This window comes from Pseudomonas sp. AK-TSAG1-1 (assembly GCF_056821665.1).
Map to the genome: position 1 here is coordinate 5,287,099 of NZ_CM165965.1, position 113,236 is coordinate 5,400,334.

The following is a 113,236-nucleotide window of genomic DNA, read 5'->3' on the forward strand; positions in this document are numbered from 1 at the left end:
TGATCTGACATGAGCCAGCCGAAACTTCTCGACACCCCGCTGTATGCCTTGCTGCACAAAGACGACATCACAGGTTTCAACAAAGAGCGCCCGCAAGACGGCCCGATCGATATGGTCGGTGGCGACTTTCGCGGTCTTGATCTGCGTGAACTGAATGCTGATGGCGTGGATTTCAGGGACGCCTACTTCCGTTCCGCCGATTTGCGTGGCATCGACTTCCGTAACGCTTCGCTTGAAGGAGCGAGCCTCGCTCATGCTCAGATTTCCGGCGCGTACTTCCCGGTTGAGCTGAGTGCCGACGAGATTCTGATGTCGATGAATTTCGGCACGCGTTTGCGTTATCGCACACGCTGATAGCCTCATTATTCCCTGACACAACGCCTTCCCTGTAGGAGTGAGCCTGCTCGCGATAGCGGTTTGATATTCAACACATGTGTACCTGCCAGTCCGCTATCGCGAGCAGGCTCACTCCTGCATTGTTTTTTGTTCCCCCCTCCTTATCTGCGTTCGCAGACCGTTGAAGCGCCCCTTTCTTAGAAGCGTTTGCGTTGAATCCGACCAAACAACCACGCTTTTCCTACTGATGGCTACACTCCTGAGAAGCTCGACCACGCACCATTCGGCCGTCGCAAGGAGGCTTGATGAATGATGAACTGCAACACCTGAAGAATCTTGGCAAGACGTCGGCGCAGTGGCTGCATGCCGTGGGCATCCACAGCGCTTCGGACTTGCGTCGCCTGGGGGCGGTGGACGCCTACCGGGCCGTGCGTACCCGCGGGTTTCGCGCATCGAAGGTGTTGCTGTATGCGATCGAAGGGGCGCTGATGGATGTGCATTGGAACGACATCCCTGCCGAACGCAAAGACGCCTTGAACAAGCAGCTCGAAGCTATTTCCTCTCGCCACAAGAATTGAAATAGGCGCTGACGCCATGTATCTGCTCGGGGAACAATCGGCACCTGTCGATGCACTGATCAATCGCTTGCAGAGCTTGCCTGTACGCTGGCTCGAAGGGCTTGCGCCGTGCGGGCCAGCGCTGGAGGCAGAAATCTCTGACGATCTGCTGCGACAGCTACCCGACGATCAGTTGTTTCTGCTGACAGAAGGCGTGATCAACGGCTGCATTGGCGGTCGGGCGGTTTTTTACTGGCAGGAAGGCGACTTGATCGGTCTGCAGCAGGGCCAGGCCTGGGCTGATTGCCGTTTGTGCAGTGACGGGGCCTTACGATTGCTGCCATATCGGCGAACTGATCTTCTTCACCACTTGTTTGCCGAACCTGGCAGGGCCGAGCAATTGCTGGAGTATCTGCTGGGTCAGATGGCAATGCTGGCCCACGCTGTAGCCGAATTGAAACCACGCGAGTTTCGCAGCACCAACGGCTTCAAACGGGTCGAAAGCGGTGAAGTGCTGATCCAGCAGGGCGATGTGGCCGATCACGTTTTCGTGATCATCGATGGGCATGCCGAAGCGTTTGTTGATGGGCACAAAGTGGGCGAAGTACCCAAGGACGAAATTTTCGGCGCCATGGCGGTGTTCACGGGAGAGCCGCGCAACGCTACGGTCATTGCTCGCGAGCCGAGCACCGTCATGCTGATTCCCGGCGATCAATTTCTGAACATGACCCGCAACAATCCAAAAATTGCTCACAGCCTCATTGAGAGCATGGCCCGACGTATCGGCCAGCTCAACCAGCAGATCACCCAACTGATCGCCAGCAAAGGCCCGCGTTAAGTCCTGTATTTCCGGGGCATTACGGCCATTTTCACGACTAAATCAAGTAAATGGAAAAACAGTGGTTGACTCGGTAATGAGAATCGCTATGATTATCACAACTGGTCGCGAGATCAGTCGATATTCTGAAAAGCCCTTGGTTCGGACTCTCAGATTATCTCCTCATCAGGCTAATCACGGTTATTTGACCCGGTTCTACCGGGTCTTTTTTTGCCTGTGGAAAAGTCATTGGCCAAACTGTTTGCGCATCTGTGCGCAGTAATCCTGCTTCGGCTTCGCCTGGGTGTACCAGACATAATCGGCCATCGCTGCGGTAACCTCAGCCCCCTGCTCGGCCATCATCAGCACCGTCGGTGCTTGGGCTGCGCCCAGATCCAGAACATGCAGCGGCACACCAACATCCTTGCGCGCGTGCCAGGCACCGGCCAACAACAAGGCTGGCGTTGGCGCCGCCAGCAAACGCTCGGCCATGCGTCGATCGCGTTGCTGCTGAACCGCGAGCATCGCCGGCATTTGCGATTTGGGCAGCAAGCCGCAGTGTGAATCGCTGATCTGCTCAAGCAACGTGGCCTTCACCGCGGGCGCATCGCTGCGAACTCCGCTCAAACCTGACGGCTGTCGATAAAAGGCGCGGATTTCATCGCTATCCAGATTGGCTGCCAATAACGGATAGGGCTGCGTGAGGGCGAACCGCACGATCGGACCATAGAGATTCCAGTCCCAACCGTCCTGCCAGGCCAATGCGCCGGGAAGATCAGTGGGCGGCGCTGCTGCGTGACGGACTTGATCCACTTTCGGCTGTTGATCAGGCGTGAGCATTTCCAGCAGCAAACTGCCTTGGAGACGCTGCTCACCGAGCGCCTGCAACAACCACAACTGCACAGCGTGATGATCGGCATTGTCGTGTTGCTCGCCGATGATCAGGTGTTGCGGCCTGGCCAAACGCTTCAGCAACGCCTCTGCCGTCAGCACCTGGCCGCTGTGCAGATCGCGAATCTCGCCACTGACCGGCGGCGCGGCAACATGCTGACACCCTGCAAGCAACAACACCGCCAAAAACCACATCCCGCGCATGCCATCACCTCGATGAGAAATCAGCGGGCGATGATCAGCGGATGCCCACGCTCCGGGTGCGGCTGCACCAACACTTCAAGACCGAACACGGCTTTGAGCGTATCCGGTCGCAAGACCTGTTGCGGCGTATCCAGCGCCACCGGGCGCCCGCCTTCGAGCAACAACACACGATCACAATAGCGCGCCGCCAGATTCAGATCATGCAGGATGACCAGCACTGCTGCGCCACGATCGGCAAATTCGCGCACCGCTTGCAGCGTCGTATGTTGATGCAGCGGATCAAGCATCGACGTTGGCTCGTCGAGCAACAAGCTTTGCCCGGCCTGCCCCGGCCACAGTTGCGCCAGCACCCGCGCCAGATGCACACGCTGACGTTCGCCACCCGACAGCGCCAGATAACTGCGCCCGCTCAGATGCCCGGCATCCGCAGCGTCCAGCGCTGCCGCAACGATCTCCTCATCGCGCACCCGACCGCTCTGATAAGGCAAGCGGCCCATGCCAACCACCTCCTCAACGCGAAAGGCAAAGTCCAGCGTCGACACCTGCGGCAACACCGCCAGACGTTGCGCGCGTTGCGCACCCGTCCAGCAGCTCAAGGCTTGACCATCCAGCGAAACCTCGCCCTCGCTGACCGCCAGTTCACCGCAGAGGGCGCCGAGCAATGTGCTTTTACCCGCGCCATTCGGCCCCAACACCCCCAGCACTTCGCCCGGTTCAAGCTGCAGGCTGACCTCGCTGAGCACCGTCTTGCGGCCGCGGCGGATATGCAGATTGTGCGCACGCAGCATCAGGCACGCCCTCGCAACAGCAGATAAAGGAAGAACGGCGCGCCGATAAACGCGGTGACAATGCCGATCGGCAACTCCGCCGGCGCCAGCGCCAGCCGCGCCACCAGATCTGCCAGCAACAACAGACTGGCCCCGGCCAACACCGAGGCTGGCAACAGCACCCGATGATCCGGCCCGGCCAGCAAGCGCACCAGATGCGGCACCACCAACCCGACGAAACCGATCATCCCCGCCGCCGCCACTGCCGCACCGACACCCAGCGCGGTGCAAAACACCAATTCGCGCTTGAGCCGCTCGACATCGATACCCAGATGCCCTGCCTCGGACTCACCGAGCAACAACGCATTCAGGGCCTTGGCGCGGCGCGGCAACCACAGCGCAACGCCGGCGCTGATGATCAGCAGCGGCCAGAGCCGTGCGTAACTGGCGCCGTTGAGGCTGCCCAGATTCCAGAACGTCAGCGTACGCAGGGTCGCGTCATCCGCCAGATAAGTGAACAGCCCCACCGCCGAGCTTGCCAGCGCAGTCAGGGCAATCCCCGCCAGCAGCATGGTCGCCACGTTGGTCTGACCGTTGCGGCGGCCGAGTCGATAGACCAGCGCCGTCACCCCCAGCCCACCGAGAAACGCACACGCCGACAGCAAATACGGCCCGAACCACTCCGGCAAGCCGCCAAAAAACGCACCGCCGACAATCGCAATCGCCGCGCCCAACGCAGCACCGCTGGACACCCCGACCAATCCCGGATCGGCCAACGGATTGCGAAACAAGCCCTGCATCGCCACACCGGACAACGCCAGCACACCGCCGACGGCCAGCCCGAGCAAGGTGCGCGGCAAGCGAATCTGCCCGAGAATCAGCTCAGCCTGCTCCAGACCGTCCGGCGCCAGCGGCACACCGAGCATGCGCAACGCTGCGCGCAGGGTATCGAACAGCGGCAGGCTGACCGGTCCCAGCGCCAGCGACAGCCAGATGGCCAGCAGACACAACAGCGTCAGGCCAACAAACAGGCTGCGGGGTTTGACCAATGTGGTCATGGGTTGCCCTTGGTCGGGTAGAAACCGTCAGAAAAGGTCTTCAACGCCGCTGGCACACGCGGCCCGAGGCCGCCAACCAGCAACGTCGGGTCCAGCTCCAGCACCCGTCCGGCCTTGACAGCGCGGCTTGAGTCGAGAATAGGGTTTTCCTTGAACAGCGCCGTTTTCGCCGCCTCACCGCTCAACGCGCGATCAGCGAACACCAAGACTTCAGGATCGAGCCCCGCCAACGATTCCACTGAGAACGGTTTGTAACCGGTATGCGTCGCCAGGTTATGCCCGCCGGCCTGTTGCAACATCCAGTCGGCAGCCGTGTCCTTGCCAGCAATCAACAGCTTGCCACCTGCATGTCCGATCAGCACCAGAGCGCCCGGCGCCTTGTGATTGGCCTGCAATTGACTGACTCGCTGTTTCAGCGCATCGAGTTGCTGTTGATAGCTTTGCAGCAGTTGAGCCGCTTGCGCCTCGGCGCCGAGCAACTGCCCCAGGTGCGTGACGTTCTTTTGCAGGGTTGGCAGATCCGGCTGCGCGGAAAACAGCTCCACCTGTACTTTGGCATTCCTCACTTGCGCCAGAACCGGCGGCGGGCCCATTTCTTCGGTGCCGATCAGAATGTCCGGACGCAGGCTGAGAATGCCTTCCGAAGACAGACTGCGCTGATAGCCGATGCTCGGCAGTGCCTTCAGCGATTGCGGGTGCTGACTGGTGGTGTCGACGCCGACCAGTTTCGTCTCGCCGCCCAGCGCACTGACCCACTCCGACAATCCGCCCCCGGCGCTCACCCAGCGTTGCGGCAAATCAGCCGCTGCAGCCTGGTGGCTGACGAAAAGTCCGACACACAGCACAGCAACGCGGGTTTTCAGGCGCATACACAGCTTCCTTGAACAGGTTTTTCCGCGCATCGGGACAACGGGCCAAGTATCCTAGGCATCGGTCACCGCACGGCGGATGAAGGCGGCCATTTGATAATTGTTTGCATTTATACGTCAAGCTCGGACATCTCCCGTGACGAGCCGACACTTGAGGATAGCCATGAAGTTTTTGTGCGCGGGCGCCGATCTGGCCGAGGCCGGCAGCCGAGGGTTCGACATCGACGGAAACAGACTGTTTGCCGTGCGCCGCGAGGGTCAGGCGTATGTCTATCTGAACCGTTGCCCGCACCGCGGCGTCGGGCTGGAATGGCACCCAGACCAGTTTCTCGACCCGAGCAACAGCCTGATTCAGTGCGCAACTCACGGCGCACTGTTTTTGATCGAGGACGGCCAATGCGTCGCCGGCCCCTGCGCCGGGCAATCCCTGACCGCCATCCCTTGCCGCGAGGATGCACAAGGGCTGTGGATCGATGTTTAACCGTTAAGCAGGACGTTCAGCCGCCGGTCGATCACCATCTCTTCGTGGCTTAAGCGCACGCCGTAGGCCAGTACCTCGACCCCGCACGCCACCGCTTCACGCAGTGCGTCAGCGTAGGCCGAATCGATTTCCTGCGCCGGGCGCACCGCCTCGATCCCGCTGAGATTGACGCAATACAACTGCACCGCACGAATACCGTCCCGGGCCAGATGCGCCAGCTCGCGCAGGTGCTTGGCGCCGCGCTGGGTGACCGCATCGGGAAACGCCGCCACATTCGTCCCGTCGAAACCCAGGGTGACGCTCTTCACCTCCACATAGGCTGGGCCGCTTGGGTATTCGAGGCGAAAGTCGATGCGGCTGTTTTCCTGCCCGTACGCCACTTCGCGTTTCAGCGCGGTAAAACCGTTCAACTCGCTGATGACCCCAGCCTGCAAGGCTTCTTCGACCAAGGCGTTGGCGCGGCCGGTGTTCACGCAAAACAGCCGGCCCTGCGGGGTTTCGCCGATTTCCCAGGTTCCGGGCAGCTTGCGTTTGGGATCGTTGGAACGGCTGAACCACACCTGGCCGCCCTCAACCTGGCAATTGAGCATCGAACCGGTGTTCGGGCAGTGCAGGGTCAACAGTTCACCGTTGATCGTTTCAACATCGGCGAGAAACCGTTTGTAGCGGCGAATCAGTCGCGCCTCTTCCAGAGCAGGATAAAAACGCATCAGCCTTGCCAGCTCTTCAGGCCACGGGCGATTCGTTCCACCGCTTCCTGTAAGCGAGGGAGGTTTTGCGTGTAGGCAAAACGCACATGGTGGCCGGCTTGATAACGGCCGAAATCCAGTCCCGGGGTAAAGGCAACATGCTCGGTTTCGAGGAAATGACGGCAGAACGCGAAGGCATCACCGCCGAACCGGCTGATATCGGCGTACAAGTAGAACGCCCCTTCCGGCTCGACGGCGATATTGAAACCCAACTCGCGCAACGCCGGCAGCAGGAAGTCCCGGCGGCGACCGAATTCAGCGCGGCGCTCTTCGAGAATGGCGATGGTGTCTGGTTCGAAGCACGCCAGTGCGGCGTACTGCGCCACGCTCGGCGCGCTGATGTAGAGGTTCTGCGCGAGTTTTTCCAGTTCGCCGACTGCCGCGTCAGGCGCCACCAGCCAGCCGAGACGCCAACCGGTCATGCCAAAATATTTGGAGAAACTGTTGAGCACAAAGGCGCTGTCATCGACTTCCAGCACGCTCGCCGCGTCGGTGCCATAGGTCAGGCCGTGATAAATCTCATCCACCACCAAATGCCCGTGCCGCGCCTTGATCGCTGTGGATAACCCGGCCAGCTCATCACGGGTCAGGATCGTCCCGGTAGGGTTGGCCGGCGAGGCCACCAACGCACCGACACTGTCGTGATCCCAGTGCCGCGCCACCAGATCCGGGGTCAGTTGATAACGTACGTCCGGCCCGACCGGAACCAGCTGCGCCGCACCTTCGACCAGACGCAGGAAGTGCCGGTTGCACGGGTAACCGGGGTCCGCCAAAAGCCAGTGTTTGCCAGGGTCCACCAGCAAGGCACTGGCCAGTAACAGGGCGCCGGAGCCACCGGGGGTGATCAGAATCCGTCGCGGGTCGATGTTCAGGCCATAACGTTGTTGATAGAAACCGGAAATCGCCTCGCGCAGCTCGGGAATGCCGCGCGCGGCGGTGTAGCGGGTCTTGCCCGCCGTCAGCGCCGCTTGGCCTGCGCGGATGATCGGCTCAGCCGTGGTGAAGTCTGGTTCGCCGATTTCCAGATGGATAACGTCGTGGCCTTCAGCCTGCAATTCGTTGGCCCGCGCCAGCAGCGCCATCACATGGAACGGTTCGATCGCACGACTGCGCGCACTGTAGGGCTGAGCCATTGGCCTTCCTTCTACGGGAAAAAGAAACGATTCTACTCATCTGCCGGAACGAGCGAGAACCCATCGCGGTCACAGCCTCAAGAACGCTGGACTGTAACGATATGAGCGTACGCTCCAGGATTGACTAAAATCAGTGATTGAACAGGTCTTCAACACCACCAGACACGGCTTGCCAAACATTTGCAAGCGCCACCCGCCGGGGCCTCGACATCCGGGAGTAGCGCAGGCCGAATTGATCTGGTAAGTTCGCCCGCTTGCAGCCGCAGGGCCGGCAGGTGTCGGTGATGGAGCAATCCTGCGCAATGGATTACAAGAGTAGAGGCGGTCCATTTCATGCCCACCCAAGCAAAGCAACAGCAGCAAGCGACGATCAGCGGCTTCGAACCTTACGTTCCGAAGGCCGGCGAAGAGTACATGGGCGCCCCGATGCGCGCGCACTTCACCAAGATCCTGAACAAGTGGAAACAGGACTTGATGCAGGAAGTCGATCGCACTGTTGATCACATGAAAGACGAAGCAGCCAACTTCCCTGACCCGGCCGACCGTGCCAGCCAGGAAGAAGAATTCGCCCTCGAGCTGCGCGCCCGCGACCGCGAGCGCAAGTTGATCAAGAAGATCGACAAGACCCTCGAACTGATTCAGGACGAAGAATACGGCTGGTGCGAGTCCTGCGGCATCGAGATCGGCGTCAAGCGTCTCGAAGCCCGTCCTACCGCGGATCTGTGCATCGACTGCAAGACCCTGGCGGAAATCAAGGAAAAGCAGGTCGGCAAGTAATCTCGACTTGAACGAAAAACGGAGCGTGCGAACGCTCCGTTTTTGTTTCTGCCTTTTGCCTTTGTGGAAGGGGGCTTGCTCCCGAATGCAATGTGTCATTCAACATAAACGTGTCTGATCCGACGCATTCGCGAGCAAGCCCGCTCCCACAGGGGGTAATGTGCGCGAACCCTGAAAATTATATTGTCCTCATGACTGCCAAAACCTCCCCCGCCTACATTGGCCGCTTCGCCCCGACACCCAGTGGCCATCTGCACTTCGGCTCGCTGGTCGCCGCCCTCGCCTCTTACCTCGACGCACGCGCAGTGGGCGGGCGCTGGCTGGTGCGCATGGAAGATCTGGATCCGCCCCGGGAAGAGCCCGGCGCGCAGGCAGCGATTCTCAAGGCGCTGGAAAGCTACGGTTTCGAATGGGACGGCGAAATGGTGCGCCAGAGTGACCGGCACGAGGCCTACGCGCAAATCCTCAACAGCCTGTTCAACCATGGCCTTGCCTACGCCTGCACCTGTTCGCGCAAACAACTGGAGCCGTATCACGGCATTTATCCGGGGCTGTGCCGCAATGCCGGGCATGAGCAGCAAGACGCGGCGATCCGCCTGCGCGTGCCGGAACTGGAATATCACTTCATCGACCGGGTGCAGGGCGAGTTTCGCCAGCATCTGGGGCGCGAAGTCGGCGATTTCGTGATTCGCCGCCGCGATGGCTTGTACGCCTATCAACTGGCAGTCGCGCTGGATGACGCCTGGCAAGGCATCACCGACATCGTGCGCGGCGCCGATCTGCTCGACTCCACCCCGCGCCAGCTCTACCTGCAAGAACTGCTGGGTTTTCGTCAGCCACGCTACCTGCACCTGCCATTGATCACGCAACCGGACGGCAACAAGCTCGGCAAATCCTACCGCTCGCCGCCACTGGAGGCCGATCAAGCCACCCCTTTGCTGCTGCGGGCATTGCGCGCGCTGGGGCAGAACCCCGGCCCCGAGTTGGCTCACGCCACCCCGCAGGAGCTGCTGAAATGGGGCGCAAACCACTGGGATGCGACCCGGATCCCGCGCACACTGACCCTGCCCGAAGCGCAACTGCAATGACGGTACTTGCAGTGGCGCGCCCATCCGTTACCATCGCCGCACGTTTTCGGGCACGCGCATAAAAAAGAGAGGCCGGGATGTACATCTATCGCTTGGTCCTGCTTCTGGTCGTGGGAATCTATCTGTTTTCTCCAGCCATCATGGATTGGTGGATCGACGCCACGGGCGCCTGGTATCGGCCGTATCTGCTCTGGTTGATCCTGATTGTCGTGACCTTCATCCTGCAGAGCCAAAAAGATGCCGATGAGCTTTAGCCTGACCCAGATGATCCTGATCAGCGCCGCATACCTGGCGGTGCTGTTCGGAGTTGCCTGGATCAGTGAACGGGGCATGATCCCGCGGGCGATCATTCGCCACCCGCTGACCTACACCCTGTCGCTGGGGGTTTACGCCAGTGCGTGGGCGTTTTATGGCACGGTCGGCCTGGCCTATCAGTACGGCTACGGCTTTCTGTCGAGCTATCTCGGGGTCTCCGGCGCGTTTCTGCTGGCGCCGGTGTTGCTCTATCCGATCCTGAAAATCACCCGCACCTATCAACTGTCGTCGCTGGCAGACCTGTTTGCGTTCCGTTTTCGCAGCACCTGGGCCGGCGCACTGACCACGATCTTCATGCTGATCGGCGTGCTGCCGCTGCTGGCGTTGCAGATTCAGGCGGTGGCCGACTCCATTGGCATTCTCACCGGCGAGCCGATCCAGAGCCGCGTCGCCCTGGCATTCTGTGCGCTGATCATTCTGTTCACGATCTTCTTCGGCTCCCGGCATATCGCCACACGCGAGAAACACGAAGGGCTGGTGTTCGCGATCGCTTTCGAGTCGGTGATCAAGTTGATCGCCCTCGGCGGCGTCGGCCTCTATGCGCTGTATGGCGTGTTCGACGGTCCACAACAACTCGAGTTGTGGCTGCTGCAGAACCAGACCGCCCTCGCCGCCCTGCACACGCCACTGCAGGAAGGCCCTTGGCGCACGCTGTTGCTGGTGTTCTTCGCCTCGGCGATCGTGATGCCGCACATGTATCACATGACCTTCACCGAAAACCTCAATCCGCGCTCGCTGGTCAGCGCCAGCTGGGGCCTGCCGCTGTTCCTGCTGTTGATGAGCCTGGCGGTGCCGCTGATTCTCTGGGCCGGCCTGAAGCTCGGTGCCACCACCGACCCGGAATACTTCACCCTCGGCATCGGCATCGCCGCCAACAGCAAGCCGCTGGCGTTGCTGGCCTACGTCGGCGGACTGTCGGCCGCCAGTGGCCTGATCATCGTCACCACCCTGGCGCTGTCGGGCATGGCGCTGAACCACCTGGTGCTGCCGCTCTACCAGCCACCCGCCGAAGGCAACATCTATCGCTGGCTGAAGTGGACCCGCCGGGCCTTGATCGTCGCGATCATCATGGCCGGCTTCGGCTTCTATCTGATGCTCGGTGCCGGACAAGACCTGGCCAACCTCGGCATCGTCGCGTTCGTCGCCACCCTGCAATTCCTGCCCGGCGTACTCTCGGTGCTGTACTGGCCGACCGCTAACCGTCGCGGCTTTATCGCCGGTCTGCTGGCGGGGATTCTGGTGTGGGTGGTGACCATGCTGCTGCCGCTGGTCGGCAATCTGCAGGGTTTCTACATCCCCTTGCTGAACATGATTTACGTGCTGGACGACACCAGTTGGCACATGGCGGCCATCGCCTCGCTGGCGGCCAACGTATTGATGTTCACCCTGATCTCGCTGTTCACCAACGCCAGCCCCGAAGAAGCCAGCGCCGCCGAAGCCTGCGCGGTGGATAACGTGCGTCGTCCGCAACGCCGCGAGCTGCACGCCGCCTCCCCCCAGGAATTCGCCACACAACTGGCCAAACCCCTGGGCGCCAAGGCCGCACAGAAGGAAGTCGAGCAGGCCCTGCGCGATCTCTATCTGCCGTTCGACGAACGCCGCCCCTATGCGTTGCGCCGACTGCGCGACCGCATCGAAGCCAACCTCTCCGGCCTGATGGGTCCGAGCGTGGCCCAGGACATGGTCGAAACCTTCCTGCCGTACAAGGCCGGCGGCGAAAACTACGTCACTGAAGACATCCACTTCATCGAAAGCCGCCTTGAGGATTACCACTCACGCCTCACCGGGCTGGCCGCCGAACTCGACGCATTGCGTCGCTACCACCGCCAGACCCTGCAAGAGCTACCGATGGGCGTCTGCTCGCTGGCCAAGGATCAAGAGATCCTGATGTGGAACAAGGCGATGGAAGAACTCACCGGGATCGCCGCGCAGCGGGTGGTCGGTTCGCGACTGAGCACCATCGCCGATCCGTGGAAGCAACTGCTGCAAGGTTTCATCAACCTGCCCGACGAACACCTGCACAAACAGCACCTGGCACTCGACGGCCAGACCCGTTGGCTGAACCTGCACAAAGCGGCGATCGACGAACCGTTGGCACCGGGCAACAGCGGCCTGGTGCTGTTGGTGGAAGATTTGACCGAAACCCAGATGCTCGAAGACAAACTGGTGCACTCCGAGCGCCTGGCCAGCATCGGTCGCCTGGCAGCCGGCGTGGCCCATGAAATCGGCAACCCGATCACCGGTATCGCCTGTCTGGCGCAGAACCTGCGCGAAGAGCGCGAAGAAGACGGCGAGCTCACGGAAATCAGCGGACAGATCCTCGAACAGACCAAGCGGGTGTCACGCATCGTGCAGTCGTTGATGAGCTTCGCCCATGCCGGCAGTCATCAGCACAGCGACGAGCCCGTCTGTCTGGCCGAGGTCGCGCAGGATGCGATTGGCTTGCTGGCCCTGAACCGACGCAACTTCGAAGTGCAGTTCTATAACCTGTGCGATCCGGATCACTGGGTCGAAGGAGATCCGCAGCGGCTCGCCCAGGTACTGATCAACCTGCTTTCCAACGCCCGTGACGCATCGCCTGCGGGCAGTGCGGTGCGGGTCAAGAGTGAAGCCGGCGAACACACGGTCGATCTGATCGTGGAGGACGAAGGCAGTGGTATTCCGCAGAACATCATGGACCGATTGTTCGAACCTTTCTTCACCACCAAGGATCCTGGCGAAGGCACCGGTCTGGGCCTTGCACTGGTCTATTCCATCGTTGAAGAGCATTATGGACAAATCACCATCGACAGCCCGGCTGATGTACAAAGCCAGCGCGGCACCCGTATCCGGGTGACCTTACCGCGCCATGTCGAAGCGACGTCCGCTGTGAACTGAGACCGTCGAGAGTATCGAATCAATGCCGCACATTTTGATCGTCGAAGACGAAACCATTATCCGCTCCGCCTTGCGCCGCCTGCTGGAACGCAACCAGTACCAGGTCAGCGAAGCCGGTTCAGTGCAGGAAGCACAAGAACGCTTCAGTATTCCCACATTCGATCTGATCGTCAGCGACCTGCGCCTGCCTGGCGCCCCCGGTACCGAGCTGATCAAGCTTGGCCAGGGCAAGCCGGTGCTGATCATGACCAGTTACGCCAGCCTGCGTTCGGCGGTCGACTCGATGAAGATGGGCGCGGTGGATTACATCGCCAAGCCTTTCGATCACGATGAAATGCTTCAGGCCGTCGCACGGATCCTGCGTGATCACCAGTCGGCGCCTGCCGCCGGCGAAGTGGTTGCCGGCAAATCGACCAATGGCAGCGGCAAATCGTCTGTCGACAACAGCAACGGCGAGATTGGCATCATTGGCTCGTGCCCACCGATGCAGGATCTGTACAGCAAGATCCGCAAAGTCGCGCCCACCGACTCCAATGTCCTGATCCAGGGTGAATCCGGCACCGGTAAAGAGCTGGTCGCCCGCGCCCTGCACAACCTGTCCAAGCGCGCCAAGGCACCGATGATTTCGGTGAACTGCGCGGCCATCCCGGAAAGCCTGATCGAGTCCGAACTGTTCGGCCACGAAAAAGGCGCGTTCACGGGCGCCAGCGCCGGTCGTGCCGGTCTGGTGGAAGCGGCGGACGGCGGCACGCTGTTCCTCGACGAGATCGGCGAACTGCCGCTGGAAGCTCAGGCGCGCCTGCTGCGGGTGTTGCAGGAAGGCGAAATTCGCCGCGTGGGCTCGGTGCAGTCGCAAAAGGTCGATGTGCGCTTGATCGCCGCGACCCACCGCGACCTCAAGAGTCTGGCGAAAATCGGCCAGTTCCGTGAAGACCTTTATTACCGTCTGCACGTGATCGCCCTGAAACTGCCGGCCCTGCGCGAGCGTGGCACCGACGTCAACGAAATCGCCAATGCATTCCTCGCCCGACAGAGTGCGCGCATCAACCGTACCGACCTGAAATTTGCCGCCGATGCCGAACAGGCCATCCGGCACTATTCCTGGCCGGGTAACGTGCGCGAGCTGGAAAACGCGGTCGAGCGCGCGGTGATCCTGAGCGAAAGCCCGGAAATCTCCGCCGACCTGCTGGGCATCGATATTGAGCTGAGCGACCTGGAAGACGACGAGTTCATCGGCTTGCCGGCGCAAACCGCAGGTAACACCAGCAACAGCAGCCATGAGCCGACCGAAGACCTGTCGCTGGAGGATTACTTCCAGCATTTCGTCCTTGAGCACCAGGACCACATGACCGAGACCGAACTGGCGCGCAAACTGGGCGTCAGCCGTAAATGCCTGTGGGAACGCCGGCAGCGGCTGGGCATTCCGCGGCGCAAGACCGGAGTCACCAGCGAGAGCTGAACGTTACCTGTCGAGTGTGCGGGTAACGCTTGAAGATGTGAAAAAACTGTTACCTCAGTCCTTTCACGTAACAAAAGCCGGGGTTATCGGTAACGAAACCCCGGCTTTTTTTCGTCCCTGGAAAACGGTTATACCGACCTAACCCCTTGTTTTATTGGGCTTCACAAAAGTTGGCACGGCACCTGCTATATGTTTGGTACAAGAACAATAACAAGCAATGCACAAGACAATAAAAATAAGACGAATCGACTCACGCACAATAAAAACAAGACGGCGAGAGGCGCAGCTAACTGATTCTTTTGGAGAGGCGTTGTATTTGGGGCTAGCCCCACGACCAGGCCGAGAACAACAAAAACTGTCCTAAGACAGAGCCTGTACTGGTTGGATCGAAAGATCACTGCAATTCAGCGACCAAAGCAATCCGTTTGCTCTTGGCTCCCGATTGGGAGGGTCACGAAGGAAAAGCTTCGTGGCGAGGGCACTCAACAAAAACAAGAAGCCCGAATCAATAATAAAAAGAGCACGCAACTACTTCTTGGGGAGCTTCGGCTCCCCTTGTAGTTTCTCCCTACCGGCAAAATCCCCCGCGTTTATCGAGTTCGAAGCCTGTAGCCTGCGGCTTCCAGCGTAAAACGGCTGTGTCCTACACCATCCCCCGACTAAATGCTAGAATCTGCGCCCATCATGCGGTCATTCTTTGGTATGGCCGAACATTCCTTCAAACAGTGCATCCCATGCTGAAGAAGCTGTTCCAGTCATTCCGAACTCCCGTGCGTCGTACGCAACACATCCGCAGCACCCCTGAAGTGCTCAACAGCGGTCAACATTCGCTGCAGAAAACGCAATTCAGCCGCTACGCGGTGAATATCGTCGAACGCCTGCAAGGTGCCGGTTACCAGGCTTATCTGGTCGGCGGTTGCGTGCGAGACATGCTCCTGGGCATCACGCCCAAGGATTTCGACGTCGCCACCAGTGCCACCCCCGAGCAAGTCCGGGCCGAATTCCGCAATGCGCGGATCATCGGTCGCCGCTTCAAACTGGTGCACATCCATTTTGGTCGCGAAATCATCGAGGTCGCGACCTTCCGCGCCAATCATCCGCAAAACGAAGACGACGAAGACAGCAACCAGTCTTCACGCAACGAGAGCGGACGGATTCTGCGCGACAACGTCTACGGCACGCTGGAAGAAGACGCGCAACGCCGCGACTTCACCATCAACGCCCTGTATTACGATCCGGTCAGTGAGCGCATTCTCGACTACGCCAACGGCGTACACGACATCCGCAATCACCTGATCCGCCTGATTGGCGATCCGAAGCAGCGTTACCAGGAAGACCCGGTACGGATGCTGCGTGCCGTGCGTTTCGCCGCCAAGCTCAATTTCGGCATCGAGAAGCACACCGTGCAGCCGATCCGCGAACTGGCGCCGATGCTGCGCGAGATCCCGTCGGCCCGTCTGTTCGAAGAAGTACTCAAGCTGTTCCTCTCCGGCCACGGCGCGATCACCTTCGAGATGCTGGTCGATCTGCAACTGTTCGCCCCGCTGTTCCCGGCCAGTGCCGATGCGCTGGAACACAACCCGGAATACACCCACACATTGATCAGCGAAGCGCTGACCAACACCGACCTGCGGATCAAGCAGAACAAACCGGTAACCCCGGCGTTCCTGTTTGCCGCACTGCTGTGGCCTGCCCTGCCGGCCCGTGTGTTGCGTCTGCAAGAGCGCGGCATGCCGCCGATTCCGGCGATGCAGGAAGGCGCCCACGAGTTGATCGCCGAACAATGCCAGCGCATCGCGATTCCGAAACGTTTCACCATGCCGATTCGCGAAATCTGGGACATGCAGGAGCGCCTGCCACGGCGCAGCGGCAAACGTGCCGACCTGCTGCTGGACAACCCGCGCTTCCGCGCCGGCTACGATTTCCTGCTGTTGCGTGAAAGTGCCGGCGAGCAGACCGATGGCCTGGGTGAATGGTGGACCGACTATCAGGATGCCAACGACAGCGAACGGCGCGACATGATCCGCGACCTCAGCGGCAAAGGTGATGACGCCAGCGGTGCGCCGCGCAAACGTCGCCGCAGCAGCGGCTCCAAGCGCAAACGCGCCGGGGCTCCGAGCGCATCGGGCGAATAAGGCATGGAACGCATCTATATCGGCCTGGGCAGCAATCTCGCTGACCCGGCCGAACAGTTGCGCAGCGCGCTCAACGCGCTGGGGCAATTGCCGCAGACCACCCTCGCCGGAGTCTCGGCGTTCTATCAGAGCGATTCACTGCTGCCGGGACAACCGCGTTACACCAACGCGGTCGCGGCCCTCGACAGCGGCCTCGCGCCGCTGGACCTGCTCGATGCGCTGCAAGCCATCGAAAACGATCAGGGTCGCGAGCGCCTGGAGCGCTGGGGCCCGCGCACACTGGATCTGGATATCCTGCTGTTCGGTGATCAGCTGATCGATGTGCCGAGGCTGAAAGTCCCGCACTATCAGATTCAGGAACGCGCGTTCGTGCTCTATCCGCTGGCTGAACTGGCTCCCGAGGACCTGCGCCTGGCCGATGGCCGCGCCCTCGCTGACCTGCTCGCCGCCTGCCCGTTCGTTGGCCTCGAACGCCTCGCTGACGCCTGACGCAAATCCGCCCCCTGCAGGCTCACTCCTGCAGGGGGCCGCTCCACATTCAGAATATTGTCGGACAAAAAATCGCCAAATCAGGCCCGCGGCTCCGCTGAATCGCATCAGTAACGCCGGTAACACTCTCCTCGTAACAATGCGGTAACACACAATTGACTTCCTGAGGTCTCCTCACGACTATAGGCGTCCCGCTGCCGCCAACCCGGCACATACGGGCGCAATCCAGGCCTTATAAGCACGACAAAAGAGCGTGCGCCTGAGTAGACGAAGAATCACGCGCGTTACTCGCAGTAGTTTCCAGAGCGCCTGAACGAGGATTTTTTACATGCCAGCCATCACCCTGACCACGCTCCAGAGCCTCAAGCAGAAAGGTGAAAAGATCACCATGCTGACCTGCTATGACGCGACCTTCGCCCACGCCTGCAACGAGGCCGGTGTCGAAGTGCTGCTGGTGGGCGACTCCCTCGGCATGGTTCTGCAAGGTCACGACAGCACCCTGCCGGTCACCATCGCAGAAATGGCCTACCACACCGCCTGCGTCAAACGCGGCAACACCGATGCCCTGATCCTGGCCGACCTGCCATTCATGGCCAACGCCACCCTCGAACAAACCATGACCAACAGCGCCATGCTGATGCAGGCCGGCGCACACATGATCAAGGTCGAAGGTCAGTTGTGGCTGGCGGAGTCGATCCGCCTGCTGGCCGAGCGCGGTGTGCCGGTCTGTGCGCACATGGGCCTGACTCCGCAAGCGGTGAACATTCTCGGTGGCTATAAGGTGCAGGGCCGCAACGAGAACCAGGCGCGGCAGATGCGTGCCGACGCAATCTCGCTGGAGCAGGCCGGCGCCTCCATGTTGCTGCTCGAATGCGTGCCGAGCGAACTCGCCGCCGAAATCAGCCAGGCCGTGAAAATTCCGGTCATTGGTATTGGCGCCGGTAGCGATACCGACGGCCAGGTATTGGTATTGCACGACATGCTCGGCCTGTCGATCACTGGCCGCGTGCCGAAATTCGTCAAGAACTTCATGCAAGATCAGGACAGCATCCAGTCCGCATTGAAGGCTTACGTCAACGAAGTCAAAGGCGTTACTTTCCCTGGCATCGAACACGGATTCTCTGCATGAACACCGTAAAGACCGTACGCGAACTGCGTGCCGCCGTGGCGCGCGCCCGCAGCGAAGGCAAGCGCATCGGCTTCGTGCCGACCATGGGCAACCTGCACAGCGGCCACATTGCGTTGATCACCAAAGCCACACAACGGGTGGACTTCGTGGTGGCGAGCATCTTCGTCAACCCGCTGCAGTTCGGCGCTGGCGAGGACCTCGACAAATACCCGCGCACCCTGGCGGCAGATCAGGAAAAGCTGCTGCAGGCCGGCTGCCATTTGCTGTTCGCCCCGACTGTTGAAGAGATGTACCCCGACGGCATGGCCGGGCAGACCCGAGTCAGCGTCCCGCAACTGTCCGAAGGCCTGTGCGGTGCCAGCCGTCCGGGGCACTTCGAGGGTGTGGCGACGGTGGTCAGCAAGCTGTTCAACATGGTTCAGCCGGACCTGGCGATTTTCGGCCAGAAAGACTTCCAGCAACTGGCCGTCATCCGTGCGCTGGTGCATGACCTGAACATGCCGATCCAGATCATCGGTGAGCCGACCGTACGTGCCGCCGACGGCCTGGCGCTGTCGTCGCGCAACGGTTTCCTCAGCGAGCAGCAACGTGCCGTGGCCCCGGTGGTCTATCGCACCCTGAGCACAATTGCCGAGTCGATCAAGCAAGGTGAGCGCGATTACCCGGCGCTGATCGCAGCCCAGGTGCAACAGCTGGAAGCTGCTGGCCTGCGCCCGGATTATCTGGAAATCCGCCACGCCCTGAGCTTGCGTCCGGCGACGGCTGAAGACCGCGATCTGGTGATTCTGGTGGCAGCGTTCCTGGGCACCACGCGATTGATCGACAACCTGCACCTGAATCTCGACACCCCGGTTTAAAAACACCGCGATCCCCCTGTGGGAGCGGGCTTGCTCGCGAAGGCGGTGTGTCATTCAGCAGATACGTTGACTGACACACCGCCTTCGCGAGCAAGCCCGCTCCCACATTGGTTTCTGGTGTCCACACAGACCATATTGCCGCCCCCAAAGCCTTCGGGCACACTGCCCGCCGTTCGATTCCAACCCGGGAAATCCCTCATGCACGCCATCATGCTCAAGGCCAAGCTGCACCGCGCCGAAGTCACCCATGCGGTACTCGATTACGAAGGTTCCTGCGCCATCGATGGCGAGTGGCTGGACTTGTCCGGTATCCGTGAATACGAGCAGATCCAGATTTACAACATCGACAACGGCGAGCGTTTCACGACCTACGCCATTCGTGGTGAAGAAGGTTCGCGGATGATTTCGGTCAACGGCGCAGCCGCGCACAAGGCCAAGGTCGGCGACCGGGTGATCATTTGCGCATACGCCCATTACAGCGAAGAGCAACTGCTGAATTTCAAGCCGCGCATGCTGTACATGGCCCCTGGCAATGAGCTGAGCCACACCAGCAACGCCATTCCGGTTCAGGTGGCCTGAGCCGCTTCGACGCGTCACTCCCCCTCCGTTGGTCGGCTTGTTCCCGGTATCGATGTTAAAAAAGTACAGGGAACAGGTCAGAAGAAGTCAAGACAGATCGCAGCGCGAGGTTTACTGTATTCGCCCTGCGTCGAAAAATCGTGTCGACGCATTTGACCCTCGCCCAAACATGGCGTATCGGTCTGTTCTGTGTTCAAAAGGCCGTTCAAGTAAAAAGGAAAACCGCAGCGATGGCGTACTACCGCACTCCTCACGACGTTACCGCTCTGCCTGCCTGGCAAGCGTTGAAAGATCACCGCCAAGCCATGCAGGATTTCAGCATGCGCGAAGCCTTCAACGCCGATCCGCAGCGCTTCAATCAATTCACGCTCAGCAGCTGCGGACTGTTTCTCGATTATTCGAAGAATCTGATCAACGCCCAGACCCGCAATCTGCTGGTGAGTCTGGCCAATGAAGTCGATTTGAAAGGCGCGATCAAAGCACTGTTCGACGGCGAGATCGTCAACGCTTCCGAAGGCCGTCCGGCCCTGCACACCGCCCTGCGCCGCCCGGTGGGCGACAAGCTGTCGGTCAACGGCGTCAACGTGATGCCCGAAGTGCACAAGGTGCTGAACCAGATCACTGATCTGGTTGGCCGCATCCACGATGGCCTGTGGCGCGGTTACACCGAGAAGCCGATCACCGACGTGGTGAACATCGGCATCGGTGGCTCGTTCCTCGGCCCGGAACTGGTCTCCGAAGCGCTGCTGTCCTACGCGCAGAAAGGCGTGCGCTGCCACTACCTGGCGAACATCGACGGCAGTGAGTTCCATGAACTGACGCAAAAGCTGCGCGCCGAGACCACGCTGTTCATCGTTTCGTCGAAGTCCTTCAACACCCTCGAAACCCTGAAAAACGCCCAGGCCGCACGCGCCTGGTACCTGGCTCAGGGTGGCTCGGAAGCCGAGCTGTACCGCCACTTCATCGCGGTATCGAGCAACAACGCTGCTGCAGTAGCGTTCGGCATCCGTGAAGAAAACATCTTCCCGATGTGGGACTGGGTCGGCGGTCGTTACTCGCTGTGGTCGGCCATTGGCCTGCCGATTGCCCTGGCCATCGGCATGTCCAACTTCAAGGAACTGCTGTCCGGTGCCTACACCATGGACCAGCACTTCCAGAGCGCGCCGTTCGAACAGAACATGCCGGTGCTGCTGGCCCTGCTCGGCGTCTGGTACGGCAACTTCTGGGGCGCGCAAAGCCACGCGATCCTGCCGTACGACCACTACCTGCGCAACATCACCAAGCACTTGCAACAGCTGGACATGGAATCCAACGGCAAGAGCGTGCGTCAGGACGGCACCTCGGTGTCGACCGATACCGGCCCGGTGATCTGGGGTGGCGTCGGCTGCAACGGTCAGCACGCCTACCACCAGTTGCTGCACCAGGGCACCCAACTGATTCCGGCCGACTTCATCGTGCCAATCGTCAGCTTCAACCCGGTATCCGACCACCATCAGTGGCTGTACGCCAACTGCCTGTCGCAGAGCCAGGCGCTGATGCTCGGCAAGACGCTGCCGGAAGCCGAGGCTGAACTGCGTGACAAGGGCATGAGCGAAGAACAGGTGCACAAACTCGCACCGCACAAGGTGATCCCGGGCAACCGTCCGAGCAACACCATTGTGGTCGAACGCATCAGCCCGCGTCGTCTCGGCGCACTGGTTGCCATGTACGAACACAAAGTCTTCGTACAGAGCGTGGTCTGGGGCATCAACGCCTTTGACCAGTGGGGCGTGGAACTGGGCAAGGAACTGGGCAAAGGCGTTTACAACCGTCTGGTCGGCAGCGATGAAACCATCGCTGACGATGCCTCCACCCAAGGCCTGATCAACTACTTCCGCGGTCGTCACCGCGGTTGATTTGACTGGGTTGCCCACAGATCCTGCGGGCAACACTTCTCCACTGTGGGAGCGAGCCTGCTCGCGAATGCGGTTTGTCATTCAGCATCTTTGTTGACTGACACTGCGCATTCGCGAGCAGGCTCGCTCCCACAGTTGTTTTGGGGATGACTTGAACCTGTGGTGCTCTCGGCGCATCTTTATCCTTGTCGCACAACAAGAATAAGGAACCGTCATGTTCGATATCAGCACGTTCCCCAAAGCCGATGCCGTCCGCCGGGCTGCCCAGTTGAGTCAGGACGATTACAAACGCCTGTACCGCGAATCCATTGAACACCCCAGCGCCTTCTGGGCCGAGCAAGCCACACGCTTTCTCGACTGGAGCACACCCTGGCAGACCGTCCAGCGCTACGACCTGAAAACCGGTGAAGCCTCCTGGTTTGCCGGAGCGCAACTCAACGTCAGCTACAACTGCATCGACCGCCACCTGGCGCAGCGCGGCGAGCAGACGGCCATTCTGTGGGAAGGTGACGACCCGGCCGAATCGGCGCAGATCACCTACAAAAAACTCCATCATCATGTCTGTCGCCTGGCCAACGTGCTGAAAAGCCGTGGTGTTAAAAAGGGCGACCGGGTGTGCATCTACATGCCGATGATCCCCGAAGCCGCTTACGCCATGCTCGCCTGCGCGCGGATCGGCGCGATTCATTCGGTGGTGTTCGGCGGCTTCTCCCCTGACTCGTTGCGCGACCGCATACTCGACGCCGATTGCCGCACGGTGATCACCGCCGATGAAGGGGTGCGCGGCGGCAAATTCGTGCCGCTCAAGCAGAACGTCGACAAGGCCCTGCAGAGTTGCCCGGACGTCAGCACGGTGGTGGTGGTCGAGCGCACGCAAGGCAAGGTCGACTGGGTTGAAGGTCGCGACCTCTGGTATCACCAGGCTGTGCGAGATGTCAGCGATGACTGCCCACCGGAGCCGATGGACGCCGAAGATCCACTGTTCATCCTCTACACCTCCGGCAGCACCGGCAAACCCAAAGGCGTGTTGCACACCACCGGCGGCTACCTGCTGCAAGCGGCGATGACCTTCAAATACGTGCTCGACTACCGCGATGGCGAAGTGTTCTGGTGCACCGCTGACGTCGGCTGGGTCACGGGGCACAGCTACATCGTCTATGGTCCGCTGGCCAATGGTGCGACCACACTGATTTTCGAAGGCGTGCCGAGCTACCCGAGCACTTCGCGCTTCTGGCAGGTGATCGACAAACACCACGTCAACATTTTCTACACCGCACCGACGGCCCTGCGCGCGTTGATGCGTGAAGGCTCCGGGCCGCTGCAGGAAACTTCGCGGCAAAGCCTCAGACTGCTCGGCAGTGTCGGTGAGCCGATCAACCCGGAAGCGTGGGAATGGTATTTCAACGTGGTCGGCGAACAACGCTGCCCGATTGTCGATACGTGGTGGCAGACCGAAACCGGCGGCATCATGCTCAGCCCACTGGTCAGCGCGCAACGGATCAAGCCGGGCTGCGCCACGCAGCCGATGTTCGGCGTTCAACCGGTGCTGCTCGACGAGCACGGCAAGGAAATCAAAGGCGCCGGCAGCGGCGTGCTGGCGATCAAATCCAGCTGGCCGGCACAGATCCGCAGCGTTTACGGCGACCCGCAGCGCATGGTCGATACCTACTTCAAACCCTACCCCGGTTACTACTTCACCGGCGACGGCGCACGCCGCGATGAGGACGGCGATTACTGGATCACCGGGCGCATCGACGACGTGATCAACGTCTCCGGCCACCGCATCGGCACCGCCGAAGTGGAAAGCGCGCTGGTGCTGCACGACAGCATCGCCGAGGCTGCCGTGGTGGGTTATCCGCACGACGTCAAAGGCCAGGGCATCTACGCCTTCGTCACGCCCATGAACGGCGCCGAGCCAAGTGATGAGCTGAAGAAAGAACTGCTGGCCCACGTCAGCAAGGAGATCGGCAGCTTCGCAAAGCCAGACCTGATCCAATGGGCGCCGGCCTTGCCGAAAACCCGTTCAGGCAAGATCATGCGGCGCATTCTGCGCAAGATCGCCTGCAACGAACTCGACAGCCTGGGCGACACCTCGACCCTGGCCGACCCGAGCGTGGTGCAGGGTTTGATCGACAAGCGCCTCAATCAGTAATGTCTCCGGCGCGGTCACTCGGCCGCGCCCATCCATCCCCAATGAGTTGTCATGGAATTCATCCGCAGCCGTATCGAAAACCAACTCATGAGCCTGACCGGTCTGTCCCTCGGTCAACTCGATCTGGAAAACCCCAAAGGCGATCCGGGCCTGTTCGGCCCCGACTCGATCAGTTGGCAGGTACATGGCGACTTCAGCAGCATGCTGATCGGCGGCATCAGCGCCTTGTTGCTGCAAGCCCTGCATCCGCTGGCGCTGGCCGGGGTCTGGGACCATTCGAACTTTCGTCAGGACATGCTCGGACGCTTGCGCCGCACCAGCCAGTTTGTCTCCGGCACTACCTTCGGCTCGCGTCGCGACGCCGAATGGTTGATCGAAAAGGTGCGCACCATTCACCTGCAAGTGGTCGGCACCGCGCCGGATGGCCGACCCTATGCGGCCAGCGATCCGGACCTGCTGACCTGGGTGCATGTGGCGGAGGTCAGTAACTTCCTCGCTGCGCATTTGCGTTACCGCAATCCACAGCTGTCGCTGGCGGATCAGGATCGTTACTACACGGAAATCGCCGTGGTCGCGGAGCAACTGGGCGCGCGGGACGTACCGAAATCACGGCAAGCGGTGGCCGATTATCTGCAACGCATGCGCCCGCAGTTGTTGTGCGACGAACGCAGCCGCGAAGTCCTGCGCCTGCTGCTCGACGCACCGGCACCCAGTGTGCTGGCGCGGCCATTTGGTGATCTGATGATGAAGGCCGGCATCGACCTGCTGCCGGACTGGGCCAGCGAAATGCTCGATGTTCGACAGAGTTCGCTGCAACGCCAGCTGATCCGCGCCAGCGTCAAGCGCAGTGCGCCGATGCTGCGCTGGGCGATGCGTAACGGTTCGGTGCAGCGCGCCAAACGCCGGATGGGACTGCTGACCTGAAAAGCTTCGCGATCAAGCCCACAGGGAATCCATGGTGTAAATCAGTCCCCTTGTGGGAGCGGGCTTGCTCGCGAAGGGCTTAACTCGGTTGCCCGCCAAACTGCTAAACTCCCGCGCCCCAATTCTCACCAGCAAGGCGCCCGCATGTCTTCCTTGAATCAGGCGCTGCGCGCCGCCCTCGATCAACGCCAGGACCTGCTCGCTGCACTGCACAGCCAGGGCACCGATTGCTACCGGCTGTTCCATGGCAGCCAGGAAGGCGCCGGTGGCCTGACCATCGATCGCTACGGTCCGCAGTTGCTGGTGCAGAGTTTCCACCAGACGCTCGAGCGTGAAGACCTGCTGCAACTGCACGCCATGGTCAATCAAACGCTGGGCCTGGAAACCTTGCTGGTCTACAACGACCGCTCTCGCGGCAACTCGCGCATCGATCGCGAAGACAGCGTCTACAAGGCCGATGACGCCGCCTTGGCCGACCTGATCGGCCACGAATGGGGCCTGAACTACCGCGTGCGTGGGCGTCATGCCGGGCAGGATCCGCTGCTGTTCCTCGACCTGCGCAATACCCGCGGCTGGGTCAAGGAGCACGCCAAGGGCAAAAGTGTGCTCAACCTGTTCGCCTACACCTGTGGCGTTGGCCTGAGTGCCGCCGCCGGTGGTGCGCGTGAGGTGTGCAATCTGGACTTCGCCGAAGGCAACCTGGCGGTTGGCCGCGAAAACGGTCTGCTCAACCCGCAGTTGCCCGAGATGCAGTTCATCCAGTCCGATTATTTCCCGGCCATCCGCCAACTCGCCGGCCTGCCCATCAGCCAGCGGCGCGGGCAGAAACTGCCGAGTTATCAGCGCCTCGAACAGCGCCAGTACGATCTGGTGCTGCTCGATCCGCCGGCCTGGGCCAAGAGCGCGTTTGGCACCGTTGACCTGCTGCGCGACTATCAGAGCCTGCTCAAGCCCGCCCTGCTGACCACCGCCGACAATGGCGTGCTGATCTGCTGCAACAACCTGGCGAAAGTCAGCATGGATGACTGGCGCGAGCAGGTACTGCGCTGCGCCGAGAAGGCCGGGCGCCCCGTACGCGAATGGAGCGTGATGACCCCGGGCGCCGACTTCCCGTCGATGGACCAACAGCCGCCACTGAAAACCCTGATCCTGCAGCTGTAACCCTCCTCTGCGGCTGACAACTGTCCAATGTGGGAGCGGGCTTGCTCGCGAATGCGGTGCATCAGCTAACAAAGAGGTTGACTGACAAACCGCCTTCGCGAGCAAGCCCGCTCCCACAAGGTTTGCGATCCTGCAGAACAATCTGAACAATCCTGCACCAAGCGATGTACTTCGGAACCAGAATCGCGTGCCATACTCCAAGGCACTCCGATTCAGACAGATGAAGCCGCACATGACCAAAGGATTGATTCGCGCGATTGGCGCCTTGTTGACTGCTCTGGCCCTTTACAGCCTGCTGGGGTTTCTGATTTTGCCGGGCATCGCCCTGCGCATTGCCAACCAGCAGTTGGCCAACTACGCCACAGTGCCTGCGCATATCCAGCGCATCGAACTCAATCCGTTCAGCCTCGAAGTCACCCTGTGGGGTCTGGTGATTGGCGAGCCGGGCAAGGAGCAGGTCGGTTTCGAGCGGCTGTACGCCAACCTGCAAATCGATAGCTTGTGGACCAAAGCGCTGCACCTGGCCGATATCGAACTGGACAAGCCGAAAACCGAAATCCTCTTCGCCAAGGACGGCCAGCTCAATCTGCTGGGCCTGTTCAAACTCCCCGCGAGCGAGCCGACCCCGGCCGACCCGAATGCCAAGCCGTTCCCGCTGCGCATCGACCGCATCCAACTGGCCGGTGGCAATGTGCATTTCGAGGACGCCCGGCCAAGCGAGCCGATCGAGTTCCTCTACGACAAACTCGACTTCGAGCTGAAAAACCTCAGCACCCTGCCCGAAGACAATGCCGACATGACGCTGGTGGCCATCGGCCCGGCCGGTGGCCAGATCGACTGGAAGGGCAATTTCAGCCTGATCCCGTTCACCTCCGAAGGCACGCTGAAAATCACCGATGGCAAGATGAAAGCCTTCTGGCCCTACGTGCGCGACGCGGTGCCACTGGTTCTCGAAGACGGTGTGATCAACCTCAGCACCGAGTACAAACTCAATCTGTCGAAAGAAACCGAACTGCTGCTGAACAACATCGCAGTGAGCATTGCGCCGTTTGCGATCAAGGCTCCGGACGGACGCCCTCTGGCAAAACTCGAACGCCTGGACGTGAGCGAGACTTCACTGGACCTGGCCAAGCAGCAAGTGGTGGTGGGCAAGATCCGCAGCAACAAACTGGAAACCTGGGCCGCACTCGAAGCCGACGGCCAGCTGGACTGGCAAAAGCTGTTCGCCAGCCAGCCGTCCAAACCGGCCGCCAAGGCTGCAGCGGAACCTGCCAATGCCCCGGCAGCCGCCGACTCGCCGAAAGCACCGCCCGCGCCGAGCAAACCATGGCAAGTGCTGCTCAAGGACGTGCAGTTGCGCAATTACACGGTGCATCTGGCCGACCGTTCGGCAAAACCCGCGGTGGCACTGGATGTCACACCGCTGAACATCGATCTGCAGGATTTCGACAGCCTCAACGGTTCGCCCTTCAAGGTCAGGCTCGACACCGGCCTGGGCAAACAAGGCAAGGTCAGCGCCGACGGCGTGGTCAACCTCGCCCCGGTCACGGCTCAGCTCAATGTGAAAACCCAGGACATCGACCTGCGGGTCGCGCAGTCCTACATCAATCCGTTCATTCGCCTGGAACTGCGCAGCGGCATGCTCGGCAGTGACTTGAAGGTCAACCTCAAGAGTACCGAACCACTGGCACTCAGCGTGACCGGGCGGGCGCAGATCGATCAACTGCACACCCTCGACACCCTGAAAACCCGCGACTTCCTCAAGTGGCAACAAGTGGTGGTCGAAGGCCTGAACTACCAGCACGGTGACAGCCTGTCGATCGACAAGGTCAACCTGTTCCAGCCGTACGCGCGGTTCATGATCAACGATGACCGCACCACCAACATCGACGACTTGCTGATCCCGCAGCCCGCCGACAGCGGTGCAAAAACCGCAGCGGCCAAACCCGCCAGCAAGGACAAGCCGCTGGGTATTCACATCGGCGCGATTGCGATCAACGATGGCTCGGCCAACTTCGCCGACTTCAGCCTGACCCCGAACTTCGCCACCGCGATCCAACAGCTCAACGGGCAGATTGGTACCATCGACAGCCGTCAGGCGAAACCGGCCAGCGTCGACATCAAGGGCAAGGTCGACCGTTATGCACCGGTGACGATCAAAGGGGCGGTCAACCCGTTCGACCCGATGGCCAGCCTCGACATCGCCACCAGTTTCAAACGGGTCGAATTGACCACCCTGACGCCGTATTCCGGCAAATTCGCCGGTTACCGCATCCGCAAGGGCCGGCTCAACCTCGACCTGCATTATCTGATCACCAAGGGCCAGCTAAAGGCCGAAAACAAAGTGGTAGTCGAGCAGCTGCAACTTGGCGAGAAGGTCGACAGCCCGGACGCCGTGAGCCTGCCACTGAAACTGGCGATTGCGCTGCTCAAGGACGTCGACGGCAAGATTTCCATCGAACTGCCGGTCACCGGTGACCTGAACAACCCGCAGTTCAGCGTGATGCCGATTGTCTGGCAGACCCTGCGCAACCTGATCGTCAAGGCCGCTGCGGCGCCGTTCAAGATGATCGGCGGGCTGATCAACGGTGGCGGATCCGAAGACCTCGGGACCGTGTCCTTCGCAGCAGGCTCGAGTGACCTGAGCAAGGATGCCGAGTCGGCCCTCGACAAACTGTCCCAAGCCCTGAAGGAACGTCCGGCCCTGCGTCTGGAAATCGAAGGCACTGCTGCGCAAAGCAGCGACGGCCCGTTGATTGCCGAACAGCGTCTGGAGCGCGAATACCAGTACAACTACTACAAGATGCTGCAGCGCCGTGGCGACAAGGTGCCGGCTCAGGCGTCCCTGCTGCAAGTGCCGGAAAACGAGAAAGGCCCGCTGCTCGAAGGCATCTACCGCACCCGTCTGAAAACCCAGCCACCGGCCGAATGGAAGGATCTGGGCAAGGAAGAACGCACGGCGAAAATGCGTGACGGCGTGATCAAGTTCTGGAGTTCCAGCGATGTGCTGCTGCGGCAACTGGGTCAGGAACGCGCCAGCAGCATCAAGGACTATCTGGTCGACAAGGGGCAACTGGCCGATGACCGGGTGTACTTCATCGACGCCAACCTTGGCGAGGCCGAGAGCGATGGCCGGGTCGTGACGCAAATGCACCTGGACGCCGAGTAATGAACAATAAGTGGCTGGTTGCGCTGACACTGATGCTCGCTGCCAGCCCTGCCCTCGCCTCCGATACGCTGCGCTGTGGCAGCCAACTGGTCAGTCTCGGTGACCGCTCCAGTGAAGTGCTGCAAAAGTGTGGCGAACCGGTCAGCCGCGATGTCCTTGGCTACAAGCGCAGTGCCAACCGCCGTGAAGAGTTTCAGGTCGAGGAATGGACCTACGGCCCGAGCAACGGCATGTACCAGTACCTGCGCTTTGAAGGCAATCGCCTGCGGCAGATCAACAGCAAGCGCGGTAACTGAAGCACAACATCTGTCCCACAGATGTTTTGTGTGGTCCCTGAAATAGAACAGGCCCCGACACAAGTGCCGGGGCCTGTAATGGTCACATCCGTGTGACCGTTCGCATGAACTCTAAAGTTGCGGCAGACGTATTGCTCGGCCCGTCTGTCGCGCCTTCTCCCGGTCCAGGCGAGAAGTCATGCCTTACTCGGCTTTCAGGCCGTCAGCGGAGACTGCTTTGACGCCTTTGATTTTCTTGGCAATAGCCACTGCGGTGGTTTTCTGAGCCTCGGTCACTGCAACAGTGGAGGACAGGGACACAACGCCTTTGTTGGTTTCAACTTTGATGTCAGTACCTGGGATGCCCTTCTCGGTTACCAGGTCGCTTTTCACTTTGGTAGTGATCCAGGTATCGGAAGTAGCTTCTTTAGCCTTGGTCATTTCACCGGCAGCCAGAGTCATTGGAGCCTGGGTAGCCTGAGTGGATTGTGCAAATGCACCGGAAGCCATGGTCAGGGTCAGCGCGGTAGCAGCAGCGGCAGTGATAGCGAACTTCTTCATACGAGTAACTCCTGTTTTTCTGGAAAGTCTGCTGGTTGTCGTGTCAGCAGGGTTACCGGAGATATTGCGAAGGCTGTGCCAACTTTTCGAAAGACATAAAATCTTTATAAATCAATAAGTTATGAATTACACAAATTTCCGGAATCATGCAATTTGCATGACATGTGAATTATCGACATGCAAGTTGCGGCTTTTCGGAAAGTTCCTAACACGCTGAAATTCCTCAAGCTTTTTTTGAAGGCCGAAAACAAAAAATGCCCCGCATGGCGGGGCATCTCAGGACGCTTGCTGACTCAATCAGGCACCGGTGCCTGCGCAACCCTTAGGCGCGTAGTCCGGGTTGACGGTCGACGCACAGCTCCAGACGCCGGAGGTGTTGCCAGTGGCAGCGCCGGTACGGGTCAACGTAATGGTTTTACCAAGCACCGGACCTGGGGCATTCACCAGTGTGCAGGTGATAGTGCCGGCACCGGTCGTGGCGGTTCCCGACGCCGCCAGTGTGCAGTTGGAGGTGGTCGCTGAAGCGCTACCGGCCACCAGTAACAGCGTTGGATCAGTGCCTTGATTGATGGTGTCCTCGAACGGCACCTTCAGTGCACTGATCTCCGCCAGACCCGCAGTCACTTTCGAACGTGCCTGGTACTTGGAGTATTGCGGCAAGGCGATGGTCGCCAGAATGCCGATGATCGCCACGACGATCAGCAGCTCGATCAGAGTAAAGCCCTGTTGTTTTTTCATAGACACGCTCCATGCATGAGTCGGAATCTCATGATCTGAGAAGGGCTCAGCATAGCCCATGCCAACCGTGTGCGACCCCGAATACTCGGCATGCCCACGATGTGAAGGCCTTTCCTACAACCGACAACCGCACTATCTGACACTTTTTGTCACCTGTGCCCGACGTGTGTGGCGCTGTCACTTGACTAGGCTATAAGTCATGAACAGCAAGCGTGCGGAATCCCCATGAATGACATCGCTCTGAGCGGTCTGGCCAAGCAACTGGTCCAGGCCGAACTGCTTACGGAAAAAAGCGCCCAGCAGGCCTGGCAACAGGCGCAGCGCAATCGCCTGTCGCTGGTCAGCTACCTGGTACAGAACAAACTGGTGAAGAGCTCACAGGTGGCCGAGATTGCCTCCGAGCATTTCGGCATGGCGTTCATGGACCTCAATGGCCTGGACAAGGAGACCCAGCCCAAAGGCCTGGTCAGTGAGAAGCTGGTACGTCAGCACCACGCCCTGCCCTTGTGGCGGCGCGGCAACAAGCTGTTCGTGGGCATTTCCGACCCGAGCAATCACCAGGCGATCAATGACATCCAGTTCAGCACCGGGTTGAGCACCGAAGCCATCCTGGTAGAAGACGACAAGCTCACCGACGCCATCGAGAAATTTTTCGACACCCACACCAGCGGCCTGGAAGAGATGGCCGACGTCGACCTCGACGGCGTGGATGTCGAGTCGATGGACGACAACCGACAGGATCCGATCGGCGGACTCGATGCCGATGACGCCCCGGTAGTGCGTTTCGTGCACAAGATGCTGCTGGACGCGATCAAGAGTGGCTCATCCGACCTGCACTTCGAACCCTACGAAAAAAACTACCGGGTGCGGGTGCGCACCGACGGCATCCTGCGCGAAGTCGCAAAACCGCCGATCCAGCTGGCCGGCCGTATCGCTGCACGTCTGAAGGTCATGGCCAGCCTCGACATCTCGGAACGACGCAAACCTCAGGACGGGCGAATCAAGATGCGCCTGTCGAAGAGCAAGTCGATCGACTTCCGGGTCAACACCCTGCCCACCCTGTGGGGCGAAAAAGTGGTAATCCGGATTCTCGACCCGTCCAGCGCACAGATCGGCATTGATGCCCTGGGTTACGAGCCGGCACAGAAAGACCTGTACATGGCCGCGCTCAAGCAGCCGCAGGGGATGATTCTGGTGACCGGCCCGACCGGGTCGGGGAAAACCGTGTCGCTGTACACCGGGCTCAATATTCTCAATACCGTGGACATCAACATTTCCACCGCCGAAGACCCGGTGGAGATCAACATGGAAGGCATCAACCAGGTCAACGTCAATCCCCGACAGGGGCTGGATTTCGCCCAGGCCCTGCGTTCGTTCCTGCGGCAGGACCCGGACGTGATCATGGTCGGCGAAATCCGCGACCTGGAAACCGCCGAGATCGCGATCAAGGCCGCGCAGACCGGCCACCTCGTGTTGTCCACGCTGCACACCAACAGCGCCGCCGAAACCCTGACCCGCCTGCACAACATGGGCATCCCCGGGTTCAACATCGCCACCTCGGTAAGTCTGATCATCGCCCAGCGCCTGGCGCGCAAGCTGTGCAGTCACTGCAAGAAACCGATCGAGATCCCCCGCGAAACACTGATCAAGGAAGGTTTTCCCGAGGAACAGATCGGCAGTTTCACGATCTATGAGCCGGTCGGTTGCGACCTCTGCAACGGCGGCTACAAGGGACGCGTGGGAATTTATGAAGTGGTGAAAAACACCCCCGAGCTGCAACGGCTGATCATGGCCGAAGGCAACTCGCTGGAAATCGACAGCCAGATGCGTCGCGACGGTTTCGACGATCTGCGCACCTCAGGCCTGCACAAGGCCATGCAAGGCATCACCAGCCTGGAAGAAATCAACCGGGTCACCAAGGACTGAACATGGCGGTCAAGGCAGCGAAAATCAGCATCTACGCCTGGGAAGGCACAGACCGCAAAGGCAGCAAGGTCACTGGCGAATTGAGCGGGCAGAACCCCGCGCTGATCAAGGCCCAGCTACGCAAGCAAGGGATCAACCCCGGCAAGGTGCGCAAAAAATCTGCCTCCTTGCTGAGTTTTGGCAAACGCATCAAGGCCCAGGACATCGCGCTGTTCACCCGCCAGATGGCGACCATGATGAAGGCCGGTGTGCCGCTACTGCAGTCGTTCGACATCATTGGCGAAGGCTTCGACAACCCGGCGATGCGCAAACTGGTGGACGAGGTGAAGCAGGAAGTCGCCGCCGGCAACAGCTTCGCCACCGCCCTGCGCAAGAAACCGCAGTATTTCGATGAGCTGTATTGCAACCTGGTGGATGCCGGCGAGCAGTCCGGCGCGCTCGACACGTTGCTGGAGCGGGTCGCGACCTATAAAGAAAAAAGCGAAGCGCTGAAGGCCAAGATCAAGAAAGCCATGACCTACCCCACCGCCGTGGTGCTGGTGGCGATGGTGGTCACCGGGATTTTGCTGGTGAAGGTGGTGCCGCAGTTTCAGGCGGTGTTTTCCGGCTTCGGCGCGGAGCTGCCCGCCTTCACGCTGATGGTGATCAGCATCTCCGAATTCATGCAGCAATGGTGGTGGGCGGTGCTTGGCGCACTGGTTGGCGTATTTTTCGGTACACGTCACGCGCTGAAAAAATCCCAGGCATTGCGCGACCGCAAAGACACCTGGCTACTGAAACTGCCGCTGGTGGGCACACTGATGTACAAGTCGGCGGTGGCGCGATTCGCCCGCACCCTGTCGACCACCTTCGCCGCTGGCGTGCCACTGGTGGAGGCGCTGGATTCGGTGGCCGGGGCCACCGGCAACGTGGTGTTCAAGCGCGCGGTGCTGCGCATCCGGCAGGACGTCGCCACCGGCATGCAACTGAATTTTTCGATGCGCAGCACCGGGGTGTTTCCCAACATGGCGGTGCAGATGACCGCCATCGGCGAGGAGTCCGGTGCGCTGGATGACATGCTCGACAAGGTTGCCGGTTTTTATGAGGGTGAAGTGGATAACATGGTCGACAACCTCACCAGCCTGATGGAGCCTTTCATCATGGTGGTGCTCGGTGTCATCGTCGGCGGTCTGGTCGTGGCCATGTATCTGCCGATCTTCCAACTCGGCTCAGCGATCTGACATGCCTATCGACGAACTTTTCAGTCTGTATCCGCTGGCCTTTGTATTCACCGCACTGTTGCTGGGTCTGGTGGTCGGCAGTTTTCTCAACGTGCTGGTCTGGCGTCTGCCGAAAATGCTCGAACGCGATTGGCGCCAGCAGGCACAGGACGTCCTCGGCCTACCAGGCGATACGCCGCTGCCGACCTACAACCTGATGCTGCCGCACTCCGAATGCCCACACTGCGGCCACCGGATTCGTGCGTGGGAGAACATTCCGCTGCTCAGCTATCTGCTCCTGCGCGGGCGCTGTTCGGCGTGCAGCGCTCCCATCAGCAAACGTTATCCCCTGACCGAACTGGCCTGCGGCCTGCTCTCGGCATTCGTCGCCTGGCATCTGGGTTTCGGCTGGCCGGCCGGTCTGTTGATCGTCCTCACCTGGGGGCTGCTGGCGATGAGCCTGATCGACACCGAACATCAACTGCTGCCCGATGTGCTGGTGCTGCCGTTGCTATGGCTGGGTTTGATCGTCAACAGTTTCGGACTGTTCGTCTCGTTGCACGCAGCACTGTGGGGCGCAGTGGCCGGTTATATGGCGTTGTGGTCGGTGTTCTGGCTGTTCAAATTGCTGACCGGCAAGGACGGCATCGGCCATGGTGATTTCAAGCTGCTGGCGCTGCTTGGAGCCTGGGGCGGCTGGCAGATCCTGCCGCTGACAATCCTGCTGTCATCGCTCGTGGGCGCGGTTGTCGGGGTGATTCTGCTACGTCTGCGCGAGCAGAAAACCTCGACGCCGATCCCCTTCGGCCCCTATCTGGCAATTGCCGGCTGGATTGCCTTGCTCTGGGGTGGTCAAATAACCGACTTCTATTGGCAGTTTGTCGGTTTGAAATGAATACCCCTGTGGAAAAACCCTGGATCCTCGGCCTGACCGGCGGCATCGGCAGCGGCAAAAGCGCTGCGGCCCAGCACTTCATCGACCTCGGAATCCATGTGGTCGATGCCGACCATGCGGCGCGCTGGGTGGTCGAGCCGGGGCGTCCGGCGCTGGCGAAGATTGCCGAGCACTTCGGCCAGGACGTGTTGCAGGCTGACGGCACGCTGAACCGCGCCGCCCTGCGCCAACTGATCTTTGAAGTACCGGAGCAACGTCGCTGGCTCGAAGCCTTGCTGCATCCGTTGATCGCCGAGGAAATCGCCCATCACCTGGCGCTGGCAAAATCGCCTTACGCGATCCTGGTTTCGCCACTGTTGATCGAATCCGGGCAATACGCGATGACCCAACGCATCCTGGTGATAGACGCCCCGCAACAACTGCAGATCGAACGCACCTTGCAGCGTGACCAGACCAGCGAACAGCAGGTCCAGGCGATCCTCAAGGCCCAGTCAAGCCGCGAAGACCGCGTGAGCCGTGCCGACGATGTGGTGGTCAACGACCGCGACCTCGCCTGGCTGCACAGCGAAGTCGAACGTCTGCATCACTTTTACCTGACTTTATCCGGAGGCCAGTCATGAGCCCGATCCCGACCGTAGAATGCCCAACCTGTGGCGCTCCCGTGGAATTTATCCCCGAGAACACGTTTCGCCCGTTCTGCTCCGACCGCTGCAAACTGATCGACCTCGGCGCCTGGGCGTCCGAAGAGCACAAGATTCCGGTGGCCCCGGATGCCGAAGACGAAATGTTCTCCGGCGATTTCGACCCGCGCCACTGATCACAATCAGGGCCGCATGAAGCCGTAGTCCTGATCGTCGTCGAGGTTTTCCGCGAGAAAACGCAACTCGTCGGCCAGGTCTTCGGCGTTGCGCACGGCCTTGCTCTGTTGCACCACCGCACTGAGCAAGGCGCGCAGGCTCAGGCCCGGATCGAAGCCCACCTCCTGTGCCATGTCCAGACTCTGCCGCGTTTCCTGCCTCGCCCACTCATACACACTCATGCCACTGCTCCTGAAGGGATTTGGCCGAGCATGAAATGCCACGAGGGGGGCGGATTTGATGTGGATCAAGACTTGGGATCGTCGTCCTTCCAGGGCGCCGAAAGGTAGCGGGTGCGGTTGAACGTTTCCAGCCACTCGGGGCTGAACACCACCAGCGCGCTGATCACCATGCCGTTGATAAACGCCTCGGGAAAGATCAGCAGCCACAGATAGCCAATGAAGTCTTCCAGCCATTCCGGCATCGCGAACAAGCCGTCGTACCAGAGCAGGCCGAGGCTCAGCACCAGACACAACAATGCCGACAACGCCGCCGCAAAGAATCCGGAACAGAAGATATACACAAACGGATTACGCGGCTGGGCGCGTTCGACTACGATCGCCACGCATTCGGTGATCAACACCGGCAACAGGACCAGCAGCGTACCGTTGACCCCGAGCGCCACCAGATCCTGACGACCGAGCAATACCAGCCCGAGCTGCGCCACCAGGCCACCGACAATCGCCAGCGGCCAGTCCAGCAGCAGCGTCACCGCAGTCATGCCGATGAAGTGGTAAGAAACCCCGGTGTCGAAATCCCTGCGCACCATCCACAGCAGGAACAACGCGAACACGGTGCCGAACAGCAAATGTTGCCGACGACTGTCACTGAACAACTCGACCCACGGCGCGCGCCAGATCGCCCAGACCAGCACTGGCAGGTAAATCAGCCAACCGAGCGTCAGGCTCGTGGATGACAACAGTTCGGCACCGATCATCTTTCCCTCATTTTTTCCGTGGGTTTATATCCTTCGTCGCAGTCTACACCGCCGCCCTGAGAGCATCAGCCGATGCAACGCTTACTGTTTGTCGCATTTGAACGCTAAGCTTGGGCTTATGGATGACTCAGATTATTTACGCCTGCTGACCATCGCGGCCGAGCAAGCCAACGCGTTCCTGTCCAATGCCCGCAAGTGGGAGCGTGAGCGTTGGGTCTGCCAACGCCTGCTGCAAGGCTTGAACATTCCCTACCGCGTCGATGAGTTCGCGCCCGCTGGCGAGCCGCCGGACGTGCTGTTTCGCGACGCCAACTTCGAGGTGTTCTTCGTCCTCGATGAGGGGCGGCGGCTCAACGACGAATGGCGCGACGAACTGCAGCGGCGGCGCAGCGCGTTTTCTCTCAGCCAGTTGGTGCGTCGTGAAGCCAAGCCACGGCGGATCCCGGCCAACGAGTTTCTGTTGCGACTGGCCCCGACCTTGCGCAAAAAGGCGCATAACTACAAAGAGCGTGGCATGGACCTGGGTGAGCTGGACATCATTGCCTTCGCCAGCCTCAAGCGTGAAGTGCTGGACCTCAACAGCCATTTCCCGCCGCCAACCGAATATCTGCGCCAGGGCTGGCGTTCGCTGTCGCTGGTCGGCCCGACCTTCGCCCGGGTGCTGTTTGCCCATCCTGATGCGCCGGACTTCCTGCGCAGCAACCTGGGGCGCAGCATCGTCTTCGATGTCGGGATCAGCCTGTGACGCCGCTGCAGCAGTTGATTGCCGACGTACCGCAGACCGGCCGTGTGCGCTGGATCGGCGTACGCCCGGAGTCCCGTGGCCCGATGCTCGAACTCGATGCCGTCGAGGCGCGGCTCGAAGCCGGACTGACTGGCGATCACGCCCGCCCGGGGGTGCGTAACGCGCGGCAAGTGACACTGATTCAGTTCGAACACCTGGCGGTCATCAATGCGCTGCTGGGCCGGTCTGAAGATCAACCCGTGAGGCCTGAAGATCTGCGTCGCAATCTCGTCATCAGCGGTATCAATCTGTTTAGTCTCAAGGGTCGACGCTTTCGCATTGGCCAGGCGATTTTCGAGACTACCGGCTGGTGTCAGCCCTGCGCGCGCCTGCAAAACAACCTCGGCCCCGGCACCTTTCAAGCGGTGCGCGGGCATGGCGGAATTACCGCGCGAGTGTTACAAAGCGGGATCATTCGCCTCGACGACGGTGTTTCTGTCGAACCGGTTCCGACCAGTGGCTATGCTGCGTTCAACCCGGGATAAAAACCGCTGTAGCTTCCCAACCTTCAGCAACGTCTACCTGACGAGGCCTTTATGACCAGCCGCCTGAACCCCGAAGACCAGAAACATGTCGAAGAGTACCTGCAGTTGTCCCAACACCGTGTCGAGCGCCGGCCTTTCCGGCCGTGGATGCTCCTGGTGCTGGTGCTGGCAGTGACCATTGGTCTGGGCCTGCTGAGCCGACTTATCAGTTACCTGACGCTATGAGCTGCCTCGCGCTCGCTCGGGTAACCGCACCGATTTCCTTTAAAAACCTTGCGAGTTATCCCCATGTCTCATCGTATTGTTATTGTCGGCGGCGGCGCCGGCGGTCTGGAGTTGGCTACCCGTCTGGGTAAGACCCTGGGCAAACGCGGCACCGCCAGTGTGATGCTGGTTGACGCGAACCTGACGCACATCTGGAAACCACTGCTGCACGAAGTGGCCGCCGGATCGCTGAACTCTTCCGAAGACGAACTCAACTATGTTGCCCAGGCGAAATGGAACCACTTCGAGTTCCAGTTGGGGCGCATGAGCGGGCTTGATCGCGCGCAGAAAAAAATCCAGTTGGCGGCCACCTACGACGAGAACGGCATAGAACTGGTCCCGGCCCGTGAAGTGCCGTACGACACGCTGGTCATCAGCGTCGGCAGCACCACCAACGACTTTGGCACCCAGGGTGCAGCGCAACACTGCCTGTTCCTCGACACCCGCAAACAGGCCGAGCGTTTCCACCAGCAACTGCTCAACCACTACCTGCGCGCCCACGCCGGGCAGACCGATGTGGTCGAGCAGATCAGCGTGGCCATCGTCGGTGCCGGCGCCACTGGCGTCGAGCTGGCGGCAGAACTGCACAACGCCGCGCACGAGCTGGCGGCCTACGGTCTGGACCGAATCAAACCGGAAAACATGCACATCACCCTGATCGAAGCCGGTCCACGGGTGCTGCCAGCCCTGCCGGAGCGCATCAGCGGCCCGGTGCACAAGACGCTGGAGAAACTCGGGGTCAATGTGATGACCAACGCGTCGGTCAGCGAAGTGACCGCCGACAGCCTGATCACCGCCGATGGCAACGAGATCAAGGCCAGTCTGAAAGTCTGGGCAGCGGGTATTCGTGCGCCAGGTTTCCTCAAGGACATCGACGGCCTGGAAACCAACCGTATCAATCAGTTGCAGGTGCTGCCGACGCTGCAGACCACCCGCGACGAAAACATCTTCGCCTTCGGCGACTGCGCCGCGTGCCCGCAACCGGGTTCGGACCGAAACGTCCCGCCACGTGCGCAAGCCGCGCATCAACAGGCTTCTCTGCTCGCCAAATCGCTGAAACTGCGCATCGAGGGCAAATCCCTGCCGGAGTACAAGTACACCGACTACGGATCGCTGATTTCGCTGTCACGTTTTTCAGCTGTGGGTAACTTGATGGGCAACCTGACCGGCAGCGTGATGCTTGAGGGCTGGCTGGCGCGGATGTTCTATGTGTCGCTGTACCGCATGCACCAGATGGCGCTGTACGGGCCATTCCGCACGGCGATGCTGATGCTGGGCAGCAAGATCGGTCGCGGGACCGAGCCACGCCTGAAGCTGCACTGATTGGCGTAAACCCTGTAGGAGTGAGCCTGCTCGCGATTGCGGTGGGTCAGTCAATTCATTCATGACTGATACACCGCTTTCACGAGCAAGCCCGTTCCCACATTTGTTTCTGCGGTGCAGTTCAATATTTCGCAGGCAAAAAAAATCCCCGTATCTTTCGATACGAGGATTTTTAATATGGTCGGGGTAAGGGGATTCGAACTCCTGACATCCTGCTCCCAAAGCAGGCGCGCTACCGGACTGCGCTATACCCCGGTAAAAAAAAGGCGACCTTTCAAAGATCGCCTTCTTCGATCAGCGCTTTTGGCCTCTGATCTTAAGATTCGATCCCAGCGCTAACTGGTTTCAAAAATGGTGGGTCGTGTGGGATTCGAACCTACGACCAATTGGTTAAAAGCCAACTGCTCTACCAACTGAGCTAACGACCCAAAAATGGTCGGGGTAAGGGGATTCGAACTCCTGACATCCTGCTCCCAAAGCAGGCGCGCTACCGGACTGCGCTATACCCCGGCTTGAAATTGGCTCCGTGACCAGGACTCGAACCTGGGACCCAATGATTAACAGTCATTTGCTCTACCGACTGAGCTATCACGGAACTACATATTTCAATTTACAACGGTGAAACTTACTGCATCTAGTCACTCGTTCGCATCGCTGCGTTCGTGTGTCTGAGGCGCGCTATTCTACAACCTAGAACACCTCTGTCAACCCCCTAAATTGCTTTCAAGTTAATGATTTGCAACTTATTTCAGTTTTCAACCCAGTGAGTTGAAACGCTGCCGGTGACTGACTGCGGGGCGCACTTTACAAGCCTTTTCCTTAGAGTTCAACAGCCTAACGAAAAAAAGGCCTCGCAAAGCGAGGCCTTCCTTATTTCATTGGCTTTGCCGCTCAGCCGAAAACGATTTCGTCGTTCACCACTTTGCCGGTTGCCGTGTCGCCAGGCATGAAATGCCCTGACAGGATCAACTGCGCCAACGGGTTTTCGATCCAGCGCTGGATCGCACGCTTGAGTGGACGTGCGCCATAAACCGGGTCGTAACCCACAGCAATCAACTTGTCCATCGCTTCCGGGCTCAGCTCCAGCTTCAGCTCGCGCTCGGCCAGACGGCTGCGCAGACGGCCCAGCTGGATCTCGGTAATGCCTGCGATCTGATCCCGCGCCAAAGGCTCGAAGATCACCACTTCGTCGACCCGGTTGATGAACTCGGGGCGGAAGTGACTGGTCAGCGCATCCATCACCGCTGCACGCTGCGCCTCACGGTCACCGACCAATTCCTGGATCTGCGACGATCCGAGGTTCGAGGTCATGACGATCACGGTGTTGCGGAAGTCCACCGTACGTCCGTGACTGTCAGTCAGTCGACCATCCTCGAGCACTTGCAGCAGAATGTTGAATACATCCGGGTGCGCCTTCTCGACCTCGTCCAGCAGGATCACCGAGTACGGCTTGCGGCGTACCGCTTCGGTCAGGTACCCCCCCTCCTCGTAGCCCACGTAGCCTGGTGGTGCACCGATCAGCCGCGCCACGGAATGTTTCTCCATGAACTCGGACATGTCGATCCGCACCATCGCCTCTTCAGTATCAAAGAGGAATTCGGCCAGCGCCTTGCACAACTCGGTTTTACCGACACCGGTCGGGCCGAGGAACATGAACGAACCGCTCGGACGATTCGGGTCCGCCAGCCCGGCACGGGAACGCCGTACGGCGTTGGCCACGGCCACTACCGCTTCGTCCTGGCCGATCACGCGCTGGTGCAACAGGCTTTCCATCTTCATCAGCTTGTCGCGCTCGCCTTCGAGCATTTTCGATACCGGAATGCCGGTCCACTTCGAAACGACTTCGGCGATTTCCTCTTCGGTCACCTTGCTGCGCAACAACTGGTTTTCGCTCTTGCCGTGCTGGTCGACCATTTGCAGGCTGCGCTCCAGGTCCGGGATCACCCCGTACTGCAATTCAGCCATGCGGTTGAGGTCACCTTTACGGCGTGCGGCTTCCAATTCCTGACGCGACTGTTCGATCTTCTGCTGAATCTGTGCAGAACCCTGCACCTCGGCTTTTTCCGAGTTCCAGATTTCTTCCAGATCCGAGTATTCACGCTCGAGGCGAACAATTTCTTCCTGAAGTTTTTCCAGGCGCTTCATTGCCGCTTCATCGCTTTCTTTCTTCAGCGCCTGGGATTCCACCTTCAACTGAATCAGGCGGCGCTCCAGACGATCCAGCACTTCCGGCTTGGAGTCGATCTCCATGCGGATACGGCTGGCGGCCTCGTCGATCAGGTCGATGGCCTTGTCCGGCAACTGCCGGTCAGTGATGTAGCGATGGCTGAGCTTGGCCGCTGCGATGATCGCGCCGTCAGTGATCGCCACCTTGTGGTGAACCTCGTAACGCTCTTTGAGGCCACGCAGGATGGCGATGGTGTCTTCTTCGCTCGGCTCGTCCACCAGGACTTTCTGGAAGCGTCGCTCGAGGGCCGCGTCCTTCTCTATATATTGGCGGTACTCGTTGAGCGTGGTCGCGCCGACACAGTGCAGCTCACCGCGCGCCAGTGCCGGTTTGAGCATGTTGCCGGCATCCATCGAGCCTTCGCCTTTACCGGCGCCGACCATGGTGTGCAGTTCGTCGATGAACAGAATGATCTGCCCTTCCTGCTTCGACAGCTCGTTGAGCAGCGCCTTGAGGCGTTCTTCGAACTCACCGCGATACTTGGCACCGGCAATCAACGCGCCCATGTCCAGCGACAGCAGACGCTTGCCCTTGAGGCCGTCCGGCACTTCGCCGTTGATGATGCGCTGAGCCAGCCCCTCGGCAATCGCGGTTTTACCCACACCTGGCTCGCCGATCAGCACCGGGTTGTTCTTGGTGCGACGTTGCAGAACCTGAATGGTGCGACGGATTTCGTCGTCACGACCGATCACCGGATCGAGCTTGCCGTCTTCGGCACGCTTGGTCAGGTCAACGGTGTATTTATCCAGCGCCTGACGCGACTCTTCGTGGTTGGCGTCATTAACCGCTTCGCCGCCACGCAGATTGTTGATCGCGTTCTCCAGGGCCTTTTTGCTCACACCCTGACCGAGCAGCAACTTGCCGAGTTTGCTGTTCTCGTCCATCGCCGCGAGCAACACCAGCTCACTGGAAATGAACTGGTCGCCCTTCTGCTGGGCCAGTCGGTCGGCCTGATTGAGCAGGCGCGCCAGATCCTGCGACATGTTGACGTCGCCGGTCGGGTTCTGGATTTTCGGTAATTGGTCGAGTTCTTTGGTCAGCTCTTTGCGCAGGCTGTTGACGTCGAAACCCACCTGCATCAGCAGAGGCTTGATCGAACCACCCTGCTGTTCAAGCATGGCTTGCATCAAATGCGCCGGCTCGATGGCCGGATGATCGTGGCCGACGGCCAGGGATTGGGCGTCGGACAAGGCTAACTGTAATTTACTGGTTAAACGGTCTATACGCATGGGTCACCTTCCTTTTGAGCAGGCCGGACCTAAAAAACCATCCTGAATAAAGAAACCTGCCAGATACCGCTATAGATGCGGTCGATTCTGGAAGATTCAAGCGTCGGAGAGTTGATTCAGGTCAGGCAAGTCTAGCGGGTGAGCCAGATCAGGGAGGCGAAACGGCCGGTGCGCGACGCACGGCGATAAGAGAAGAAGCGTGGATCGGTCACGGTGCAGAAACCACCGCCATAAACAGCAGTGACACCCCGTGCAGCCAGACGCAGGCGCGCCAGCAGGTAAATGTCGGCCATGAACTTGCCAGCATTGTGGCTTGGGACGAAGGCGGATGCCGCTTCAGCGAGTTGATTGACGAAGACTTCCCTTACCTCCGGGCCGACTTCAAAGGCTTTCGGGCCGATGGCCGGACCGAGCCAGACCAGTACTTCTGCAGCGGGAACATCCAATGTGTCGAGCGTGGCTTCGAGCACGCCGGCCGCCAACCCGCGCCAACCGGCATGAGCCGCCGCCACGCGAGTGCCTGCACGATCGCAGAACAATGCCGGCAAGCAATCTGCCGTCATCGCAGCGCAGGCAACGCCCGGGGTGTCCGTCCAACTGGCGTCGGCGGTGGCAACCACGCCCGGATCAGCATGGGCCACGGCAATCCCGTGCACTTGCTGCAACCAGGCAGGCTGTATAGAGAAGTAATCGGTCAGACGCCGGCGATTCTCGGCCACAGCCTCTGGACGATCATCAACATGATCGCCCAGATTGAGGCTGTCGAACGGCGCCTCGCTGACACCGCCCTCGCGGGTGGTGACACAGGCCTTGACGCTGGCCGGCGCGGGCCAGTCCGGCGTCAGCCAGTTCATCCGATGAATGCCTCGCGATCCTGCTTGAGCAGGGTCAGCAGCCAGACGAAGTCTTCTGGCAGCGGCGATTCCCAGCTCATGCGCTCACCGGTCGTCGGATGATCCAGTTCGAGGAAGCGCGCGTGCAGGGCCTGACGCGGGAAATGCTTGAGCGATTCGACCATCGTCGGGTTCGCCGCCGGCGGAATGCGGAAACGACCGCCGTACGCCGGATCGCCGACCAACGGGAAGTTGATGTGCGACATGTGCACACGGATCTGGTGGGTGCGACCGGTTTCCAGTTTCACCCGCACATGGGTGTGCGAACGGAAACGCTCCAGCACGCGGTAGTGGCTGACGGCAGGCTTGCCGCCTTCCATCACCGCCATGCGCTGGCGCTGCTGTCCGTGACGACCGATCGGGGCGTTGATCTTGCCACCGGCCGTCACCACACCGATCACGATGCACTCGTAGATCCGGCTCACGCTGCGACTCTGCAATTGAGTAACCAGCTTGGTCTGCGCCTGAATGGTCTTGGCCACCACCATCAGCCCGGTGGTGTCCTTGTCCAGACGATGCACGATACCGGCGCGCGGGACATTGATAATGTCCGGCACGTGGTGCAACAAGGCGTTGAGCAAGGTGCCATCAGCGTGGCCAGCAGCCGGGTGCACCACCAGGCCCGCAGGCTTGTTGATGACCAGGATGTCGTCGTCTTCATAGACGATGTCGAGCTCGATGTCCTGGGCGATCCACTCGCCCTGGGCTTCCTGCTCGGCAGTCAGCTCAAGGATGGCACCGCCATGCACGATGTCGCGCGGGCGGATGACCGCCCCGTCCACAGTCAGGCGACCTTCTTTGATCCAGGCGGAAAGGCGCGAGCGTGAGTGCTCAGCGAAGAGTTGGGCGGCGACTTGATCGAGGCGTTGGCCGCCCAAATCGGACGGCACCTCTGCGCGAAGTTCAATTTTATCGGACATGCTCTGACTGGGCGTCGGCACAGCCTTTGGTTTCGGCTGCGCGCTTGTGGTTAAATACGGCGTCTTTTGCCCCGAGGCTTTTCAACGGGGCGCTCATCATAACAGGACGGCCCCGCCCAAGACAGCGGCCGTCATAGGGACGCAAGCCGCCATGCAAGTGAAACACCTGCTGCTGATCGCCATCCTCGCATTGACCGCTGCTTGCTCATCGAAGGAAGTCGTAGACGAAAACCTGAGCGAAGCCGAGCTGTACCAGCAGGCTCAGACCGATCTGGACAACAACAGCTATACCAGCGCCACAGCCAAGCTGAAGGCTCTGGAGTCGCGCTATCCGTTCGGTCGCTACGCGGATCAGGCACAGCTTGAACTGATTTATGCCAACTATAAAAACTCCGAGCCGGAAGCTGCCAAGTCCGCCGCCGAGCGTTTTATCCGTTTGCACCCACAGCACCCGAACGTGGACTACGCCTACTACCTCAAGGGCCTGACCTCGTTCGACCAGGACGTCGGCCTGCTGGCGCGCTTCCTGCCGCTGGACATGACCAAGCGTGACCCGGGCGCCGCTCGCGACTCGTACAACGAGTTCGCCCAGTTGACCAGCCGCTACCCGAACAGCCGCTACGCGCCGGACGCCAAGCAGCGCATGATTTACCTGCGCAACCTGCTGGCGGCCTACGAAATCCACGTAGCGGACTACTACCTGACCCGTCAGGCGTACGTGGCTGCCGCCAACCGTGGCCGTTACGTAGTAGAAAACTTCCAGGAAACGCCATCGGTCGGCGACGGCCTGGCAGTAATGACCGAGGCTTACCAGCGTCTGCACCTGGACGAACTGGCTGCCACCAGTCTGGAAACCCTGAAGCTCAACTACCCGAACCATCCAAGCCTGAAAGACGGTCAGTTCGTGCCTTCGGTTGCCGAAGCCGACAACCGCTCGTGGCTGAGCAAGGCCACTCTGGGCCTGATCGAATCGCGTCCACCGCTGCCGCCGGGAGAAACCCGCGCCAACCAGGACGTGCAGAAGCAATTCCAGGACGCCAAAGACGCGATCCCGAACGAGCTCAAGCCTAAAGACGACAATGGCGAAGTGATCGAAGAAGAACACCAAGCGGCCGGCAACAACGACGACCGTTCGTGGTTCAGCTACATGACCTTCGGCGTGTTCGACTGATCACACCGGCAACACAAAAAGGGAGATCTGCGGATCTCCCTTTTTTATGGCTGCGCGTTAATAGTCTGTGCGCCTGCCGGCTCCTTGGCTAAACTGCCGAATCATTAGCCGAAAAGCCGCTCATCATGCTTCGTTTACTGTTCTGGATTGTCCTGATTTTCGCTGCGGTCTGGCTGTGGCGCAAATTCAAGGCGCCCGCCTCGTCTGCACAACCGCCGCGCGAGCAAGACGCGGCGCCGATGGTGCGTTGCGCTCATTGCGGCGTGCACCTGCCCCGCGACCGCGCCCTGAACCTTCAGCAACAGTGGTATTGCAGCCAGGCTCACCTTGAGCAAGGCCCGGGTGCCAGTGATCGCTGAGGCCGCCAACGCCGACAGCAAACAGGCCCAGCGCCTGCTGCGCCTTTATCATCTCTACCGTTTAAGCGTCGGCATCACACTGGTGCTGCTGATCTCCAGCAATATGGACAACCGCCTGTTGACGTCGGCCGACGACGATCTGCTGCGCAGCGGCAGCTGGTTGTATCTGGTGTTGAACATCCTGCTGGTAGTGTTTCTGGAGAACACCCGGCGTCCGGCGCAACTGTTCAGCCTGGCGCTGGTGGATGTCCTGCTGCTGTGCGGCTTGTTCTACGCGGCGGGCGGGGTGGCCAGCGCGATCGGCAACCTGCTGATTGTTTCGGTAGCGATTGCCAACACCCTGCTACGCCGGCGTATCGGCCTGTTGATTGCCGCCATCGGCGCGCTCGGAATTGTCGGCTCAAGCTTCCTGCTGAGTTTCAGCCATCCCCTGAGCGCCAATGACTACCTGCAAGCCGGCACTCTTGGTGCCTTGTGCTTTGCGGCGTCGTTGCTGGTCCAGGGCCTGGTTCGGCGCCTGGAAGTCAGCGAGCACCTCGCCGAACAGCGCGCCAGTGAAGTCATCAGCCTCGAAGCCCTCAATGCCCTGATCCTGCAACGCATGCGCACCGGCATTCTGGTGCTCGACGAACAACGCCGGGTGCAACTGGCCAACCACAGCGCCAAAAGCCTGCTGTCCCAGTCGCACCTTGAAGGCCATCTGATCGACGACTACTCCAGCGCGCTGGTCGATCGCCTGCAGTTGTGGATGAACAATCCGACCCTGCGCCCGCAGAGTCTGAAGATTCCCGGCAACGGCCTGGAGCTGCAACCGAACTTCATCGCCCTCGACCAGAGCACCAGCCAGCAAACCTTGGTGTTCCTCGAAGATCTGGCGCAGGTCGCGCAGCAAGCCCAGCAGCTCAAGCTGGCCGCCCTCGGGCGCCTGACCGCCGGCATCTCCCATGAAATCCGCAATCCGCTGGGCGCTATCAGCCACGCCGCGCAGCTATTGGCTGAATCCGAGGAACTCGACAGCGCGGATCGGCGTCTGACGCAGATCATTCAAGACCACTCCAAGCGCATGAACCGAGTCATCGAAAACGTTCTGCAACTGTCACGTCGCCAGCAGAGTGCCCCGCAACGGCTGGATCTCAAGCCGTGGCTGGAACAGTTCGTCGCCGAGAGCCACGAACAGGCGACTGATCGGCAGTTGATTCATTTGCGGATCAATTCCGGGGACTTCGTCACGCTGATGGACCCTGGCCAACTCACGCAAATTCTCGACAACCTGTTACGCAATGGCTGGCGCCACAGCGCCCTGCTGCACGATCCGGCCGAAGTCTGGCTGGCGCTGTTCATCGATCCTGACAGCCAGCTGGCAGTGCTCGAAGTCCAGGACAATGGCCCCGGCGTACCATTGGATCAGCAACCGCATCTGTTCGAACCGTTCTTCACCACCAGCAGCCAAGGCACCGGCCTTGGGCTTTATCTGTCCCGTGAGCTGTGCGAAAGCAACCAGGCGCGCCTAGACTTCAAACCACGCCAAGGCGGCGGCTGCTTTCGCATCACCTTTGCTCACGGACGGAAACAAAGTTGAACACGAGCCCACGGCAAAAAATCCTTATCGTCGACGACGAGCCGGATATCCGCGAACTCCTGGAAATCACCCTGGGACGGATGAAACTCGACACCTTCAGTGCACGCAATCTCGGCGAAGCCCAGGCGCTGTTGCAGCGCAATGCGTTTGACCTGTGCCTGACCGACATGCGCCTGCCGGACGGCACGGGACTGGAACTGGTGCAGCACATCCAGCAACGCTATCCGCAAGTGCCGGTGGCGATGATCACTGCATACGGCAGTCTGGAAACCGCGATCAACGCCTTGAAGGCCGGAGCCTTCGACTTCCTCACCAAACCGGTTGATCTCACCCGCCTGCGCGAGCTGGTCAACACCGCGCTGCGCATGCCTGTCGCCGGCGGCAACGTCACCTCGATCGACCGACGGCTGCTGGGTGACTCGCAACCGATGCGCAACCTGCGTAAACAGATCGACAAGCTCGCCCGTAGCCAGGCACCGGTGTACATCAGCGGCGAATCCGGCAGCGGCAAAGAGCTGGTCGCGCGGCTGATCCACGAACAGGGACCGCGCAACAATCAGCCGTTCGTGCCGGTCAACTGTGGGGCGATTCCGTCGGAGCTGATGGAAAGCGAGTTTTTCGGCCATCGCAAAGGCAGCTTCACCGGCGCCATGGAAGACAAACCGGGCCTGTTTCAAGCCGCACAGGGCGGCACCCTGTTTCTCGACGAAGTGGCGGATCTGCCGCTGTCGATGCAAGTCAAACTGCTGCGGGCGATTCAGGAAAAAGCCGTTCGCAGCGTTGGCGGCCAGCAGGAAACCGTGGTCGATGTGCGCATTCTTTGCGCAACCCACAAGGATCTGGACGCGGAAGTCGCCGCCGAACGCTTTCGCCAGGACCTGTATTACCGGTTGAACGTGATCGAACTGCGCGTGCCTTCCTTGCGCGAACGGCGCGACGACATTGAGGTACTGGCCGCGCACATGCTCCAGCGTCTGGCCAGCGGTAGCGGCCAACTGGCAGCCCGCCTGCACCCACAAGCACTTGAAGCGCTAAAGAGTTACCGCTTTCCGGGGAATGTGCGGGAACTGGAGAACGTCCTCGAACGTGCGCACACGCTGTGCGAAAACCAAATAATCGAGGCCGAAGACTTGCGCCTGAGCGAAGGCAGTTGCGCGGTAGAGGGCGGCATTGCCGACCTGACACAGATCGACAACCTTGAGGATTATCTGGAGAACGTCGAGCGCAAGCTGATTCTGCAGGCGCTGGAGGAGACTCGCTGGAACCGCACGGCGGCGGCGCAGCGGCTGAGTCTTTCATTTCGGTCGATGCGTTATCGGCTGAAGAAACTCGGTCTGGATTGAGGGCCAGTTCGCGAGCAAGCCCGCTCCCACATTGAATTTTGTGAACGACAAAGATCCACTGTGGGAGCGAGCCTGCTCGCGAAAGCGGTCTGCCAGGCTCAACAGAAATACCTGACTACATGCGGCCCTCTGGCGCATACGGCGCAGGATCAATAATCGGCGCGCGCCCCAGCATCACATCGGCGAACAACTGGCATGACGCCGGCGCCAGCACCAGCCCGTTGCGGTAATGCCCGCAGTTCAGCCACAGGCCATCAAAGCCCGGCACTCGCCCGATGTAAGGAATCCCCTCCGGTGAACCAGGGCGCAAACCGGCCCAATGCCCTACCACCTCGGCATCCGCCAGCGCTGGCAGCAACTCGACCGCCGAAGCCTTGAGACTCTCCAGTGCCACATCGGTCGGCGTCTTGTCGAAGCCTTCATGCTCAAGCGTACTGCCGATCAGGATGTGCCCGTCTCGGCGCGGAATTGCATAACGCCCCTTGGCCAGAACCATGCTCGGCAGAAAATCCGCCGCACATTTGTAGAGAATCATCTGGCCTTTGACCGGTTCGACCGGCAGCGTCAGGCCGAGCGTCTTGAGCAGATCGCCGCTCCACGCACCAGCAGTCAGTACAACCTGATCGCCGTTGATCAGGCCTTTGGACGTCTCAACGCCAACCACGCGCCCGCCTTCACGGACAAACCCGCTGACCTCGCATTGCTCGTGAAGGGTCACGTTAGGCAGTGCCTGCAATGCCGCTTTCAGCGACTTCACCAGCCGTGGGTTTCTGACGTTGGCCACATCAGCCATGTAGATCGCCCGTGAGAACCCGCCGCCCAGCACCGGGACGGCGTCATGTGCCGCCGAGATATCCACAGCCCGCAGCGGACGGTGCTCCCGTTCGGCCCAGGCCAGTGCGTCGGCTTCATCGTCCAGGTCCAGCCAGTACAGGCCCGTGGTGTGCACTTCAGGATCAACGCCGGTATCAGCAAACAATCGCTCGCCGAGCTGTGGATAAAAGTCCTGAGACCAATGCGCCAGCGCGGTGACCGCCGGGCTGTAGCGCCACGGGTACAGCGGGGAAACGATGCCACCTCCGGCCCAGGACGATTCCTGGCCGACGCTCGAGCGATCCAGCAGCACCACGCTGCGCACTTCGGAGGCGAGGTTGTAGGCGGTCAGCAGGCCAATCACCCCGCCACCGACAATCACCACTTGCTGTTGCCTGGTCATGTTTGATCCAACCGTAAAAAAGACAGTGGGCGCAAAAGGCGCCTGAAAGAAAGTACCTCAGCGGCCCCAGCAATCCTTGGTGGTCAGCCCGGTGGTAGCGTTGTTCATGCTTCTGACGCCGGTGTTGGTCAGGGTGAAGTCCCCACACTTGTCGGTCGCCATGGTCGTGCCAGCCTTGCGGGTGGCGGTCAGCAGGAAGGTCTGGTCAGCGATCGTCGGAGTGATGGTGTAGAAGTCATTGCCCGTGCTCAAACCGGTAATGCCGGTGTAGACGTTGCTCTTGGTATAGAAGCGTTCAAGGATCTGCGCCTGCTCCGAGAGCAGCGAGACCACCTCGGCGCGACGGCCCTTTTTCAGGTACTCGGTGTAGCTCGGTGCAGCGATGGTGATGATGATCCCGATGATCGCAATCACGATCATGATTTCGATCAAGGTGAAGCCTCGGTTGAATCTGCGCATGCCTCAAACTCTCACTTACTGTATTTGTCGCCACATGATACGACGGCTGCCACCGCCACCCTTTTCTACCAGAGTGGTGATGTTGCCGCTGGAATCGTTGACTATCTTGCGCGTCGCGCCATTGACGATGGCATTCAGGGTTGGAATGCCGCCCGTAAATATCACACCACTGGAAATCGTGTCGTTACTGTCGACCACACCATCCCCGTTAGTATCGAGCACCGCGTAGTTGAGCATCTTACCGCCGAACGCATCGAGTTCGACCAGTTTGCCCGTACCGAAACTGGCACACGGGTCGGTGGTGTCAACTCCCGCGGTGGTGAACAAAATGCGTCCGAGCACCAGGCTGGCCTGATTGATCACCCGCTCACCGACCAACGCGTTGTTATACACGAGCGGCAGATACCACCCCTTCTCTGCCGGATAGGTCGTGTCGTTCTGAGTGGTCGTGGCATATTGTCCTGAACTACCGGTGAACACCCCGGTCACCGCCTGCGCCTGCAGACTGCTGACGGTCAGTTGCCCGGAACCGCCGTCGGCGTCCCACACCGAATAAAACGCCTGCAGATCCTTGTTGGTCTTGTCGGCTGTTTCGTTGAATTTTCCGGTGCCGACGAATACCTGTTTGCCCCCCAGCGCATTGTCCGCCAACAGCGGCTGCGCCGTGATCGGCTGAGTCGCCCCGCCGGCCGTGGTGAACAACGGCTTGCCGGAAAATGCCACACCCCAGCTGTCGGTCGTGGTCGCGCTGAGGTCGAATTTCCACAAGCGCCCTTTCAAATCTCCACCGTAGGCAGCCTGCACCACGTTTGAGGAGTTGACCTTGAGCTTGACCGACGACAGGCCATTGGTGGTTTCGGTGCTGTCGATCACGATTTTCTTGATCAGCGAACCGTCACGCACATCCAGCACATACAACGCCGCCACGCCCGAGTTGCTGCCATAACCATTGGCGATGAACGCTGCCCAGCGTCCGTCGGCCAAGCGTGCCACTTCCGGCCGTGCATAGGCGTAACCCAGATCATTAAAGGCATTGGCAATGTTGGCGGTGGCGGGTGCGCTGACCTCCCACAGGGCACTGAGCACATTGCCGGCCGAGGCGTCGAAAAGCTGCAGTGCATAGAAGGTCTTGCCGCCGGCACCGGAGCCACCAATGGCCAGGGTTTTCCAGGCGTTATTGAGTTGCGCGTCATACACAGCGACCTGACCGTCCACCAGAAACTTGTGGCTGACGCCGTTGATGTATGCCGGGTCGGCAATCAGCCGCAGCGACGGCAGCACACTGGAAGGCATGTAGGCATAGCGCCGGGTGCCGTTGGCCGAGTTGATCACGTTGACGAAGCCGTCATTGGCATTCACCACCAGGCTGGGGTTCATGTTTGCCGCTTTGGTGGTCAGGTAAGTGGTGTAGGTGGTGTCACCCGACAGGTCGGAAGCGGTTTTGTCGCTGGGCGAAGCCAGCACCAGCGGCGAGTTGATGATGTCGCCGAGCAATACGCTGCGCACCCTCAGGCCGCTCTTGTTGGTGCCCTTGCTCCACTCCACCAGATCACTGCCGCTGATGCCGGAGGGCAGGCTCTGACTGAGCGAGGTCTGCTGGGCAGCAGAAAAATTGCCGTAGGCCAGGGTTATGGCGGTGTTGCTGGTGGTGTTCCACGCTTGATAGATCGGCGCAGTGGCGCCCGGAACGATGGTGGTGTCGGTGGTCCACAAGGCTACCGAAGTATTCACCACGCCGGCCGCGGTGAAACCGAAGGATTTGATCGTGCCACGCCAGTCCTTGGGGTCGTAGCTGGTCTGGAAATAACTGGTGCCACTGGCCAGCGTGGTGCCGCTGGTAACGCCACTACCACCTGAGCCGGCCTTGGAGGTGATGTCGCTCAGCGCCGAGGACAGTGCGGTATTGAGGCCAGTGCTGTCGGTCGCCTGGTAATACTTGCCTTGCCCATAGCTGGCGGCATCCGAGAGCATGTCGTTGTCGGCCGTGAACCCGACGGTGTAGGTGTTCATGTTCTGTTTGGGAAAATCCGCCGAGCTCCAGCTCTTGCCGGCGAGGTCAGTGCCTGTCGAACGCATGTCGATGTCGAACGCGAACTTGGCGATGTCATCCAGGTACAACGTGTCCCCTTCGTTGTCGCCATTGAGGTTGTTGCCGTCATTGTTGATGCCATCCCAGTTCGGCAGACGACTGCCGCCCAGCGGGTCGTTACTCGGAAAGGTGCGGTCGTAGGTCGGCAGGCCGTCGGTGATCACCACGCCGTAGTTTTTCTGGCAGCGGTACTGGATCGGACTGGTGTAAGTGGTTGGTGTGCTGTTGTAGTAGGGCGCCATGCCGCGCATGTAGCGGGTGATTTCATAATAGGTTTCCGCCAGCGGCGTGTTGGCCACGGCACCCAGCGCGTTGATCGAAGAAATCAGTGCGTTGTAGTTGGCGTCGGCCTGCGCCTGGGTCACGCTGCCGGAGACCGGCGACAGGTCGCTGATAGCACGGGCGATATAACCGCCATTGCCGGGGTTGTTGCTGGTCACCGGATTGAAGGTCGACAGGCCGATGCGCAAGGTACGGTTACTGGCGACCAGCGCGTTGGACACATTGCGCGCGACGTTGATCCGGTAGTCATTGGGGATCGAGCCCGTGGTGAAGTCGCGGTTGCTGCCATTCGCCAACCCGACCAGATAGGCGATGTAGTCCCCGGTGTAGCGCGTGTTGCCGCTGCCGACCGGGTCCGGCAGCTTCAGGCACTGCGGCACCAGGCTGTTGTTGTAGAAGGCAAAGGCGCCGCCGGAGCAACCAGCGGTCGGCAGATTCGAGAGAAACACCGGGTCCCCGGTGATGGCCGTCGAACTCAGGCACAGCCCGAGCAAGGCGTTACATTGCCGGGCTGGTGTGCGAGTGACGTTCGGATCGAATCCCGTCGCGTAAATGATGCTGTTCATACTGCCGGAATCATCGATCAACAACATCACGTTGGGCGGAACCGCCGCCGCACTCAGGAGTGGCGAATCAGACGGCGTGAACGCATACGCCGGCGCCGCCAGATACAACCCCAGCAGCAGGCCCGTCAACAGAGTCCAGCAGCGCTCAATACTTCGCATAGACACTCTCCACCACACTGCGCGAAGTGCCGGCGATACCGACCGCGGTGACCCGATACAGCGTGGCCGAGGTGTTGCTCGGCACGTTCACCGCCGTCAGGGTGGTGCCGATGTTCTGAACACCATAGAAGCCGTTGCCGGCGGCGATCCACGTCACCCCCGAGGTCGAGTTGAGCCCTGCTGCGCTGACCAGCGAAGACTCGGCCGGCGGCGCACATTGTGTGGCGTTGGCGCAAACCGCCAGCGAATAACTGTCGAGCTGCACCGCACTTTCCCCGATACGCAGCGCGGCCTCGGCGGTCTGGAATGACTGATTGCGCAAACTGACACTGCCGGCCATTTTTTCCTGCAGGTTGGCGCTCTGCATCGACGACAGCCCGACCAGTGTCAGCAATAACAGGAACACCAGACTGACCAGCAGCACCATGCCGCGTTGCGCTTGCCTCTGGTGCAAAGAAATCCTCATCGTCTCGGCCCTCACTGCAAGCGGTTGCGCAAAGCGGCAACCACGTTGAAGGTTTGATTGGCCACCCGGTTGTTCGGGTCGGTGAGGGTCAGGCTCAAACGCACACTGCGGATACGCGCCGGATCGCTGGGGTTGCTGCTGTAAGAGGACGCCGCGACATCGGTGGCGGACGTGGCCAGACCGAACATGACGGTGAACGTACTGACGTTGTTCACCAACACTTGTTGGGCCGGGGTGCCGCTGCCGGTGCCCATGAGGATCTGGTTGTTGCTGAAGCTGTAGATCAAACGGCGGATTGGAAAGGCGACCTGCCCGCTCGCTGCGGCTCGCAGCCCGGTATAGGCCGTGGCGCTGTTACGGCAATCGGAGACCACCGTCCACGTTGGTGTGCCGCCATTGCCGCCAACATCGGCGGTGACCAGGGTCAGCTTGAGGTTGCTGTTGTCCCAACTGATCGGGGTGATCTGCGCCGCATTGAAATCCCCCGCAGAACTCGCGTCGGTAATGGTGCCAAGGCAGCCGAACATGCCGACCATGCGCAGTTCCTGAATCATCTTGCTCAGCACAAAGCGTGCGTCTTCCTGCATCGCTGCCGCCGTGTTCTGGCTGACGTAGGTGTTTTTCGCGGCAAGAAACGTCTGCACCACACCCAGCACCACGATCAGCCCGAGCGCCAGGGCGATGAGCATTTCGATCAGGCCGAAACCACGGTTGGAATGCTTCATGGCGTGGCCACCGGATCGACCGTGGCACGACTGCTCAGGACGAAACTGCGCGTGGTGCCCGTGGCATTCGCGGCCCGTGAGTCATTCCAGTTGATGGTGATGGTGTACACGCGCTGATTGAGGGTGATGGTGCCGGTGGCGGTCGGCCCGCCGAAATTGACGATGTTTGTGGTGAAGTCGTAGAGGTCCTGATCGCGGGCGACACTAAGGTTGCCCGAAGTCGGCGGCGTGACCGTGTAATCGGCGGCAGCGTTGGCGCGGATGCGGTCCATCATGTCGTAGGCGATGAAGCTCGCCTGGCTGGTCATCCGCGAGCTGTCGGTGTACTTCAGCGCATTCAGTTGAACGGCTGCCGCGCCCAATATTCCGACGGTCAGAATCAGCAACGCGACCAGTACTTCGATCAGCGACATGCCCTCCTGTGCTTGCGTACTCCCTGCCCTCATCCGCAACTTCCACCCAGTTGAATTCGTCCGTTCAGACACACGTTCAGCGTCCTGCTTTGCGTTCCCAGCACGTAACTGATGACCACCGCCGTCGACGGTGCCGCCAGACCGCCCAGATTGTTGAAATCCAGCGCGGTCACTCCTGAGGGTAGCGTCAGAGTGGCGCCGCTGCTCATCGCTGGAACAACCCGCAATACATTGGCCGGTGTGCCAGTACTGTCGTAGACCGACAACTCGCCGGTCCACACGCTGCCACCGGCGCTCGGCCGCAGCCGCGTGACCACGCCGCGATCGATCGCCTCCAGCCGCGCATAGTTGATGGCGCGTTGCAGGTCGCCCATTTCGGTGTCGGCCTTGCTGCTCTGGATCGAACGGGTGAACCCCGGCACCGCCAGGGTGATGAGGATCACCAACACGGCGACCGCGGCCAGCAGTTCGGGCAGCGTGAAACCTTTTGTACGATGATTCATCGATGCCCTCCGTTGCCGTCGGCTATACCTGCCTCTACAAACTAGAACATTCAACCGGCCTGCGCCGGTTGATTTGCCCTGCCCGGCGCAAGGATTGCGTCTGGCCTCATGCTTCAGGGAGGAAGTGCTCATGCCGCAACAGGGTTTCAGTCTGATTGAATTGCTTATGGGACTGGCGATTGGCGCGATTGTTCTGGCACTGGTCAGTCCGGCGTTTGCCGCCTTCACCGAATCGACTCATCGTGACCAGGCGGCCCAGTCGTTGCTCGACGGCATTCGCAATGCCCGCACGCAAGCCATCACACGCAATCAGAACGTGGTGATCCACGGCATCGACGGCGACTGGAGTCAGGGCTGGCGAATCATTCTGGACATCAGCGGCAAAGGGCCGCAGGACCGCGACAATCCCCTGCTACAGGAACAGGCAAGTGATGCGCGAATACCGATTGTCGGCAATTGGGCGGTGAGTCGTTACGTGCGGTTCAGCGGTCTGGGGCAACCGCTGATGCCCGGGCGGGCATTTCAGGCAGGAACGTTACATCTCTGCTCGGCACACGAGCCGGTCAGCCAACTCCAGGTGGTGCTGGCGGCGACCGGTCGGGTGCGCCTGACCCGGGAAAAAACCGGACAGGCGCTGTGCGAGAAAGCGAAAAGCGTCAAATCGAGCGAACGCGCAGTTCTTTCGGCATCGAGAACGTGATGTTCTCTTCGCGTCCGGCCAGTTCATCGGCACCGGTCGCGCCCCACGCCTGCAATTGCTGGATCACGCCGCGCACCAGCACTTCCGGCGCGGAAGCACCGGCGGTGATCCCTATACGCTCGACACCATCGAACCAGCTCTTCTGCAGGTCTTCGGCACCGTCGATCAGGTAGGCAGGCGTCGCCATGCGCTCGGCCAGCTCTCGCAAGCGATTGGAGTTGGAGCTGTTCGGGCTGCCCACCACCAACACTACATCGCATTCGTCGGCCAGTTGCTTGACCGCGTCCTGACGGTTTTGCGTGGCATAGCAGATGTCGTCCTTGCGCGGACCTCCGATGGCCGGGAAGCGCGAGCGCAGGGCATCGATGACTCGGCTGGTGTCGTCCATCGACAGGGTCGTCTGGGTAACAAACGCCAGTTTCTCCGGGTTGTGTACCTGCAACTCGGCGACGTCTTTCTCGTCTTCGACGAGGTAGATCGCGCCGCCATTGCTGGCGTCGTACTGGCCCATGGTGCCTTCGACTTCCGGGTGACCGGCGTGGCCGATCAGGATGCATTCGCGGCCGTCGCGGCTGTATTTCGCGACTTCGATGTGCACTTTGGTGACCAGTGGGCAAGTGGCGTCGAAGACTTTCAGGCCACGGCCTGCAGCCTCGGTACGCACGGCCTGGGATACGCCATGCGCACTGAAGATGACGATGACGTCGTCCGGCACCTGATCCAGTTCTTCGACAAAGATCGCCCCGCGACTGCGCAGGTCTTCGACAACAAACTTGTTGTGCACCACTTCATGACGCACGTAGATCGGCGGCCCGAAGACTTCCAGGGCACGGTTGACGATTTCGATCGCCCGGTCCACGCCGGCGCAGAAGCCACGGGGGTTGGCGAGTTTGATTTGCATGCTGTGCCTCGTGTCTTGCGCGCGAAAAAACAGTGAATAACGACTGTGGGAGCGGGCTTGCTCGCGAAAGCGATAAGTCAGACAACATCGATGTTGAATGTCAGTCAGCATTCGCGAGCAAGCCCGCTCCCACATTTTTGACCACGTATGGTCAGTTACAGCGCTTTGACGTTGATGATCTCGACGTCAAAGGTCAGCGTCTTGCCGGCCAGCGGGTGGTTGAAGTCGATGGTCACTTGCGTGTCGTCGAACTCTTTCACCACACCCGGCAGCTCAGTATTGGCCGCATCGTTGAAGATCACCAGCAAACCCGGCGACAGCTCCATGTCGACGAACTGCGAACGCGGAATGATCTGCACGTTCTGCGGGTTCGGCTGGCCGAAAGCGTTTTCCGGCTCGACGGTCAGCGTGCGCTTGTCGCCGGCCTTGAAGCCGAACAGCGCGGCTTCGAAGCCCGGCAGCAGATTACCGTCGCCGACCTTGAAGGTCGCCGGGGCCTTGTCGAAGGTGCTGTCGACCGTGTCGCCGTTCTCCAGGCGCAATGCAAAGTGCAAGGTGACTTCCGTGTTCTGGCCGATGCGTTGCTCAGCCAATACCTGTTCAGTCATGAACGGCTTCTCCGGTTTTTTTACTTTTGAACATGTCCAGTGCCAGCATCACTGCGCCTACGCTGATGGCGCTGTCGGCGAAGTTGAACGCCGGGAAGTACCAGCGGTTCTGCCAGTGCACCAGAATGAAGTCGATCACATGGCCCAGGGCAATGCGGTCGTACAGATTGCCCAGCGCACCGCCCAGCACCAGCGCCAAGGCGACGGCCAGCCAGGTATCGTTGCGCCCCAGGCGCTTGAGCCAGACCACCAGCACCGCACTGACCACGATCGCAATCAGGGCGAACAGCCAGCGCTGCCAGCCGGAGCTGTCAGCCAGGAAGCTGAAGGCAGCGCCGGTGTTGTAAGCCAGGGTCCAGCTGAAGTAATCAGGAATGATCACGATCTGCTGGAACATTTCGAGCTTGTTTTCGAAGTAGAACTTGCTGGCCTGGTCGATGACCAGAACCAGCAAGCTCAACCACAGCCAGCTCAACCGTCCGAAACGGCCAACGGCATTAGGCATAGTGACGAACCTCGCCAGCGCCGCTGATGTTGTCGACGCAACGACCGCAGATTTCCGGATGCTCCGGGTTCACGCCGACGTCTTCGCGGCAGTGCCAGCAACGGGCGCACTTCGGGAAGGCCGACTTGACGATCTTCAGCTTCAGGCCGCTGACTTCAGTGGCCACCGCGTCTTCAGGCGCGCTGACAAAAGGCGCAACACTGGCGGTCGACGTGATCAGAACAAAGCGCAGCTCGTTGCTCAGCTTGGCCAGATCGGCGCTCAGCGCGTCTTCGGCGTACAGCGTCACTTCGGCTTGCAGGTTGCCACCGACGGCTTTGGCCGCACGCTGGATTTCCATCTCTTTGTTGACCGCTACCTTGACCGCCATCACGCGCTCCCAGTAGTCGCGGCCCAGTTCAACGTCGGCCGGCAGTTCAGTCAAACCTTCGTACCAGGTGTTGAGCATGACCGATTCGTTACGCTCGCCTGGCAGGTACTCCCACAGCTCATCGGCGGTGAAGGCGAGGATCGGCGCGATCCAGCGCACCAGCGCTTCGGAGATGTGGAACAGCGCGGTTTGGGCCGAACGGCGAGCCTTGCTGTTGGCGCCAGTGGTGTACTGACGGTCCTTGATGATGTCGAGGTAGAAACCACCCAGCTCCTGCACGCAGAAGTTGTGGATCTTGGAGTAGACGTTCCAGAAACGGTATTCGCCGTAGTGCTCTTGCAGCTCACGTTGCAGCAGCAAGGTGCGGTCTACCGCCCAGCGATCCAGTGCGAGCATTTCTTCAGCCGGCAGGATGTCGGTGGCCGGGTTGAAACCGCTCAGGTTCGAGAGCAGGAAGCGTGCGGTGTTGCGGATACGACGATAAGCGTCCGCACTGCGTTGCAGGATCTGGTCGGAAACGGCCATTTCACCGGAGTAGTCAGTCGAAGCGACCCACAGACGCATGATGTCGGCGCCCAGGGTGTCGTTGACTTTCTGCGGTGCGATCACGTTGCCCAGCGATTTGGACATCTTGCGGCCCGCTTCGTCGACGGTGAAACCGTGGGTCAGCAGTTCGCGGTATGGCGCGTGGTTGTCGATGGCGCAACCGGTCAGCAGCGACGAATGGAACCAGCCGCGGTGTTGGTCGGAACCTTCCAGGTACAGGTCGGCGCGTGGACCGGTCTCGTGACCCATCGGGTGCGAACCGCGCAGCACGTGCCAGTGCGTGGTGCCCGAGTCGAACCAGACGTCGAGGGTGTCGCTGATCTTGTCGTACAGCGGCGCTTCGTCGCCGAGCAGCTCGGCAGCGTCCATCTTGAACCAGGCTTCGATGCCTTCGACTTCAACGCGCTTGGCAACTTCTTCCATCAGTTCGACGGTGCGTGGGTGCAGCTCGCCGCTTTCCTTGTTGAGGAAGAACGGGATTGGCACGCCCCAGTTGCGCTGACGCGAGATGCACCAGTCCGGACGGTTGGCGATCATCGAGTGCAGGCGCGCCTGGCCCCAGGCCGGAACGAACTTGGTGTCTTCGATGGCTTTGAGCGAGCGCACACGCAGGGTGTCGCCGCTGGTTGGCTCTTTGTCCATGCCGATGAACCACTGCGCGGTGGCGCGGTAGATCAGCGGGGTCTTGTGACGCCAGCAGTGCATGTAGCTGTGTTCGATGACGGTGGTGTGCATCAACGCACCGACTTCGGTCAGCTTGTCGACGATGGCTGGGTTGGCCTTCCAGATGAACTGGCCGCCGAAGAATTCCAGCGACGGCACGTACACGCCGTTGCTCTGCACCGGATTGAGGATATCGTCGTTGACCATGCCGTACTTCTTGCAGGTCACGAAGTCGTCCACGCCGTAGGCCGGGGCAGAGTGAACCACACCGGTGCCGGCGCCCAGTTCGACGTAGTCAGCCAGGTACACCGGCGACAGGCGGTCGTAGAACGGGTGACGGAAGTTGATCAGTTCCAGTTCTTTACCGGTCGTGGTCGCGATGACCGAGCCTTCAACGCCATAGCGCGCCAGGCAGGCTTCAACCAGCTCTTCAGCCAGCACCAGCAGCTTGTCACCGATGTCGACCAGCGCGTAGTTGAATTCCGGGTGTACGTTCAGCGCCTGGTTGGCCGGGATGGTCCACGGGGTGGTGGTCCAGATCACGATCGAGGCAGGCTTGTCCAGCGACGGCAGACCGAACGCGGCAGCCAGTTTGGCCTCGTCAGCGATCGGAAAGGCAACGTCGATGGTCGAGGACTTCTTGTTCTCGTACTCGACTTCTGCTTCGGCCAGGGCCGAACCGCAGTCGAAGCACCAGTTCACAGGCTTGAGGCCCTTGAACACGAAACCGCCCTTGACGATTTCAGCCAAGGCGCGGATTTCACCGGCTTCGTTCTTGAAGTCCATGGTCTTGTACGGGTTGGCCCAGTCGCCCAGCACACCCAGACGGATGAATTCGGACTTCTGCCCTTCGATCTGCTCGGTAGCGTAGGCACGGCACAGCTCGCGGGTCTTGTCCGCGCCCAGGTTCTTGCCGTGGGTCACTTCAACTTTGTGCTCGATCGGCAGGCCGTGGCAGTCCCAACCCGGAACGTACGGCGCGTCGAAGCCCGACAGGGTCTTCGAGCGGATGATCATGTCCTTGAGAATCTTGTTCAGTGCGTGACCGATGTGGATCGTGCCGTTGGCGTACGGAGGGCCGTCGTGCAGGACGAACTTCGGACGATCCTTGCCAATCTCGCGCAACTTTCCGTACAGGCCAATACTGTCCCAGCGCTGCAGGATCTGCGGTTCGCGCTGTGGCAGGCCGGCCTTCATTGGGAAGGCGGTGTCCGGAAGGTTTAGCGTGGCTTTATAGTCGGTCATTTAAGGCTCTTCATTAGCGATAGGCGCTAGGTGCGGCTAGTGCACGGGCGGCGGCGACATCCGCGTTGATCGCCGTTTTCAGTGCCTCCAGAGAGGCGAAGCGCTGCTCTTCACGCAGCTTTTGGTGGAAAACCACCGTCAAACGCCGGTCATACAGATCGCCGGCAAAATCTAAAAGATGGACCTCAAGGTGGGCTTTGCCATCACCTTGTACCGTAGGCCGTACGCCGATATTGGCGACGCCGGGCCAGGTCTTGCCGTCGATGTCGACATCCACCAGATACACCCCGGTGAACGGCACGCGACGACGCTTGAGTTGAATGTTGGCAGTGGGCGTACCCAGTTGCCGGGCCAGTTTCTGGCCATGCAGCACGCGACCGGCGATCCGGTAAGGGCGGCCAAGCAGGCGTTCGGCCAAGGCAAAGTCAGCAGCGGCCAACGCGTTGCGCACCTGGGTGCTGCTGACGCGAATGCCGTCCAGCTCGACGGTTTGCGCGGCTTCCACGGTGAAACCATGGACTTGTCCGGCCTGCAGCAGGAAATCGAAATCACCGAGGCGGTCGCAGCCAAAACGGAAGTCGTCGCCGACTTCCAGATGCTGAACGCCGAGACCGTCCACCAGGATGGTATCGACGAACTCGCTGGCGCTGAGCTTGCTCAAGCGCTGGTTGAACGCCAGGCACAGGACCCGGTCCACGCCTTCGGCGGCCAGCAGCTGCAGCTTGTCGCGCAACCGGGCCAGACGTGCCGGCGCAGTCTCGGGGGCAAAGAATTCCCGTGGCTGCGGCTCGAAAATCACCACGCAGCTGGGTACGCCCAACTCGAGCGCACGCTCACGCAGCCGGGCCAGGATAGCCTGGTGACCACGGTGAACACCGTCAAAGTTGCCAATAGTGGCGACGCAGCCCCGATGCTGGGGGCGCAAGTTGTGGAGGCCTCGAACCAGCTGCATAACGCGCTTCTTGCTCATAAAGTGGTCGATTATAACCACACCCGGCGGTCGACGACAGGCAACACCGTAACGCAAAGTGATCGAGCCGACAAAACTGCCGGCCCATGCCCGTTTATAAAGGGTGAAACCTCAGCTCAAGGCCTTGCGATTGAAGTCCCGCAGGCGGAAACCGAGCAGCAGCAACATACCGAAGTAAGCCACGACGCCGGCAACCACCAGCGCACCCAGACGCAGGAAGCGCTCAAGCATGTGCCCCTGATCCCAGGCCGGCATGAAATGCATGCCGAGCAACAGTACCGCCGACATCACCGCCACGGCTACGACCAACTTGAATCCGAACATGTACCAGCCCGGTTGCGGCTGATACATCTGTTGCTTGCGCAGTTGATAGAACAGCAACCCCGCATTGAGGCAGGCGCCAGCACTGATCGCCAGCGCCAGACCGGCGTGGGCCAGCGGGCCGATCAACACCAGGTTGAACAGCTGGGTGACGATCAGGGTGAAAATTGCGATTTTTACCGGTGTGCGGATGTTCTGTTGCGCATAAAAGCCCGGCGCCAGGACCTTGATCACGATAATCCCCAGCAGACCGACAGAATAGGCAATCAGTGCACGCTGGGTCATGGAAGCATCAAAGGCGCTGAACTGGCCGTACTGGAACAGCGACACAGTCAGCGGTTCGGCGAGAATCCCCAGTGCCAGCGCACACGGCAGCACCAGCACGAAGCACAGGCGCAGGCCCCAGTCGAGGATCCGCGAGTACTCGTGGCGATCCTTGCTGGCGTAAGTCTTTGCCAATGTCGGCAGCAGGATCGTGCCCAGCGCCACGCCGAGTACGCCGGACGGCAGCTCCATCAAACGGTCGGCGTAATACATCCACGACACCGAACCGGCCACCAGGAACGAGGCGAAGATGGTGTTGATGATCAACGAAATCTGGCTGACCGAGACGCCGATGATCGCCGGCAGCATCTGCTTCATCACCCGCCAGACGCCGGTATCGCGCAGGTTCAGGCGTGGCAGCACCAGCATGCCGATCTTTTTCAGGTGCGGCAGTTGATAGAGCAACTGCGCCAGACCGCCGACCAGTACCGCCCAGCCCAGAGCCATGACCGGCGGATCGAAATACGGCGTCAGGAACAGTGAAAACACAATCATGCTGACGTTGAGCAGGGTCGGCACAAAGGCCGGCACCGAAAAGCGGTTCCAGGTGTTGAGAATCGCCCCGGCCAGCGAGGACAGGGAGATCAGCAATATATAAGGGAACGTCACCCGCAACAGATCGGAGGTGAGCTGGAATTTTTCCGGCGTATCGGTAAAACCGGGGGCCGTGGCCCAGATCACCCACGGCGCGGCGATCATGCCCAGCGCCGTGACCAGCGCCAGCACCAGGGTCAGCAGACCGGAAACGTAGGCGATAAAGGTACGAGTGGCCTCTTCGCCCTGCTGATTTTTGTATTCCGCCAGAATTGGCACAAATGCCTGCGAGAACGCCCCTTCGGCGAAGATTCGCCGCAGCAGGTTAGGCAGCTTGAAGGCAATAAAGAAGGCGTCCGTCGCCATTCCGGCGCCGAATGTACGGGCAATGAGCGTGTCACGGACGAACCCGAGAATCCGGGAAAGCATCGTGATAGAGCTGACGGCGGCCAACGATTTGAGCAGATTCATTGAGGGAATGTGTGCCTGTCGATAAACAGCAGGCGAACAATGCGCCTACTTGTGCGATACTCTGCGCCGCAACAGCACAGAGCCAAAGCTCGCGAGTTTACAGGTCAAGCGCCGGAAATAAATATCCCGCCTCTTTACACCTACCACTTAGCGGAACGTTTCAAGCGCCCTTGACAAGACTTCTCTTCATCGGCATGATTCGCGGCCTATTTTGTTTGCTATTTCCTAAAAAGTCTTTCGAGGAGCTCGACGGTGGCCAACTCACCTTCCGCCAAAAAACGTGCAAAACAGGCTGAGAAGCGTCGCAGCCACAACGCCAGCCTGCGTTCCATGGTTCGTACCTACATCAAGAATGTAGTTAAAGCCATCGACGCAAAAGACGCTGAAAAAGCTCAAGCTGCATACGTTCTGGCTGTGCCAGTTATCGACCGTATGGCCGATAAAGGCATCATCCACAAGAACAAGGCTGCTCGTCATAAGAGCCGTCTGAATGGCCACGTCAAGGCACTGAAAGAAGCTGCTTAATCGACGTAGTCATTAAAAAACCGACCTTAGGGTCGGTTTTTTATTGCCTGTGATTTAACAAATCCAGCGCAAAAAAATGTAGGAGTGAGCCTGCTCGCGATAGCGGTTAGACAGACAAATATTTGCTGACTGACACACCGCTATCGCGAGCAGGCTCACTCCTACAGTTGGTTTTTGCGGTGTTATTGCTGGACCGGCACCCACGGCAGAATCGGGATTGCGGTCACCGCGTTCTGCGGACTACCCTCGATCACGCGATCGCTATAGACCAGGTACACCAGCGTATTGCGCTTCTTGTCGAGGAAACGCACCACCTGCATGGTCTTGAACACCAGCGACGTGCGCTCCTTGAACACCTCGTCACCGTCTTTCAGTTCGCCCTTGAACTTGATCGGACCAACCTGACGACAAGCAATGGAAGCCTCGGCACGATCTTCCGCCAACCCCAGACCACCTTTCACCCCGCCCGTCTTGGCGCGCGACAGATAGCACGTCACGCCATCAACCTTTGGATCATCAAAGGCCTCGACCACGATCCGGTCATTCGGACCGACAAACTTGAACACCGTTGACACCTGACCGATTTCCTCGGCCGAGGCCAGCAATGGCAACGCCATCAGCAGACCCAACAATCCTTTTGCCATGCGCATCGCTTTTTTTCCCTAGACCAGAATCAGGTTGTCACGATGAACCAGCTCCGGTTCAGCCATGTAGCCCAGCACGCCGACAATCACATCCGACGACTGACCGATGATCTTTTGCGCTTCCAAGGCGCTGTAGTTGGCCAGGCCACGGGCGATCTCACGACCATCCGGCGCCACACAGACCACCATTTCGCCACGGCGGAAACTGCCTTGCACCAGCTTCACGCCGACCGGCAGCAGACTCTTGTTGCCCTGCGATAACGCCGACACCGCCCCCTCATCGAGCACCAGCGTGCCGCGGGTTTGCAGATGACCAGCCAGCCATTGCTTGCGCGCCGCCAGCATGCCGCGCTCAGGCGACAGCAGAGTGCCGATGCGCTCGCCAGCCTTCAGGCGATCGAGCACTCGCTCCAGGCGACCACCGACGATGATCGTATGCGCCCCGGAACGCGCCGCCAGACGCGCCGCACGCAACTTGGTCTGCATGCCGCCACGCCCCAGCGCACCACCGGTACCGCCCGCCACCGCATCCAGAGCCGGATCATCGGCACGCGCCTCATAAATCAGCTGCGCGTCGGGGTTATTGCGCGGATCGGCATCGAACATGCCGTCGCGATCCGTGAGAATCACCAACAGATCCGCCTCGACCAGGTTAGCCACCAGCGCCGCCAGCGTGTCGTTGTCACCGAAACGAATTTCATCAGTGACCACGGTATCGTTTTCGTTGATCACCGGGATGACTTTCAGCTCAACCAGGGCGCGCAGCGTACTGCGAGCATTCAGGTAGCGCTTGCGATCGGACAGGTCGTCGTGGGTCAGGAGAATCTGCGCAGTGTGCCGGCCATGCTCGGCAAAGCTCGATTCCCAGGCCTGCACCAGCCCCATCTGGCCGATTGCAGCAGCGGCCTGGAGCTCGTGCATCGCACTGGGTCGTGCGGTCCAGCCCAGACGGCTCATGCCGGCAGCCACTGCACCGGAAGACACCAGCACCAGCTCAACGCCCGCCTCATGCAGGGCCACCATCTGCTCGACCCAGACACCCATTGCCTTGCGATCCAGCCCCTTGCCGTCCGCCGTCAGCAAAGCGCTGCCGATCTTCACGACCCAACGCTGCGCACCTGTCACTTTGCTCCGCATCATCTTCAACCTTAGCTTGAGGACAGCGCGACCCAGCGCTGCCCGTGACGTTAATCGTGGCTATTGGTGACCAACGATCGATTTCCAGATACCAAAACGCCGCTCGATTGAGCGGCGCTTAAGTTTACTGCAACGAATCAGTCGCGCACGTAAATGATTTCCGGACCGTCTTCATCATCCACATCCTCTTCGTCCCAGTCATCGTCGCCGATGTCATGGACCGACTTCACGCCACTGCGACGCAGCGCACGCTTATCATCCAGCGCCTGCAACTGCGCACGGGCTTCGTCTTCGATGCGTTGATCGAGATCGGCCAGCTCTTCTTTGTAGGCAGGATCTGCCGCCAGACGATCAGCACGGTCTTCCATGTAACGCATGATGTCGTGACACAGACGCTCGGTACCGATCTTGGCGATCGCCGAAATCACGTAGACCGGGCCAGTCCACTCCAGGCGATCAACGATCTCCTTGACACGAGCATCGTGCTCTTCTTCAAGGATCTGGTCGCACTTGTTCAGCACCAGCCAGCGATCACGCTCAGCCAGGGACGGGCTGAACTTGATCAGCTCGTTGACGATCACTTCTGCAGCGTCTGGCGCACTGCTGTCATCCAGCGGCGCCATGTCGACAAGGTGCAGCAGCAGACGCGTACGCGCCAAGTGCTTGAGGAAGCGAATACCCAGGCCGGCACCATCAGAAGCGCCTTCGATCAGACCCGGAATGTCGGCGATGACGAAGCTTTTCCAGCGATCGACGCTGACCACACCCAGGTTCGGCACCAGCGTGGTGAACGGGTAGTCGGCAACTTTCGGCTTGGCCGCCGACACCGAACGAATAAAGGTACTTTTACCGGCGTTCGGCAAACCCAACAGACCGACGTCAGCCAGCACTTTCATTTCCAGTTTCAGGTCGCGCTGCTCACCCGGCTTGCCCGGCGTGGTCTGACGCGGCGCACGGTTGGTACTGGATTTGAAGCGGGTGTTGCCCAGACCGTGCCAACCGCCCTGCACCACCATCAGTTTCTGGCCGGCCTTGGTCAGGTCGCCGATCACTTCCTGAGTGGCAGAGTCGATCACCGTGGTACCGACCGGTACACGCAGGATCAGATCTTCACCCTTCTTGCCGGTGCAGTCGGTGCTGCCACCGTTGGAGCCACGCTCAGCATCGAAGTGCCGGGTGTAACGGTAGTCGACCAGGGTGTTGAGGTTTTCGTCAGCCATCATGTAGATGGAACCGCCGTCACCGCCATCACCGCCGTTCGGACCACCGTTTTCGATGAATTTTTCCCGACGGAAACTCATGGCGCCATTGCCGCCGTCACCAGCCTTTACGCGAATCGATACTTCATCAACAAACTTCATAACCAACGCCTCTCGCCATACGGACGAGCCGAAAAACAATCAAGACATAAGACTCTTGCAAAAATGAGCGCAGCGACCCCAAACACGACCTGCATCGCACGCCGACAGCCCATACAAACAGTTTTGCAAGAGACTCACCCCACAAACGAAAAAGCCCCGTCGCAAGACAGGGCTCTTCCAGCGATCTCGCGATTAAGCCGCGACAACGCTCACGTAACGACGACCGAAGGCGCCTTTTACTTCAAACTTGATCACGCCTTCGATTTTCGCGAAGAGGGTGTGATCTTTACCCATGCCAACGCCGTAGCCAGCGTGGAATTGGGTGCCGCGCTGACGCACGATGATGTTGCCGGCCTTGATGACCTGGCCGCCATACATCTTCACGCCAAGGCGTTTGGCTTCTGAGTCGCGACCGTTACGGGTACTACCACCAGCTTTTTTGTGTGCCATGAGTTCAATTCTCCTAGTGAGGAATTAGGCTGTAATTAAGCCTGAATACCGGTGATTTTGATCTCGGTGAACCACTGGCGGTGGCCCATACGCTTCATGTGGTGCTTACGGCGACGGAACTTGATGATGCGGACTTTATCGTGACGACCTTGGGAGATCACTTCAGCCTTGACGGTTGCGCCAGCAACAACAGGTGCGCCGATGTTCACGTCGTCGCCATTGGCGACCAGCAGAACGCGGTCAAAAGTCACGGATTCGCCAGTAGCGACTTCCAGTTTTTCGATCTTCAGGTATTCACCTTCAGCGACCTTGTATTGCTTACCGCCGGTAACGATTACTGCGTACATGGTATTTCTCCGATAATCCTGCTCACCCAGCTCTTTATAAGAAGAGGTATTGGCTGGCATGGCTGCATGGGGCTGGAACGGCCCAAGTGCAATTGCGTAAGGCAGGTGCTGCCCAGGAAGTTCAGGGTGCGCGATTGTACGCAAGCTGCCGCAGCCATGCAAGTGGCCGTCCATCGCGCCTTGACAGGCCCGGGTGGGGGTCCTAGCATGCCGCGCAACCCTTCTGGAGCAACTGTCGCTGATGCAACCCCAAGCTTTCTACCGCGCGGTGGCGGACGATTTTAGCGCCGTCGACGGCATCATCAAGAAGCAGCTGACTTCCCGAGTGCCGCTGGTATCGAAAATCGGCGATTACATCACCTCGGCCGGTGGCAAACGCCTGCGTCCTTTATTGGTGCTGCTGTGTGGCAAGGCGCTGGGCCGCGAAGGCGACGACCTGCGTCTGCTGGCCGCCACCATCGAGTTCCTGCACACCGCGACCCTGCTGCATGACGACGTGGTCGACATGTCCGGCATGCGCCGCGGCCGTTCGACCGCCAACGCCATGTGGGGCAATGCCCCAAGCGTACTGGTCGGCGACTTCCTGTACTCGCGCTCGTTCGAAATGATGGTCGAACTGGGTTCGATGCCGGTGATGAAGATCCTGTCCCAGGCCACGCGCATCATCGCCGAAGGCGAAGTGTTGCAACTGTCCAAGGTGCGCGACGCCAGCACCACCGAAGAAACCTACATGGAGGTCATCCGCGGCAAGACCGCGATGCTCTTCGAAGCCTCGACCCACAGCGCTGCGGCGCTGGCCGGTGCCACCGCCGAGCAGAGCGAAGCCCTGCGTACTTTCGGTGACCACCTGGGCGTCGCGTTCCAACTGGTCGACGACCTGCTCGACTACAAGGGCGACGCCGAAACCCTGGGCAAGAACGTCGGTGACGACCTGGCCGAAGGCAAGCCGACCCTGCCGCTGATCTACACCATGCGCGAAGGCACCCCTGAACAGGCTGCCCTGGTGCGCCAGGCGATCCAGAAAGGCGGGATCGAAGACCTCGAAAGCATCCGCATCGCCGTGGAAGCCTCGGGTTCGCTGGAGTACACCGCACAACTGGCCCGCGATTACGTGGCCCGTGCGATCAAGTGCCTCGACGCGCTGCCGGCCAGCGAATACCGCGATGCACTGGTGGAACTGAGCGAGTTTGCGGTCGCCCGCACGCACTGATCTGCCTTCTGTGGGAGCGGGCTTGCTCGCGAAAGCAACCTGTCATTCAACATCAATGTTGACTGACACACCGCCTTCGCGAGCAAGCCCGCTCCCACAGTTGTTTCTGCGATACGCCCTCCCGCCGCAAAAACCTTATACAATGTGCGACTTTTAGCGAACCACATCCCTCAAGGAGTCTTAGTGAGCACGTTGCCACCCTGCCCGAAATGCAATTCCGAATACACCTACGAAGACGGCGCCCAACTGATCTGCCCTGAATGCGCCCACGAATGGTCGGCCAGCGGCGAAGCCGAAGTGGCGTCAGATGATGCCGTGAAGAAAGATTCGGTCGGCAACGTCCTGCAGGATGGCGACACCATCACCGTGATCAAGGACCTGAAGGTCAAGGGCACCTCGCTGGTGGTCAAGGTCGGCACCAAGGTCAAGAACATCCGCCTGTGCGATGGCGACCACGACATCGACTGCAAGATCGACGGCATCGGCCCGATGAAGCTCAAGTCCGAGTTCGTCAGAAAAGTCTGATTCTGCTGTCAGCCATCCCGCGCCCGGCGCGGGATGGTGTTTCGCCCTCCTCGCTTTGCCCCCGCATATACGCGTAATAGCCAGAAGCCAGCCGTTTTGACCTTACGCAATCTTTACCCGGAAAAAATCGCAATCCGCCAATAGGCACTTGCTATTTGATGAATAAGAATTATTCTCATTGAAACCTTTCAAGGAGAAGATACCCATGACTTATTTGATCGACGCCTGGCTGGATCGCCCACACCCGTACCTCAGAATCCTGCATCGGGAAACCGGAGAGGTCTGTGCGGTACTGGAAGAAGAAGCCCTGCATGAGTTGCAGGATCAAGGCGATCTGGACGTCAGCAGCCTGAATTCCAGCGAACCGCTGGTGCTCAAGGAGCTGGTGCGCAATCTGTTCCTGTTCTGCTATGCCCGGGCGTTGCGCCCGACCAGTGAGCTGCATCACAAGATCGAAGTATGAAATACGGTAAAAACTGTAGGAGTGAGCCTGCTCATGAGAGCAGTGTGTCAGCCAGCTGAGCAGTCGACTGACAACACGCCATCGCGAGCAGGCTCACGCCTGCATTAGCCCGCCATCAAGGCAGGCCCGGGATTACAGAACGTCCAGCAGCTCGACGTCGAATACCAGAACGCTGTGCGGCGGGATGCTGCCAACGCCTTGAGCGCCGTAAGCCAGCTCGCTCGGCACGTACAGGCGCCATTTGCTGCCGGCATTCATCAGTTGCAGGGCCTCGGTCCAGCCGGCGATCACGCCGCCAACCGGGAACTCTGCAGGCTGGCCACGATCGTAGGAGCTGTCGAATACAGTGCCGTCGATCAGCATGCCGTGGTAGTGAGTACGCACGGTGTCTTCACGGGATGGCTTGGCACCTTCGCCCTGGGTCAGCACTTCGAATTGCAGACCGGAAGCCAGGGTGGTGATGCCTTCTTTCTTGGCGTTTTCAGCCAGGAAAGCACGGCCTTCGCCTGCTGCGGCTTCAGCTTTGGCAGCGGCTTCGGCTTGCATGATCTCGCGGATCACTTTGAAGCTGGCGGACATCTCTTCCTGACCCACACGGCTTTCCTTGCCGGCGAACGCGTCGGTCAGGCCTGCCAGGATGGCGTCCAGGCTAACGCCCGGTGGCGGGTTGTCGCGCAACTGGTCACCCAGCTGACGGCCGATGCCGTAGCTGACGCGGGTTTCGTCGGTGGACAGATTTACTTCGGACATGACACTGCTCCGCTGTGCGGACGGCCACAGGACTTGCCGTGCGTGCACAGCGCGTCCCGGCGCGCCCGGAACCAAAAGGGCGAGCAGACTAGCACAGATGCCCGGTGATGGGGCGCAAGGCCTACAGGGCAGAGCGCCAGGCAAGCGGCACTTTCAGGCTTTCATCAACGCTGCCGCCCAGACCGCACATTTCATCGTGTACCGAGGTGTGTACAAGGTTGAACGGCAGCACCGGAAAGTTATGCAGCACATCCCGCGCATGCTCCACCGAACGCAACTTCAGCATCTCGCCCTTGAGATCACTCAGCGGATACGCCGCCCCATGCATTCGCGCCTCGAGCAGATAAATCCCGCCCTCCATGGAGATCAGGTTCAGCTCATCGACCTTTCTGGCGATGGCAAACGCATTCAACTCTTGCAGGTTCATGAACGCACCTCGTGCGGTGGCGAGCCAAGACCTTTACAGGGATATGCCCGCGCGCACCAAAGCACAAGCCACAAACGACACCGCCCGTCTGTTTCACAACAGACGGGCGGTATTTTTGCAGCGATCAATCGTTGATCAGTGCTTGGTGACCTTGTCCAGGTAACCCATGGCGAACGCCGAGATCACGAAGGTCATGTGGATGATCACGTACCACATCAGGTGTTCGGGATCGACGTTTTTGGCGTCCATGAAAATCCGCAGCAGGTGGATCGAGGAAATTGCCACGATCGAGGCCGCCACTTTCATCTTCAGCGACGAAGAGTCCATGGTGCCCAGCCAGTTGAGCTTTTCCTTGCTGTCGTCGATGTCCAACTGCGAGACGAAGTTTTCGTAGCCGGAAATCATCACCATCACCAGCAGGCCACCGACCAGCGCCATGTCGATCAGCGACAGCAGCACCAGAATCAGGTCCGACTCGGCCATCGAGAACACGTTGGGGATGACGTGGAAGACTTCCTGGAAAAATTTCAGTGCCAGCGCCAGCAACCCGAGGGACAGGCCGAAGTAGATCGGCGCCAACAGCCAGCGCGAGGCGTACATTGCGTTTTCGAAAAAGCGTTCCATTGAATCTCACACAAGGGGGGTTGTAATCAGGGGCGAGTATAACAGTCACCTGTGACAGCCAGAAACCGCCCGGCTTGCACCTCCAATCACCGCAACCTGCGTGTGTGTATGTGATTTTTTTTCTGCTACTGTCCAAACCATTGACCGCCTAGCGAAAGTGGACAGGACGACTGGAAATGGATGTGCGATTGCCGTTGACGACTGCCGGAATTTGCCTCGTTCTGATGCTGGGTGGCTGCTCTCCCGGCGAGGAGAAAAAGCCTGCGGTCAGCCTCGAAGCCAAGACAGCGACGTTCGAACATTCACTGGACGCCATCACCGATCCGAAACTCAAGGATGCCGTGACAGAGCTCGGCGGTTCGCTGCTGCTGCTCGAACGCGCACAGCTCAAACTCGACAGCACACCGCTGAAAACCATCTACGGCGAAGACACCCTCGGCATCCTCAAGCACTACCCTTCCCCACAGGCGCTGGTCGACACCTTCATCAACGGTCTGTTCGTACTGCACAAGGACGCCAGTTCCGACTACCTCACCGACCTGCAACCGGTGTTCCCCTTCAATCTCAATATTCCCGGTGGCTTTCTGTTTCCCCATGGCGTGGAATGGCAGTCGGTGACGCTGAGCAACAAACGCGTGATTGCCTATCAACCGGAGTGGTCGGAAACCGATCCAGGCATCCAGTTGAGCCCATCCAGCTCCAACGTCAACAACCCCGATGACCTGACCGTGACCTACCCATTCATCGAGGGCCTGGACGTGGACAGGAAGAGCCAGCCGCAACCGGTGAGCCTGCAAGGCAAAGTTGAAGTCATCGCGCCGCGCCGCCTGGTCAGCTTCGACCTGAGTCAGAAGGACGTCGGCCAGACCCGCACCGATGACAACCTCAGCGTCACCCTGCTGAAGCTTGCAAAGAACTACGCCGAAGTCGAATTCAGCAATAATCAGCCACTGGCCCCCGAGGTCGAGGGGGCTCAGCTCAACCCGCTGATCGTTCAGGCCCGTGACACCACCGGGCAATACCTGGTGCGTGCCGGTTCGATCAACGAGAGCCCGGCACAAGTGACCTTCTATGAAAAACAACTGGCGTATCTGCAACAGCAGAAAACCTGGAGCGATACCCTGGAAAAGCAGCTGGAGGACGAACAGCACGCCTTCGAGCAGCAGCATCCGCGCCGGTACAACAAGGTCTATTTCAGCGGCCCTATCGATACCCTGGAAGTCAGCGTGCTCGACTTCTCCTCGGCGACCGTGACCCGCAAGGCGCTGGATCTGCCAGTGCGCACCTTCAGTCAGCACACCACGGACAAAGCCATCCAGCCGCTGGACCCGGCGGTGGTGGTCTATGACGATCTGGCACCGAACTGGCTCAAGGGTGCGAGCCTCACTGAAGAAGAGCTGAAGGCCGGCATCCGCATCCATCAATCCGTGGAGGAGCCCAGCGCTGCGCGTATCGAGTTCTCCCACCGACGCACCTTCAACGATGAATTGCTCGGCGATGACTTCAGCCCCGGCGACAGCCCGGTGACGTTTTTCACCGAAAAACGCAGTGGCAAACTCGATGAGCCGATCGAACTGCCGCCCGAGGCGTATCAGGTCGATCCGCTGCAGGCGACCATCACTTACGATTTGAATCTGTTCCCGGAAACCCCGGCGATAGCCGTGGGCTCGATGCCGTTGTTTCTCGCCACCGTGGACAAGAAAACCTACGACGCCAAGTCACTGCCCAAAGGCCTGGAGATCAAGAACAACACGCTTGTTGTGGACCTGAAACTGTTTTCGGCCAACGCCTGGCGATTCTTCGTCAAGGACGACAGTGGCAACTACCTGAAACAGATTCTCTCGGTCAGCCACGACGCGAGTGCAGAAGGCCCGGCGCTGTTCGGCGTGCATTACTTCTATGGCCGTCCAACGCACGTGGAGACCTATCAGCGAACCGACCTCAATACCGTGCAATACGGCTTTGAGGTCAAGCTCGACAAGGCGCAGCAGACCGACACGGCGCCGTGATCACGCCTAATGGTCGAACACGCCGACCGTACGCCCACGCCCACCGTTGATCTGGCGCAGTTGTGCCTGCAGGTGCAGGCTCCAGATCTGCGGGTCGTCGGCCAGTTCATAGCCGTGCATCGTCAGGCTTTCAACAATGGTGTCCAGAATGGACTCGGCGGCGACCGGCCCGTGAAACGGGCCTTGGGCCTTGATGGCGGAAGGTTGTTCACCGGCCATGCCGGCGGCGAAGAGCAAGGTCCACATGCCGTTATCGCCGGCCAACGGCTTGATGGCGCATTCGATGCGGGTCACAAGACCCAGGCATTGACGGGTGAGGCAGAGGTTGCGCGACATGGCGGCGACCCTCGGTAAAGCCTGTATTCAGCCTTCACGCGAAGGCTGTTTCGATCCAGTGATACTGTCGATGTCCTTGAGCTGAGAATAGAAGAAAAGTCTGCCGCGCAAGCCGGATAGAACCAGAAGGCGCCGAATGGTCACTGTGTGAATATTGGCGTCAGAGTAGTGGCACTTTTCCTGAAGATCACCGCAAAAACACATGTAGGAGTGAGCCTGCTCGCGATAGCGGTGTATCAGACAAAGCAACAGTGACTGATGAATTGCCATCGCGAGCAGGCTCACTCCTACAGTTTGCCCGGGTTAAGGCTTACGCCGGTTTGGCTTCGGCCAAGGCTTCCTGGGCTGCTTCCTTCTCGGCCTCTTTGAGGTCTTCTTCGCTGATCATTTCGGCAATCACCCGCAGGCGCTCGACCACCCGCGCGTTGACGCTGCCCTCCGGGAACTGGCCTTCGGCATCCGGCTCACCGGCCGGCTCGCCCACCAACAGGCTCAGCGCTTCATCGGCCTGACGCACGGCGTACACGTGGAACTGCCCGGCACGCACCGCCGCCAGCACCTTCTCGTCGAGCATCAGCGTGGCGACGTTGGCCTGCGGAATGATCGCACCCTGCTCGCCGGTCAGCCCGCGTGCTTCGCAGAGGCGGAAGAAACCTTCGATCTTCTCGTTGACCCCGCCGACCGCCTGCACTTCACCGAACTGGTTGATCGAACCCGTGATCGCGAAGCACTGCTTGAGCGGAGTTTTCGACAGCGCCGAAATCAGCGTGCAAGCCTCGCCCAGCGAAGCACTGTCGCCATCGACGTAACCGTAGGATTGCTCCAGCGCGATGCTCGCGGAAATCGCCAGCGGGAATTCCTGGGCGTATCGGCTGCCCAGATACCCGGTGAGGATCATCACGCCCTTGGAGTGGATCGGCTGACCGAGGTTGACCTCACGCTCGATGTCGACGATGCCGCTGCCGCCCGGGTACACCGTAGCGGAAATCCGCGCCGGTACACCGAACGCCGAATCACCGACTTCGAGTACGGTCAGGCCGTTGCACTTGCCGACCGCTGCGCCGTCGGTGTCGATCAGGATGATCCCGGCGAGCATGTCGTCGAGAATCCGCGCCGATACACGGCCAGTGCGAGTGGCCTTGGCTTTCAGCGCGCGTTCGATGTGCCCGGCGTCGGTCATATCATCGCCGGCCAGATGCCGGATGAAATCCGCTTCGCTGACCAGTTGAAACAAATCACCGATACGCGCCGACAAACGCCCCTGATGCTCGGCCAGCCGTGCGCTGTAGGTCGCCAGGCGCGCCACCGCATCGGCGGTCAGCGGCGCCATGCCTTCTTCCGAAGTGCGAGTCTTCAGCAACTGGGCGAACTGCTCCAGGCTTTCGTCGACCATCGGAATGTCTTCGTCGAAGTCGACCAGCACCCGGAACATTTCCTGGAAGTCCGGATCCAGGTCCTGCAGCGTGTAATACAACTGCCGCGCACCGATGATCACCACTTTGACCTGCAGCGGAATGTGCTGCGGGTTGAGGGTCACCGTGGCGAAACGGCCCATTTCGCCCAGCGGCGATTCCATTTTCAGCTTGCGCGATTGCAGGGCGCGCTTAAGCGCGTCCCACACGAACGGTTCGCTGAGCATTTTTTCCGCTTCAAGAATCAGGAACCCGCCGTTGGCGCGATGCAGCGCACCCGGGCGCAACTGCCGATAGGTCGTGTAGAGCGCACCCTGATCGGTGGTGTATTCGATGCGGCCGAACAGGTTTTCGTAGGTCGGGTGCGGCTCGAACACCACCGGCGCGCCACCGCTGGCCGGATGACCGACCACCAGGCTCGGCGCGTATTGCTCTTCCAGCAGCTTGCGCGCTACGGCGTCGGTCTTGCTGTCGTCGACCAGTTGCTCGACCACGGTTTTCAACAGGTACACCTGCATCGCTTGCAGGTAACCGCAGACGGCGGCGTTCTCCGCGTACTTCTCGGACAGCGGCGACAGCAGCGGCTGCAAGGCCAGGGTGATGGTTTCTTCGTTGAGCTGACGCAACTGATTGTTCGACTCGCGCTTCCACTGCGGCAGGCTTGCGAGTTCTTCGTTCAGCCGTTCTTCGAGACCGGAAATGTCCTCGTGAAAACGCTCGCGTTCGGCTTCAGGCAATTGCGAAAACTCGGCTTCATCCAGCGCCTTGCCTTCGAGCATCGGGGTAAAGGCGATGTTGCTGCTGTCGCGGTACAGGGCGACGTCTTTTTCCAGCGCCAGACGTTCGATGACGTCCAGTGCCTTGTCGTAGCGCTGGTTGAAGGCGCGGTCGATGGCGCTTTTTTTCTGCTGGTAGGACGGGTGCTCGAACACCGCCGGAAAAGTCGCCAGCAGGTTGTCGATCAAGCCGTTGATGTCGCCGATGAACGCGCCGGCCGTGCCCGAAGGCAGTTCCAGTGCGCGGGGTTCGCGCGGTTCATCGAAGTTGTTGACGTAGACCCAGTCCGCCGGGGTCTGCAGGCGTTTGCCTTCGGCCTTCAGATAGCGTTTGACGAACGAGAAGCGACCGGTGCCGGGTTCGCCCATGACAAAGACGTTGTAACCGGGGCGTGGCATGGCCACACCGAACTGCAAGGCTTCGACCGCACGTTCCTGGCCAAGCACACCGCGAAAGGGCTCCAGATCATTGGTGGTAGTGAAGCTGAACTGTTCAGCGGAAAACGGACGGGTCAGCGCTTCGGGCGCAAGACGCAAGCTGGCAGCAACAGGATCAGGCATCGGGCTTCCTTAACAATCAGGCGGGGCAGATAGCGGCATTCTGGCGCTGCCCGTGCCCCACTGGCAAGGCGCGCCATGCGACAAAGCATAGACAAGCGCCCTGTCGCACGGCCGCCCCCGTGAAACCGGGAGTCTCAACGAATAATCAGCAAAAAATCACGGAACCACGGGAACGTGCCTAAACTCCAAACTGCGCGGCTGGAACTAATAACCGGCCCACTGGCTTCGAAAGGGTCTGTCTAGGCAGCACTTGGGGGCCAGAACCCTGTCCATTGGTATGCACACAAAGAGAACAAAGCTATGAAACGGATTCTTCTCGGTACTCTCTTCACCGTTGTTTCCCTCAATGCCATGGCTCAAGCGCCAGGCGGTCCGGATTGCGGTTGGGGCAACATGCTGTTCGAAGGTCAGCGTGGCACCCCGGCACACTTCCTGGCATCCACCACCAACGGCACTTCCGGTAACGCCACGTTCGGTATGACTTCCGGCACCAACGGTTGCTCGACCAACGCGTCGCTGACTTACGGCGGTAAATCCTGGTTCGCCATGAATGGCATGATGAACGAGCTGTCCGAAGACATGGCAAAAGGCAACGGCGAAGCGCTGACGACTTATGCCGTGGTACTGGGCGTGGCGCCGGAAGACCGTGCGCATTTCGCTGCCGTCACTCACGAGCACTTCCAGCAGATCTTCAGCAAGGCTGACGTGACCGCCGAAGACGTGCATACCAACACCCTGGCTGTACTGAAAGCAGATCCTCGTCTGGCCAAGTACGCGACTCAGGCTTAAGCTCGACCCCCGCCCGCTTCTTTCGGGAAGCGGGTTTTATTTTTTCGGCCCGTCCCTCCCTGGGTCTTTATTTCTGTCCTGTTCAAGTTGCCGACTATGCTCAAACGCCTTGCCTGGCTGGCGCTCTGTGTCTGCGCCCCGCTGTCCGCCGCGCCTCACGTCGACCCTCAACGTTTGCAGCAACTGGCCAACGATCGCTTCTGGATTTCCCTCGGCCACTACGAAACCGCCAAGCTCGGTGGCTGGCGCAGCTATGTCAGCGACAAGAAGTTCTTCCTCGCCCCCGACGGCAATGAACACCCCGACCATGAACTGGCCGCCACCGTGCAAGCGCTGTACGCCCCGGCCAGCCTCGGCGAACGACACGCACAATGCGTCTATCCGGCGCGCACGCGCTGGCTGAAAGCTCAGCTCAACCTCAGTGATCTGCCGACGCCCGATTGCGCCGAATTCAACAAATGGTTCAAGGACGTCTCGCCGCACAGCGCGGTGATGATCTTCCCGGCGGCTTACCTCAACAGCCCGTCGTCGATGTTCGGCCACACCCTGCTGCGTATCGATCAGGCTGACGTGCAGGCCGACAAGACCTCGCTGCTCAGCTACGCGATCAACTTCGGCGCCTACATCGAAGGCTCCGACAACAGCATCCTTTACGCCTGGAAAGGCTTGATGGGCGGCTACCCGGGGCTGTTCGCTCTGGTGCCGTATCAGGAAAAGCTCTCCGAGTACCGCAGCCTGGAGAACCGCGACCTGTGGGAATACCGGCTGAACCTGACGCAAGCAGAAACCGCGCGCATGGTCGAGCATGTATGGGAGTTGAAGCAGATCCAGTTCGACTATTTCTTCTTCGACGAAAACTGTTCGTATCGTCTGCTCGAACTGCTGCAAGTGGCGCGCCCGAGCCTGCGCCTGACCGAGCAATTCCCGCTGACCGCCATTCCCACCGACACGGTCAAAGCGGTGAAAGAAGCCGGGCTGGTGGAAAGTATCGAATACCGCCCGTCCCGCGAGCGTGAACTGCTCAGCCGCGCCGAGCCGTTGAGCAGCGACGAACAGCAATGGGTGCTGAAGGTCAGCGCCGATCAGCAGGTGCTGCAGGAGCCGACCTTCAAGGCCCTGCCTCGGGATCGCCAAGCGCTGATCATCGATGCCGCGTATCGCCTGGAGCGCTACCGCGCCAACGGTCAGGAACGTGATGCGCAACGGGCGCAGCGCAGCTTCGAACTGCTGCGGGCGATCAACAAGAACCCGGCACCGGAGTTGCAGATTCCCCAACCGGGCCTGCCGGAAGACGGCCACGAATCGCGCACCTGGCAGGCCGGCGTCGGCACCCGGGGCGATCGCGCCTTTGGCGAGTACGGCTTGCGCATGGCCTATCACGACCTCAACGACAACGCCGAAAGTTTCCCCCTCGGCGCACAGATTGAAATCCTGCAGATGAAGCTGCGTCAGTACGAAGGCAACCAGTGGCAGTTCCAGCAACTGGACCTGGCGACCATCCGTTCGCTGACCCCACGCAATGAGTTGCTGCAGCCACTGTCATGGCAAGTCACCGGTGGTCTTGAGCGCGTGCCGGGCAAGCACGATGACGAAACCCTGGTCAGCCACGTCAACGGTGGCGGTGGCGGCACCTGGCAACTGGGCGAAGACACGCTCGGCTTTGCCCTCGGCACCGTGCGCATCGAGCACAACAATGATTTCGCCGGGTTCGTCGCGCCGGCCAGTGGTTTCAACACCGGCGTGCTGTGGAAAAACCCGCTGGGCAATCTCAGCGTCGAGGCCAAGGGCGATTACTTCACCAACGGCGAAGTGCGCCGCAGCCTGAGCCTGAACCAGCAATGGGCGTTGTCGCGCAACCTGGGTTTGCGCCTGAGTGCGCAGCGTGAATTCAGTCATGTGGCGACCCCGGAAACCGAGGTAATGCTCGAAGTGAAGTGGTATCACTACTGATCTGAAGCCCAATCAGTAACCCTTGTGGGAGCGGGCTTGCTCGCGAAGGCGTCGTGTCAGGCGATTCAAATGTTGCCTGACACACCGCTTTCGCGAGCAAGCCCGCTCCCACAGGGGGCTCCGGTGTTCAACGAATTACTCACATGTCTTTCACCAACGCCCGACGAATCCGCTTCTAGACTTTCCCTATCAGCCGAGAGTCGGCGCGGGAGAGTGCGATGTGGCGGTGTGCGGGGCTGTTGGGTGTTTTGCTGTTTCTCGGGGGTTGCCAGACCACCCACGAAGACTTGATCGCCAAAGGTTATCCACCGGCCTTCGCCGACGGCTTTGACGATGGCTGCATCAGCGGACGACAGGCTGCCGGCTCGATCAGTGGCGAGTTTCGCAAGAACGTGCCGCGCTATCTCAAGGACAAGCAATACGCCGAAGGCTGGACCGACGGCTTCCGCCAGTGTCAGGCGATGCTGGAGAACAAGGATCGTGAAGCGTATCGCAACGAACACTGGGACGAACGCGAGCGCGCCTGGCAGCAGCAGAAAGATCAGGACGCCGGGCGGGCTTATCGCTCGCAATAGGTCGCTTCCAGACATCCAGTGAAACCAAACGTCGGCGACCATGGACCAATTCCTATAACAGGAGGACACCATGAGCCGCGCTTTCGTCAACGAAGACAACGCCGCTGCGCAAGCCGATCAGCCCGTCGAACGGCAGGTCAGCGCGCAGCCCAATTACGTCACACCGCAAGGATTGGCGCAGCTGCAGGCCAAGGTCGCCGAACTGCAAAGCCTGCACGCCGAGCAGTCGGCCAACGGCGAACAGGCCGACAAGCAACGGCTGGCAGATCTGGAACGGGATCTGCGCTATTTCAATCAGCGCCTCAGTAGCGCACAGGTCGCCGCGCCTGCGTCATCCACCGACAAGGTGCAGATCGGCAGCTGGGTGACCTACGCCGACGAACACAGCACCGAGCGTCGGGTGCAACTGGTCGGCGAAGATCAGGCCGACGCCAGCCAAGGCCTGATCAACTGGGGCTCGCCGCTGGGCCGGGCGCTGCTGGGGGCCCGGCTCAATGACGAAGTGTTGTGGCAACGCCCCGCCGGCGATCAGGTGATTGAAGTGATTCGCATCGAACCGGCCTAGACCACACCCTGAGCGAGCATCGCATCGGCCACTTTGACGAAGCCGGCGATGTTCGCACCTTTGACGTAGTTGATCCGCCCGTTCTCTTCGCCGTAATGCACGCAGGCGTGGTGGATCGACTGCATGATCGCGTGCAGCTTGCTGTCCACCTCCCCCGCCGTCCACAGCAGGCGCATGGCGTTCTGCGACATCTCCAGACAGCTCACCGCCACCCCGCCGGCATTCGATGCCTTGCCCGGGGCGAACAGAATGCCAGCGTCGATGAAGATATCCACAGCCTCCAGCGTGGTTGGCATGTTCGCGCCTTCGGCGACGCACACGCAGCCGTTGCGCAGCAGGGTGCGCGCGGCGTCGGCGTCGAGTTCGTTCTGAGTGGCGCATGGCAGCGCGATGTCGCACGGCAGCGACCACGGCAACTGCCCGGCGCGGAACTCCAGACCGAACGCCGCGGCCAACTCGCTGATGCGTCCACGCTTGACGTTCTTCAACTCCAGCAACGCCAGCCATTGCTCTTCGCTCAGGCCAGACTCGCAGTACAGCGTGCCTTCGGAGTCGGACAGCGAAATCACCTTGCCGCCGAGGTCCATGACCTTGCGCGCCGCGTACTGAGCGACGTTACCGGACCCGGAAATCGCCACACGCTTGCCTTCGACGGTCTGTTCGCGGCGCTTGAGCATTTCTTCAGCGAAATACACGCAGCCAAAACCGGTAGCTTCCGGACGAATCAGGCTGCCGCCATAGGTCATGCCCTTGCCGGTCAGGACGCTGGTGAACTGGTTGCTCAGGCGTTTGTACTGGCCGAACAGGAAACCGATCTCCCGCGCACCGACACCGATATCACCGGCCGGCACGTCGACGTCGGCACCGATGTGCCGGTACAGCTCGCTCATGAAGGCCTGGCAGAAACGCATGACTTCGGCGTCGCTCTTGCCCTTCGGATCGAAGTCCGAGCCACCCTTGCCGCCGCCCATGGGCAGCGAGGTCAGGGAGTTTTTGAAGGTCTGCTCGAAAGCCAGAAACTTCAGCACGCCCAGGTTCACCGAAGGATGGAAGCGCAAGCCGCCCTTGTACGGACCGATGGCGCTGTTCATCTGGATGCGGAACCCGCGATTGACCTGAACCTTGCCCTGATCGTCGACCCACGACACGCGGAACACCACCGCCCGCTCCGGCTCGCAGATGCGCTCCAGAATCCCTGAAGTCAGGTAATGCGGATTGGCTTCGAGAAACGGCCACAGACTGCGCAGAACTTCTTCGACGGCCTGGTGGAATTCGGGTTGATCCGGGTCGCGTTTTTTCAGCCGGGCGAGGAAGGATTCGACGGATTCGATCATGGGAAAAGTCTCGGCAAATTTATTGTCGTTGGAAGAGATTGAGCCGGACTGTAACAAACGAATTGCGCACAGGAACAGCGCAAAATGTCGCAGTTATGAAATTAAATGGTGCACAGGATATAAATCCCGACCCTTTTTCGGGATTTTTTGCACCTGAACAGGGAGTGCAGATCCAAGGCTTGCACCAACAGTTACACCACTATCGCGAGCAGGCTCACGCCTACACAGGGGAGCATTTCAAACGTGGGAGCGGGCTTGCTCGCGAAGGCCGCACCTCGGTCTTCCTGAAAAAAACGCAAAAAAAAACGGAGCCCGAAGGCTCCGTTTTTTCATGCCACCAGCCCGAATCAGGCCAGTTTCTTGTGGCGTACCCGGTGTGGCTGGGCAGCCGCTTCGCCAAGGCGTTTTTTGCGGTCGGCTTCGTACTCGGTGTAGTTGCCTTCGAAGAACACGGCTTGCGAGTCGTCTTCGTACGCCAGGATGTGAGTCGCGACGCGGTCCAGGAACCAGCGATCGTGAGAGATCACAATGGCAGCGCCCGGGAAGTCCAGCAGGGCTTCTTCCAGGGAACGCAGGGTTTCAACGTCGAGGTCGTTGGACGGTTCGTCGAGCAGCAGGACGTTACCGCCCTCCTTCAAGGTCAGCGCCAGGTGCAGACGACCGCGCTCACCACCGGACAGGTCCTTGACGAACTTCTGCTGATCGCCGCCCTTGAAGTTGAAGCGACCGACGTAGGTACGCGACGGAATCTCGTAGTTGCCAATGCGGATCTGGTCCGAACCGTCGGATATCTGCTGGAACACCGTCTTGCTGCCGTCGAGGTCTTCGCGGCTCTGGTCAACGCAGGCCAGTTGCACGGTTTCGCCGACTTCGATGCTGCCCGAATCCGGCGTTTCCTTGCCCATCAGCATGCGGAACAGGGTCGACTTACCGGCACCGTTACCACCGATCACGCCAACGATGGCGCCTTTAGGCATGGAGAACGACAGGTTGTCGATCAGCACGCGATCGCCGTAGCCCTTGGTGACGTTCTTGAACTCGATGACCTTGTCGCCCAGGCGAGGACCGGCCGGGATGTAGATCTCGTTGGTTTCGCTGCGCTTCTGGAATTCCTGCGACTGCATTTCTTCGAAGCGTTGCAGACGTGCCTTGGATTTCGACTGGCGGGCCTTGGCGCCTTTGCGCACCCACTCCAGCTCTTCCTTCATGGCTTTTTCGTGAGCCGACTGCTGCTTGGATTCAGCAGCCAGACGGTCGGATTTGGCTTCCAGCCAACCCGAGTAGTTGCCTTCATAAGGAATGCCCGCGCCGCGGTCGAGTTCCAGAATCCAGCCTGCAACGTTGTCCAGGAAGTAACGGTCGTGCGTGATCGCGACCACAGTGCCCGGGAAGTCATGCAGGAAGTGCTCAAGCCATGCAACGGAGTCGGCATCCAGGTGGTTGGTCGGCTCATCGAGCAGCAGCATGTCCGGGGCGGACAGCAGCAGACGGCACAGGGCCACACGACGTTTCTCACCACCGGACAGGTGTTCGACCTTGGCGTCCCAGGCCGGCAGACGCAGGGCGTCGGCCGCGACTTCCAGTTGACGCTCCAGGTTGTGACCATCGCTGGCCTGCAGGATCGCTTCGAGCTTGGCCTGTTCGGCAGCCAGCTTGTCGAAGTCGGCATCCGGGTCGGCGTAAGCGGCGTAGACCTCGTCCAGACGCGCTTGCGCATCCTTGATCACGCTGACTGCTTCCTCGACCACTTCACGCACGGTCTTGGTCGGATCAAGTTGTGGCTCTTGCGGCAGATAACCGATGTTCAGGTCCGGCATCGGACGGGCTTCGCCCTCGAACTCGGTGTCGACGCCGGCCATGATTTTCAGCAGCGTGGACTTACCCGAACCGTTGAGGCCGAGTACGCCGATCTTGGCGCCGGGGAAGAACGACAGCGAAATGTTTTTCAGGATTTCCCGCTTCGGCGGAACAACTTTGCCCAGCCGATGCATGGTGAATACGTATTGAGCCATGGAGAACCTTGGGTCAGTGACAGATGAATGATTGGAGCGCAGGCGATGCCCGGCCAGACCATGCGCGTCGTTCACTTAATGGTGATCAATGCGTGCGCGCTGAAAAAAGTCTGATTCTAGGAGCTGGAACGCTCCCGCGTAACCGGCAAAGCTACCTGAATGACCGGTGGCAGTCCAGCCGAGTGGGGCTGGCACTTCGCCACAACTCAAGGCATGCTAGCCGCCCTTCGGGCGTCCGGCTTATAGTGCACGTCGCGCCAGTCCAGCCAAACCGCAGGATTACAGCTTGTCCAATGTCACTCCGCCAGCCTCTGTGAGCAGCACCCAACCGGCGCCCGGCTCGCCCCTGCGCGGAACATTGAAAGGCGCACTGGCGACCCTCGTGCTGTTGTTGCTGGCACTGCTGTTCTGGCAACTGCTCGATCAACTGCGCGAAACCCAGAAAAACCAGCGCCAGTACACCATCGACTACACCGCCGACCTCGCCTCGCAGGTCAGCCTGAACATGTCGCTGAATGCGCAAATCGCCCTCAACCTGCTACCGATCGTCGAACAGCCACAGTCGTCCGACGAACAGCAGGCACTGCTGCGCAAGCTCCAGCAATCGCTGCCGGACCTGCGCAGCCTGGCCCTGCTCAGCCCCTCCGGGAAAATCATCAGCGACAGTGCCGGTGACAGCCACGACGCCGACTACCTCAGCGAACTGGTTCGCCGCAGCCGCGCCCAGGCGCATTACTTCAGCAACGCCGACGACGGTTCGGTGGTGCATCTGTTATTGCATCAGGCCAGTGGCAACACGCGCGGCTACTGGGCGTTGCGCCTGACCCCGACCTTCTTCGACTCACTGACCAAACAGGGCGAAACCGGCATCCGCCCGTTGTGGCTGGTGGAAAACCGCCTCAATCATCAGATCATCAGTCGCGACGAAGCACTGCCTGCGGCCAGGCCTGGCGTGCTGAGCCCGGACGACATGGCCAACACCGTGCTGACCGTGCCCCTGAGCAGCAGCGACTGGCAGTTGCGCGGGTTGTTCGACCGCCAGCGCGTACTCGAAGAACTGCTGCCGGCGTTCATCGGCAAATGTTTGCTGGGCCTGGCGTTCTCGTTGCTGCCGGTGATCGCCCTGCTCAACATGCGCCGCCGTCAGCGTCAGTTGCACGAAGGCCGCCGGCGCTATCAGGATATTTTCGAAGGCACCGGCGTGGCGTTGTGCGTGCTCGACCTGTCCGGCCTCAAGCAGGTGTTCGACAAGGCGCAGATCCAGACCAGCGACCAGCTCAAGGCCTGGCTCGACCAATCGGCCCAGCGCCAGCAACTGCTGCAAGAGCTGCGCGTCACCGAGGTCAACCAGGTGGCGCTGCAACTGCTCAACGTCAATTCCTGCGAGCACGCCTGGCAACTGCTGATCGACGGTCAACCGCACCACCAATGCGCTATCGGCAACCAGGTGCTCGACGCCGTTCTGCAGCAGCAAAAGCAGCTGGAACTGGAAATCAGGCTGCCAGACATCAACGGTCGCGACCAGCACCTGTGGCTGGTGCTGCGCCTGCCGCAGGAGCAGCACGACTACAAGGCTGTGATCCTCAGCATCAACGACATCACCAGCCGCAAGCTGATCGAGCTGTCGTTGCTGGAGCGCGAAGGCTTCTGGTCGGACGTGGTGCGTACCGTGCCGGATCATCTGTACGTGCAGGACGTGATCAGCCAGCGGATGATTTTCAGCAACCACCACCTCGGCCAGACCCTCGGTTACAACCGCACCGAACTGCACCAGATGGGCGAGTATTTCTGGGAAATCCTCCTGCACCCGGAAGACGCCGACTATTACCACCGCTCGCGGCAGATGCAGCGTCACGCCGGTTACAGCCAGTTGCTGCAATGCCAGCTGCGCTTCCGCCATCGCGACGGCAAGTGGCGGCGCTTCGACATCCGTGAGCAGGCGCTGGCCCGGGACAAGCACGATCAGGTCACGCGGATCATCGGCGTGGCCAAGGACATCACCGAGCAGATCGAAGCCAGCGAATCGCTGCGCGACAGTGAACAGCGCTACCGGATGCTCGCCGAAAGCATCAGCGACGTGATTTTCTCCACCGACAGCAAACTGTCGCTGAACTACGTCAGCCCGTCGGTGCAAGCGGTGCTGGGTTACGACGCCGAGTGGATTTTCCAGAATGGCTGGCAGTCGACCATCGCCAACCCGCAGCAGCTATCCGGCATCTACACCCTGATGGACCGGGTCAGCAAGGCACTGGACAAACCCGAGCAACTGGCCTTGTTGCGCAGTCAGGTACAGACACAACTGTTCCTGTTCGACTGCCTGCGCGCCGATGGCCGCAAGATCCCGATCGAGCTGCGTCTGGTGCTGGTGTGGGACGAGCACGGTGCGTTCGAAGGCGTGCTTGGCGTCGGTCGCGATATCAGCCAGCAGCGCCGTGCCGAGAAAGACCTGCGCATGGCCGCCACGGTTTTCGAGCACTCGACCTCGGCGATTCTGATCACCGACCCGGCCGGTTACATCGTCCAGGCCAACGAGGCGTTCAGTCGGGTCAGCGGTTACGCGGTGAGCGAAGTCCTCGACCAGTTACCGAACATGCTCACCGTCGACGAGCAACAGGACGCGCACCTGCGCTACGTGCTCAAGCAACTGCATCAGCACAGCACCTGGGAAGGCGAAGTCTGGCTCAAGCGGCGCAACGGCGAGCACTATCCGGCGTGGGTCGGCATCACCGCGGTGCTCGACGATGAAGGCGATCTGGCCAGTTACGTGTGCTTCTTCAGCGACATCAGCGAGCGCAAGGCCAGTGAGCAACGCATCCACCGCCTCGCCTACTACGACGCCCTGACCCACCTGCCGAACCGCACGCTGTTCCAGGATCGCCTGCACACTGCGCTGCAATCGGCCGAGCGGCAGAAGTCGTGGGTGGTACTGATGTTCCTCGATCTGGACCGTTTCAAACCGATCAACGACTCCCTCGGCCACGCCGCCGGCGACCGCATGCTCAAGGACATGGCCACGCGCCTGCTGGCCTGCGTCGACGATGACGACACCGTGGCGCGCATGGGCGGCGACGAGTTCACGCTGCTCCTGCAACACCGCTCCAGCCGCGAACTGGCGCTGAACCGGGCGATTCATGTGGCCGAGCAGATTCTCGCCAGCCTGGTCAAACCGTTCGTGCTCGAAGGCCGCGAGTTCTTCGTTACCGCCAGTATCGGCATCGCCTTGAGCCCTCAGGACGGCAACGAACTCAGCCAGTTGATGAAGAACGCCGACACCGCGATGTACCACGCCAAGGAGCGTGGCAAGAACAACTTCCAGTTCTATCAGGCCGACATGAACGCCAGTGCGCTGGAGCGTCTGGAGCTGGAAAGCGACTTGCGCCACGCGCTGGAGCAGAACGAATTCGTCCTGTACTACCAGCCGCAATTCAGCGGTGACGGCAAACGCCTGACCGGCGCCGAAGCGCTGCTGCGCTGGCGTCATCCGCGTCGCGGTTTGGTGCCGCCAGGGGATTTCATTCCGGTGCTGGAAGAACTCGGCCTGGTGGTGGATGTCGGCGACTGGGTGATCAGTGAAGCCTGCCGCCAGCTCAAGACCTGGCATCAGAACCGGGTGCGCGTTCCCAAGGTGTCGGTGAACATTTCGGCGCGGCAGTTCTCCGACGGTCAGCTCGGTACGCGCATCGCCACGATCCTCAAGGAAACCGGCCTGCCGCCGGCATGCCTGGAGCTGGAACTGACCGAAAGTATCCTGATGCGCGAAGTCAGCGAGGCGATGCAGATTCTCGCCGGGCTGAAGAACCTTGGCCTGAGCATCGCGGTTGATGACTTCGGCACCGGTTACTCGTCGCTGAACTACCTCAAGCAGTTCCCGATCGACGTGCTGAAAATCGACCGCACCTTCGTCGACGGCCTGCCGTCCGGCGAGCAGGACGCGCAGATCGCACGCGCGATCATCGCCATGGCCCACAGCCTGAACCTGGCGGTGATCGCCGAGGGCGTGGAAACCCATGAACAACTGGACTTCCTGCGCGAGCACGGTTGCGATGAGGTGCAGGGCTATCTGTTCGGCCGGCCGATGCCGGCGAGCCGGTTCGAGGCGCAGTTCAGCAATGATGCGCTGTTCATGTTCGACTGAGTTTTTGCGGTGCTGCCCATGACGCCTTCGCGAGCAAGCCCGCTCCCACCGTTGCCCGCATCGCCCTGAAGAACCCAGGTAATCATGGGAGTGGCCTGCTTGCACAGTTGACCGCATCTCTGCTGAAGAAACCGGGTTGAGTGTGGGAGCGGGCTTGCTCGCGAAAGGGCCGGCACCGACGCCTGAAGAATCTGCGGCGCTGCCATCGCCAGCAGGCTGGCTCCCACAAGGATTGATGCCGGTCAGGGAATTTGCAGGCTGTCGCGATTAATGTGGGAGCCAGCCTGCTGGCGATTGGGCCGGCAAAAGCACCGCACATCTGTCATGAACGCCACTTGTCTGCGACATGATGTCGTTTCATATGCCATCCAAAACCCATTGGGTTAGAATGCCCCCCTTTTCTGCCCCCGATCCTTGAGGACCGCCATGTTCAGCCGTGATTTGACTATTGCCAAGTACGACGCCGACCTTTTTGCCGCCATGGAGCAAGAAGCTCAGCGCCAGGAAGAACACATTGAGCTGATCGCTTCGGAAAACTACACCAGCCCAGCGGTGATGGAAGCTCAAGGCTCGGTCCTGACCAACAAATACGCCGAAGGTTACCCGGGCAAGCGCTACTACGGTGGTTGCGAGTACGTCGACGTTGTTGAGCAACTGGCCATCGACCGCGCCAAAGAGCTGTTCGGCGCCGATTACGCCAACGTTCAGCCACACGCCGGTTCGCAGGCCAACGCCGCGGTTTACCTGGCTCTGCTGCAAGGTGGCGACACCATTCTGGGCATGAGCCTGGCCCACGGTGGTCACCTGACCCACGGCGCCAGCGTTTCGTCCTCCGGCAAGCTGTACAACGCCGTGCAGTACGGCATCGACGCCAACGGCCTGATCGACTACGACGAAGTCGAGCGTCTGGCGGTTGAACACAAGCCGAAAATGATCGTGGCCGGTTTCTCTGCCTACTCGCAGATCCTCGACTTCCCGCGCTTTCGCGCAATCGCTGACAAGGTTGGCGCCTACCTGTTCGTCGACATGGCCCACGTGGCCGGTCTGGTCGCCGCTGGCGTCTACCCGAACCCGGTGCCTTTCGCTGACGTGGTCACCACCACCACTCACAAAACCCTGCGCGGTCCACGTGGCGGCCTGATCCTGGCTCGCGCCAACGCCGAAATCGAGAAGAAGCTGAACTCCGCCGTATTCCCGGGCGCCCAGGGTGGCCCGCTGGAGCACGTGATCGCCGCTAAAGCGATCTGCTTCAAGGAAGCGCTGCAGCCTGAATTCAAGGCCTACCAGGAACAAGTGGTGAAGAATGCCCAGGCCATGGCCGAAGTGTTCATCGAGCGCGGTTTCGACGTGGTGTCCGGTGGTACCAAGAACCACCTGTTCCTGCTGTCGCTGATCAAGCAGGACATCTCCGGTAAAGACGCCGACGCCGCGCTGGGCAAAGCGTTCATCACCGTGAACAAGAACTCCGTACCTAACGATCCACGCTCGCCGTTCGTCACCTCCGGCCTGCGCTTCGGTACCCCGGCTGTAACCACTCGCGGCTTCAAGCAAGCAGAGTGCAAAGAGCTGGCTGGCTGGATCTGCGACATCCTGGCTGACCTGAACAACGAAGCGGTGATCGACGCCGTTCGTGAGAAAGTCAAAGCCATCTGCAAGAAACTGCCGGTCTACGGCGCTTAATTGCGACGCTAAACCCGCAGCATGAAAAACCGGCCAGTGATGGCCGGTTTTTTTTCGCCTGCAGGAATACGATCCCCCCCTCTCTTCCGGGCTCATTACTTTCTGCAACTGGAACTTGAAACAAAAACTCAAGTAAAAACACGACCATCAACCAACTTAGTTGTTAGTGTTTGCCCGAGACAAACGAATAGCCCAGTAACAACTGGAAAACTCATAAACCAGCCTCTTAACAATTACTAAAACCATAACACTCAGAACTCAAGGAAGAGCTCATGACCACAAACAGGCAGAAATCCTTTATAGCAACACTGGAACTTGACCATCATGATCTGGATATCCTCGGGGCGTTATATGAAACATCAATCCTGCGCGCCGACACATCCTTTTCGGGTGGCTTTTATACCGGAGCATCCAGAAAATCCAATGACGCTCATCTACTGGGTCGCCGTCCGCACGGGGAAGTAAAAAATGCTCCGCCCATGACCATTTACTTCCGCTGCACCGATGACTATTACCACCTCTACATCCGATCCCACGCCACTCATACCGGCCATTGCATCAGCAAGGATGCCGCCGGCGTGCTGGGTGCCTTCTTGCCGGCAGGCGCCGACACCAGCTCTTTCAGCCTGCTGAGTCTGGACAATCGGACCATCACTCTTGAGGACATGGGCCATGATATCCAGCGGGTTCGGCTCAAGGCACGCAATGGCGAACAGATCAGCGCCGTTCGTCGCCGAGGCGCACCCTACAGCTACCTGGCCGGGACCAATAACGACGGAATTCCGTTCACGCTGCGAATCATGGAACGCAGCGCATCGTTCCTCAGTGATCCAGACGAAATCTGACAACACAAGCATTCGAATGCTTGCGCGCACTTGCGTCCAAGCGACTTATCTATTCGCCTTAAAAAAGAAAACACTTATGAGCACCGACCAGGAAAATTCTTTTACTGCAACCCTTAGCACTCGTTTTGGTTACCCTCACTTTCCGAAGTTGACCTATGGCAGGGCAATCAGTACTCCGCGCCCGGATTACGAGGCCTTTGCCTTCTCCCACCATTTAGATGTTTCACACTATTTGTTTCTCAAGCCCGATGTAGCGCCCGACGCCTTGACCTTTTATTTCAGGTGCCTCGACGATTATTACACCCTCTACATTTTCACACCGGGCGCGTATTACTACAGAACCATCAGCCGTGAAGAAAAAGACTTCTTGAATGCTTATTCAACCGAAGATGGAGATCAAACCACGTTCAACTTGCTGAACGCCAAAGGCAACATCATCACCCTCGATCAGATCGACACGGATACCCCCAGCGTCAGAATACAAACCCGAGGCGGCGCTCTGCTGTGCGCAGGGCAAAGTCGCAATAAACACGATCCCAAAGTGGGCACTTTCGTTCGCACCGATTTCAATCGCAGTGCAGGTGTTCTGGACTTCAAACTGAATATCCTGCAACGCAACGTGCCCTACTGAGCAGGTTCAAAACCAGTAGTCTCAGCACCAAACAGCCCGGCGAGCATGGCCGGGCTTCCGTCCTTTCGAACGTCTTTCCCGCAATCACTGAGCGGAGCACCACTGGTCAGACCGGTCATGCCATTTTTGTGTTTTCCCCTTGTATTCCAGAAAAACCCCAGCGTAGACTGCGCCTGCACTGGACATACCGGTAAGACCACAATAATTAAGTCCTGAATCTGATGTGCCCCGCACACGGCAGCCAGGACACCGACCAGGATTCCTCCCATGCTCAGATGGTGCTCGCGTTCAATCTTCCTCCAAGTGGTTCTCGGACTGGTGCTCGGCATCGTCTGCGGGCTGACCCTTCCTGAATACTCGGCCCAGCTCAAACCGCTCGGCGACGGCTTCATCAAACTGATCAAGATGCTTATCGGCCTGATCGTGTTCTGCGTGGTGGTCAGCGGTATCAGCGGTGCCGGCGACCTGAAGAAGGTCGGGCGCATCGGCCTCAAGTCGGTGATCTACTTTGAAGTGCTGACCACCATCGCGCTGGTGATCGGTCTGGTCTTCGCCTTCAGCACCGGGATCGGCAGCGGCGCGAATATCCATCTGGAGCAGCTTTCCGCCGCAGACATGGGCGACATCGCCGAGCGCGGCCAGCACATGCACACCACCACGCAATTCCTGATGGACCTGATCCCGACCTCGGTGATCGGCGCCTTTGCCGACAACAACATCCTGCAAGTGCTGCTGTTCTCGGTGCTGTTCGGCAGTGCATTGAATCTGGTCGGTGAAGCGGCTTCAGGGATCTCGCGCCTGATCAACGAACTGAGCCACGTGATCTTCCGGATCATGGGCATGATCGTGCGTCTGGCGCCGATCGGCGTGTTCGGCGCCATCGCTTTCACCACCAGCAAGTACGGCCTAGACTCGCTGCAACACCTGGGCAGTCTGGTCGGCTTGTTCTACCTGACCTGCATGGCCTTCGTCAGTGTGATCCTCGGTCTGGTGATGCGTGCCTCCGGCCTGCGCCTGTGGCCGTTGCTCAAGTATCTGCGCGAAGAGCTGCTGATCGTCATGGGCACCGCCTCCTCCGACGCCGTGCTGCCGCAGATCATGCGCAAACTCGAACACCTGGGCATCGGCAGCTCGACAGTCGGGCTGGTGATTCCCACCGGCTACTCGTTCAACCTCGACGGTTTTTCGATCTACCTGACCCTGGCCATTGTGTTCATCGCCAATGCCACCGGTACGCCATTGGCGATGACCGATCTGTTGACGATATTGCTGGTGTCGCTGATCACCTCCAAGGGCGCCCACGGCATTCCCGGTTCGGCATTGGTGATTCTCGCCGCGACGCTGACCGCGATTCCGGCGATCCCGGTGGTCGGGCTGGTGCTGGTGCTGGCGGTGGACTGGTTCATGGGCATCGGCCGGGCGTTGACCAACCTGATCGGCAACTGCGTCGCCACCGTCGCCATTGCCCGCTGGGAAAAGGACATCGATGTGCAGCGCGCGAACAAGGTGCTCAACGGCGAGCAGGGCTATACCTTTCAGCCGAGAAAACCGCTCGCCCAGGCGGCGGCCAAAGAATTCTGAATGACCGCCGTGCCTGCACCACCGCAGGCACGGCGCATGGAGCCAATACGTGATTACTACATCAACCGTCGTCAACTCAGTGGTAGAGAAACTGCGCGCCGCACTGGCCCGTGGTCAGTGGCGCTCCGGCGACATGCTGCCGGGCCAGCGCGAACTGGCCGAGCAACTGGGCATCAGCCGCCCGAGCCTGCGCGAAGCGGTGATCGTGCTGGAAACCCTCGGCCTCGTCCGCTCGATGCCGGGCAAGGGCGTGGTGGTGCTCGACGCCCAGCTCAGTGACAGCCAGAGCCACGACAGCGCTGTGGCCGGCGCCAGCCTCGAAGACGTGCTGCAACTGCGCTACACCCTTGAGCCGTTCATTGTCGGTCTGGTTGCGCAGTCAATCAGCAGCAAGGAGGTCGGGCAACTGCGCCTGACCCTGATGGACATGCGCGAAGCGCTTGAAGCGGGCGACAGCGAAGCCGGGGTCAGCGCCTACATCGCCTTCCACGAAGAGCTGTTCACTCTGACCTCGAACCCGATCTTCCAGAGCGTGGTGCAGCAAACCAGCAATGCCCTCAAGCAAAGCGCCGAAGTGCTGCGCAACTCGCCTGAGCACCTGGCCGAACGCCTTGAGGAAAACGAAGCCGTGGTGCGCGCAATCCGCAGCAAGAACAGCGCGCAGGCCAGTGCCGAAATGCGTCGGCACATCCTGCGCGAAGGCCAGCGGATGGGTATCGAATTGAATATTCCGGAAGACAACTTGAGCCACTGAATTTACTCACTCTGGAGACCGGCCATGAACAGCCTCGCCACGTCGTCGCACAATCGCCAGATGTCGACGGCCCTGCCCTTCTCCCGCCTGCACGCGCCGGTGGATGATCTGTATCCCCGGCTGTTCGATGCGATTCTCGAACAACGTCTCGATGCTGCCAGCCGCTTCACCGAAGACAGCCTCAAGCAAATGTTCGGCGTCAGCCGCGCGGACGTGCGTCGGGTGTTGACGCAGTTGTCCCATGAGCAAGTGATTGTGCTGCGTTCCAATCACCGGCCGCGGGTGGCTGCGCCCGATACAGAGCAGACGCGGCAGACCCTGCACGCACGACGCTTGACCGAGAACACGTTAGTGCGACTGGCGTGTCAGCACGCGCAACCTGATGACTTGAAACGCCTGCGCACATTGATCGAACGCGAGCGCCAGGCCGTGGATAAAGATCGACGCGCTGCGGCTATTCGCCTGTCCGGGGAGTTTCATCTGCAGTTGGCGAAGATGGCCGGAAATGCTCCGTTGGCGCATTTTCTTGGCAGCCTGGTACCGCTGACCTCATTGGCAATTGCGCGAAGCGAGTGTCAGACGCACAGCTGTTGCGCATGGCACGAGCATTTGGCGCTGGTAGAGGCGGTGGAACGAGGCGATGCTTCCAGGGCCGGGATGCTGATGAATCGGCATCTGGATCATCTTGAGCAGGCACTGCTGGGTTCAGAGCCTGGATATTGTGTTGTTGGTTAGGTCGCCTTCGCGAGCAAGCCCGCTCCCACAGTAGACTGCATTCCTCCTGACAGAATGCGGTCCACTGTGGGAGCGGGCTTGCTCGCGAAGAGGCCCTTCCAGCCGCCACAAATTCAGTTTTGCTGTGCAGCCACTCGGGCAAACCCCGCCCGAATCTTCTCTTCCGGCAGATCATCGGCAATAAACACAATCACACTTTCCCGCGCTTCACCCTCGGCCCATTCGGTATCCCAGTCGAAACCGTAAAGTTTCAACACACCCTGAAACACCAGCCGCCGATCCTCACCGGCAATGCTCAGCACACCCTTGTAACGCAGCAATTGCTTGCCATGCTCTTCGAGCAGCTCATTCATGAACTCGCTGAGTTGATCGATATCCAGCGGCTGTTCAGTGCGCAGCACCAGGCTGGAAATACGGTCGATCGAGGGCGCCTTGCTCACCGGTCGCAGGCTGACCCCGCCACCAAGATCGGCGTTGAGGTTGAAGCCACGCACATCGAGCAATTCCGCCAGATCGATGTTGCCATGCTCGACCACGCGAATCGGCGCGCGTCGGTTGATTCGCGTCAGACGTTCGCTCAGCGCGGTGAGTGTCGCCTCGTCCACCAGATCGGTCTTGCTCACCAGCAAGCGGTCGGCGAAACCGATCTGCGCCTGGGCGATGGTCTGGGTCAGGTGCAGATCGGCATGGGCGGCGTCGACCAGAGTGATGATGCCGTCGAGCAGATAGCGCTCGCGCAGTTCTTCATCGATGAAAAAGGTCTGCGCCACCGGGGCCGGATCGGCCAGCCCGGTGCACTCGATCACCAGGCGATCGAAAGCGATTTCACCGCTGTCCAGACGTTCGAGCAGCAGGTACAGGGCCTTGGTCAGATCGGTGTGAATGGTGCAGCAGACGCAGCCGTTGGCCAGGGTCATGACTTGCACCGGTTCGTCACCCAGCAACTGGGTGTCGATGCCCGCGTCGCTGAATTCGTTTTCGATCACGGCGATTTTCAGGCCGTGCTCGGCCTTGAGCAAATGGCGCAGCAAGGTGGTCTTGCCGGCACCGAGGAAACCGCTGAGTACCGTTACGGGTATGGGAGAGGACAAAACACGATCTCCTGAAAGAAACACAAAACAAATGTGGGAGCGGGCTTGCTCGCGAAGGGGTCGTGTCAGTCGACATCATTGCTCGATGACATACCGCGTTCGCGAGCAAGCCCGCTCCCACAGGGGATTACCTCAACCGTGCGCTGTCAGCTCAACAGCACTTTGGCCCACCCTTGCCGCCGTAACGCGCTTCCTGACGTTCGCGAAAGAACATCTCGTAGCTCATCACCGGTTTGTCCGGGTGTTTGGTTTGCATATGCTCGACATAGGTGTCGTAGTCGGGCATGCCGACCATCAGACGCGCGGCCTGACCGAGGTATTTACCGAGGCGACTCAGGTCATTGAACATGGTGCAATCCTCTGGTTACGCGTCCGGCAGAGCCTGGAATGGCGATTCTTTATCCGTACGCTCTTTTTTGCCCCAGGCGGCGATGCCGACCTTGAGCGCATAGAACAGGATGCTGAAGACCACGAACAGGAACAGCGCGGTAAGCGTTGCGTTGGTGTAGGCGTTGAAGATCACGTGCTGCATCTGGTCGATGCTCTTGGCCGGCGCGAGGATCTGACCATTGGCCAGGGCATCGCTGTATTTCTTGGCCAGCGACAGGAAGCCGATCGCCGGGTTGGCGTCGAACAGCTTGATGAAGCCTGCGGTGGTGGTGCAGATCAGCAGCCAGGCCGCTGGCAGCAGGGTCACCCAGATATAGCGTTGACGCTTCATTTTGATCAGCACAACGGTGCCGAGCATCAGCGAGATACCGGCCAGCATCTGGTTGGAGATACCGAACAGCGGCCACAGGGTGTTGATGCCGCCCAGTGGATCGATCACGCCCTGGTACAGCAACCAGCCCCACATCGCCACACAACCGGCGGTGGCGATCAGGTTGGCGGTCCACGATTCGGTGCGTTTCAGCGCTGGAACGAAGGAGCCGAGCAGGTCCTGCAGCATGAAACGTCCGGCACGGGTGCCGGCGTCCACAGCTGTGAGGATGAACAGCGCTTCGAACAGGATCGCAAAGTGGTACCAGAACGCCATGGTGTTTTCACCCGGCAGGACACTGTGCAGGATCTGCGCAATCCCGACCGCCAGCGTCGGCGCACCGCCGGCACGGGCCAGGATAGTGGTTTCGCCGATGTCGTGAGCCACTGCTTGCAGCGCCTCAGGCGTGATCGCAAAACCCCAGCTGCTGACCATCTGCGCGACCGATGCCACGTCACCACCGACCACGGCGGCCGGGCTGTTCATGGCGAAGTACACGCCTGGCTCGATTACCGAAGCGGCAACCATCGCCATGATCGCCACGAACGATTCCATCAGCATGCCGCCGTAACCGATGTAACGGGCATTGGTTTCGTTATCCAGCAGCTTCGGCGTGGTGCCGGAAGCGATCAACGCGTGGAAGCCGGACACCGCACCGCAAGCAATGGTGATGAACAGGAACGGGAACAGACCGCCTTTCCATACCGGGCCGGTGCCGTCGACGAACTGGGTCAGCGCCGGCATTTTCAGCTCGGGCATGGTCACCAGAATGCCAATCGCCAGAGCGATGATGGTGCCGATCTTGAGGAATGTGGAGAGGTAGTCACGTGGCGCGAGGATCAGCCACACCGGCAATACTGCCGCGACAAAACCGTAGCCGATCAGCATCCAGGTGATTTGAATACCGGTGAAGCTGAACGCCTTGGCCCATACCGGATCAGCCGCAATCTGCCCGCCCAGCCAGATCGAACCGAGCAGCAGCAACACGCCGATTACCGAGATTTCACCGATGCGGCCCGGGCGGATGTAGCGCATGTAGATGCCCATGAACATCGCGATCGGGATGGTCGCCATCACGGTAAAGATGCCCCACGGGCTCTCCGCCAGCGCCTTGACCACGATCAACGCCAGCACAGCGAGGATGATGATCATGATCAGGAAACAGCCGAACAGCGCAATGGTGCCAGGCACGCGGCCCATTTCTTCACGCACCATGTCGCCCAGGGAACGGCCGTTGCGACGGGTAGACATGAACAGGACCATGAAGTCCTGCACTGCACCCGCCAGCACCACCCCGGCAATCAGCCACAGCGTGCCGGGCAGATAGCCCATCTGCGCCGCCAGCACCGGCCCGACCAGAGGTCCTGCGCCGGCGATCGCCGCAAAGTGGTGACCGAAAAGAATGTGTTTGTTGGTTGGAACGTAGTCCAGACCGTCGTTGTTGAGCACGGCGGGGGTGGCCCGACGCGGATCGAGTTGCATCACATTGTTTGCGATGAACAGGCTGTAGTAACGGTACGCAACCAGATAAATGGCCACTGCCGCGACCACGATCCACAAGGCGTTGATCGCCTCTCCTCGGCGCAATGCCACTACGCCCAGGGCGCACGCTCCTACGATTGCCAGCACTAGCCAGGGTAAGTGGCGCAGCAGGCTATTATTATTTTTCATTTTATTATTCCAGCCAGGGTGGACAAGAAAGACAGCCACCCCGAGTTTAGCGCTACTGGCGGCAAAGACCATACCCCGACATTGGTCTAGACGCCCGTATGCACTGGCACGGTTGAAGAATGCGGGTCTATAGTCAGCGAACCTTTGGAGGATTGCGCCATGAGCGAGCACCCAGCCAACCGTCGTCGCTTCAAACGTATTGCGTTCGATGCCAGAACCGAACTGAGTCAGGGGCAATACATCTGGCCGGTGAAGCTGATCGATCTGTCACTCAAGGGGCTGTTGATCGAACGACCGGAGCCTTGGCTTGGGGATAAGGAGCATGATTTTCATGTCGACATTCATCTGAGCGATGACGTGGATATTCAGATGGATGTGCACCTGGCCCATGAAGATCACGGGCAACTGGGATTTGTCTGCCGGCATATCAGCCTGGAATCGATCCAGTGCCTGCGGCGCTTGATCGAGCTGAATCTGGCAGATGAGGCCGAGCTGGAGCGCGAATTGGGCGCCCTGATCGAAATCTAGAACCCGCCAGATCAAATGCAGGCTCACTCTTACAACGGCACTGTGTTACTCGAAGAGTGCGTCGAGGGCCTGTTCGAGGCGGGTCACCGCGATGATCTGCAACCCCGGCGGCGCCTCTTTCGGTGCGTTGCCCTTGGGCACGATTGCCCGTTTGAAGCCATGCTTGGCCGCTTCCTTCAAGCGCTCCTGGCCACTCGGCACCGGACGTACTTCGCCGGACAAGCCCACTTCACCAAACACCAGCAGATCATGCGGCAACGGCCGGTTGCGCAGGCTCGACATCACCGCCGCCATCAGCGCCAGATCAGACGCCGTTTCCAGCACCTTCACCCCGCCCACCACGTTGAGGAACACGTCCTGGTCGTGGGTCGGAATGCCGCCGTGGCGGTGCAGGACCGCGAGCAGCATCGCCAGGCGGTTCTGATCCAGGCCCAGGGTCACCCGACGCGGGTTCGCCAGATGGCTGTCATCGACCAGCGCCTGCACTTCCACCAGCATCGGCCGGGTGCCTTCCCATGTCGCCATGACCACGCTGCCCGGAACTTCTTCCTGCGCACGGGTGAGAAAAATCGCCGACGGGTTGGAGACTTCTTTCAAACCCTTGTCGGTCATGCCGAACACACCGAGTTCGTTGACCGCGCCGAAACGATTCTTCACCGCACGCAGCAAACGCAGACGCCCGTCCGATTCGCCTTCGAAATACAGCACGGTATCGACCATGTGCTCCAGCACCCGTGGGCCGGCGAGCGCACCTTCCTTGGTGACGTGACCCACGAGGAAAATCGCCGTACCGCTCTGTTTGGCATAGCGCACCAGCAGCGCCGCACTTTCGCGCACTTGCGAGACGCCACCGGGGGCTGACTGCAATTGTTCGGTGAAGATGGTCTGGATCGAGTCGATCACCATCACCTTGGGTTTTTCCTGACGGGCAGTGGCGATGATCGTTTCGATACAGGTTTCGGTCATCACCCGCAGTTGGTCCTGCGGCAGCCCCAGGCGTCGGGCGCGCATGGCCACTTGCTGCTGCGATTCTTCACCGGTGACGTACAGCGCCGGCATGCTCTTGGCGAGATTGCACAGGGTCTGCAATAGAATCGTCGATTTGCCGATGCCCGGGTCCCCCCCGATCAGCACCACCGAACCATCGACCAGACCACCACCGAGCACCCGGTCCAGCTCACCGGACGCGGTCGAGAAGCGCGGAATTTCCTCGATGCTGACTTCGGCCAGCGTCTTGATCTGCGCCTGCTGCCCGGCCCAGCCGGTACGACCGGTGGGCGCCGTGGCACCGCCGCTCTCGATCATGGTTTCGGTCAGGGTGTTCCAGGCGCCGCACTCGCCGCACTGGCCCGCCCACTTGGGAAAGGTTGCGCCGCACTCGGTGCAGCCGTACATGCGCTTGGCCTTGGCCATCTGGATCCCCCGGCAAAAACCGCGATGATAACGCAGCCGCCGCTCAGCGCGGCGCGGCGGTATGGATTTCGCCGTTGGCCAGACGCACGGCGCTGTTGCCCAGCGGATCTTCGGCATTGAGGTCGGCACCCTTGGCCTTGAGCGCATCAAGCAGTTCGAGCCGCTTGAACAAGCCGGCATACATCGCGGCAGTTTGTCCCGCGCCGTTGCGCTGATCGGGGCTGCAATCGGTAGCCATCAGCCGCCGAGCGATCTGGATCTCACCCTTGAAAATCGCCCCCATCAACGCCGTGTTGCCACGTTGATCCTGCGCGCAGGCATCAGCACCCGCCGCCAGCAAGTGGTCCACGGCGGCGCCCTGGCCGTGATACGCCGCCAGAATCAGCGCGGTGTAGCCCTTGCTGTCACGGGTATCGAGGGCGTAACCGGATTCGATAAAGGTCTCGAGCATTGGCACGTCACCGCGCCGGGCGGCATCAAAGTAGTAATCCTGCAACTGAACCTTGATCGCCTCAGGGCTTTGCCCGGCCTGTGCAGTAAGGGACAGACAGCCGAGCAACAGTAAAAGACAAGGACGCATATGTACTCTCCTTGGGCAAAGCGGGGCCTGAATCAGGCCCCGCTTTGCAGGGCGTCGAGATCAGTCGACCAGTTTCGCTGCCAGTGCCTTGACCCGGCTCAGGTCGCCCTTGGCCACGTTGGTCACGCCGGTCCCGTATTCCGGATCGGCCTTATAAAGAAAGGACAGGATGATGTGCTTGCTCTCGTCATCGGTGGTCGCCAGCGAGCCGCCGAAGCTGTCGATCAGGTCCTGACGCTCCTGCTTGCTCAACGAGCGATACAGATCACCGGCCTGCTTGAAGTTCTGCTCACGCTGGATCTTCGCCTGTTGCGTGCTGCCCGATAGCGCCAGCTCGCTGTAACGCGCACTTTGCGGCTCTTCGCGCGGTTGCAGACGGCTCGGCTGATAGTTCACACCAGACTGGGTGCCACCGACGTTCATCGCACCGTCCTGATTGCCATTGTTGACGGCAACTTTCGGCGCATTGATTGGCAGTTGCAGAGCATTGGCGCCCAGACGATACATCTGCGTATCGGCATAAGAGAACACTCGGCCTTGCAACAGACGATCTTCGGAAGGTTCGATACCCGGTACAACATTGGCCGGAGCCATGGCCACTTGTTCAGTTTCCTGGAACACATTCGCCGGGTTACGGTTCAACACCATTTGTCCAACTTTCCGTTCCGGAACATTGGGCCAGATCTTGGTCGCGTCCAATGGATCGAAATCAAACTTGGACAGATCTTGCGGATTCAGCACCTGGATGTACAAGTCCCACTTAGGGAAATTGCCTTTATTAATGTTGGTTACCAGGTCATTGGTCATATGACTGTAGTCTTGACCCTGAACCGTTGCGACTTGTTTTGGCGAAAGGTTTTTAATGCCCTGCAAACTCTTCCAGTGAAACTTCACGTAGTGAACTTCACCTTTGGCATTGACCAACTTGTAGGCGTGTACACCATTGCCATCCATCTCCCGATAACTGGCCGGCGTGCCCGAGTTCGAGTAGAGCTCGGTCAGCGTTCGAGTGGCCTCCGGTACATGTGAGAAAAAGTCGAAACGGCGCGAGTCATCATCAAGGTTGGTCCGTGGATCGGGCTTGAACGCATGCACCATGTCCGGGAACTTGATCGCATCGCGAATGAAAAACGTCGGGAAGTTGTTGCCAACCAGATCCCAGTTGCCATCGGCGGTGTAGAACTTGGTGGCGAAACCCCGCGGATCACGCAGGGTTTCCGGGGAGTGGTTGCCGTGCACCACTGCGGAGAAACGCACGAACACCGGCGTCACCTGGCCTGCGGCAAACACCTTGGCCTTGCTCAGGTCACTGAGGTCGTTGGTCACCGTGAAAGTACCGTGGGCACCAGTGCCGCGTGCATGTACCACGCGCTCGGGAATGCGCTCACGGTCGAAACGTTGCAGCTTCTGGATCAGTTGCACGTCCTGCAGCAGCACCGGGCCATTGGCGCCAGCCGTTTGCGAGTTCTGGTTGTCGCCGACCGTTGCGCCGTTGTCCCGGGTCAGGGGCGCGGCATGCACGGAGAAGGTCAGCAGGCTGGCGGTCAGTACGCCAAGGGTGCGGCGATGGGGAAAAGCCCCCAGTCCAAGAGTGGAATTCATATCAGGTTCCTCTGGTTCTTTTGGGCGCATCCAGGTGCGCCAAACAGAGGCTAGAGCGCTATGTCCGCGAACATAAATAGAAAGTTCGTAACTCGACGATTGAAAATTTTGGCTTCCCGATCAGCGAGTTACGGCGTATTTCGCGCGCGATTAGTGGCACTTTGCAAACTAATCGTCGATTCATGTGTCGATAAAAACGGGCATTGTAAGAAGGTGTTTCGCGCAGGACGCGTTTTGCTGATTTACACTGCGTACACCAACCTCATCTGTAACAAGGAAATAACCTATGGGCGTGCTAAGTGAGTTCAAGGCCTTCGCGGTCAAAGGCAATGTGGTCGACATGGCCGTCGGTATCATCATCGGTGCCGCCTTCGGCAAAATCGTTTCGTCGTTTGTCGGTGACGTGATCATGCCGCCAATCGGCCTGCTGATCGGTGGGGTGGACTTCAGTGATCTGGCCATCACGCTAAAAGCCGCCGAGGGCAGCGCCCCCGCAGTGGTCATGGCTTACGGCAAATTCATCCAGAGCATTCTGGACTTCGTGATCGTCGCTTTCGCGATTTTCATGGGTGTCAAAGCCATCAACCGCCTGAAACGCGAAGAAGCCGTGGCCCCTTCCCTGCCACCGGTTCCGACCAAGGAAGAAGAGTTGCTCGGCGAGATCCGCGATCTGCTCAAAGCCCAGAACAACCGGCCTTGACGGCTGCATAAATGAAAACGGCGCCTGATGGCGCCGTTTTTCTACCAGTAGTTTTCCACCGCCACCTGCCCCGGCCGCCGCGTGAGGCTCAGGCTCATGTGGCGTTTTTTCAACAATGCCCGGGTGTCATCGATCATCTGTGGATTGCCGCAGAGCATGACGCGCGAATGCTCTGCGGTCAGTTCCACGCCCGCGACGCGTTCCAGTTCGCCGCTTTCGATCAGGTCGGTGATACGCCCGTGCAACGCGCCAGGAGCATGTTCGCGGGTAACCGTGGGGATGAATTGCAGTTTATGGGCGTGCTCTGCCAGGTAATCACGCTGGGCCAGTTCGGCGATCAGCGATTGATAGGCCAGCTCCCGCGCTTCACGCACGCTGTACACCAGGATGATTCGCTCAAACTTTTCCCACACTTCGAAGTCCTGCAGGATCGACAGAAACGGTGCGACTCCGGTCCCTGTGGATAACAGCCACAGATCCCGGCCATCGACAAAACGATCCAGCGTCAGGTAGCCAAAGGCCTGGCGATCCACCAGCAAAGTATCGCCCGTCTGCAAACGGCTTAGTTCACTGGTGAATTCGCCCCCGGGCACCACGATAGAGAAGAATTCCAGAAATTCGTCAAACGGTGACGAGACCATCGAATAGGCACGCCACACCGTGCTTCCATCGGTTTTGGTGACACCCAGGCGGGCGAACTGACCCGCGCGGAATCGAAAACCGGCGTCACGGGTGGTACGCAGGGTAAACAGGCTGGAGGTCAAGGGCTGCACGTCGAGCAAGGTCTGGGCGGTAAATTTCTCTGCGCTGACAGTCATGGGCCACTCCACTGAAAGGACCCTGCCAGTTTCGCGCAAACCGACACCCTAAAAAACCACTACTTTTTTAATGTCTTTTCATTTATCGAAACAAATGAGAAACAACACCAGATACAACTAATGAAAAAACATTCATATTTTCAACCAGATTTACATGTCACCTCGAATACAATGCTCTATTCCGGGCTAATTACTTTCTTACAACTAAATCTCACTCAAAATAGCAAAAAAATTCAACGCCCATTGTAAGACATGTCCTACACTCGGCTCCGTGCAGGATCCTTTGGATCCAAACCTGCACCCCGTAACGACTCATGGAGCGTTTGTGATGGAAATGTGGAAGGAGTCGCAATTAAAGCAACTGACTTTCGCAAGAGAAATAGAGACTGCTTATCCGATATTGTTGCGATTTGCCCAAAACATTGGCTTCAATTTTTGTGCTATCTCATTGACATCAAACAATCGGAACGCCGACTTTAAAATCTTGCAAATCAACAACTACCCCAAAGAGTGGAACCAACTCTACGAAAATGAAAGCTACAGAAAAGTTGATCCGGTAGTCACCCATTGCAATCGCTCCATGCTGCCCATTGTCTGGACCGAAGAACTGTTTTCGCCAACCCCACTGCTGTGGGACGCTCAACAGGTGCATGGATTGAGACATGGCTGGTCCCAGTCTTTCCACCATGAAGCCACCGGATTGTGCAGCATACTCAGTCTCGCCAGAAAAAATGGCGCACTGACCCCGCTCGAGTTGTACGAGCATTTTGGCTACATGTTCTACGCCACCAGCCATCTGAGTGATCTATTCGCCAAAACCCTGCCCAAACCGCCCAAAAAACCCGAACACCCGCACCTCTCACCGCGCGAACTGGAAGTGCTGAAGCTCTCGGCACTCGGCAAAACGGCCTATGAAATTGCCAGGATCCTCTGTCTGAGCGAGCGGACCGTGAATTACCACGTGCAAAACGTGATCCTCAAATTAAACGTCTGCAACAAGATTTCCGCCGTCATTGCCGCCAGCCGCTGCGGTCTTCTCGACGCGCCCACCCCGTAAAAGCTGCAAGTATTTCGACGTAAAAAAACGTACCATTTGCGACCTTCCTGAGTGATGACGTCAAACGTCGTATTCCACTCGGACGGTTCCGCTGCGCAACACTCCGGGCTGCGGGCCACCCGTTGATTAACCAGAGTTCCCGCATCATGCCTTTGCTCGACACGCCCTTCGCCCAACTCGACCTGATCCGCCAGCCCGAACAGCAGAATGAACCGCTGCAAGCATTCGATGCGGCTGACGAATACCTGCTCAATCACCTGGCCACGCAGCAACCGGCGGCAGACACCCGGGTGTTGGTACTCAACGACAGCTTTGGGGCGTTGGCAGCAAGTCTGGCAGGCAAGGTTCAGGTCAGCAGCAGTGGCGATTCGTTTCTGGCGTTCCAGGCACTGGAAAAGAATCTGGTGCGCAATGGCCTGGCATTCGATGCGGTGCGCGGCATTGCAGCCAGTGAACCGTTGGTCGGTCCGTTTGACCGAGTGCTTATTCGAGTGCCCAAGACCCTCGCGTTGCTGGAAGAACAACTGATTCGCCTGCAAGGGCAACTGGCGCCCGGTGCCGAAGTGGTGGCGGCAGCCATGGTCAAGCATCTGCCACGTGCAGCCGGCGACCTGCTGGAGCGTTACATTGGCCCGGTACAGGCTTCGCTGGCAGTCAAGAAGGCTCGCCTGCTGATCGCCACGCCCGAGGCCAAAGCCGCGGCGACCTCGCCCTATCCTTCACGCTACCGGCTCGACGAGCCAGCCATCGAGTTGCTCAACCACGCCAACGTATTCTGCCGCGAAGGGCTGGATATCGGCACCCGAGCCTTTATCCCGCATCTGCCGAAGAACCTTGGCAGCGCTCGCGTCGCCGACCTCGGTTGTGGCAACGGCGTGTTGGCCATCGCCAGTGCCCTGCAGAACCCTGATGCGCAATACACGCTGGTCGACGAATCGTTCATGGCCGTGCAATCGGCCGCTGAAAACTGGCACGCTGCGCTCGGCGAACGCGAGGTGATCGTGCGTGCCGGTGATGGTCTGGCCGGGCAAGAGCCGCAATCGCTGGACGTGGTGCTGTGCAACCCGCCGTTCCATCAACAGCAGGTGGTCGGCGACTTCCTCGCCTGGCGCATGTTCCAGCAGGCGCGTGAGGCGCTGGTGGTGGGCGGTGCGCTCTACATTGTCGGCAACCGTCACCTGGGTTATCACAGCAAACTGGCTCGGCTGTTCCGTGGCGTCGAGCAAGTGGCGGCAACCCCTAAATTCGTGATTCTCAAGGCGCGCAAGTAAACGCCAGGCAAAAAAAAACCCTCCGCGGTACAGAGGGTCATAAATCCGTGCCCAAGGGCAACGGGACGGGATGTATCAGTGCGTGGTCAGTCCGGCCGCGTTCATGAACATGCGCATCAGGCTCGCTGCAATGAACAGCGCACCGACGCTACCGATCCAGATCAGGGCCAACCAGCCGAGCCGCTGCCACAGCGGCTTTTTTTCGGCCTCTTCAATCTCGTGCAGGGAATGTTTGCCGCTCATTGCATCGTTCCTCCGTCAGGCGATGGCGTCACTGGCGACACCATCGCGGGCAGGCTCGCTCACACTGGGTGAGCAGAGCGCAGATCAGTGGTAACCGTCTTCATGAGTGACCTTGCCGCGGAACACGTAATAGCTCCAGAAGGTGTAACCCAGGATAAACGGGATGATGAACAGCGTACCCACCAGCATGAAGCCCTGGCTCTGCGGTGGTGCGGCGGCGTCCCAGATCGAGATCGACGGCGGCACGATGTTTGGCCACAGGCTGATGCCCAGACCGCTGTAGCCGAGGAAAATCAGCACCAGGGTCAACAGGAACGGCATGTAGTTGGCATTGCGCGCCACCGCGCGGATCAAGCCATACATCGTGACCAGCACCAGAATCGGCACCGGCATGAACCAGAACAGATTCGGTGTGCTGAACCAGCGCGTGGCGATTTCCGGGTGCGCCAGCGGCGTCCACAGACTGACGATGCCGATCACTGCCAACAGCACGAACGCCAGCGGTCGCGCCAGATTGTGCATCTGCTCTTGCAGCTTGCCTTCGGTCTTCATGATCAGCCAGGTGCAGCCGAGCAAGGCGTAAGCCACTACCAACGCAGCCCCGCAGAACATCGTGAACGGCGTCAGCCAGTCCAGTGAGCCGCCGGCGTATTGCCGATTGACCACCGGCAAGCCGTCAATGAACGCCCCCAGTGCCACGCCCTGGAAGAACGTCGCCGCCACCGAACCACCGATGAACGCCTTGTCCCACAGGTGACGCTTGTCGTCCTTGGCCTTGAAGCGAAACTCGAACGCCACACCACGGAAAATCAGGCCGATCAGCATGAAGATCAGCGGCAGGTACAGCGCCGAGAGCACCACCGAATAGGCCAGCGGGAACGCGCCGAACAACGCCGCGCCGCCCAGTACCAGCCAGGTTTCATTGCCGTCCCACACGGGGGCGACGGTGTTCATCATCACGTCTCGGTCGGTCTTGCCCGGGATGAACGGGAAGAGAATCCCGATCCCCAGGTCGAAGCCGTCCATGACCACGTACATCATGATGCCGAAGATGATGATCACGGCCCAGATCAGCGGAAGATCAATACCCATGATTCAAATCTCCTTGGTCAGGCTGGGGCGATGGTCTGCGTCGGCACCGTCGTCGTCGGCAGCGGACATCGGCCGGGCCGGAGTGCGTTTCTGGCCGGGACCACCGTCGTTGGTTTCCTTGCCCTCATCGGTTTTCGGCCCTTTGCGCACCAGACGCATCATGTAGCCCAGACCTGCACCGAATAGCGCGAAATACACCACGACGAACATGATCAGGGTGATGCTCATCTGCATGAAGCTGTGGTTGGAGGACGCATCCGCCGTGCGCATCAGCCCGTAGACCACCCACGGCTGACGACCGATCTCGGTGGTGAACCAGCCGGCGAGGATCGCGATCAGGCCGGACGGCCCCATCCACAGCGCCAGGTACAGGAACGGCCGTGAGGTGTAGAGCGAATCGCGCTTGCGCAGCCACAGGCTCCACAGACCGGTGAAGATCATCAGGAAACCGAGGCCGACCATGATCCGGAACGACCAGAACACAATGGTCGAATTCGGCCGGTCTTCAGGCGGGAACTCCTTGAGCGCCGGCACCTGCTTGTCCAGCGAGTGAGTCAGGATCAGGCTGCCGAGATACGGGATCTCCACGGCGAACTTGGTTTTCTCCTCTTTCATGTCCGGCCAGCCGAACAGGATCAACGGCGTCGCTTCGTTGCCGACGTTTTCCCAGTGGCCTTCGATCGCAGCGATTTTCGCCGGCTGATGCTTGAGGGTGTTGAGGCCATGGAAGTCACCGATCACCGCCTGGATCGGCGCGACGATCAGCGCCATCCACATCGCCATCGACAGCATGGTGCGGATCGCCGGGTTGTCCTTGCCGCGCAGCAGGTGCCAGGCCGCCGACGAGCCGACGAAGAAGGCCGTGGCAACGAACGCAGCGGTCGCCATGTGCATCAGTCGATACGGGAACGACGGGTTGAAGATGATTGCCAGCCAATCGGTCGGGATCACCTGGCCATTGATGATTTCGAAGCCTTGCGGCGTCTGCATCCAGCTGTTGGAGGCGAGAATCCAGAACGTCGAGATCAGCGTGCCAATGGCCACCATTACCGTGGCGAAGAAGTGCAGGCCGCGCCCGACCTTGTTCCAGCCGAACAGCATCACTCCGAGGAAACCGGCCTCAAGGAAGAAGGCCGTGAGCACCTCGTAGGTCAGCAACGGCCCGGTGACGGAACCGGCGAAGTCCGAGAAGCGGCTCCAGTTGGTGCCGAACTGGTAGGCCATGACCAACCCTGACACCACACCCATGCCGAAATTGACGGCGAAGATCTTCGACCAGAAGTGGTAGAGGTCTCGGTAGGTGTCGTTATGGGTTTTCAGCCACAAGCCTTCGAGCACCGCCAGGTAACTCGCCAGACCAATGGTGATGGCCGGGAACAGGATGTGGAACGAGATGGTGAACGCGAACTGAATTCGGGCGAGATCGAGTGCCTCTAAACCGAACATATGGCTTCCTCTGTCAGGTAATACCGGCGTTGGGGCTCGTGGCCCCTGTACCTACTGCCCCCACGGATATGGAGTGCGGCGAATTCTGATTCGTTCTTTTTTAACAGCCATCGCAACGCAGGGAGTCTGGCCAACGGGCCACCAGACCATGGCCCGGGAGGGTCTTGATCTGGATCAAGCAACGTTGAAAGAGTAGTCCCATTTCCGACGAAGAACCGCGTGGTCGTTTGCCGCGTGACAAGTTGCCTCAGGATTGGGGAAATGATCTGAAATACATTCCCTGAGACAGCGCGATCCCTTGTGGTGAGGGGATTTATCCCCGATGGGCTGTGGAGCAGTCCTTGGATGCATCCCTCCAGGCTGCGTCTTCTGGTCGCTTCGTCGATTTTTTACGACTGCTGCGCAGCCGATCGGGGATAAATCCCCCCGCCACAGCGAAATGAGGCGTGCCGGGCACGATAGATGTTTGGCTAACTAAATTTTTTGTCATAGCAACTTCCTGTTACAGACTGGTGATAACCTCGCCATTCCCCTCGAGCCAGACCTGCCTTCAGATGCCCAGCCAAGAGCCCCTGCTGTTACGTCACCACCGTCCGTTTCTCGCGTTCTGGTTTGCACGAATCTTTACTGCCAGCGGTTTTCAGATGCTCACTGTGGCGATCGGCTGGAATCTGTATCAGTTGACCGGCAACGTACTCGACCTGGGTCTGGTCGGTCTGGTCGAGTTCGCGCCACGGGTACTGTTCATGCTGCACACCGGGCATGTCGCCGACCGCTATGATCGGCGCCGGGTCGCGGCCATCTGCCAGTCGTTGCAGGCGTTGATCGCCCTGGCACTGGCAATTGGCAGCGCCACCGATCACATCACCCGGGAAATGATCTTCATCCTCGCCTTCCTGCTCGGCGGCGCGCGCTCCTTTGAGTTGCCCACCACTCAGGCACTGTTGCCGAGCATCGTGCCAACGGCGTTGTTCCCGCGGGCTGTCGCCGCCGCGCAGTCGGCGCAACAGTCGGCCACCATCGTCGCCCCGGCGATGGGCGGTTTGCTCTATGCGTTCGGCAGTGTCTGGGTCTATGGCCCGACCGTGTTGCTCTACGTCATCGCTTGCACATTGATGCTCAACCTGCCCGCCCGGCAAACCCCGCTGAACAAAGGTAAAGCCACACTGGACTCGCTGTTGGCGGGGATTCGCTTCATCCGCAGTCGCCCGGATATCCTCGGGGCGATCTCGCTGGATCTGTTCGCCGTGCTGCTCGGTGGTGCCACCGCGCTGCTGCCGGTGTTCGCCAAGGACATCCTGCTCACCGGCCCATGGGGTCTGGGCCTGCTGCGTTCGGCACCGGCGGTCGGCGCGCTGGGGATGTCGCTGTTTCTGGCGCGATTTGCGGTAGAGCGCAATGTCGGCCGAGTGATGTTCACCGCCGTCGGCGTGTTCGGCGTTGCAACCATCGCCTTCGGCCTCTCGACCTCGTTCTGGTTCTCGCTGGCGGTGCTGGTGGTGCTGGGTGCGGCGGACATGATCAGCATGGTGATCCGCGCCTCCTTCGTCCAACTGGAAACCCCGGACGAAATGCGTGGCCGGGTCAGCGCGGTGAACGGCCTGTTCATCGGCGCCTCGAACCAGTTGGGAGAATTCGAATCCGGCCTCACCGCACATTGGTTCGGCACCGTGCCAGCGGTGGTGATGGGCGGGATCGGCACACTGGTGGTCACCGGGACGTGGATCAAACTGTTCCCCACCTTGGCCAAACGCGACCGGATGCATGTGCCGGTGGAAGAAGCGAAGGTCTGAGTCACATCAGCGAAATCAAATTATCTGGACGACCACCGACAGGAGGCGGGCTCATGCCCATGCACAACCCGCCTATTGTCGCCCACGCCTGATCCCTTCAAACCAACATCTCCCCCGCCACCTTGGCCCGCAACGCCTTGCCGCCAAGCTGCTCAACCAACGTCAGGGCAAACGCCAATGCGTCGCCCGAACCCTGGGCGGTGATGCAATTGCCGTCGACCACCACTGGTTGATCAACAAACGTACAACCTGACAGTTGATGGCTGGCACCCGGCAGGCAGGTCATGCGCCGTTGGCGTAATACACCTGAGGCTTGCAGGGCGATGGCCGGGGACTCGGCGATGGCGGCGAACAGGCGTCCGGCGCTGGCCTGGTCCTTGAGCAATTGTTGCAGCGGTTGATGCGCCGCCAGATGTTGGGCGCCGATGGCGCCACCGGGCAGGACGATCAGGTCGAAGGCCTGCGCCAGCACATCGATCAGCATGCCGTCTGCTGTCAGGCGCGTGCCGCGCGCGCAGGTCAACATGCGCCGGCCTTCGATGCTGGCCGCTACCACCTCGACGCCGGCGCGGCGCAGCACATCGATCAGGGTCACGCATTGCAGATCATCGATGCCCTCGGCGAGGGTAATCAGGGCTCTAAAGGTCATGGCCGCCATCCGCTGGGTGATCTTTCAAGCGTAGTCAGCTTTGCCCTGCCCTGTTCGGTGACAGCCGTTACTTGATGTAAAGCTGGGTCGACAGCGTGTTGCGCGGGGCGTTGAGCGAGGTGTTGCTGAAGGTGAAAGTGCCTTCCTGCTTGCCCGCCAGATCGAAGGTATACAGCGAACCGACGGTGCTACGGCCTGGCGTGCACTCGGTCAGATTGCCGTTATCGAAGGCACACACCGGGGCCCGGGTGCCATTCACTTCGAAACCGTCCAGCGTGGCGTGCGGCTGGTTCTGGCCATAGCCGACTTCCAGTACGTACACCTTGATGCTTGGTCCGGCGTGATTGCATTGAGTCTGCGACTGTCCATCGCCAATGTCTTCAAGGCCACAGGCCGGCGACTGGACCTTGATGACTTTCACTTGCGTCAACGGCGCCGCCGAGGCGGCCTGCGCCGCAGGAGCCCCGGCCATCAGCACCGCCATCAAACCCAAAGCCTTCATCGCGCGCTTGCTCATGCGTTGTCCATCCCGAAAAAATCAGCGCGCAGTATGGCGCAGTTACCCCTGTGGCAAAACTTCGACGACGTTCGGCACCAACAACCGCCATATTCCTCACGCTACTGGTATGATGCGCGGCTTTTTCCGGCCCACCACAATTTTCCAGGCGCTTGCGACGGTCTGTGCTTTGCTGTTGAGGTCGATACATTCACGGCGCCACGCGCGCCACGGGGAGCAGACATGCTGGAAAGGCTGTTTCAACTCAAGGCACACAACACCAACGTGCGTACCGAGATTCTTGCGGGTATCACGACTTTCCTGGCCATGGCCTACATTCTGTTCGTCAACCCGAGCATTCTCGGCGAGACCGGCATGGACAAGGGCGCGGTGTTCGTCGCCACCTGTCTGGCAGCCGCCATCGGCTCGACCATCATGGGCCTGATCGCCAACTACCCGATCGCCCTCGCACCGGGCATGGGCCTGAACGCCTTCTTTACCTATACCGTGGTCCTGCACATGGGCCATACCTGGCAAGTGGCGCTGGGCGCGGTGTTCATCTCGGCGGTGTGCTTCTTCCTGCTGTCGATCTTCCGCATCCGCGAATGGATCATCAACAGCATCCCGCTGCCGCTGCGCTCGGCGATCGCCGCCGGTATCGGCCTGTTCCTGGCACTGATCGCCCTGCACAACGCCGGTATCGTGGTCAGCAACCCGGCCACCATGGTCGGCCTCGGTGACCTGAAAGCCCCGGCTCCGATCCTCGCCACCCTCGGTTTCGCCCTGATTGTTGCCCTCGAAGCCCTGAAAGTGCGCGGTGCGGTGCTGATCGGCATTCTCGCGGTAACCATCGTGTCCATCGCGATGGGCTTCACTCCGTTCGGCGGCGTGACCTCGATGCCACCTTCGCTGGCCCCGACCTTCATGCAACTGGACATCAAGGGCGCACTGGACATCGGTCTGGTCAGCGTGATCTTCGCCTTTCTGTTCGTCGACCTCTTCGACAACTCCGGC

At 60.0% G+C, this 113,236-nt stretch carries 106 protein-coding genes and 4 tRNA genes (1 of these 110 cut by a window edge); 56 read left to right on the plus strand and 54 right to left on the minus strand.

Annotated elements, in window-relative coordinates:
- The first annotated feature begins 9 nt into the window (after positions 1 to 9).
- The 3 genes from AC1UK9_RS23870 (at position 10) to AC1UK9_RS23880 (ending at position 1,731) form a co-directional block, all read left to right on the plus strand.
- Positions 10 to 354 (plus strand): pentapeptide repeat-containing protein, encoded by a 345-nt coding sequence (locus AC1UK9_RS23870; RefSeq protein WP_025108837.1) that lies wholly within the window; start codon positions 10 to 12, stop codon positions 352 to 354.
- 287 nt (positions 355 to 641) lie between these two features.
- Complete coding sequence (locus AC1UK9_RS23875; RefSeq protein ID WP_003228231.1) at positions 642 to 914, plus strand: TfoX/Sxy family protein; 273 nt, start codon at positions 642 to 644, stop codon at positions 912 to 914.
- 16 nt (positions 915 to 930) lie between these two features.
- Positions 931 to 1,731: a Crp/Fnr family transcriptional regulator gene (locus AC1UK9_RS23880; protein WP_482578628.1), complete on the plus strand. Its 801-nt coding sequence runs from the start codon at positions 931 to 933 to the stop codon at positions 1,729 to 1,731.
- 225 nt (positions 1,732 to 1,956) lie between these two features.
- Here AC1UK9_RS23880 and AC1UK9_RS23885 read toward each other — a convergent pair whose 3' ends face one another.
- From AC1UK9_RS23885 to AC1UK9_RS23900, 4 genes are read right to left on the minus strand one after another with little or no spacing between them, the layout of a single operon-like run.
- Entirely contained in the window at positions 1,957 to 2,805 is an 849-nt protein-coding gene (locus AC1UK9_RS23885; protein WP_482578629.1) for a ChaN family lipoprotein, read from the minus strand.
- Between the two features lie 20 nt (positions 2,806 to 2,825).
- Entirely contained in the window at positions 2,826 to 3,593 is a 768-nt protein-coding gene (locus tag AC1UK9_RS23890) for a heme ABC transporter ATP-binding protein (protein ID WP_482578630.1), read from the minus strand.
- Complete coding sequence (locus tag AC1UK9_RS23895; protein WP_177327303.1) at positions 3,593 to 4,576, minus strand: FecCD family ABC transporter permease; 984 nt, start codon at positions 4,574 to 4,576, stop codon at positions 3,593 to 3,595. The genes AC1UK9_RS23890 and AC1UK9_RS23895 overlap by 1 nt, the downstream gene beginning before the upstream one ends.
- Before the next feature lie 50 nt (positions 4,577 to 4,626).
- Positions 4,627 to 5,499: a heme/hemin ABC transporter substrate-binding protein gene (locus AC1UK9_RS23900; protein WP_482578631.1), complete on the minus strand. Its 873-nt coding sequence runs from the start codon at positions 5,497 to 5,499 to the stop codon at positions 4,627 to 4,629.
- A 163-nt stretch (positions 5,500 to 5,662) separates the two neighbouring features.
- On the opposite strand from AC1UK9_RS23900, the gene AC1UK9_RS23905 reads away from it, so the two are divergent.
- Positions 5,663 to 5,980, plus strand: a complete 318-nt coding sequence (locus tag AC1UK9_RS23905) for a Rieske (2Fe-2S) protein (protein WP_025108831.1) — start codon at positions 5,663 to 5,665, stop codon at positions 5,978 to 5,980.
- On the opposite strand, the gene sfsA is transcribed toward AC1UK9_RS23905, so the two are convergent.
- Together sfsA and AC1UK9_RS23915 are read right to left on the minus strand one after the other, a co-directional pair.
- A complete protein-coding gene (gene sfsA, locus AC1UK9_RS23910) occupies positions 5,977 to 6,690 on the minus strand; it encodes a DNA/RNA nuclease SfsA (protein ID WP_025108830.1) in 714 nt (237 codons plus the stop codon). The genes AC1UK9_RS23905 and sfsA overlap by 4 nt on opposite strands.
- Positions 6,690 to 7,862 (minus strand): pyridoxal phosphate-dependent aminotransferase, encoded by a 1,173-nt coding sequence (locus AC1UK9_RS23915; protein WP_482578632.1) that lies wholly within the window; start codon positions 7,860 to 7,862, stop codon positions 6,690 to 6,692. The genes sfsA and AC1UK9_RS23915 overlap by 1 nt, the downstream gene beginning before the upstream one ends.
- A gap of 333 nt (positions 7,863 to 8,195) precedes the next feature.
- Here AC1UK9_RS23915 and dksA point away from each other — a divergent pair, with 333 nt between their 5' ends.
- The 16 genes from dksA to AC1UK9_RS23995 all read left to right on the plus strand — a co-directional run bounded on the left by dksA (position 8,196) and on the right by AC1UK9_RS23995 (position 29,164).
- Entirely contained in the window at positions 8,196 to 8,639 is a 444-nt protein-coding gene (dksA, locus tag AC1UK9_RS23920; protein WP_003228250.1) for an RNA polymerase-binding protein DksA, read from the plus strand.
- A gap of 191 nt (positions 8,640 to 8,830) precedes the next feature.
- Positions 8,831 to 9,727 carry a tRNA glutamyl-Q(34) synthetase GluQRS gene (gluQRS, locus tag AC1UK9_RS23925; protein WP_482578633.1) on the plus strand — a complete coding sequence of 299 codons (897 nt, stop codon included), beginning with the start codon at positions 8,831 to 8,833 and terminating at the stop codon, positions 9,725 to 9,727.
- 77 nt (positions 9,728 to 9,804) lie between these two features.
- Positions 9,805 to 9,981, plus strand: coding sequence for a hypothetical protein (locus tag AC1UK9_RS23930; protein ID WP_003176118.1), 177 nt, complete (start codon positions 9,805 to 9,807; stop codon positions 9,979 to 9,981).
- A complete protein-coding gene (locus AC1UK9_RS23935; protein WP_025108827.1) occupies positions 9,965 to 12,919 on the plus strand; it encodes a sensor histidine kinase in 2,955 nt (984 codons plus the stop codon). Before AC1UK9_RS23930 ends, AC1UK9_RS23935 begins: the two co-directional genes overlap by 17 nt.
- 22 nt (positions 12,920 to 12,941) lie before the next feature.
- Positions 12,942 to 14,378, plus strand: coding sequence for a sigma-54-dependent transcriptional regulator (locus tag AC1UK9_RS23940; RefSeq protein ID WP_025108826.1), 1,437 nt, complete (start codon positions 12,942 to 12,944; stop codon positions 14,376 to 14,378).
- A 734-nt stretch (positions 14,379 to 15,112) separates the two neighbouring features.
- On the plus strand, positions 15,113 to 16,513 hold the full coding sequence (locus AC1UK9_RS23945) for a polynucleotide adenylyltransferase PcnB (RefSeq protein WP_025108825.1): 1,401 nt from the start codon (positions 15,113 to 15,115) through the stop codon (positions 16,511 to 16,513).
- A 3-nt stretch (positions 16,514 to 16,516) separates the two neighbouring features.
- The gene (gene folK / locus AC1UK9_RS23950; protein WP_473013611.1) at positions 16,517 to 17,002 is read left to right on the plus strand and encodes a 2-amino-4-hydroxy-6-hydroxymethyldihydropteridine diphosphokinase; all 486 of its coding nucleotides are present in this window, start codon (positions 16,517 to 16,519) and stop codon (positions 17,000 to 17,002) included.
- A 328-nt stretch (positions 17,003 to 17,330) separates the two neighbouring features.
- Positions 17,331 to 18,131, plus strand: a complete 801-nt coding sequence (gene panB / locus AC1UK9_RS23955) for a 3-methyl-2-oxobutanoate hydroxymethyltransferase (RefSeq protein ID WP_025108823.1) — start codon at positions 17,331 to 17,333, stop codon at positions 18,129 to 18,131.
- Positions 18,128 to 18,988, plus strand: a complete 861-nt coding sequence (panC, locus tag AC1UK9_RS23960) for a pantoate--beta-alanine ligase (RefSeq protein WP_473013612.1) — start codon at positions 18,128 to 18,130, stop codon at positions 18,986 to 18,988. The genes panB and panC overlap by 4 nt, the downstream gene beginning before the upstream one ends.
- A 198-nt stretch (positions 18,989 to 19,186) precedes the next feature.
- Positions 19,187 to 19,567 (plus strand): aspartate 1-decarboxylase, encoded by a 381-nt coding sequence (gene panD / locus AC1UK9_RS23965; RefSeq protein ID WP_025108821.1) that lies wholly within the window; start codon positions 19,187 to 19,189, stop codon positions 19,565 to 19,567.
- A 230-nt stretch (positions 19,568 to 19,797) separates the two neighbouring features.
- Positions 19,798 to 21,462: a glucose-6-phosphate isomerase gene (gene pgi / locus AC1UK9_RS23970; protein WP_025108820.1), complete on the plus strand. Its 1,665-nt coding sequence runs from the start codon at positions 19,798 to 19,800 to the stop codon at positions 21,460 to 21,462.
- 214 nt (positions 21,463 to 21,676) lie between these two features.
- The gene (gene acs / locus AC1UK9_RS23975) at positions 21,677 to 23,614 is read left to right on the plus strand and encodes an acetate--CoA ligase (protein ID WP_482578634.1); all 1,938 of its coding nucleotides are present in this window, start codon (positions 21,677 to 21,679) and stop codon (positions 23,612 to 23,614) included.
- A gap of 51 nt (positions 23,615 to 23,665) precedes the next feature.
- Positions 23,666 to 24,538, plus strand: a complete 873-nt coding sequence (locus AC1UK9_RS23980) for an oxygenase MpaB family protein (protein ID WP_025108818.1) — start codon at positions 23,666 to 23,668, stop codon at positions 24,536 to 24,538.
- 144 nt (positions 24,539 to 24,682) lie between these two features.
- Positions 24,683 to 25,699 (plus strand): class I SAM-dependent rRNA methyltransferase, encoded by a 1,017-nt coding sequence (locus AC1UK9_RS23985; RefSeq protein WP_482578635.1) that lies wholly within the window; start codon positions 24,683 to 24,685, stop codon positions 25,697 to 25,699.
- A gap of 220 nt (positions 25,700 to 25,919) precedes the next feature.
- Positions 25,920 to 28,868 (plus strand): DUF748 domain-containing protein, encoded by a 2,949-nt coding sequence (locus AC1UK9_RS23990; protein ID WP_473013615.1) that lies wholly within the window; start codon positions 25,920 to 25,922, stop codon positions 28,866 to 28,868.
- Positions 28,868 to 29,164 (plus strand): DUF2845 domain-containing protein, encoded by a 297-nt coding sequence (locus tag AC1UK9_RS23995; protein ID WP_025108815.1) that lies wholly within the window; start codon positions 28,868 to 28,870, stop codon positions 29,162 to 29,164. Before AC1UK9_RS23990 ends, AC1UK9_RS23995 begins: the two co-directional genes overlap by 1 nt.
- Positions 29,165 to 29,347: 183 nt before the next feature.
- On the opposite strand, the gene AC1UK9_RS24000 is transcribed toward AC1UK9_RS23995, so the two are convergent.
- Both AC1UK9_RS24000 and AC1UK9_RS24005 read right to left on the minus strand, forming a co-directional pair.
- Complete coding sequence (locus AC1UK9_RS24000; RefSeq protein ID WP_025108814.1) at positions 29,348 to 29,704, minus strand: BON domain-containing protein; 357 nt, start codon at positions 29,702 to 29,704, stop codon at positions 29,348 to 29,350.
- A gap of 297 nt (positions 29,705 to 30,001) precedes the next feature.
- Positions 30,002 to 30,442: a pilin gene (locus AC1UK9_RS24005; protein ID WP_473013616.1), complete on the minus strand. Its 441-nt coding sequence runs from the start codon at positions 30,440 to 30,442 to the stop codon at positions 30,002 to 30,004.
- Between the two features lie 225 nt (positions 30,443 to 30,667).
- On the opposite strand from AC1UK9_RS24005, the gene pilB reads away from it, so the two are divergent.
- The 5 genes from pilB to yacG are packed head-to-tail and all read left to right on the plus strand — an operon-like array spanning position 30,668 to position 35,279.
- Positions 30,668 to 32,368, plus strand: a complete 1,701-nt coding sequence (pilB, locus tag AC1UK9_RS24010; RefSeq protein WP_482578636.1) for a type IV-A pilus assembly ATPase PilB — start codon at positions 30,668 to 30,670, stop codon at positions 32,366 to 32,368.
- A 2-nt stretch (positions 32,369 to 32,370) separates the two neighbouring features.
- A complete protein-coding gene (locus AC1UK9_RS24015; RefSeq protein WP_025108811.1) occupies positions 32,371 to 33,588 on the plus strand; it encodes a type II secretion system F family protein in 1,218 nt (405 codons plus the stop codon).
- Between the two features lies 1 nt (position 33,589).
- Entirely contained in the window at positions 33,590 to 34,462 is an 873-nt protein-coding gene (locus AC1UK9_RS24020; protein WP_473013619.1) for a prepilin peptidase, read from the plus strand.
- Positions 34,459 to 35,082: a dephospho-CoA kinase gene (coaE, locus tag AC1UK9_RS24025; protein WP_025108809.1), complete on the plus strand. Its 624-nt coding sequence runs from the start codon at positions 34,459 to 34,461 to the stop codon at positions 35,080 to 35,082. The genes AC1UK9_RS24020 and coaE overlap by 4 nt, the downstream gene beginning before the upstream one ends.
- A complete protein-coding gene (gene yacG / locus AC1UK9_RS24030; RefSeq protein ID WP_025108808.1) occupies positions 35,079 to 35,279 on the plus strand; it encodes a DNA gyrase inhibitor YacG in 201 nt (66 codons plus the stop codon). The genes coaE and yacG overlap by 4 nt, the downstream gene beginning before the upstream one ends.
- A 6-nt stretch (positions 35,280 to 35,285) precedes the next feature.
- Here yacG and AC1UK9_RS24035 read toward each other — a convergent pair whose 3' ends face one another.
- Together AC1UK9_RS24035 and AC1UK9_RS24040 are read right to left on the minus strand one after the other, a co-directional pair.
- On the minus strand, positions 35,286 to 35,501 hold the full coding sequence (locus tag AC1UK9_RS24035) for a hypothetical protein (RefSeq protein WP_007909901.1): 216 nt from the start codon (positions 35,499 to 35,501) through the stop codon (positions 35,286 to 35,288).
- A gap of 65 nt (positions 35,502 to 35,566) precedes the next feature.
- The gene (locus tag AC1UK9_RS24040) at positions 35,567 to 36,256 is read right to left on the minus strand and encodes an energy-coupling factor ABC transporter permease (protein WP_482578637.1); all 690 of its coding nucleotides are present in this window, start codon (positions 36,254 to 36,256) and stop codon (positions 35,567 to 35,569) included.
- A gap of 118 nt (positions 36,257 to 36,374) precedes the next feature.
- Here AC1UK9_RS24040 and AC1UK9_RS24045 point away from each other — a divergent pair, with 118 nt between their 5' ends.
- From AC1UK9_RS24045 to AC1UK9_RS24060, 4 genes are all read left to right on the plus strand, one after another.
- On the plus strand, positions 36,375 to 37,001 hold the full coding sequence (locus AC1UK9_RS24045) for a DUF1780 domain-containing protein (protein WP_025108806.1): 627 nt from the start codon (positions 36,375 to 36,377) through the stop codon (positions 36,999 to 37,001).
- Complete coding sequence (locus AC1UK9_RS24050; protein ID WP_025108805.1) at positions 36,998 to 37,525, plus strand: MOSC domain-containing protein; 528 nt, start codon at positions 36,998 to 37,000, stop codon at positions 37,523 to 37,525. The genes AC1UK9_RS24045 and AC1UK9_RS24050 overlap by 4 nt, the downstream gene beginning before the upstream one ends.
- Positions 37,526 to 37,576: 51 nt before the next feature.
- Complete coding sequence (locus AC1UK9_RS24055; protein ID WP_003228304.1) at positions 37,577 to 37,750, plus strand: DUF3094 family protein; 174 nt, start codon at positions 37,577 to 37,579, stop codon at positions 37,748 to 37,750.
- Positions 37,751 to 37,813: 63 nt separating this feature from the next.
- A complete protein-coding gene (locus AC1UK9_RS24060) occupies positions 37,814 to 39,112 on the plus strand; it encodes an NAD(P)/FAD-dependent oxidoreductase (RefSeq protein WP_473013621.1) in 1,299 nt (432 codons plus the stop codon).
- A 178-nt stretch (positions 39,113 to 39,290) separates the two neighbouring features.
- Here the strand turns inward: AC1UK9_RS24060 and AC1UK9_RS24065 are convergent.
- From AC1UK9_RS24065 to rluD, 7 genes are all read right to left on the minus strand, one after another.
- Positions 39,291 to 39,367: transfer RNA gene (locus tag AC1UK9_RS24065), tRNA-Pro, on the minus strand.
- A 97-nt stretch (positions 39,368 to 39,464) separates the two neighbouring features.
- A tRNA-Lys gene (locus AC1UK9_RS24070) sits at positions 39,465 to 39,540 on the minus strand.
- A gap of 5 nt (positions 39,541 to 39,545) precedes the next feature.
- Positions 39,546 to 39,622, minus strand: a tRNA-Pro gene (locus AC1UK9_RS24075).
- A gap of 9 nt (positions 39,623 to 39,631) precedes the next feature.
- A tRNA-Asn gene (locus tag AC1UK9_RS24080) sits at positions 39,632 to 39,707 on the minus strand.
- A gap of 296 nt (positions 39,708 to 40,003) precedes the next feature.
- Positions 40,004 to 42,568 carry an ATP-dependent chaperone ClpB gene (gene clpB, locus AC1UK9_RS24085; protein WP_473013622.1) on the minus strand — a complete coding sequence of 855 codons (2,565 nt, stop codon included), beginning with the start codon at positions 42,566 to 42,568 and terminating at the stop codon, positions 40,004 to 40,006.
- A 131-nt stretch (positions 42,569 to 42,699) separates the two neighbouring features.
- The gene (gene pgeF, locus AC1UK9_RS24090) at positions 42,700 to 43,422 is read right to left on the minus strand and encodes a peptidoglycan editing factor PgeF (protein WP_473013623.1); all 723 of its coding nucleotides are present in this window, start codon (positions 43,420 to 43,422) and stop codon (positions 42,700 to 42,702) included.
- Positions 43,419 to 44,381, minus strand: a complete 963-nt coding sequence (rluD, locus tag AC1UK9_RS24095; protein WP_102356476.1) for a 23S rRNA pseudouridine(1911/1915/1917) synthase RluD — start codon at positions 44,379 to 44,381, stop codon at positions 43,419 to 43,421. The genes pgeF and rluD overlap by 4 nt, the downstream gene beginning before the upstream one ends.
- A 151-nt stretch (positions 44,382 to 44,532) precedes the next feature.
- On the opposite strand from rluD, the gene AC1UK9_RS24100 reads away from it, so the two are divergent.
- The 4 genes from AC1UK9_RS24100 (at position 44,533) to AC1UK9_RS24115 (ending at position 48,833) form a co-directional block, all read left to right on the plus strand.
- Positions 44,533 to 45,552, plus strand: a complete 1,020-nt coding sequence (locus tag AC1UK9_RS24100) for an outer membrane protein assembly factor BamD (protein WP_025108800.1) — start codon at positions 44,533 to 44,535, stop codon at positions 45,550 to 45,552.
- 125 nt (positions 45,553 to 45,677) lie between these two features.
- Complete coding sequence (locus AC1UK9_RS24105) at positions 45,678 to 45,911, plus strand: PP0621 family protein (RefSeq protein ID WP_025108799.1); 234 nt, start codon at positions 45,678 to 45,680, stop codon at positions 45,909 to 45,911.
- Positions 45,901 to 47,490, plus strand: a complete 1,590-nt coding sequence (locus AC1UK9_RS24110; protein WP_482580522.1) for a sensor histidine kinase — start codon at positions 45,901 to 45,903, stop codon at positions 47,488 to 47,490. The genes AC1UK9_RS24105 and AC1UK9_RS24110 overlap by 11 nt, the downstream gene beginning before the upstream one ends.
- Positions 47,487 to 48,833, plus strand: a complete 1,347-nt coding sequence (locus tag AC1UK9_RS24115; protein ID WP_482578638.1) for a sigma-54-dependent transcriptional regulator — start codon at positions 47,487 to 47,489, stop codon at positions 48,831 to 48,833. The genes AC1UK9_RS24110 and AC1UK9_RS24115 overlap by 4 nt, the downstream gene beginning before the upstream one ends.
- Positions 48,834 to 48,948: 115 nt before the next feature.
- Here the strand turns inward: AC1UK9_RS24115 and thiO are convergent, their stop codons facing one another.
- Genes thiO through AC1UK9_RS24150 form a run of 7 tightly spaced genes read right to left on the minus strand, consistent with a single transcriptional unit; the run spans position 48,949 to position 55,711 of the window.
- Entirely contained in the window at positions 48,949 to 50,049 is a 1,101-nt protein-coding gene (gene thiO / locus AC1UK9_RS24120; RefSeq protein ID WP_482578639.1) for a glycine oxidase ThiO, read from the minus strand.
- A 57-nt stretch (positions 50,050 to 50,106) separates the two neighbouring features.
- A complete protein-coding gene (locus tag AC1UK9_RS24125) occupies positions 50,107 to 50,508 on the minus strand; it encodes a type IV pilin protein (protein WP_025108795.1) in 402 nt (133 codons plus the stop codon).
- Between the two features lie 15 nt (positions 50,509 to 50,523).
- Entirely contained in the window at positions 50,524 to 53,604 is a 3,081-nt protein-coding gene (locus AC1UK9_RS24130) for a pilus assembly protein (protein WP_482578640.1), read from the minus strand.
- The gene (locus AC1UK9_RS24135; protein ID WP_025108793.1) at positions 53,591 to 54,070 is read right to left on the minus strand and encodes a pilus assembly PilX family protein; all 480 of its coding nucleotides are present in this window, start codon (positions 54,068 to 54,070) and stop codon (positions 53,591 to 53,593) included. The genes AC1UK9_RS24130 and AC1UK9_RS24135 overlap by 14 nt, the downstream gene beginning before the upstream one ends.
- 11 nt (positions 54,071 to 54,081) lie before the next feature.
- Positions 54,082 to 54,795, minus strand: coding sequence for a PilW family protein (locus AC1UK9_RS24140; protein WP_025108792.1), 714 nt, complete (start codon positions 54,793 to 54,795; stop codon positions 54,082 to 54,084).
- Positions 54,792 to 55,241 (minus strand): type IV pilus modification protein PilV, encoded by a 450-nt coding sequence (gene pilV, locus AC1UK9_RS24145; protein ID WP_025108791.1) that lies wholly within the window; start codon positions 55,239 to 55,241, stop codon positions 54,792 to 54,794. Before pilV ends, AC1UK9_RS24140 begins: the two co-directional genes overlap by 4 nt.
- Positions 55,238 to 55,711, minus strand: coding sequence for a GspH/FimT family pseudopilin (locus AC1UK9_RS24150; protein ID WP_025108790.1), 474 nt, complete (start codon positions 55,709 to 55,711; stop codon positions 55,238 to 55,240). Before AC1UK9_RS24150 ends, pilV begins: the two co-directional genes overlap by 4 nt.
- 130 nt (positions 55,712 to 55,841) lie before the next feature.
- On the opposite strand from AC1UK9_RS24150, the gene AC1UK9_RS24155 reads away from it, so the two are divergent.
- A complete protein-coding gene (locus AC1UK9_RS24155; RefSeq protein WP_473013629.1) occupies positions 55,842 to 56,411 on the plus strand; it encodes a GspH/FimT family pseudopilin in 570 nt (189 codons plus the stop codon).
- On the opposite strand, the gene ispH is transcribed toward AC1UK9_RS24155, so the two are convergent.
- From ispH to murJ, 6 genes are all read right to left on the minus strand, one after another.
- Entirely contained in the window at positions 56,368 to 57,312 is a 945-nt protein-coding gene (ispH, locus tag AC1UK9_RS24160) for a 4-hydroxy-3-methylbut-2-enyl diphosphate reductase (RefSeq protein ID WP_025108788.1), read from the minus strand. The genes AC1UK9_RS24155 and ispH overlap by 44 nt on opposite strands.
- Positions 57,313 to 57,467: 155 nt before the next feature.
- Positions 57,468 to 57,905: an FKBP-type peptidyl-prolyl cis-trans isomerase gene (fkpB, locus tag AC1UK9_RS24165; RefSeq protein ID WP_174245140.1), complete on the minus strand. Its 438-nt coding sequence runs from the start codon at positions 57,903 to 57,905 to the stop codon at positions 57,468 to 57,470.
- Between the two features lie 7 nt (positions 57,906 to 57,912).
- Complete coding sequence (lspA, locus tag AC1UK9_RS24170; RefSeq protein ID WP_025108787.1) at positions 57,913 to 58,425, minus strand: signal peptidase II; 513 nt, start codon at positions 58,423 to 58,425, stop codon at positions 57,913 to 57,915.
- The gene (gene ileS / locus AC1UK9_RS24175) at positions 58,418 to 61,249 is read right to left on the minus strand and encodes an isoleucine--tRNA ligase (RefSeq protein WP_482578641.1); all 2,832 of its coding nucleotides are present in this window, start codon (positions 61,247 to 61,249) and stop codon (positions 58,418 to 58,420) included. Before ileS ends, lspA begins: the two co-directional genes overlap by 8 nt.
- 13 nt (positions 61,250 to 61,262) lie before the next feature.
- Positions 61,263 to 62,201 (minus strand): bifunctional riboflavin kinase/FAD synthetase, encoded by a 939-nt coding sequence (gene ribF, locus AC1UK9_RS24180; RefSeq protein WP_164747910.1) that lies wholly within the window; start codon positions 62,199 to 62,201, stop codon positions 61,263 to 61,265.
- A gap of 129 nt (positions 62,202 to 62,330) precedes the next feature.
- Positions 62,331 to 63,869, minus strand: a complete 1,539-nt coding sequence (gene murJ, locus AC1UK9_RS24185; RefSeq protein WP_025108785.1) for a murein biosynthesis integral membrane protein MurJ — start codon at positions 63,867 to 63,869, stop codon at positions 62,331 to 62,333.
- Positions 63,870 to 64,121: 252 nt separating this feature from the next.
- Here murJ and rpsT point away from each other — a divergent pair, with 252 nt between their 5' ends.
- A complete protein-coding gene (rpsT, locus tag AC1UK9_RS24190; protein ID WP_003228351.1) occupies positions 64,122 to 64,394 on the plus strand; it encodes a 30S ribosomal protein S20 in 273 nt (90 codons plus the stop codon).
- Between the two features lie 182 nt (positions 64,395 to 64,576).
- Here the strand turns inward: rpsT and AC1UK9_RS24195 are convergent, their stop codons facing one another.
- The 5 genes from AC1UK9_RS24195 to rplU form a co-directional block, all read right to left on the minus strand.
- Positions 64,577 to 65,044 (minus strand): CreA family protein, encoded by a 468-nt coding sequence (locus AC1UK9_RS24195; RefSeq protein ID WP_025108784.1) that lies wholly within the window; start codon positions 65,042 to 65,044, stop codon positions 64,577 to 64,579.
- 12 nt (positions 65,045 to 65,056) lie between these two features.
- Positions 65,057 to 66,175 (minus strand): glutamate 5-kinase, encoded by a 1,119-nt coding sequence (gene proB / locus AC1UK9_RS24200; protein WP_482580524.1) that lies wholly within the window; start codon positions 66,173 to 66,175, stop codon positions 65,057 to 65,059.
- A gap of 137 nt (positions 66,176 to 66,312) precedes the next feature.
- Positions 66,313 to 67,536, minus strand: coding sequence for an Obg family GTPase CgtA (gene cgtA, locus AC1UK9_RS24205; RefSeq protein ID WP_016773122.1), 1,224 nt, complete (start codon positions 67,534 to 67,536; stop codon positions 66,313 to 66,315).
- Positions 67,537 to 67,728: 192 nt separating this feature from the next.
- Positions 67,729 to 67,986, minus strand: coding sequence for a 50S ribosomal protein L27 (rpmA, locus tag AC1UK9_RS24210; protein ID WP_003228360.1), 258 nt, complete (start codon positions 67,984 to 67,986; stop codon positions 67,729 to 67,731).
- 35 nt (positions 67,987 to 68,021) lie between these two features.
- Positions 68,022 to 68,333 carry a 50S ribosomal protein L21 gene (gene rplU, locus AC1UK9_RS24215; RefSeq protein WP_003228361.1) on the minus strand — a complete coding sequence of 104 codons (312 nt, stop codon included), beginning with the start codon at positions 68,331 to 68,333 and terminating at the stop codon, positions 68,022 to 68,024.
- A 241-nt stretch (positions 68,334 to 68,574) separates the two neighbouring features.
- Here rplU and AC1UK9_RS24220 point away from each other — a divergent pair, with 241 nt between their 5' ends.
- From AC1UK9_RS24220 to AC1UK9_RS24230, 3 genes are all read left to right on the plus strand, one after another.
- Positions 68,575 to 69,543: a polyprenyl synthetase family protein gene (locus AC1UK9_RS24220; protein ID WP_007963807.1), complete on the plus strand. Its 969-nt coding sequence runs from the start codon at positions 68,575 to 68,577 to the stop codon at positions 69,541 to 69,543.
- Positions 69,544 to 69,726: 183 nt separating this feature from the next.
- On the plus strand, positions 69,727 to 70,068 hold the full coding sequence (locus AC1UK9_RS24225; RefSeq protein WP_025108781.1) for a zinc ribbon domain-containing protein YjdM: 342 nt from the start codon (positions 69,727 to 69,729) through the stop codon (positions 70,066 to 70,068).
- A 205-nt stretch (positions 70,069 to 70,273) separates the two neighbouring features.
- Positions 70,274 to 70,531, plus strand: coding sequence for a PA4570 family protein (locus tag AC1UK9_RS24230; RefSeq protein WP_025108780.1), 258 nt, complete (start codon positions 70,274 to 70,276; stop codon positions 70,529 to 70,531).
- Positions 70,532 to 70,663: 132 nt separating this feature from the next.
- Here AC1UK9_RS24230 and bamJ read toward each other — a convergent pair whose 3' ends face one another.
- From bamJ to AC1UK9_RS24245, 3 genes are all read right to left on the minus strand, one after another.
- A complete protein-coding gene (gene bamJ, locus AC1UK9_RS24235; protein WP_007963802.1) occupies positions 70,664 to 71,281 on the minus strand; it encodes a BamJ family beta-barrel-assembly machinery protein in 618 nt (205 codons plus the stop codon).
- 121 nt (positions 71,282 to 71,402) lie between these two features.
- Entirely contained in the window at positions 71,403 to 71,708 is a 306-nt protein-coding gene (locus AC1UK9_RS24240) for a DUF6482 family protein (RefSeq protein WP_025108779.1), read from the minus strand.
- A 135-nt stretch (positions 71,709 to 71,843) separates the two neighbouring features.
- On the minus strand, positions 71,844 to 72,332 hold the full coding sequence (locus AC1UK9_RS24245) for a TIGR00645 family protein (RefSeq protein WP_025108778.1): 489 nt from the start codon (positions 72,330 to 72,332) through the stop codon (positions 71,844 to 71,846).
- Positions 72,333 to 72,508: 176 nt separating this feature from the next.
- Between AC1UK9_RS24245 and AC1UK9_RS24250 the strand changes: the two genes are divergently transcribed.
- On the plus strand, positions 72,509 to 74,341 hold the full coding sequence (locus AC1UK9_RS24250; protein ID WP_482578642.1) for a hypothetical protein: 1,833 nt from the start codon (positions 72,509 to 72,511) through the stop codon (positions 74,339 to 74,341).
- A 6-nt stretch (positions 74,342 to 74,347) separates the two neighbouring features.
- Here the strand turns inward: AC1UK9_RS24250 and AC1UK9_RS24255 are convergent, their stop codons facing one another.
- Both AC1UK9_RS24255 and AC1UK9_RS24260 read right to left on the minus strand, forming a co-directional pair.
- Positions 74,348 to 74,677 (minus strand): PA4575 family protein, encoded by a 330-nt coding sequence (locus AC1UK9_RS24255; RefSeq protein WP_007963794.1) that lies wholly within the window; start codon positions 74,675 to 74,677, stop codon positions 74,348 to 74,350.
- Positions 74,678 to 74,987: 310 nt separating this feature from the next.
- Positions 74,988 to 77,426: a Lon protease family protein gene (locus AC1UK9_RS24260; protein WP_025108776.1), complete on the minus strand. Its 2,439-nt coding sequence runs from the start codon at positions 77,424 to 77,426 to the stop codon at positions 74,988 to 74,990.
- A gap of 300 nt (positions 77,427 to 77,726) precedes the next feature.
- Here AC1UK9_RS24260 and AC1UK9_RS24265 point away from each other — a divergent pair, with 300 nt between their 5' ends.
- From AC1UK9_RS24265 to AC1UK9_RS24280, 4 genes are all read left to right on the plus strand, one after another.
- Positions 77,727 to 78,215 carry a DUF3015 domain-containing protein gene (locus AC1UK9_RS24265; protein WP_025108775.1) on the plus strand — a complete coding sequence of 163 codons (489 nt, stop codon included), beginning with the start codon at positions 77,727 to 77,729 and terminating at the stop codon, positions 78,213 to 78,215.
- A gap of 96 nt (positions 78,216 to 78,311) precedes the next feature.
- Positions 78,312 to 80,165: an Lnb N-terminal periplasmic domain-containing protein gene (locus AC1UK9_RS24270; protein WP_482578643.1), complete on the plus strand. Its 1,854-nt coding sequence runs from the start codon at positions 78,312 to 78,314 to the stop codon at positions 80,163 to 80,165.
- Between the two features lie 218 nt (positions 80,166 to 80,383).
- The gene (locus tag AC1UK9_RS24275) at positions 80,384 to 80,740 is read left to right on the plus strand and encodes a hypothetical protein (RefSeq protein ID WP_025108773.1); all 357 of its coding nucleotides are present in this window, start codon (positions 80,384 to 80,386) and stop codon (positions 80,738 to 80,740) included.
- 70 nt (positions 80,741 to 80,810) lie between these two features.
- A complete protein-coding gene (locus tag AC1UK9_RS24280; protein ID WP_025108772.1) occupies positions 80,811 to 81,305 on the plus strand; it encodes a GreA/GreB family elongation factor in 495 nt (164 codons plus the stop codon).
- Here the strand turns inward: AC1UK9_RS24280 and gdhA are convergent.
- A complete protein-coding gene (gene gdhA, locus AC1UK9_RS24285; RefSeq protein ID WP_482578644.1) occupies positions 81,302 to 82,639 on the minus strand; it encodes an NADP-specific glutamate dehydrogenase in 1,338 nt (445 codons plus the stop codon). The genes AC1UK9_RS24280 and gdhA overlap by 4 nt on opposite strands.
- Before the next feature lie 347 nt (positions 82,640 to 82,986).
- Entirely contained in the window at positions 82,987 to 84,651 is a 1,665-nt protein-coding gene (gene ettA, locus AC1UK9_RS24290) for an energy-dependent translational throttle protein EttA (RefSeq protein ID WP_025108770.1), read from the minus strand.
- Positions 84,652 to 84,937: 286 nt separating this feature from the next.
- Here ettA and morA point away from each other — a divergent pair, with 286 nt between their 5' ends.
- The 7 genes from morA (at position 84,938) to AC1UK9_RS24325 (ending at position 95,012) form a co-directional block, all read left to right on the plus strand.
- A complete protein-coding gene (morA, locus tag AC1UK9_RS24295) occupies positions 84,938 to 88,786 on the plus strand; it encodes a cyclic di-GMP receptor MorA (RefSeq protein WP_473013633.1) in 3,849 nt (1,282 codons plus the stop codon).
- A gap of 426 nt (positions 88,787 to 89,212) precedes the next feature.
- A complete protein-coding gene (glyA, locus tag AC1UK9_RS24300) occupies positions 89,213 to 90,466 on the plus strand; it encodes a serine hydroxymethyltransferase (protein WP_007963781.1) in 1,254 nt (417 codons plus the stop codon).
- A 272-nt stretch (positions 90,467 to 90,738) separates the two neighbouring features.
- Positions 90,739 to 91,311, plus strand: a complete 573-nt coding sequence (locus AC1UK9_RS24305; protein WP_482578645.1) for a hypothetical protein — start codon at positions 90,739 to 90,741, stop codon at positions 91,309 to 91,311.
- A 76-nt stretch (positions 91,312 to 91,387) separates the two neighbouring features.
- Positions 91,388 to 91,942 (plus strand): hypothetical protein, encoded by a 555-nt coding sequence (locus AC1UK9_RS24310; protein WP_025108767.1) that lies wholly within the window; start codon positions 91,388 to 91,390, stop codon positions 91,940 to 91,942.
- A gap of 267 nt (positions 91,943 to 92,209) precedes the next feature.
- Positions 92,210 to 93,523, plus strand: a complete 1,314-nt coding sequence (locus AC1UK9_RS24315) for a C4-dicarboxylate transporter DctA (RefSeq protein WP_473013635.1) — start codon at positions 92,210 to 92,212, stop codon at positions 93,521 to 93,523.
- 49 nt (positions 93,524 to 93,572) lie between these two features.
- Positions 93,573 to 94,277 (plus strand): FadR/GntR family transcriptional regulator, encoded by a 705-nt coding sequence (locus tag AC1UK9_RS24320; protein WP_025108765.1) that lies wholly within the window; start codon positions 93,573 to 93,575, stop codon positions 94,275 to 94,277.
- Between the two features lie 24 nt (positions 94,278 to 94,301).
- The gene (locus tag AC1UK9_RS24325) at positions 94,302 to 95,012 is read left to right on the plus strand and encodes a GntR family transcriptional regulator (protein ID WP_482578647.1); all 711 of its coding nucleotides are present in this window, start codon (positions 94,302 to 94,304) and stop codon (positions 95,010 to 95,012) included.
- Between the two features lie 113 nt (positions 95,013 to 95,125).
- Here the strand turns inward: AC1UK9_RS24325 and yjiA are convergent, their stop codons facing one another.
- The 3 genes from yjiA to AC1UK9_RS24340 form a co-directional block, all read right to left on the minus strand.
- Positions 95,126 to 96,103 (minus strand): GTPase, encoded by a 978-nt coding sequence (gene yjiA, locus AC1UK9_RS24330; RefSeq protein WP_025108763.1) that lies wholly within the window; start codon positions 96,101 to 96,103, stop codon positions 95,126 to 95,128.
- Positions 96,104 to 96,254: 151 nt separating this feature from the next.
- A complete protein-coding gene (locus AC1UK9_RS24335) occupies positions 96,255 to 96,452 on the minus strand; it encodes a YbdD/YjiX family protein (RefSeq protein ID WP_003228401.1) in 198 nt (65 codons plus the stop codon).
- Positions 96,453 to 96,467: 15 nt separating this feature from the next.
- Positions 96,468 to 98,534 carry a carbon starvation CstA family protein gene (locus AC1UK9_RS24340; protein ID WP_482578648.1) on the minus strand — a complete coding sequence of 689 codons (2,067 nt, stop codon included), beginning with the start codon at positions 98,532 to 98,534 and terminating at the stop codon, positions 96,468 to 96,470.
- Between the two features lie 159 nt (positions 98,535 to 98,693).
- On the opposite strand from AC1UK9_RS24340, the gene AC1UK9_RS24345 reads away from it, so the two are divergent.
- Positions 98,694 to 99,062: a PilZ domain-containing protein gene (locus tag AC1UK9_RS24345; RefSeq protein WP_473013638.1), complete on the plus strand. Its 369-nt coding sequence runs from the start codon at positions 98,694 to 98,696 to the stop codon at positions 99,060 to 99,062.
- Positions 99,063 to 99,107: 45 nt separating this feature from the next.
- Here the strand turns inward: AC1UK9_RS24345 and radA are convergent, their stop codons facing one another.
- From radA to katB, 3 genes are read right to left on the minus strand one after another with little or no spacing between them, the layout of a single operon-like run.
- Positions 99,108 to 100,475: a DNA repair protein RadA gene (gene radA, locus AC1UK9_RS24350; protein ID WP_007963764.1), complete on the minus strand. Its 1,368-nt coding sequence runs from the start codon at positions 100,473 to 100,475 to the stop codon at positions 99,108 to 99,110.
- Positions 100,476 to 100,518: 43 nt separating this feature from the next.
- Positions 100,519 to 101,055 carry an ankyrin repeat domain-containing protein gene (locus AC1UK9_RS24355; protein WP_482578649.1) on the minus strand — a complete coding sequence of 179 codons (537 nt, stop codon included), beginning with the start codon at positions 101,053 to 101,055 and terminating at the stop codon, positions 100,519 to 100,521.
- 60 nt (positions 101,056 to 101,115) lie between these two features.
- Positions 101,116 to 102,657 (minus strand): catalase KatB, encoded by a 1,542-nt coding sequence (katB, locus tag AC1UK9_RS24360; protein WP_473013640.1) that lies wholly within the window; start codon positions 102,655 to 102,657, stop codon positions 101,116 to 101,118.
- A 286-nt stretch (positions 102,658 to 102,943) separates the two neighbouring features.
- On the opposite strand from katB, the gene mscL reads away from it, so the two are divergent.
- Positions 102,944 to 103,357: a large-conductance mechanosensitive channel protein MscL gene (gene mscL / locus AC1UK9_RS24365; protein WP_025108757.1), complete on the plus strand. Its 414-nt coding sequence runs from the start codon at positions 102,944 to 102,946 to the stop codon at positions 103,355 to 103,357.
- A 41-nt stretch (positions 103,358 to 103,398) separates the two neighbouring features.
- On the opposite strand, the gene AC1UK9_RS24370 is transcribed toward mscL, so the two are convergent.
- A complete protein-coding gene (locus AC1UK9_RS24370) occupies positions 103,399 to 104,175 on the minus strand; it encodes a ferredoxin--NADP reductase (RefSeq protein ID WP_482578650.1) in 777 nt (258 codons plus the stop codon).
- Positions 104,176 to 104,503: 328 nt separating this feature from the next.
- Between AC1UK9_RS24370 and AC1UK9_RS24375 the strand changes: the two genes are divergently transcribed.
- Positions 104,504 to 105,232 (plus strand): autoinducer binding domain-containing protein, encoded by a 729-nt coding sequence (locus AC1UK9_RS24375; protein ID WP_482578651.1) that lies wholly within the window; start codon positions 104,504 to 104,506, stop codon positions 105,230 to 105,232.
- A 146-nt stretch (positions 105,233 to 105,378) separates the two neighbouring features.
- Entirely contained in the window at positions 105,379 to 106,503 is a 1,125-nt protein-coding gene (locus AC1UK9_RS24380; protein WP_482578653.1) for a methyltransferase, read from the plus strand.
- Between the two features lie 75 nt (positions 106,504 to 106,578).
- Here the strand turns inward: AC1UK9_RS24380 and AC1UK9_RS24385 are convergent, their stop codons facing one another.
- The 3 genes from AC1UK9_RS24385 to AC1UK9_RS24395 all read right to left on the minus strand — a co-directional run bounded on the left by AC1UK9_RS24385 (position 106,579) and on the right by AC1UK9_RS24395 (position 109,284).
- Positions 106,579 to 106,746: a DUF2474 domain-containing protein gene (locus AC1UK9_RS24385; protein ID WP_473013643.1), complete on the minus strand. Its 168-nt coding sequence runs from the start codon at positions 106,744 to 106,746 to the stop codon at positions 106,579 to 106,581.
- Positions 106,747 to 106,830: 84 nt separating this feature from the next.
- Positions 106,831 to 107,838, minus strand: coding sequence for a cytochrome d ubiquinol oxidase subunit II (gene cydB / locus AC1UK9_RS24390; protein WP_025108753.1), 1,008 nt, complete (start codon positions 107,836 to 107,838; stop codon positions 106,831 to 106,833).
- A gap of 3 nt (positions 107,839 to 107,841) precedes the next feature.
- Positions 107,842 to 109,284 (minus strand): cytochrome ubiquinol oxidase subunit I, encoded by a 1,443-nt coding sequence (locus AC1UK9_RS24395; RefSeq protein ID WP_473013644.1) that lies wholly within the window; start codon positions 109,282 to 109,284, stop codon positions 107,842 to 107,844.
- A gap of 554 nt (positions 109,285 to 109,838) precedes the next feature.
- Between AC1UK9_RS24395 and AC1UK9_RS24400 the strand changes: the two genes are divergently transcribed.
- Complete coding sequence (locus tag AC1UK9_RS24400; RefSeq protein ID WP_025108751.1) at positions 109,839 to 111,077, plus strand: MFS transporter; 1,239 nt, start codon at positions 109,839 to 109,841, stop codon at positions 111,075 to 111,077.
- 97 nt (positions 111,078 to 111,174) lie between these two features.
- On the opposite strand, the gene AC1UK9_RS24405 is transcribed toward AC1UK9_RS24400, so the two are convergent.
- Both AC1UK9_RS24405 and AC1UK9_RS24410 read right to left on the minus strand, forming a co-directional pair.
- Complete coding sequence (locus AC1UK9_RS24405; RefSeq protein WP_482578655.1) at positions 111,175 to 111,726, minus strand: DJ-1 family glyoxalase III; 552 nt, start codon at positions 111,724 to 111,726, stop codon at positions 111,175 to 111,177.
- A 67-nt stretch (positions 111,727 to 111,793) separates the two neighbouring features.
- On the minus strand, positions 111,794 to 112,243 hold the full coding sequence (locus AC1UK9_RS24410; RefSeq protein WP_473013646.1) for a DUF4879 domain-containing protein: 450 nt from the start codon (positions 112,241 to 112,243) through the stop codon (positions 111,794 to 111,796).
- A gap of 222 nt (positions 112,244 to 112,465) precedes the next feature.
- Here AC1UK9_RS24410 and AC1UK9_RS24415 point away from each other — a divergent pair, with 222 nt between their 5' ends.
- On the plus strand, positions 112,466 to 113,236 hold the 5' portion of the coding sequence (locus tag AC1UK9_RS24415; protein ID WP_025108748.1) for an NCS2 family permease. Its footprint extends 525 nt past the window's final position; the window shows 771 of its 1,296 coding nt (coding positions 1-771); the start codon lies at positions 112,466 to 112,468; its stop codon lies off the right edge, out of view.

Excerpts from the sequence above, each read along its gene's own strand:
- AC1UK9_RS23870 (WP_025108837.1), top strand. The coding sequence starts at position 10 with ATGAGCCAGCCGAAACTTCTCGACACCCCGCTGTATGCCTTGCTGCAC.
- AC1UK9_RS23875 (WP_003228231.1), top strand. The coding sequence starts at position 642 with ATGAATGATGAACTGCAACACCTGAAGAATCTTGGCAAGACGTCGGCG.
- AC1UK9_RS23880 (WP_482578628.1), top strand. The coding sequence starts at position 931 with ATGTATCTGCTCGGGGAACAATCGGCACCTGTCGATGCACTGATCAAT.
- AC1UK9_RS23885 (WP_482578629.1), bottom strand. The coding sequence starts at position 2,805 with ATGCGCGGGATGTGGTTTTTGGCGGTGTTGTTGCTTGCAGGGTGTCAG.
- AC1UK9_RS23890 (WP_482578630.1), bottom strand. The coding sequence starts at position 3,593 with ATGCTGCGTGCGCACAATCTGCATATCCGCCGCGGCCGCAAGACGGTG.
- AC1UK9_RS23900 (WP_482578631.1), bottom strand. The coding sequence starts at position 5,499 with ATGCGCCTGAAAACCCGCGTTGCTGTGCTGTGTGTCGGACTTTTCGTC.
- AC1UK9_RS23905 (WP_025108831.1), top strand. The coding sequence starts at position 5,663 with ATGAAGTTTTTGTGCGCGGGCGCCGATCTGGCCGAGGCCGGCAGCCGA.
- sfsA (WP_025108830.1), bottom strand. The coding sequence starts at position 6,690 with ATGCGTTTTTATCCTGCTCTGGAAGAGGCGCGACTGATTCGCCGCTAC.
- AC1UK9_RS23915 (WP_482578632.1), bottom strand. The coding sequence starts at position 7,862 with ATGGCTCAGCCCTACAGTGCGCGCAGTCGTGCGATCGAACCGTTCCAT.
- dksA (WP_003228250.1), top strand. The coding sequence starts at position 8,196 with ATGCCCACCCAAGCAAAGCAACAGCAGCAAGCGACGATCAGCGGCTTC.
- gluQRS (WP_482578633.1), top strand. The coding sequence starts at position 8,831 with ATGACTGCCAAAACCTCCCCCGCCTACATTGGCCGCTTCGCCCCGACA.
- AC1UK9_RS23930 (WP_003176118.1), top strand. The coding sequence starts at position 9,805 with ATGTACATCTATCGCTTGGTCCTGCTTCTGGTCGTGGGAATCTATCTG.
- AC1UK9_RS23935 (WP_025108827.1), top strand. The coding sequence starts at position 9,965 with ATGCCGATGAGCTTTAGCCTGACCCAGATGATCCTGATCAGCGCCGCA.
- AC1UK9_RS23940 (WP_025108826.1), top strand. The coding sequence starts at position 12,942 with ATGCCGCACATTTTGATCGTCGAAGACGAAACCATTATCCGCTCCGCC.
- AC1UK9_RS23945 (WP_025108825.1), top strand. The coding sequence starts at position 15,113 with ATGCTGAAGAAGCTGTTCCAGTCATTCCGAACTCCCGTGCGTCGTACG.
- folK (WP_473013611.1), top strand. The coding sequence starts at position 16,517 with ATGGAACGCATCTATATCGGCCTGGGCAGCAATCTCGCTGACCCGGCC.
- panB (WP_025108823.1), top strand. The coding sequence starts at position 17,331 with ATGCCAGCCATCACCCTGACCACGCTCCAGAGCCTCAAGCAGAAAGGT.
- panC (WP_473013612.1), top strand. The coding sequence starts at position 18,128 with ATGAACACCGTAAAGACCGTACGCGAACTGCGTGCCGCCGTGGCGCGC.
- panD (WP_025108821.1), top strand. The coding sequence starts at position 19,187 with ATGCACGCCATCATGCTCAAGGCCAAGCTGCACCGCGCCGAAGTCACC.
- pgi (WP_025108820.1), top strand. The coding sequence starts at position 19,798 with ATGGCGTACTACCGCACTCCTCACGACGTTACCGCTCTGCCTGCCTGG.
- acs (WP_482578634.1), top strand. The coding sequence starts at position 21,677 with ATGTTCGATATCAGCACGTTCCCCAAAGCCGATGCCGTCCGCCGGGCT.
- AC1UK9_RS23980 (WP_025108818.1), top strand. The coding sequence starts at position 23,666 with ATGGAATTCATCCGCAGCCGTATCGAAAACCAACTCATGAGCCTGACC.
- AC1UK9_RS23985 (WP_482578635.1), top strand. The coding sequence starts at position 24,683 with ATGTCTTCCTTGAATCAGGCGCTGCGCGCCGCCCTCGATCAACGCCAG.
- AC1UK9_RS23990 (WP_473013615.1), top strand. The coding sequence starts at position 25,920 with ATGAAGCCGCACATGACCAAAGGATTGATTCGCGCGATTGGCGCCTTG.
- AC1UK9_RS23995 (WP_025108815.1), top strand. The coding sequence starts at position 28,868 with ATGAACAATAAGTGGCTGGTTGCGCTGACACTGATGCTCGCTGCCAGC.
- AC1UK9_RS24000 (WP_025108814.1), bottom strand. The coding sequence starts at position 29,704 with ATGAAGAAGTTCGCTATCACTGCCGCTGCTGCTACCGCGCTGACCCTG.
- AC1UK9_RS24005 (WP_473013616.1), bottom strand. The coding sequence starts at position 30,442 with ATGAAAAAACAACAGGGCTTTACTCTGATCGAGCTGCTGATCGTCGTG.
- pilB (WP_482578636.1), top strand. The coding sequence starts at position 30,668 with ATGAATGACATCGCTCTGAGCGGTCTGGCCAAGCAACTGGTCCAGGCC.
- AC1UK9_RS24015 (WP_025108811.1), top strand. The coding sequence starts at position 32,371 with ATGGCGGTCAAGGCAGCGAAAATCAGCATCTACGCCTGGGAAGGCACA.
- AC1UK9_RS24020 (WP_473013619.1), top strand. The coding sequence starts at position 33,590 with ATGCCTATCGACGAACTTTTCAGTCTGTATCCGCTGGCCTTTGTATTC.
- coaE (WP_025108809.1), top strand. The coding sequence starts at position 34,459 with ATGAATACCCCTGTGGAAAAACCCTGGATCCTCGGCCTGACCGGCGGC.
- yacG (WP_025108808.1), top strand. The coding sequence starts at position 35,079 with ATGAGCCCGATCCCGACCGTAGAATGCCCAACCTGTGGCGCTCCCGTG.
- AC1UK9_RS24035 (WP_007909901.1), bottom strand. The coding sequence starts at position 35,501 with ATGAGTGTGTATGAGTGGGCGAGGCAGGAAACGCGGCAGAGTCTGGAC.
- AC1UK9_RS24040 (WP_482578637.1), bottom strand. The coding sequence starts at position 36,256 with ATGATCGGTGCCGAACTGTTGTCATCCACGAGCCTGACGCTCGGTTGG.
- AC1UK9_RS24045 (WP_025108806.1), top strand. The coding sequence starts at position 36,375 with ATGGATGACTCAGATTATTTACGCCTGCTGACCATCGCGGCCGAGCAA.
- AC1UK9_RS24055 (WP_003228304.1), top strand. The coding sequence starts at position 37,577 with ATGACCAGCCGCCTGAACCCCGAAGACCAGAAACATGTCGAAGAGTAC.
- AC1UK9_RS24060 (WP_473013621.1), top strand. The coding sequence starts at position 37,814 with ATGTCTCATCGTATTGTTATTGTCGGCGGCGGCGCCGGCGGTCTGGAG.
- clpB (WP_473013622.1), bottom strand. The coding sequence starts at position 42,568 with ATGCGTATAGACCGTTTAACCAGTAAATTACAGTTAGCCTTGTCCGAC.
- pgeF (WP_473013623.1), bottom strand. The coding sequence starts at position 43,422 with ATGAACTGGCTGACGCCGGACTGGCCCGCGCCGGCCAGCGTCAAGGCC.
- rluD (WP_102356476.1), bottom strand. The coding sequence starts at position 44,381 with ATGTCCGATAAAATTGAACTTCGCGCAGAGGTGCCGTCCGATTTGGGC.
- AC1UK9_RS24100 (WP_025108800.1), top strand. The coding sequence starts at position 44,533 with ATGCAAGTGAAACACCTGCTGCTGATCGCCATCCTCGCATTGACCGCT.
- AC1UK9_RS24105 (WP_025108799.1), top strand. The coding sequence starts at position 45,678 with ATGCTTCGTTTACTGTTCTGGATTGTCCTGATTTTCGCTGCGGTCTGG.
- thiO (WP_482578639.1), bottom strand. The coding sequence starts at position 50,049 with ATGACCAGGCAACAGCAAGTGGTGATTGTCGGTGGCGGGGTGATTGGC.
- AC1UK9_RS24125 (WP_025108795.1), bottom strand. The coding sequence starts at position 50,508 with ATGCGCAGATTCAACCGAGGCTTCACCTTGATCGAAATCATGATCGTG.
- AC1UK9_RS24130 (WP_482578640.1), bottom strand. The coding sequence starts at position 53,604 with ATGCGAAGTATTGAGCGCTGCTGGACTCTGTTGACGGGCCTGCTGCTG.
- AC1UK9_RS24135 (WP_025108793.1), bottom strand. The coding sequence starts at position 54,070 with ATGAGGATTTCTTTGCACCAGAGGCAAGCGCAACGCGGCATGGTGCTG.
- AC1UK9_RS24140 (WP_025108792.1), bottom strand. The coding sequence starts at position 54,795 with ATGAAGCATTCCAACCGTGGTTTCGGCCTGATCGAAATGCTCATCGCC.
- pilV (WP_025108791.1), bottom strand. The coding sequence starts at position 55,241 with ATGAGGGCAGGGAGTACGCAAGCACAGGAGGGCATGTCGCTGATCGAA.
- AC1UK9_RS24150 (WP_025108790.1), bottom strand. The coding sequence starts at position 55,711 with ATGAATCATCGTACAAAAGGTTTCACGCTGCCCGAACTGCTGGCCGCG.
- AC1UK9_RS24155 (WP_473013629.1), top strand. The coding sequence starts at position 55,842 with ATGCCGCAACAGGGTTTCAGTCTGATTGAATTGCTTATGGGACTGGCG.
- ispH (WP_025108788.1), bottom strand. The coding sequence starts at position 57,312 with ATGCAAATCAAACTCGCCAACCCCCGTGGCTTCTGCGCCGGCGTGGAC.
- lspA (WP_025108787.1), bottom strand. The coding sequence starts at position 58,425 with ATGCCTAATGCCGTTGGCCGTTTCGGACGGTTGAGCTGGCTGTGGTTG.
- ileS (WP_482578641.1), bottom strand. The coding sequence starts at position 61,249 with ATGACCGACTATAAAGCCACGCTAAACCTTCCGGACACCGCCTTCCCA.
- ribF (WP_164747910.1), bottom strand. The coding sequence starts at position 62,201 with ATGCAGCTGGTTCGAGGCCTCCACAACTTGCGCCCCCAGCATCGGGGC.
- murJ (WP_025108785.1), bottom strand. The coding sequence starts at position 63,869 with ATGAATCTGCTCAAATCGTTGGCCGCCGTCAGCTCTATCACGATGCTT.
- AC1UK9_RS24195 (WP_025108784.1), bottom strand. The coding sequence starts at position 65,044 with ATGCGCATGGCAAAAGGATTGTTGGGTCTGCTGATGGCGTTGCCATTG.
- proB (WP_482580524.1), bottom strand. The coding sequence starts at position 66,175 with ATGCGGAGCAAAGTGACAGGTGCGCAGCGTTGGGTCGTGAAGATCGGC.
- cgtA (WP_016773122.1), bottom strand. The coding sequence starts at position 67,536 with ATGAAGTTTGTTGATGAAGTATCGATTCGCGTAAAGGCTGGTGACGGC.
- rpmA (WP_003228360.1), bottom strand. The coding sequence starts at position 67,986 with ATGGCACACAAAAAAGCTGGTGGTAGTACCCGTAACGGTCGCGACTCA.
- rplU (WP_003228361.1), bottom strand. The coding sequence starts at position 68,333 with ATGTACGCAGTAATCGTTACCGGCGGTAAGCAATACAAGGTCGCTGAA.
- AC1UK9_RS24220 (WP_007963807.1), top strand. The coding sequence starts at position 68,575 with ATGCAACCCCAAGCTTTCTACCGCGCGGTGGCGGACGATTTTAGCGCC.
- AC1UK9_RS24230 (WP_025108780.1), top strand. The coding sequence starts at position 70,274 with ATGACTTATTTGATCGACGCCTGGCTGGATCGCCCACACCCGTACCTC.
- bamJ (WP_007963802.1), bottom strand. The coding sequence starts at position 71,281 with ATGTCCGAAGTAAATCTGTCCACCGACGAAACCCGCGTCAGCTACGGC.
- AC1UK9_RS24240 (WP_025108779.1), bottom strand. The coding sequence starts at position 71,708 with ATGAACCTGCAAGAGTTGAATGCGTTTGCCATCGCCAGAAAGGTCGAT.
- AC1UK9_RS24245 (WP_025108778.1), bottom strand. The coding sequence starts at position 72,332 with ATGGAACGCTTTTTCGAAAACGCAATGTACGCCTCGCGCTGGCTGTTG.
- AC1UK9_RS24250 (WP_482578642.1), top strand. The coding sequence starts at position 72,509 with ATGGATGTGCGATTGCCGTTGACGACTGCCGGAATTTGCCTCGTTCTG.
- AC1UK9_RS24255 (WP_007963794.1), bottom strand. The coding sequence starts at position 74,677 with ATGTCGCGCAACCTCTGCCTCACCCGTCAATGCCTGGGTCTTGTGACC.
- AC1UK9_RS24260 (WP_025108776.1), bottom strand. The coding sequence starts at position 77,426 with ATGCCTGATCCTGTTGCTGCCAGCTTGCGTCTTGCGCCCGAAGCGCTG.
- AC1UK9_RS24265 (WP_025108775.1), top strand. The coding sequence starts at position 77,727 with ATGAAACGGATTCTTCTCGGTACTCTCTTCACCGTTGTTTCCCTCAAT.
- AC1UK9_RS24270 (WP_482578643.1), top strand. The coding sequence starts at position 78,312 with ATGCTCAAACGCCTTGCCTGGCTGGCGCTCTGTGTCTGCGCCCCGCTG.
- AC1UK9_RS24275 (WP_025108773.1), top strand. The coding sequence starts at position 80,384 with ATGTGGCGGTGTGCGGGGCTGTTGGGTGTTTTGCTGTTTCTCGGGGGT.
- AC1UK9_RS24280 (WP_025108772.1), top strand. The coding sequence starts at position 80,811 with ATGAGCCGCGCTTTCGTCAACGAAGACAACGCCGCTGCGCAAGCCGAT.
- gdhA (WP_482578644.1), bottom strand. The coding sequence starts at position 82,639 with ATGATCGAATCCGTCGAATCCTTCCTCGCCCGGCTGAAAAAACGCGAC.
- ettA (WP_025108770.1), bottom strand. The coding sequence starts at position 84,651 with ATGGCTCAATACGTATTCACCATGCATCGGCTGGGCAAAGTTGTTCCG.
- glyA (WP_007963781.1), top strand. The coding sequence starts at position 89,213 with ATGTTCAGCCGTGATTTGACTATTGCCAAGTACGACGCCGACCTTTTT.
- AC1UK9_RS24305 (WP_482578645.1), top strand. The coding sequence starts at position 90,739 with ATGACCACAAACAGGCAGAAATCCTTTATAGCAACACTGGAACTTGAC.
- AC1UK9_RS24310 (WP_025108767.1), top strand. The coding sequence starts at position 91,388 with ATGAGCACCGACCAGGAAAATTCTTTTACTGCAACCCTTAGCACTCGT.
- AC1UK9_RS24315 (WP_473013635.1), top strand. The coding sequence starts at position 92,210 with ATGCTCAGATGGTGCTCGCGTTCAATCTTCCTCCAAGTGGTTCTCGGA.
- AC1UK9_RS24325 (WP_482578647.1), top strand. The coding sequence starts at position 94,302 with ATGAACAGCCTCGCCACGTCGTCGCACAATCGCCAGATGTCGACGGCC.
- AC1UK9_RS24335 (WP_003228401.1), bottom strand. The coding sequence starts at position 96,452 with ATGTTCAATGACCTGAGTCGCCTCGGTAAATACCTCGGTCAGGCCGCG.
- AC1UK9_RS24340 (WP_482578648.1), bottom strand. The coding sequence starts at position 98,534 with ATGAAAAATAATAATAGCCTGCTGCGCCACTTACCCTGGCTAGTGCTG.
- AC1UK9_RS24345 (WP_473013638.1), top strand. The coding sequence starts at position 98,694 with ATGAGCGAGCACCCAGCCAACCGTCGTCGCTTCAAACGTATTGCGTTC.
- radA (WP_007963764.1), bottom strand. The coding sequence starts at position 100,475 with ATGGCCAAGGCCAAGCGCATGTACGGCTGCACCGAGTGCGGCGCAACC.
- AC1UK9_RS24355 (WP_482578649.1), bottom strand. The coding sequence starts at position 101,055 with ATGCGTCCTTGTCTTTTACTGTTGCTCGGCTGTCTGTCCCTTACTGCA.
- katB (WP_473013640.1), bottom strand. The coding sequence starts at position 102,657 with ATGAATTCCACTCTTGGACTGGGGGCTTTTCCCCATCGCCGCACCCTT.
- mscL (WP_025108757.1), top strand. The coding sequence starts at position 102,944 with ATGGGCGTGCTAAGTGAGTTCAAGGCCTTCGCGGTCAAAGGCAATGTG.
- AC1UK9_RS24370 (WP_482578650.1), bottom strand. The coding sequence starts at position 104,175 with ATGACTGTCAGCGCAGAGAAATTTACCGCCCAGACCTTGCTCGACGTG.
- AC1UK9_RS24375 (WP_482578651.1), top strand. The coding sequence starts at position 104,504 with ATGGAAATGTGGAAGGAGTCGCAATTAAAGCAACTGACTTTCGCAAGA.
- AC1UK9_RS24380 (WP_482578653.1), top strand. The coding sequence starts at position 105,379 with ATGCCTTTGCTCGACACGCCCTTCGCCCAACTCGACCTGATCCGCCAG.
- AC1UK9_RS24385 (WP_473013643.1), bottom strand. The coding sequence starts at position 106,746 with ATGAGCGGCAAACATTCCCTGCACGAGATTGAAGAGGCCGAAAAAAAG.
- cydB (WP_025108753.1), bottom strand. The coding sequence starts at position 107,838 with ATGGGTATTGATCTTCCGCTGATCTGGGCCGTGATCATCATCTTCGGC.
- AC1UK9_RS24395 (WP_473013644.1), bottom strand. The coding sequence starts at position 109,284 with ATGTTCGGTTTAGAGGCACTCGATCTCGCCCGAATTCAGTTCGCGTTC.
- AC1UK9_RS24400 (WP_025108751.1), top strand. The coding sequence starts at position 109,839 with ATGCCCAGCCAAGAGCCCCTGCTGTTACGTCACCACCGTCCGTTTCTC.
- AC1UK9_RS24405 (WP_482578655.1), bottom strand. The coding sequence starts at position 111,726 with ATGACCTTTAGAGCCCTGATTACCCTCGCCGAGGGCATCGATGATCTG.
- AC1UK9_RS24410 (WP_473013646.1), bottom strand. The coding sequence starts at position 112,243 with ATGAGCAAGCGCGCGATGAAGGCTTTGGGTTTGATGGCGGTGCTGATG.